The sequence below is a fragment of the Vibrio sp. JCM 18905 genome (genome assembly GCF_055393305.1).
Genome location: NZ_AP043880.1, coordinates 1,209,394 through 1,324,736 on the forward strand (window position 1 = coordinate 1,209,394; position 115,343 = coordinate 1,324,736).

At 44.8% G+C, this 115,343-nt stretch carries 96 protein-coding genes and 1 pseudogene (2 of these 97 only partly in view); 56 read left to right on the forward strand and 41 right to left on the reverse strand.

Annotation, left to right across the window (positions count from 1 at the left end):
- Positions 1–76, forward strand: the 3' portion of a protein-coding gene (locus tag ACZ5ZC_RS22320) for a YecA family protein (protein ID WP_048625767.1). Its footprint begins 542 nt before the window's first position; only the last 76 of its 618 coding nucleotides appear in the window; its start codon lies off the left edge, out of view; it ends in the stop codon at positions 74–76.
- A 91-nt stretch (positions 77–167) separates the two neighbouring features.
- Here the strand turns inward: ACZ5ZC_RS22320 and dsbB are convergent, their stop codons facing one another.
- A complete protein-coding gene (dsbB, locus tag ACZ5ZC_RS22325; protein ID WP_005396949.1) occupies positions 168–704 on the reverse strand; it encodes a disulfide bond formation protein DsbB in 537 nt (178 codons plus the stop codon).
- Between the two features lie 83 nt (positions 705–787).
- The gene (nhaB, locus tag ACZ5ZC_RS22330) at positions 788–2,374 is read right to left on the reverse strand and encodes a Na(+)/H(+) antiporter NhaB (protein WP_005396952.1); all 1,587 of its coding nucleotides are present in this window, start codon (positions 2,372–2,374) and stop codon (positions 788–790) included.
- Between the two features lie 639 nt (positions 2,375–3,013).
- On the opposite strand from nhaB, the gene fadR reads away from it, so the two are divergent.
- Complete coding sequence (gene fadR / locus ACZ5ZC_RS22335) at positions 3,014–3,853, forward strand: fatty acid metabolism transcriptional regulator FadR (protein WP_005396954.1); 840 nt, start codon at positions 3,014–3,016, stop codon at positions 3,851–3,853.
- A 118-nt stretch (positions 3,854–3,971) separates the two neighbouring features.
- On the opposite strand, the gene ACZ5ZC_RS22340 is transcribed toward fadR, so the two are convergent.
- Together ACZ5ZC_RS22340 and metG are read right to left on the reverse strand one after the other, a co-directional pair.
- Positions 3,972–4,781 carry a hypothetical protein gene (locus tag ACZ5ZC_RS22340; RefSeq protein ID WP_046874414.1) on the reverse strand — a complete coding sequence of 270 codons (810 nt, stop codon included), beginning with the start codon at positions 4,779–4,781 and terminating at the stop codon, positions 3,972–3,974.
- A gap of 206 nt (positions 4,782–4,987) precedes the next feature.
- Positions 4,988–7,063, reverse strand: coding sequence for a methionine--tRNA ligase (gene metG, locus ACZ5ZC_RS22345; protein ID WP_367001855.1), 2,076 nt, complete (start codon positions 7,061–7,063; stop codon positions 4,988–4,990).
- A gap of 162 nt (positions 7,064–7,225) precedes the next feature.
- On the opposite strand from metG, the gene apbC reads away from it, so the two are divergent.
- The 3 genes from apbC to ACZ5ZC_RS22360 all read left to right on the forward strand — a co-directional run bounded on the left by apbC (position 7,226) and on the right by ACZ5ZC_RS22360 (position 11,400).
- Positions 7,226–8,302 (forward strand): iron-sulfur cluster carrier protein ApbC, encoded by a 1,077-nt coding sequence (gene apbC, locus ACZ5ZC_RS22350; RefSeq protein ID WP_124008348.1) that lies wholly within the window; start codon positions 7,226–7,228, stop codon positions 8,300–8,302.
- A gap of 180 nt (positions 8,303–8,482) precedes the next feature.
- Positions 8,483–9,124 carry a uridine kinase gene (udk, locus tag ACZ5ZC_RS22355; RefSeq protein WP_005396962.1) on the forward strand — a complete coding sequence of 214 codons (642 nt, stop codon included), beginning with the start codon at positions 8,483–8,485 and terminating at the stop codon, positions 9,122–9,124.
- A 188-nt stretch (positions 9,125–9,312) separates the two neighbouring features.
- The gene (locus tag ACZ5ZC_RS22360; RefSeq protein WP_464932301.1) at positions 9,313–11,400 is read left to right on the forward strand and encodes an AsmA family protein; all 2,088 of its coding nucleotides are present in this window, start codon (positions 9,313–9,315) and stop codon (positions 11,398–11,400) included.
- Between the two features lie 62 nt (positions 11,401–11,462).
- Here ACZ5ZC_RS22360 and cobO read toward each other — a convergent pair whose 3' ends face one another.
- Positions 11,463–12,068 (reverse strand): cob(I)yrinic acid a,c-diamide adenosyltransferase, encoded by a 606-nt coding sequence (cobO, locus tag ACZ5ZC_RS22365; RefSeq protein WP_005380837.1) that lies wholly within the window; start codon positions 12,066–12,068, stop codon positions 11,463–11,465.
- Positions 12,069–12,185: 117 nt separating this feature from the next.
- Here cobO and ACZ5ZC_RS22370 point away from each other — a divergent pair, with 117 nt between their 5' ends.
- Positions 12,186–12,635, forward strand: coding sequence for a low molecular weight protein-tyrosine-phosphatase (locus tag ACZ5ZC_RS22370; RefSeq protein ID WP_054867660.1), 450 nt, complete (start codon positions 12,186–12,188; stop codon positions 12,633–12,635).
- A 60-nt stretch (positions 12,636–12,695) separates the two neighbouring features.
- Here ACZ5ZC_RS22370 and ACZ5ZC_RS22375 read toward each other — a convergent pair whose 3' ends face one another.
- Positions 12,696–14,255: a SulP family inorganic anion transporter gene (locus tag ACZ5ZC_RS22375; protein WP_005396973.1), complete on the reverse strand. Its 1,560-nt coding sequence runs from the start codon at positions 14,253–14,255 to the stop codon at positions 12,696–12,698.
- A 332-nt stretch (positions 14,256–14,587) separates the two neighbouring features.
- Positions 14,588–17,671 (reverse strand): ribonuclease E, encoded by a 3,084-nt coding sequence (gene rne, locus ACZ5ZC_RS22380; RefSeq protein WP_150919140.1) that lies wholly within the window; start codon positions 17,669–17,671, stop codon positions 14,588–14,590.
- A 639-nt stretch (positions 17,672–18,310) separates the two neighbouring features.
- Here rne and rluC point away from each other — a divergent pair.
- A complete protein-coding gene (gene rluC, locus ACZ5ZC_RS22385; protein WP_005396975.1) occupies positions 18,311–19,255 on the forward strand; it encodes a 23S rRNA pseudouridine(955/2504/2580) synthase RluC in 945 nt (314 codons plus the stop codon).
- Positions 19,256–19,302: 47 nt separating this feature from the next.
- Here the strand turns inward: rluC and ACZ5ZC_RS22390 are convergent, their stop codons facing one another.
- On the reverse strand, positions 19,303–19,896 hold the full coding sequence (locus ACZ5ZC_RS22390; RefSeq protein WP_054867661.1) for a Maf family protein: 594 nt from the start codon (positions 19,894–19,896) through the stop codon (positions 19,303–19,305).
- 149 nt (positions 19,897–20,045) lie between these two features.
- Between ACZ5ZC_RS22390 and yceD the strand changes: the two genes are divergently transcribed.
- The 15 genes from yceD to ACZ5ZC_RS22465 all read left to right on the forward strand — a co-directional run bounded on the left by yceD (position 20,046) and on the right by ACZ5ZC_RS22465 (position 33,197).
- On the forward strand, positions 20,046–20,570 hold the full coding sequence (gene yceD / locus ACZ5ZC_RS22395) for a 23S rRNA accumulation protein YceD (protein WP_005396977.1): 525 nt from the start codon (positions 20,046–20,048) through the stop codon (positions 20,568–20,570).
- A 59-nt stretch (positions 20,571–20,629) separates the two neighbouring features.
- Positions 20,630–20,800: a 50S ribosomal protein L32 gene (gene rpmF / locus ACZ5ZC_RS22400; RefSeq protein ID WP_005396978.1), complete on the forward strand. Its 171-nt coding sequence runs from the start codon at positions 20,630–20,632 to the stop codon at positions 20,798–20,800.
- Positions 20,801–20,810: 10 nt separating this feature from the next.
- Positions 20,811–21,836 carry a phosphate acyltransferase PlsX gene (gene plsX / locus ACZ5ZC_RS22405; RefSeq protein WP_012841590.1) on the forward strand — a complete coding sequence of 342 codons (1,026 nt, stop codon included), beginning with the start codon at positions 20,811–20,813 and terminating at the stop codon, positions 21,834–21,836.
- A 5-nt stretch (positions 21,837–21,841) separates the two neighbouring features.
- Entirely contained in the window at positions 21,842–22,792 is a 951-nt protein-coding gene (locus ACZ5ZC_RS22410) for a beta-ketoacyl-ACP synthase III (protein ID WP_005396980.1), read from the forward strand.
- A 75-nt stretch (positions 22,793–22,867) separates the two neighbouring features.
- On the forward strand, positions 22,868–23,791 hold the full coding sequence (gene fabD, locus ACZ5ZC_RS22415) for an ACP S-malonyltransferase (protein WP_012841591.1): 924 nt from the start codon (positions 22,868–22,870) through the stop codon (positions 23,789–23,791).
- 46 nt (positions 23,792–23,837) lie between these two features.
- On the forward strand, positions 23,838–24,572 hold the full coding sequence (gene fabG, locus ACZ5ZC_RS22420) for a 3-oxoacyl-ACP reductase FabG (protein ID WP_031780596.1): 735 nt from the start codon (positions 23,838–23,840) through the stop codon (positions 24,570–24,572).
- Positions 24,573–24,818: 246 nt separating this feature from the next.
- A complete protein-coding gene (gene acpP / locus ACZ5ZC_RS22425; protein ID WP_004406112.1) occupies positions 24,819–25,052 on the forward strand; it encodes an acyl carrier protein in 234 nt (77 codons plus the stop codon).
- 93 nt (positions 25,053–25,145) lie between these two features.
- Positions 25,146–26,396 (forward strand): beta-ketoacyl-ACP synthase II, encoded by a 1,251-nt coding sequence (gene fabF / locus ACZ5ZC_RS22430; RefSeq protein ID WP_005396984.1) that lies wholly within the window; start codon positions 25,146–25,148, stop codon positions 26,394–26,396.
- Between the two features lie 107 nt (positions 26,397–26,503).
- A complete protein-coding gene (gene pabC, locus ACZ5ZC_RS22435) occupies positions 26,504–27,319 on the forward strand; it encodes an aminodeoxychorismate lyase (RefSeq protein WP_464932302.1) in 816 nt (271 codons plus the stop codon).
- Positions 27,316–28,332, forward strand: coding sequence for an endolytic transglycosylase MltG (gene mltG / locus ACZ5ZC_RS22440; protein ID WP_046874424.1), 1,017 nt, complete (start codon positions 27,316–27,318; stop codon positions 28,330–28,332). The genes pabC and mltG overlap by 4 nt, the downstream gene beginning before the upstream one ends.
- Positions 28,329–28,961, forward strand: a complete 633-nt coding sequence (tmk, locus tag ACZ5ZC_RS22445) for a dTMP kinase (RefSeq protein WP_054867665.1) — start codon at positions 28,329–28,331, stop codon at positions 28,959–28,961. Before mltG ends, tmk begins: the two co-directional genes overlap by 4 nt.
- 27 nt (positions 28,962–28,988) lie before the next feature.
- On the forward strand, positions 28,989–29,951 hold the full coding sequence (locus ACZ5ZC_RS22450) for a DNA polymerase III subunit delta' (RefSeq protein ID WP_440871669.1): 963 nt from the start codon (positions 28,989–28,991) through the stop codon (positions 29,949–29,951).
- The gene (locus tag ACZ5ZC_RS22455; RefSeq protein WP_005396993.1) at positions 29,942–30,709 is read left to right on the forward strand and encodes a TatD family hydrolase; all 768 of its coding nucleotides are present in this window, start codon (positions 29,942–29,944) and stop codon (positions 30,707–30,709) included. Before ACZ5ZC_RS22450 ends, ACZ5ZC_RS22455 begins: the two co-directional genes overlap by 10 nt.
- 444 nt (positions 30,710–31,153) lie before the next feature.
- Positions 31,154–32,584: a PTS glucose transporter subunit IIBC gene (gene ptsG, locus ACZ5ZC_RS22460; protein ID WP_006743155.1), complete on the forward strand. Its 1,431-nt coding sequence runs from the start codon at positions 31,154–31,156 to the stop codon at positions 32,582–32,584.
- A gap of 211 nt (positions 32,585–32,795) precedes the next feature.
- Entirely contained in the window at positions 32,796–33,197 is a 402-nt protein-coding gene (locus tag ACZ5ZC_RS22465) for a hypothetical protein (protein ID WP_005396996.1), read from the forward strand.
- 61 nt (positions 33,198–33,258) lie between these two features.
- Here ACZ5ZC_RS22465 and ACZ5ZC_RS22470 read toward each other — a convergent pair whose 3' ends face one another.
- From ACZ5ZC_RS22470 to ACZ5ZC_RS22480, 3 genes are all read right to left on the reverse strand, one after another.
- Positions 33,259–33,354, reverse strand: a complete 96-nt coding sequence (locus tag ACZ5ZC_RS22470) for a MetS family NSS transporter small subunit (RefSeq protein ID WP_005372963.1) — start codon at positions 33,352–33,354, stop codon at positions 33,259–33,261.
- The gene (locus tag ACZ5ZC_RS22475; RefSeq protein WP_005398219.1) at positions 33,351–34,817 is read right to left on the reverse strand and encodes a sodium-dependent transporter; all 1,467 of its coding nucleotides are present in this window, start codon (positions 34,815–34,817) and stop codon (positions 33,351–33,353) included. Before ACZ5ZC_RS22475 ends, ACZ5ZC_RS22470 begins: the two co-directional genes overlap by 4 nt.
- A gap of 570 nt (positions 34,818–35,387) precedes the next feature.
- Positions 35,388–35,978: an outer membrane beta-barrel protein gene (locus tag ACZ5ZC_RS22480; RefSeq protein ID WP_054867666.1), complete on the reverse strand. Its 591-nt coding sequence runs from the start codon at positions 35,976–35,978 to the stop codon at positions 35,388–35,390.
- A gap of 127 nt (positions 35,979–36,105) precedes the next feature.
- Here ACZ5ZC_RS22480 and cydH point away from each other — a divergent pair, with 127 nt between their 5' ends.
- Complete coding sequence (cydH, locus tag ACZ5ZC_RS22485) at positions 36,106–36,198, forward strand: cytochrome bd-I oxidase subunit CydH (protein ID WP_005372970.1); 93 nt, start codon at positions 36,106–36,108, stop codon at positions 36,196–36,198.
- A 44-nt stretch (positions 36,199–36,242) separates the two neighbouring features.
- Complete coding sequence (locus ACZ5ZC_RS22490; RefSeq protein WP_005398215.1) at positions 36,243–37,394, forward strand: patatin-like phospholipase family protein; 1,152 nt, start codon at positions 36,243–36,245, stop codon at positions 37,392–37,394.
- 121 nt (positions 37,395–37,515) lie between these two features.
- Here ACZ5ZC_RS22490 and pyk read toward each other — a convergent pair whose 3' ends face one another.
- Entirely contained in the window at positions 37,516–38,958 is a 1,443-nt protein-coding gene (pyk, locus tag ACZ5ZC_RS22495) for a pyruvate kinase (RefSeq protein ID WP_005398214.1), read from the reverse strand.
- 412 nt (positions 38,959–39,370) lie between these two features.
- Between pyk and mlc the strand changes: the two genes are divergently transcribed.
- Positions 39,371–40,588, forward strand: a complete 1,218-nt coding sequence (gene mlc / locus ACZ5ZC_RS22500) for a sugar metabolism global transcriptional regulator Mlc (protein ID WP_005398213.1) — start codon at positions 39,371–39,373, stop codon at positions 40,586–40,588.
- 370 nt (positions 40,589–40,958) lie between these two features.
- Complete coding sequence (locus tag ACZ5ZC_RS22505) at positions 40,959–41,912, forward strand: chemotaxis protein CheV (protein ID WP_005398212.1); 954 nt, start codon at positions 40,959–40,961, stop codon at positions 41,910–41,912.
- Between the two features lie 75 nt (positions 41,913–41,987).
- Here ACZ5ZC_RS22505 and ACZ5ZC_RS22510 read toward each other — a convergent pair whose 3' ends face one another.
- The 4 genes from ACZ5ZC_RS22510 to ACZ5ZC_RS22525 all read right to left on the reverse strand — a co-directional run bounded on the left by ACZ5ZC_RS22510 (position 41,988) and on the right by ACZ5ZC_RS22525 (position 48,066).
- Entirely contained in the window at positions 41,988–45,062 is a 3,075-nt protein-coding gene (locus tag ACZ5ZC_RS22510) for an error-prone DNA polymerase (RefSeq protein WP_464932303.1), read from the reverse strand.
- Between the two features lie 27 nt (positions 45,063–45,089).
- Entirely contained in the window at positions 45,090–46,493 is a 1,404-nt protein-coding gene (locus ACZ5ZC_RS22515) for a Y-family DNA polymerase (protein ID WP_257082634.1), read from the reverse strand.
- 4 nt (positions 46,494–46,497) lie between these two features.
- The gene (imuA, locus tag ACZ5ZC_RS22520) at positions 46,498–47,190 is read right to left on the reverse strand and encodes a translesion DNA synthesis-associated protein ImuA (protein ID WP_258643347.1); all 693 of its coding nucleotides are present in this window, start codon (positions 47,188–47,190) and stop codon (positions 46,498–46,500) included.
- A 129-nt stretch (positions 47,191–47,319) separates the two neighbouring features.
- A complete protein-coding gene (locus ACZ5ZC_RS22525) occupies positions 47,320–48,066 on the reverse strand; it encodes a YciK family oxidoreductase (protein WP_006743161.1) in 747 nt (248 codons plus the stop codon).
- A gap of 254 nt (positions 48,067–48,320) precedes the next feature.
- Here ACZ5ZC_RS22525 and sohB point away from each other — a divergent pair, with 254 nt between their 5' ends.
- The 8 genes from sohB (at position 48,321) to ACZ5ZC_RS22565 (ending at position 57,424) form a co-directional block, all read left to right on the forward strand.
- Positions 48,321–49,382, forward strand: a complete 1,062-nt coding sequence (sohB, locus tag ACZ5ZC_RS22530) for a protease SohB (RefSeq protein ID WP_176320027.1) — start codon at positions 48,321–48,323, stop codon at positions 49,380–49,382.
- Positions 49,383–49,590: 208 nt separating this feature from the next.
- A complete protein-coding gene (gene cmk, locus ACZ5ZC_RS22535) occupies positions 49,591–50,271 on the forward strand; it encodes a (d)CMP kinase (protein WP_005397113.1) in 681 nt (226 codons plus the stop codon).
- A 110-nt stretch (positions 50,272–50,381) separates the two neighbouring features.
- The gene (rpsA, locus tag ACZ5ZC_RS22540) at positions 50,382–52,052 is read left to right on the forward strand and encodes a 30S ribosomal protein S1 (RefSeq protein WP_005385817.1); all 1,671 of its coding nucleotides are present in this window, start codon (positions 50,382–50,384) and stop codon (positions 52,050–52,052) included.
- A 213-nt stretch (positions 52,053–52,265) separates the two neighbouring features.
- A complete protein-coding gene (ihfB, locus tag ACZ5ZC_RS22545; RefSeq protein WP_005385816.1) occupies positions 52,266–52,547 on the forward strand; it encodes an integration host factor subunit beta in 282 nt (93 codons plus the stop codon).
- A gap of 263 nt (positions 52,548–52,810) precedes the next feature.
- Positions 52,811–53,107 (forward strand): LapA family protein, encoded by a 297-nt coding sequence (locus tag ACZ5ZC_RS22550; protein WP_005397112.1) that lies wholly within the window; start codon positions 52,811–52,813, stop codon positions 53,105–53,107.
- A gap of 18 nt (positions 53,108–53,125) precedes the next feature.
- Positions 53,126–54,301 (forward strand): lipopolysaccharide assembly protein LapB, encoded by a 1,176-nt coding sequence (lapB, locus tag ACZ5ZC_RS22555; protein WP_005376665.1) that lies wholly within the window; start codon positions 53,126–53,128, stop codon positions 54,299–54,301.
- Positions 54,302–54,384: 83 nt separating this feature from the next.
- Positions 54,385–55,086, forward strand: a complete 702-nt coding sequence (pyrF, locus tag ACZ5ZC_RS22560; RefSeq protein ID WP_054867672.1) for an orotidine-5'-phosphate decarboxylase — start codon at positions 54,385–54,387, stop codon at positions 55,084–55,086.
- A 499-nt stretch (positions 55,087–55,585) separates the two neighbouring features.
- Positions 55,586–57,424 carry an extracellular solute-binding protein gene (locus tag ACZ5ZC_RS22565; RefSeq protein WP_114323270.1) on the forward strand — a complete coding sequence of 613 codons (1,839 nt, stop codon included), beginning with the start codon at positions 55,586–55,588 and terminating at the stop codon, positions 57,422–57,424.
- A 64-nt stretch (positions 57,425–57,488) separates the two neighbouring features.
- Here ACZ5ZC_RS22565 and ACZ5ZC_RS22570 read toward each other — a convergent pair whose 3' ends face one another.
- The 9 genes from ACZ5ZC_RS22570 to dsrO form a co-directional block, all read right to left on the reverse strand.
- Positions 57,489–57,728 (reverse strand): hypothetical protein, encoded by a 240-nt coding sequence (locus ACZ5ZC_RS22570; RefSeq protein WP_005397103.1) that lies wholly within the window; start codon positions 57,726–57,728, stop codon positions 57,489–57,491.
- 207 nt (positions 57,729–57,935) lie between these two features.
- Positions 57,936–58,514, reverse strand: coding sequence for a PqiC family protein (locus ACZ5ZC_RS22575; protein ID WP_464932304.1), 579 nt, complete (start codon positions 58,512–58,514; stop codon positions 57,936–57,938).
- Positions 58,514–60,160 (reverse strand): intermembrane transport protein PqiB, encoded by a 1,647-nt coding sequence (gene pqiB / locus ACZ5ZC_RS22580; RefSeq protein ID WP_054867673.1) that lies wholly within the window; start codon positions 60,158–60,160, stop codon positions 58,514–58,516. The genes ACZ5ZC_RS22575 and pqiB overlap by 1 nt, the downstream gene beginning before the upstream one ends.
- Positions 60,153–61,484 (reverse strand): paraquat-inducible protein A, encoded by a 1,332-nt coding sequence (locus tag ACZ5ZC_RS22585; protein WP_046874435.1) that lies wholly within the window; start codon positions 61,482–61,484, stop codon positions 60,153–60,155. The genes pqiB and ACZ5ZC_RS22585 overlap by 8 nt, the downstream gene beginning before the upstream one ends.
- A 305-nt stretch (positions 61,485–61,789) precedes the next feature.
- Complete coding sequence (locus ACZ5ZC_RS22590) at positions 61,790–62,842, reverse strand: c-type cytochrome (protein ID WP_464932305.1); 1,053 nt, start codon at positions 62,840–62,842, stop codon at positions 61,790–61,792.
- Positions 62,843–62,850: 8 nt separating this feature from the next.
- Positions 62,851–63,414 carry a c-type cytochrome gene (locus ACZ5ZC_RS22595; RefSeq protein WP_464932389.1) on the reverse strand — a complete coding sequence of 188 codons (564 nt, stop codon included), beginning with the start codon at positions 63,412–63,414 and terminating at the stop codon, positions 62,851–62,853.
- A 221-nt stretch (positions 63,415–63,635) separates the two neighbouring features.
- Positions 63,636–66,728, reverse strand: coding sequence for a molybdopterin-dependent oxidoreductase (locus ACZ5ZC_RS22600; RefSeq protein WP_464932306.1), 3,093 nt, complete (start codon positions 66,726–66,728; stop codon positions 63,636–63,638).
- Positions 66,729–66,745: 17 nt separating this feature from the next.
- Positions 66,746–67,876, reverse strand: a complete 1,131-nt coding sequence (gene nrfD / locus ACZ5ZC_RS22605) for an NrfD/PsrC family molybdoenzyme membrane anchor subunit (protein WP_464932307.1) — start codon at positions 67,874–67,876, stop codon at positions 66,746–66,748.
- Positions 67,873–68,640, reverse strand: a complete 768-nt coding sequence (gene dsrO / locus ACZ5ZC_RS22610) for a sulfate reduction electron transfer complex DsrMKJOP subunit DsrO (RefSeq protein WP_256956372.1) — start codon at positions 68,638–68,640, stop codon at positions 67,873–67,875. Before dsrO ends, nrfD begins: the two co-directional genes overlap by 4 nt.
- Positions 68,641–68,819: 179 nt before the next feature.
- On the opposite strand from dsrO, the gene ACZ5ZC_RS22615 reads away from it, so the two are divergent.
- The 5 genes from ACZ5ZC_RS22615 to ACZ5ZC_RS22635 all read left to right on the forward strand — a co-directional run bounded on the left by ACZ5ZC_RS22615 (position 68,820) and on the right by ACZ5ZC_RS22635 (position 74,461).
- Positions 68,820–70,643, forward strand: a complete 1,824-nt coding sequence (locus ACZ5ZC_RS22615) for a sensor histidine kinase (RefSeq protein ID WP_464932308.1) — start codon at positions 68,820–68,822, stop codon at positions 70,641–70,643.
- A gap of 25 nt (positions 70,644–70,668) precedes the next feature.
- Positions 70,669–71,271 carry a response regulator transcription factor gene (locus ACZ5ZC_RS22620; protein WP_005397090.1) on the forward strand — a complete coding sequence of 201 codons (603 nt, stop codon included), beginning with the start codon at positions 70,669–70,671 and terminating at the stop codon, positions 71,269–71,271.
- Between the two features lie 102 nt (positions 71,272–71,373).
- Positions 71,374–71,772 (forward strand): hypothetical protein, encoded by a 399-nt coding sequence (locus tag ACZ5ZC_RS22625; RefSeq protein ID WP_054867678.1) that lies wholly within the window; start codon positions 71,374–71,376, stop codon positions 71,770–71,772.
- Between the two features lie 65 nt (positions 71,773–71,837).
- Positions 71,838–73,949, forward strand: coding sequence for a protein-disulfide reductase DsbD family protein (locus ACZ5ZC_RS22630; protein WP_395194805.1), 2,112 nt, complete (start codon positions 71,838–71,840; stop codon positions 73,947–73,949).
- Positions 73,946–74,461 carry a protein disulfide oxidoreductase gene (locus ACZ5ZC_RS22635; protein WP_395196638.1) on the forward strand — a complete coding sequence of 172 codons (516 nt, stop codon included), beginning with the start codon at positions 73,946–73,948 and terminating at the stop codon, positions 74,459–74,461. The genes ACZ5ZC_RS22630 and ACZ5ZC_RS22635 overlap by 4 nt, the downstream gene beginning before the upstream one ends.
- A gap of 45 nt (positions 74,462–74,506) precedes the next feature.
- On the opposite strand, the gene ACZ5ZC_RS22640 is transcribed toward ACZ5ZC_RS22635, so the two are convergent.
- Complete coding sequence (locus tag ACZ5ZC_RS22640) at positions 74,507–75,040, reverse strand: hypothetical protein (protein ID WP_054867681.1); 534 nt, start codon at positions 75,038–75,040, stop codon at positions 74,507–74,509.
- Between the two features lie 376 nt (positions 75,041–75,416).
- Here ACZ5ZC_RS22640 and ACZ5ZC_RS22645 point away from each other — a divergent pair, with 376 nt between their 5' ends.
- From ACZ5ZC_RS22645 to ACZ5ZC_RS22675, 7 genes are all read left to right on the forward strand, one after another.
- On the forward strand, positions 75,417–76,229 hold the full coding sequence (locus ACZ5ZC_RS22645) for a TIGR02594 family protein (protein ID WP_268979260.1): 813 nt from the start codon (positions 75,417–75,419) through the stop codon (positions 76,227–76,229).
- A gap of 2 nt (positions 76,230–76,231) precedes the next feature.
- The gene (locus ACZ5ZC_RS22650; protein ID WP_052708172.1) at positions 76,232–76,666 is read left to right on the forward strand and encodes a hypothetical protein; all 435 of its coding nucleotides are present in this window, start codon (positions 76,232–76,234) and stop codon (positions 76,664–76,666) included.
- Positions 76,667–76,893: 227 nt separating this feature from the next.
- The gene (locus ACZ5ZC_RS22655; protein ID WP_047010019.1) at positions 76,894–78,027 is read left to right on the forward strand and encodes an efflux RND transporter periplasmic adaptor subunit; all 1,134 of its coding nucleotides are present in this window, start codon (positions 76,894–76,896) and stop codon (positions 78,025–78,027) included.
- A complete protein-coding gene (locus ACZ5ZC_RS22660; RefSeq protein WP_464932309.1) occupies positions 78,020–79,291 on the forward strand; it encodes a TolC family protein in 1,272 nt (423 codons plus the stop codon). Before ACZ5ZC_RS22655 ends, ACZ5ZC_RS22660 begins: the two co-directional genes overlap by 8 nt.
- The gene (locus tag ACZ5ZC_RS22665; RefSeq protein WP_464932310.1) at positions 79,288–80,502 is read left to right on the forward strand and encodes an ABC transporter permease; all 1,215 of its coding nucleotides are present in this window, start codon (positions 79,288–79,290) and stop codon (positions 80,500–80,502) included. The genes ACZ5ZC_RS22660 and ACZ5ZC_RS22665 overlap by 4 nt, the downstream gene beginning before the upstream one ends.
- Before the next feature lie 2 nt (positions 80,503–80,504).
- Complete coding sequence (locus ACZ5ZC_RS22670) at positions 80,505–81,788, forward strand: ABC transporter permease (RefSeq protein WP_464932311.1); 1,284 nt, start codon at positions 80,505–80,507, stop codon at positions 81,786–81,788.
- A gap of 22 nt (positions 81,789–81,810) precedes the next feature.
- Complete coding sequence (locus ACZ5ZC_RS22675; RefSeq protein WP_114323338.1) at positions 81,811–82,509, forward strand: ABC transporter ATP-binding protein; 699 nt, start codon at positions 81,811–81,813, stop codon at positions 82,507–82,509.
- Positions 82,510–82,587: 78 nt separating this feature from the next.
- Here ACZ5ZC_RS22675 and ACZ5ZC_RS22680 read toward each other — a convergent pair whose 3' ends face one another.
- Positions 82,588–83,271 carry a topoisomerase I gene (locus ACZ5ZC_RS22680; protein ID WP_464932312.1) on the reverse strand — a complete coding sequence of 228 codons (684 nt, stop codon included), beginning with the start codon at positions 83,269–83,271 and terminating at the stop codon, positions 82,588–82,590.
- Between the two features lie 68 nt (positions 83,272–83,339).
- Positions 83,340–84,257 (reverse strand): leukocidin family pore-forming toxin, encoded by a 918-nt coding sequence (locus tag ACZ5ZC_RS22685; RefSeq protein ID WP_053809756.1) that lies wholly within the window; start codon positions 84,255–84,257, stop codon positions 83,340–83,342.
- Between the two features lie 1,110 nt (positions 84,258–85,367).
- Between ACZ5ZC_RS22685 and ACZ5ZC_RS22690 the strand changes: the two genes are divergently transcribed.
- Both ACZ5ZC_RS22690 and ACZ5ZC_RS22695 read left to right on the forward strand, forming a co-directional pair.
- Complete coding sequence (locus ACZ5ZC_RS22690) at positions 85,368–86,342, forward strand: DUF1852 domain-containing protein (protein WP_164666455.1); 975 nt, start codon at positions 85,368–85,370, stop codon at positions 86,340–86,342.
- A 30-nt stretch (positions 86,343–86,372) separates the two neighbouring features.
- Positions 86,373–87,401 (forward strand): methionine synthase, encoded by a 1,029-nt coding sequence (locus ACZ5ZC_RS22695; protein WP_164666456.1) that lies wholly within the window; start codon positions 86,373–86,375, stop codon positions 87,399–87,401.
- Between the two features lie 824 nt (positions 87,402–88,225).
- Here the strand turns inward: ACZ5ZC_RS22695 and ACZ5ZC_RS22700 are convergent.
- Positions 88,226–89,245, reverse strand: a complete 1,020-nt coding sequence (locus ACZ5ZC_RS22700; RefSeq protein ID WP_074191557.1) for a DUF2955 domain-containing protein — start codon at positions 89,243–89,245, stop codon at positions 88,226–88,228.
- Between the two features lie 9 nt (positions 89,246–89,254).
- The gene (locus ACZ5ZC_RS22705) at positions 89,255–90,319 is read right to left on the reverse strand and encodes an HlyD family secretion protein (RefSeq protein ID WP_464932313.1); all 1,065 of its coding nucleotides are present in this window, start codon (positions 90,317–90,319) and stop codon (positions 89,255–89,257) included.
- 99 nt (positions 90,320–90,418) lie between these two features.
- On the opposite strand from ACZ5ZC_RS22705, the gene ACZ5ZC_RS22710 reads away from it, so the two are divergent.
- A complete protein-coding gene (locus ACZ5ZC_RS22710) occupies positions 90,419–91,279 on the forward strand; it encodes a LysR family transcriptional regulator (RefSeq protein WP_005376746.1) in 861 nt (286 codons plus the stop codon).
- Between the two features lie 150 nt (positions 91,280–91,429).
- Positions 91,430–91,972, forward strand: a complete 543-nt coding sequence (locus ACZ5ZC_RS22715) for a hydrolase (RefSeq protein WP_054867688.1) — start codon at positions 91,430–91,432, stop codon at positions 91,970–91,972.
- A 39-nt stretch (positions 91,973–92,011) separates the two neighbouring features.
- On the opposite strand, the gene ACZ5ZC_RS22720 is transcribed toward ACZ5ZC_RS22715, so the two are convergent.
- Positions 92,012–92,908, reverse strand: a complete 897-nt coding sequence (locus ACZ5ZC_RS22720) for a 1-aminocyclopropane-1-carboxylate deaminase/D-cysteine desulfhydrase (RefSeq protein WP_464932390.1) — start codon at positions 92,906–92,908, stop codon at positions 92,012–92,014.
- A gap of 280 nt (positions 92,909–93,188) precedes the next feature.
- On the opposite strand from ACZ5ZC_RS22720, the gene ACZ5ZC_RS22725 reads away from it, so the two are divergent.
- Positions 93,189–94,427, forward strand: coding sequence for a leucine-rich repeat-containing protein kinase family protein (locus ACZ5ZC_RS22725; RefSeq protein ID WP_464932314.1), 1,239 nt, complete (start codon positions 93,189–93,191; stop codon positions 94,425–94,427).
- An 80-nt stretch (positions 94,428–94,507) separates the two neighbouring features.
- Here ACZ5ZC_RS22725 and ACZ5ZC_RS22730 read toward each other — a convergent pair whose 3' ends face one another.
- Both ACZ5ZC_RS22730 and ACZ5ZC_RS22735 read right to left on the reverse strand, forming a co-directional pair.
- On the reverse strand, positions 94,508–95,812 hold the full coding sequence (locus ACZ5ZC_RS22730; RefSeq protein ID WP_464932315.1) for a sensor histidine kinase: 1,305 nt from the start codon (positions 95,810–95,812) through the stop codon (positions 94,508–94,510).
- Positions 95,809–96,486, reverse strand: a complete 678-nt coding sequence (locus ACZ5ZC_RS22735; RefSeq protein ID WP_048625732.1) for a response regulator transcription factor — start codon at positions 96,484–96,486, stop codon at positions 95,809–95,811. Before ACZ5ZC_RS22735 ends, ACZ5ZC_RS22730 begins: the two co-directional genes overlap by 4 nt.
- A 560-nt stretch (positions 96,487–97,046) precedes the next feature.
- On the opposite strand from ACZ5ZC_RS22735, the gene ACZ5ZC_RS22740 reads away from it, so the two are divergent.
- Positions 97,047–99,143: a methyl-accepting chemotaxis protein gene (locus ACZ5ZC_RS22740; protein ID WP_025504053.1), complete on the forward strand. Its 2,097-nt coding sequence runs from the start codon at positions 97,047–97,049 to the stop codon at positions 99,141–99,143.
- 102 nt (positions 99,144–99,245) lie between these two features.
- Here the strand turns inward: ACZ5ZC_RS22740 and ACZ5ZC_RS22745 are convergent, their stop codons facing one another.
- The 3 genes and pseudogenes from ACZ5ZC_RS22745 to ACZ5ZC_RS22755 form a co-directional block, all read right to left on the reverse strand.
- On the reverse strand, positions 99,246–100,199 hold the full coding sequence (locus ACZ5ZC_RS22745) for a hypothetical protein (protein ID WP_258692804.1): 954 nt from the start codon (positions 100,197–100,199) through the stop codon (positions 99,246–99,248).
- Positions 100,200–100,202: 3 nt separating this feature from the next.
- The gene (locus ACZ5ZC_RS22750; RefSeq protein WP_464932316.1) at positions 100,203–103,724 is read right to left on the reverse strand and encodes a T6SS effector BTH_I2691 family protein; all 3,522 of its coding nucleotides are present in this window, start codon (positions 103,722–103,724) and stop codon (positions 100,203–100,205) included.
- A gap of 283 nt (positions 103,725–104,007) precedes the next feature.
- Positions 104,008–106,209 (reverse strand): annotated as a pseudogene (locus ACZ5ZC_RS22755) (YgiQ family radical SAM protein); the annotation flags it as partial.
- 422 nt (positions 106,210–106,631) lie between these two features.
- On the opposite strand from ACZ5ZC_RS22755, the gene ACZ5ZC_RS22760 reads away from it, so the two are divergent.
- The 3 genes from ACZ5ZC_RS22760 (at position 106,632) to ACZ5ZC_RS22770 (ending at position 110,239) form a co-directional block, all read left to right on the forward strand.
- On the forward strand, positions 106,632–109,088 hold the full coding sequence (locus ACZ5ZC_RS22760; protein ID WP_464932317.1) for an EAL domain-containing protein: 2,457 nt from the start codon (positions 106,632–106,634) through the stop codon (positions 109,086–109,088).
- An 86-nt stretch (positions 109,089–109,174) separates the two neighbouring features.
- Positions 109,175–109,885, forward strand: a complete 711-nt coding sequence (locus ACZ5ZC_RS22765; protein WP_053808888.1) for a hypothetical protein — start codon at positions 109,175–109,177, stop codon at positions 109,883–109,885.
- 153 nt (positions 109,886–110,038) lie between these two features.
- Positions 110,039–110,239 (forward strand): DUF4250 domain-containing protein, encoded by a 201-nt coding sequence (locus ACZ5ZC_RS22770; protein WP_005392843.1) that lies wholly within the window; start codon positions 110,039–110,041, stop codon positions 110,237–110,239.
- Positions 110,240–110,259: 20 nt separating this feature from the next.
- Here ACZ5ZC_RS22770 and metR read toward each other — a convergent pair whose 3' ends face one another.
- Positions 110,260–111,171 (reverse strand): HTH-type transcriptional regulator MetR, encoded by a 912-nt coding sequence (gene metR / locus ACZ5ZC_RS22775; protein ID WP_005392844.1) that lies wholly within the window; start codon positions 111,169–111,171, stop codon positions 110,260–110,262.
- Positions 111,172–111,449: 278 nt separating this feature from the next.
- Between metR and metE the strand changes: the two genes are divergently transcribed.
- Complete coding sequence (metE, locus tag ACZ5ZC_RS22780) at positions 111,450–113,732, forward strand: 5-methyltetrahydropteroyltriglutamate--homocysteine S-methyltransferase (protein ID WP_301579431.1); 2,283 nt, start codon at positions 111,450–111,452, stop codon at positions 113,730–113,732.
- Between the two features lie 135 nt (positions 113,733–113,867).
- Here the strand turns inward: metE and ACZ5ZC_RS22785 are convergent, their stop codons facing one another.
- From ACZ5ZC_RS22785 to ACZ5ZC_RS22800, 4 genes are all read right to left on the reverse strand, one after another.
- Positions 113,868–114,260, reverse strand: coding sequence for a GspS/AspS pilotin family protein (locus tag ACZ5ZC_RS22785; protein ID WP_048625727.1), 393 nt, complete (start codon positions 114,258–114,260; stop codon positions 113,868–113,870).
- A 3-nt stretch (positions 114,261–114,263) separates the two neighbouring features.
- Positions 114,264–114,560: a YciI family protein gene (locus ACZ5ZC_RS22790; RefSeq protein WP_005392847.1), complete on the reverse strand. Its 297-nt coding sequence runs from the start codon at positions 114,558–114,560 to the stop codon at positions 114,264–114,266.
- Positions 114,561–114,675: 115 nt separating this feature from the next.
- Positions 114,676–115,071 (reverse strand): acyl-CoA thioester hydrolase YciA, encoded by a 396-nt coding sequence (gene yciA / locus ACZ5ZC_RS22795; protein ID WP_012841618.1) that lies wholly within the window; start codon positions 115,069–115,071, stop codon positions 114,676–114,678.
- A gap of 226 nt (positions 115,072–115,297) precedes the next feature.
- Positions 115,298–115,343, reverse strand: partial view of a septation protein A gene (locus tag ACZ5ZC_RS22800; RefSeq protein WP_005392849.1) — the end only. The gene runs 518 nt beyond the window's last position; 46 of the gene's 564 nt are visible here — the last part of the coding sequence; its start codon lies off the right edge, out of view; its stop codon occupies positions 115,298–115,300.

A 115,343-nucleotide genomic window follows, 5' to 3' on the forward strand; every position in this document is an offset into this window, starting at 1 on the left:
TATCGGGCGCAATGATCCTTGTCCTTGTGAGAGCGGCAAAAAGTTCAAGCAGTGTTGTGGTCAATCACGTGGTTGAGTTAACGTGGTTAAGTTAAATAGCCGCGATGTTTACTCAGTAAAAAGCCGACCATCTGGTCGGCTTTTTTCGTTATCATTTCTCTGAAGGATTAACGAATCGGATTAGTGCGTCTTGCTGGGAAGAATTGTGCGATCACAATTAATGCTAAAGCAATTAAATTGCCAGCGAAAATAACTACTAACCATTGTGGCATTGATAAATCGAGGAATTGCCAAACAATCTTCGAGCAATCGCCGTATGCTTCGAACATCCAAGGAACCCACTGATTAAGCGGAGCCCAACTAGGGAATGTTACGAATAAATCACAAGTCGCGAATGGTGATGGGTTAAACTGATAATCAACGTGCTGCTGAGCAAGCAACAGTCCTTTGTAAGAGCTTAATCCCCAGCCAATCAAACCTAGCCAACGGAAAACTGGGTTATTTGGTGCCATAAGACCAACGATTGCAGCGACACCCACTCCCATCATCGCGACTCGTTCGTAGATACACATGACACATGGTGCAAGCATCATGACGTGCTGAAAATAGAGGGCACATGCTTCAAAGAAAACGACGAATAGCAGAAGCAGCAGCCACGATAAGCGTCCCTTCGAAAACTGGTTAAGTGAATTTAAAATAGTCACGTTTTTGTTCCTGTCTGAAATAGAAAAAGCTCTGAATACTCAGAGCTTTTTAACGTGGATAAGTTTCCTAATCAACTCAAATTTTAGTGACCGCCGGAGACTACGGGAGTCAGATCACCACTATGAGGTAAAATCCAGCCTGCATCGTAGAAAGAAGCAGTTGCAGGCTCTAGGAAGAACATAATGCCCATTAGCCCGACAATCGCAAGAACGATGGTGTAAGGCAGCGCCATGATAACCATTCGACCGTAAGACAGACGAATTAATGGAGCGAGAGCCGAGGTGAGTAGGAATAGGAATGCCGCTTGACCGTTTGGCGTAGCAACAGATGGTAGGTTAGTACCAGTGTTGATAGCAACTGCCAGTAAGTCGAACTGCTCGCGAGTAATGAGACCTTCAATGAGTGCTGTTTTTACTTCATTGATGTAAACCGTACCGACGAATACGTTATCCGACACCATTGATAGTAAGCCATTCGCGACATAGAACAGAGCTAACTGAGTGCCTTTATCTTCAACGGCAAGCACCGCGTCGATAACTGGTTTAAACAACTCTTGGTCGATGATTACCGCAACGATAGAGAAAAATACCGCAAGTAGTGCAGTGAAAGGCAGAGCCTCTTCAAACGCTTTACCCATGGAATGCTCTTCAATGACGCCAGTGAAAGCCGTCGCTAAGATGATCACTGAAAGACCAATTAAGCCTACCGCCGCCAAGTGTAAGGCTAATGCTACGATCAACCAAACAGCAATAAGTCCTTGAACCCATAGTTTTGCAACGTCTTGATTGGTACGCGTTTTGCGCTCTTCATTGTCAAAGTCAACGAGGATTTGACGAACGTTGTTAGGAAGTTTTGCACCGTAGCCAAACACTTTAAGCTTTTCGACTAGAGCACAAGTGATGAGACCGCAGAAAAATACGGGTAGCGTCACTGGAGACATACGGATTAGGAATTCACCAAATAACCAACCCGCCTGGTCTGCAATAATTAAGTTTTGAGGTTCACCTACCATAGTGGTTACGCCACCTAGCGCAGTACCTACACCAGCGTGCATCAACAATGAGCGTAAAAAGGCGCGGTAATTTTCTAAGTCATCACGCGTTAGCTCAGTGATCGTGTCATCTTGTGTGTGGTCATGGTCACCAATCGGATTACCTGACGCCACTTTGTGGTAGATAGAGTAGAAACCGATCGCCACACTGATAACAACGGCGATAACCGTCAAAGCATCCAAAAACGCAGATAAAAATGCAGCGGCAAAGCAAAACGCAAGTGATAGAAGAGTTTTGGAGCGAATACCAAGTAAAATTTTGGTAAAAATGAACAGCAATAAATGCTTCATGAAGTAGATGCCCGCAACCATAAATACCAGCAGCAGTAATACTTCAATATTTGCCACCAACTCGTGCTTAACTTGCGCAGGGCTAGTCATGCCGATAGCGATGGCTTCAATAGCAAGTAAGCCACCAGGTTGTAATGGGTAGCATTTTAATGCCATTGCAAGCGTGAAAATAAATTCAGCAACCAGCAACCACCCAGCAACAAATGGGTTTATTAGGAAGAATACAATCGGGTTAATTATTAAGAAGGCTATAATGGCAACTTTGTACCAATCAGGCGCTTTACCAAGAAAGTTCTTGATAAAAGCGTTTCCGAGCGATATCGGCATGATAATTCTCTTTATAACAAAATTATGAATAGACACTACAATAGTGCTTAAGTATCTGTTTGTTAGACTTATTAACTAGTCTTTTAAAACAATAACTTAGTAAAACAACAATCCTTTGTTTATTGCAGTCTTGCCAAGTTACTTCCCCTGAACTCAAGCACCGCTCACTTTCGACCGCAAACTCTACACTCAGGCATTTATTAGTCAATAACAAAACGTGATGCTACCGACTAAAATGACTTTTTAAATGTAATAACGCGATCAAAACGGCGTTACTATATCATGAAAGGCTCAAAAAAATCCTCTTGGATTTTAAATGACGGTCAGTGACGAGAAAAGGCAAATTAAGAAAGAATATTAACTGTGATATACAAAGTAATTTTTCATATTTTGAATATAAAATTGTGACGCAGTAGTCTTTATTTCTCCGCAATTTGTGAGCTGTTTAATTAAACGAAAATTCAGATTTTACCGCTTTCACTCGCACGTCAGACCGTCCTAGATTGACATAACATATAGAGTATTAACTCTATATTGTAGAATCGTTTCAATTATTGATCGTAAATTTTCTCAAACCGTTAAGTAGTGGTATGATGAGTAGTATCGACCCTCAGAAATCAATATTGGATAAAAAGTAGAATGGTCATAAAGGCGAAAAGCCCTGCGGGATTCGCAGAAAAATATATTATCGAGAGCATTTGGAACGGCCGTTTTCCTCCTGGCTCTATTTTACCTGCTGAACGCGAGCTGTCTGAGCTAATTGGTGTTACTCGAACGACTTTACGAGAGGTTCTTCAACGACTAGCCCGTGATGGTTGGTTAACAATCCAACACGGTAAACCAACGAAGGTAAACCAATTTATGGAGACCTCTGGTCTGCATATTTTGGATACGTTGATGACGTTGGACGTAGATAACGCAACAAACATTGTAGAAGATTTGCTTGCAGCACGTACCAACATCAGCCCTATCTTTATGCGTTATGCATTTAAAGCAAATAAAGAGAACTCTGAGCGCACGATCAAGAATGTAATTGAATCTTGTGAAGCTTTAATGAATGCTGCTTCTTGGGACGATTTCATCGCTTCTTCACCTTATGCTGAGAAAGTCTTACAGAACGTGAAAGAAGACAACGAGAAAGATGAAGCGAAGCGTCAAGAAATCTTGATTGCTAAAACGTTCAACTTTTACGACTACATGTTGTTCCAACGCCTAGCATTCCATTCAGGGAATCAGATTTACGGTTTGATTTTTAATGGCTTGAAGAAGCTCTATGATCGCGTTGGTAGCTATTACTTCTCAAACCCAGCTTCCCGTGAGCTAGCGCTGAAGTTTTACCATCAGTTGCTAGAAACTTGTGAAAGTGGCCAGCGCGAACAACTGCCAGTTGTGATTCGTCACTATGGTATGGAAAGTGCGCTAATCTGGAACGAGATGAAAAAGCAATTACCAACGAACTTCACAGAAGATGACAGCTAAGCGCTGAGAAGTTAGATGAATTAAAAACCGCAGAACCTAAGGTCTGCGGTTTTTTGTTTTTACCCATAAATGCCAGTTACGTTCCTGTTGTGACAATTGGCACGGCACTGTATCGAGCTTATCTTGCTACAGAGAGTTTGGGCAACGGTAGATACAATGCTTCAACGATGTCTGAAAGTACGTGGTCGTAAGTATTGAAGATGGTCAACGATAAGTCTGATGTGACTCCATAAAGCTCTGCTTCTGTTAAATCGACATGACTTCCTGTCACATAGTTATTTAATGTCTGTATTGAGCGTGTGGAAGCAGGAGAAACGATACTAAGCGGAGCGATAACTGCTAATTGATTTAGCTTACGTGTCATAACCGATGCGTAATTTTTGAAACGCTCATTTCCGCCTTGCTCTCCTAAATCTTGAATGCTGATTCGTAACTGAGTCAGGGTCTCCAAGCTATCCATAATGTTTTGCCAGTTCATGTGATACTCATTATGCAAGTCATCTCTTTGCTCAACCGCTAGCCATGCGATGGTTACTTCATCCATCAAAAACAAGCAATGACGAATTAACTTACCATGCTCCATCTGGTTTCTTGCAACACTATGGTCATTCCATTGTTCAAGTAGTTTCCCTACTTTAATCTGTAATACGCGATACATGGGTTTGTTTTCAAACCGTGAGGTTTCGACTAAAAGATGCAGTTTGTTGGTTAGATCGTTATGAAGGACTTCTAATTCTTGTTCGTTATTTTGTTGAAATTGAAGTGAGTAGTGCGTCGCAGCTCGATGGCGTCTCAGCAGATGAACAACATCTCTCAATAATGTTAACAGCTGATATTTACGCGCGTGTTGCTGCTCTCGTTTAGAAGATAAGTGATATATTCCGGCTAAAATAGCGATAGATAATAATGTGGAAATCAAAACAAACATAACCAACTCCTTGTTAGTGTTTGGACCTAGCAAGGAAGGTCTGCAGTTTTGATGCCAAACAAAAATTAAATTAAAACAATTGGTTATATTAAATGTTCTTTTTGAACGGTCGTTATTGGTGCATGGATTCACCAAAGTTGTGAATATGATCAAAAAATCCCTGCCAAATTGGCAGGGATTTTATAGTGTTATATTTGGAATGCGACTTACATTACGCGCATGCCAGGTTGAGCGCCTTCATGTGGCTCAAGAATCCATAAGTCGCTACCACCAGGGCCAGCGGCTAGGATCATGCCTTCTGACATACCAAACTTCATCTTACGAGGTTTTAGGTTTGCTACCATTACCGTTAGTTTGCCTTCTAGCTCTTCAGGTTTGTACGCTGACTTGATGCCAGAGAACACTTGACGAGTTTCACCACCGATGTCCAGTTGGAACTTAAGCAGTTTGTTTGCTTTTGGCACTTCTTCACAAGAGATGATACGAGCGATACGCATATCTACTGCTGCAAAAGCGTCGAACTCAATCTCTTCAGCGATTGGCTCTTTGTCTAGCTCAGTTTGGCTAGCCTTGTTCTTTTCCGCTTCTGCTTTCTCTTTCGCCGCCATTTCTGCCGCCGCATCTTCTTTAGATGCTTCGATCATCGCTTCAACATTCTTCGGATCGATACGGTTGAAGAGTGCTTTGAACTTAGTGATCTCGTGGCCTGTGAGTGGCGCAGCGATGTTTTCCCAAGTCAGCTCTTGGTTTAGGAATGCTTCAGTACGTGCAGCTAGCGCAGGCATTACTGGTTTCAGGTAAGTCATCAGTACACGGAACAGGTTGATACCGACAGAACAGATGTCTTGTAGCTCCTGATCTTTGCCTTCTTCTTTTGCTACAACCCACGGTGCTTTTTCATCAACGTATTGGTTAGCTTTGTCTGCCAGTGCAGTGATTTCACGGATTGCACGACCAAATTCACGTGTTTCGTAAAGCTCAGCGATACGGTCAGCCGCAGCAACAAATTCGTTGTAAAGCTCAGGCTCTGCAAAGTTGTCAGACAGTTTGCCTTCAAAACGTTTCGCGATGAAGCCTGCATTACGCGATGCGAGGTTAACGATCTTGTTAACAACATCAGCGTTTACGCGCTGAGTGAAGTCTTCAAGGTTAAGATCTAGATCGTCGATACGGCTGTTTAGCTTCGCCGCGTAGTAGTAACGTAGACACTCAGGGTCTAGGTGCTCTAGGTAAGTGCTCGCTTTGACGAAAGTACCTTTAGACTTCGACATTTTCGCGCCGTTTACCGTTACGTAGCCGTGTACGAATACGTTGTTTGGTTTACGGAAGCCAGAACCTTCTAGCATTGCTGGCCAGAATAGACTGTGGAAGTAAACGATGTCTTTACCGATGAAGTGGTACAGTTCTGCTGAGCTGTCTTTTTTCCAGTACTCGTCGAAATCTAGGTCGTCGCGCTTGTCACATAGGTTTTTGAAAGAGCCCATGTAGCCGATAGGTGCGTCTAGCCATACGTAGAAGAATTTGTTCCTCTCTCCTGGGATTTCGAAGCCAAAGTATGGCGCATCACGTGAGATATCCCATTGCTGCAAACCAGATTCGAACCATTCTTGCATCTTGTTCGCGGTTTCAGCTTGTAGCGAGCCAGAGCGAGTCCACTCTTTTAGCATGCTTTCAAACTGAGGCAGGTCGAAGAAGAAGTGCTCAGAATCTTTCATTACTGGCGTCGCACCAGAAACCGCAGATTTAGGATTGATCAGTTCTGTTGGGCTGTAAGTCTCGCCACAGTTGTCACAGTTGTCACCGTACTGGTCTTCTGACTTACATTTTGGACACGTACCTTTTACGAAACGGTCCGGTAAGAACATCTCTTTTTCTGGGTCGAACAGCTGAGAGATAGTGCGGCTAGAGATAAAGCCGTTTTTCTTCAGCTCAAGATAAATGTGTGACGCTAGCTCACGGTTCTCATCTGAGTGTGTGCTGTGGTAGTTATCAAAGCTGATATCAAAGCCAGCAAAGTCTTTCTGGTGCTCTTCGCTAACTGCGGCAATCATTTCTTCAGGAGTAATACCCATCTGTTGCGCTTTAAGCATGATTGGCGTGCCATGAGCATCGTCAGCACAGATGAAGTTTACAGTGTTGCCGCGTAGGCGTTGGTAACGAACCCAAATGTCCGCTTGGATATGCTCAAGCATATGGCCAAGGTGGATCGAACCGTTAGCGTACGGAAGGGCACAAGTTACCAGCATTTTCCTTGACGGAAAGTTTCTTGGATCGTTTGCCATACTTAATATTCGCTTTTCTTGATAGGTATAAATAAATTTTGATGGATAATACTACCCCATGAACTCACTAACTCCAAGGTGTCAAACTGCGGAATGCCTTAGTTTTTTTGGGGTTCTGGTTGAGGCAGGACGGTGTTAGCATGACATCTAAAAGGAGGACTTATGCATCAGTTCACTTCAAAACAAGATTTTTGTCACTGGTTTAACCAATTCCAGCATCCACAGTTGGTGGAAAATTGGGCAGATATTCATGGCGCAATTTCGATTACGGCACAAGGTTCTGTTGAGATAACGTTGCCATTCGCAAGTAATGAGCTTCAAACCATATTGCATGACTGGATTAAACAGCAACAAACCGCAGGTAAAGTGGCTGAATTCCCATTCAATATTCGCCTTGGAGTTAAAGCATTAGAAACTCAAGTGGCCAATCCGGTTAAAGGTGTTAAGAACATCATTGCCGTTAGTTCTGCGAAAGGTGGGGTCGGTAAATCAACGACTGCGGTTAACTTAGCGTTGGCGATTGCTCAATCTGGGGCGAAAGTGGGATTGTTGGATGCGGATATCTACGGACCTTCCGTCCCTATGATGTTAGGGCAAGAAGATGCAAAACCAGAAGTTCGTGATGGTAAGTGGATGGAGCCCATTTTCGCTCACGGCATCTATACTCACTCTATCGGCTATTTAGTGGACAAATCAGAAGCGGCAATATGGCGCGGTCCAATGGCTTCAAAAGCGTTGTCGCAGTTATTAACGGAAACAGACTGGCCCGATTTAGATTATTTGGTGATTGATATGCCGCCAGGCACGGGTGATATACAGTTGACGTTGTCACAACAGATTCCGGTGACAGGTAGTGTGTTAGTCACTACACCGCAAGACTTGGCGCTTGCCGATGCAAGAAAGGGAGCGGCAATGTTTAACAAAGTCCATGTCCCGGTTATCGGTGTTGTGGAAAACATGAGTTATCACATTTGTAGTCAATGTGGCGCGAAAGAGCATATTTTTGGCATGGGTGGTGCAGAAAAAATGTCGCAAGAGTTTGGCTTAGCACTGCTAGGACAAATTCCGCTTCATATCTCTATGCGAGAAGATATTGACGCTGGCGTGCCAACAGTAGCAAGGCGCCCAGAAAGTGAGCATGCAGGGTATTACAAGCAGCTTGCCGATCGCGTATGTAGCACGATGTTTTGGCAAGGCAAAGCAAAACCAGATGCGATTAGCTTTACAATGGTGAACTAAGTTTACTATGCCTATTGGTTGATAATTGCACATTTTAACGTTTGCTCGGAGGTTAATCCTCTGAGCTGGCAGAAACTTATGACTAAACCCTAATTCCAGCTAGTAACTATGGGGTGAACTCCCTATAATCAGGCAGTTTATCTTTTTATGTGACTAGAAATCATCATCGGGTGCAAACTAATGTCTGATAATAATCAATGCGTCATCGTAGGTATTGCTGGCGCTTCTGCTTCTGGAAAAAGTCTGATCGCGAGCACTATTTATAATGAGCTTCGCGCGAAAGTAGGCGATCATCAAATCGGTGTCATCACGGAAGATTGCTACTACAACGACCAAAGCCACCTAAGCATGGAAGAGCGAGTAAAGACGAACTACGATCACCCGAGTGCGTTGGACCACGACCTACTGTGTGAGCACCTTGAAAAATTGGTACGTGGTGAAGCAGTAGAAGTACCTGAGTACAGCTACACTGAACACACAAGAACAAGTAACACGACCACAATGACGCCTAAAAAGGTGATCATTCTAGAAGGTATCCTTCTTCTTACTGACCCTCGTCTTCGTGATTTGATGCACGCGACAGTATTTATGGATACACCGTTAGATATTTGCTTGCTTCGTCGTGTTAAGCGTGACGTGGAAGAACGAGGCCGAACTATGGAATCTGTTCTCAAGCAGTATCAACAAACAGTACGTCCGATGTTCATGCAGTTTATCGAACCTTCTAAGCAATATGCGGACATTATTGTTCCTCGCGGTGGTAAAAACCGTATCGCAATCGATGTATTAAAAGCTCACATTGCAAGACTTTTGAAAGCTTAAGCCTTTAGACGGCTATATCGCTTTATTTTTAAGAGAAGAAGTGGCACCTTAAGTGCCACTTCTTTTTTTGTTTTTAAATTAGTCAGTTGCAGGTTAAAACCAGACATTTTTCACGCTTTTGTGGAACTGTCAGCGGTAAATGGAGTCTGCGCTTATAATTGTAAAAACACTCGAGCAAGGAAAAACAAATGAAGAAACTGCTCTTAATTCTAGCAATACCGATTGTGGTCATTTTGGTCGCAATTTTAGCGTTAACCATCTTCGTCAATCCTAACCAGTTTAAGCCCCTTATTGTTGAGCAAGCGCAAAAGCAAACCGGTTTAGAACTAGTGATTGAAGGAGATATCAGTTGGCAATTTTTCCCATCGATCGGCTTTGAGTTGGGACATACAGAATTGCGAAACCCACAAGGCTTTAGTAAACCCAATTTATTCAAAGTTGATACCGTTGGTGTAGATATCTCTGTCATGCCACTTTTTAGTCAACAGCTTGAAATTGGAAACGTCACGCTTGATGGGGCTGAGTTCTATATCGAAACCAAGAAAGATGGCAGCAAGAATATTGATGCATTGACGAAAGCCCAAACACAACAAGCAGAGCAAGCGAGCGATACTGCGCCTACGCAAAATGGTGAAACGCAGCCTTCTGGCTCTGATTGGAGCATTAATCTTGCTGGTGTTACGGTTTCTAATGGCTCATTAGAAATGCAGGATAAGCAAGCCGGTAGTTACACCAAACTTTATGATATCTCATTAAACCTTTCCGAATTCGCTTTTGACAACTGGACAACGGCTGATTTTGGCGTGAAGGGCGAAATGAATGACCAAAAGTTCACAGCGAAAGGTCAGGCCGACTTTAAGCTAGAAAAAGGTTTGGCAAACTACGCGCTAAAGAACATCAACTTTGATGCGACATACTCTGACCCTGCCAATAAGATTGAATCGGCAACGATCGGTTTAGATACGTTTGAATTCGATAAAGTAAATAACCTGACTTATGCCATGAAAGGCGACGCTGGTGGTATGAAGTTAGATATGCAGGGTGCTGGTCAACTTAGCGTGGACAAGGCTATCAGCAAAGTGCAGTTGGATAAGTTAACTCTTAAATCGACTTTTGAGGGGGATGCTTTACCTCAGTCACCGATGAAAGTCGACATGGTGTCTGATCTGTCTTTCGACCTGACGAAAAACCACCTGAGTTTTGTCCTAGAGAAGTTAACAGCGAATGCTATCGCCTTAGATGGTAAGGCTGATGTGACACTCAGTGATATTCCTAAAGTACGATTTGCTCTCCACAGCCCAAATATCGATCTTGATGAGTTCTTAGGGTTAGATAAGCAAGCTGCCGAAGGTAATAAGCCTGCTTCTGGTGGCGAGAGTGCTCCAGCTAGGTCTGAGGTTGAGCCTGATTTGTCTGCGTTGAAAACGTTAGATGTAAAGGGTGACATTACCATCGACAAATTCAAAGCGGCAAATGCGAAGATGGAAGCGGTAAAAACGAGCTTCACTGTAAATCGTGGCGTATTTGAGCTTACATCATTTAGTTCGAAGTTGTACCAAGGCTCAATCTCAGCGACAGCGAAGTTAGATGCACGCCAATCACCAGCGACTTACAGTGTTAAAAAGTCAATCAAAGGCGTGAAAGTTCAACCGCTACTTATAGATGTTGCTGAGAACGACAAACTAGAAGGGACAGGTAACATTGATGTGAATGTTACAGGTAAGAGTCTCACGCCTACCGGTATCAAGAAGAATCTTTCTGGTACGGTTGTTATCAATTTTGCTGATGGTGCGGTGAATGGCATCAACGTTGCTCAGTTGATTCGTGAAAACTACGCGAAATTTAAAGGGCAAAAAGTCGAAGGCACCAATGAAGCTAAGAAAACAGACTTCAGTGCGATGACGGCGACATTGAAACTCAACAAAGGTGTTGTATCAACGGATAATATGCAAGCTCAGTCTCCATTGTTACGTGTTCGTGGTAAAGGTACCGCAAACTACATCAATGAAACAGTCGACTTTACTATCAGCACGTCAGTTGTAGGCAGCCTAGAAGGCCAGGGCGGTAAAGATATAGATGAGCTGAAAGACATCACGATTCCAATCAATGTGTCTGGTAAGTGGGCAGAACCTAAATTCAAGCTCGTATTCGATGATGTTCTGAAGCAGAAAGCTCAGAAAGAAATCGATCGTGGCGTAGAGAAGCTAACGGACAAAATCAAAGACGAGAAAACCAAAGATGCGGTCGATGGTTTATTGAAGAATCTTTTCAACTAACCGTGCGTGAAAATCAAAAGGGTTGGCATTTTGCCAACCCTTTTTAAATTACTCTGCGAGTGTTACCAATCGACGCCTTTGAGGGCTTTTACGCCAGATTCAAATGCGTGCTTTACATTTTTCACTTCAGAAACGGTATCGGCCATTTCAATCAGGGTTCGATGTGCGCCACGCCCAGTAATAATAACCGACTGCATTTTAGGTCTGTTGCTCAGTGCTTCGACCACTTCGTCTAAGTCGATGTAGCCGTAGCTCACCATATAAGTTAGCTCGTCAAACAAGATGACATCGATAGAGTCGTCTTGCAGCATGCGCTTACATTCTTGCCATACGCCTTGCGCTGCTTCGGTATCAGCGGCTTTGTTTTGAGTTTCCCATGTAAAGCCGGTCGCCATTACTTGGAATTCAACGCCGAGTTTCTCAAGTAGGTTGCGCTCACCATTATCCCAAGTACCTTTAATAAACTGCGCGACAGCACAATTCAAACCATGACCCACTGCGCGTGCTATCGTACCGAACCCTGATGTCGATTTACCTTTACCATTTCCGGTAATGATCAGTAGCAGACCTTTTTCCTCTTGAGCAGCAGCAATTTTTGCGTCTACCTGTTCTTTGACTTTTTGTTGGCGAGCCTTATGGCGTGCTTCTTTATTTTCTTCGATAGACATAATACTTCCTCAATTCCTTTTTGTGCTTTGCCTAAGCTGATTTGGGTTCATTGATTTATCTCGCTATGATAGACCAACATATCGTGAAGAAAAACCACCGATAATTCAGGGAATAAAATGAAGAAAATACTTGTTGTTTGTATGGGAAACATTTGTCGGTCACCAACCGGAGAAGCAGTGTTAAGAGCGAAAGCTCAAGAGTTGGGTATTGCCGTGGAGGTTGATTCGGCAGGTACGATTGGCTACCACGCAGGAAGCCCACCGGATTCAAGGGCAATGGCCGCAGGAAAGCCGAGAGGTTATTCTTTTAAAGGAATGCAAGCGCGCCAAGTCACCATTGATGACTTTGAAAAGTTTGACCTTATATTAGCCGCGGATAAAGCAAATTTGGCCGATTTATTGGATATTTGTCCGTTGAAGTATCGACACAAAGTATCGTTATTTTTAAGTCATTCTGGGTCAGGTTACGACGAAGTCCCTGATCCATATTATGGTGTAGAAGATGGCTTTGAACTGGTGCTTGATTTAATCGAAGAGGCATCAGACGCGATTTTGAAGAAGCTATAATCGCCGGGCTTGAAGACAATAGAAAAAAGGATGAGCTGAGCTCATCCCTTTTTATTCGTGTTAACCCGCTAGAATGTCGGTTGCGACTTTGTAGCTTGGGTCTTCCTTCACGTTAATTTCAACCAAGCTACCCGCTTTATCTAAAAGCTTGCGGCAATCTGGACTTAGGTGGCGAAGGTGTAGTGTTTTACCTTGAGAGTTGTAACGCTCTGCTAGTGTTTCAATCGCTTCAATTGCGGAGTGATCAGTCACGCGAGAATCTGCAAAATCGACAATCACATCTTTTGGATCTTCAGGCGCGTTAAACAACTCCAAGAAGTTAGCGGCAGAACCAAAGAAAATAGGACCGTGAATCTTGTACTCTTTTGAACCTTCCTCGTTTAAGCATGTGTCGGCATAGATGTGCTTAGCGTGTTGCCATGCAAACATTAATGCAGAAACAATAACACCAACCGCTACGGCAACGGCTAGGTCAGTAAGAACAGTAACAACGGTCACAAGAACAATAACGAAGAAGTCTTGCTTCGGTACGCGACGCGCTAGTTTAAATGTTGCCCATTCGAATGTACCAATTACAACCATGAACATCACACCAACCAGAGCAGCGAGTGGGATCATTTCAATTAACGAAGAAGCGAATAAGATAAACATCAATAGAGCGATAGCAGCAACGATACCAGATAGACGACCGCGACCACCTGAGTTTACGTTGATCATCGACTGACCAATCATTGCACAACCACCCATAGCACCAAACACAGAACAGGTCATGTTTGCCATACCTTGACCGATACATTCGCGGTTAGATTGACCACGAGTGTTCGTCATCTCATCTAAAACTGTCAGCGTTAGCAGAGATTCAATTAGACCAATGGCCGCTAGAATGATCGCGTATGGAAGAATGATTTGTAGAGTTTCTAGCGTAAATGGCACCGCCGGAATAGAGAAGGTCGGCAGTGAACCTGCGAGTGTTGCCGCTTCATCACCAGACATTGTACGCAAGAAGTCAACAACAGTGCGAGTTTCCAGATCCAAACCAACCACTAAAGCAGTCACCGTTACGATTGCAACAAGTGAAGAGGGTACAGCCGTTGTGATTTTTGGTAGAAAGTGAATGATTGCCATAGTTAGCGCAACCAAACCAAGCATTAGCAGCATTTGGTCTTGTGGTAGCCAAGTAAGCATGCCGTTGATATCTGGCGCTTTAAACTGACCCAACTGAGCTAGGAAGATAACAATAGCCAGACCGTTCACAAAACCAATCATCACAGGGTGAGGCACGATACGGATGAACTTACCCAATTTAAACATACCAGCGGCAATTTGAAGAATACCAGCGAGCATGATGGCTGCGAATAGGTACTGGACACCGTGAGTCGCGACAAGCGAAACCATTACGACTGCCATGGCACCTGTTGCACCAGAGATCATGCCGGGACGACCACCGAAAATGGAAGTAATAAGACCAACGATGAATGCAGCGTAAAGACCGACCATCGGATCTACGCCTGCGACGAACGCAAATGCGACAGCTTCAGGAACCAATGCTAGCGCAACGGTTAAGCCTGATAGCACATCATTTTTTACGGAGTGCTTAGAAAATTGGGGAAATTCGAACATGTTTGTTTTTAAGTTCTCTTTGCAATGAGTTAAACCCGACACATATTCGTATTTGCACAAGCCACTGAGTGGTTGATTTCTAATCAAACATTGCAGTGTAAACCGTAGTATTAAAAGAGCAGCATCAGAATGGTGTCGAAAACTTGAGTCGGCGCATGCTACCGAAAAGTGTGATTAAGTTCAAGAATGATACGAATAATGGCGTACAAATGTGATCACGAATTGGTATTTATATGAACAATTTATTGGGCAGATATGAAGATAAAAAAGGCTACCAGATGGTAGCCTTTAATTTATTTATGCCGTTAAGCAGTTGAACGTAATGATTTAGCCTAGTTAAAGTTAGGCTTTGTCATCTCTGCCGATGCGCGGTTTTTAGCCACTTGGCTACCCGCACCTTTAGCTTGGTAACGTTCGGTTTTGAACGGTGCTGCTGCAACAGTGATTTCGCGTAGCTCTTGAGGGCCAGGTGCTTTTGTCATCGGTGCGCTAGCGTTTAGCTTAGCAGCAACTTTGATGGCTTCGACTTTAGGCTCTGGTTTAGCTACTGGCGCTTCGGCTGCAATCTCTTTTGCTGCTTCAACCACAGGCTCTTCAGCTGGTGCCGTTTCTACAATGGCATCAACCGGTTCAGCATGTTCAGTTGCAGGAGTTTCAACGATAGGCTCTACAGAGGCTGTTTCTACTACTGCCGATTCAGTTTTTTCTGCGATTACTGCTTCCACAACAGGTGCTTCTACTGCTGGAGATTCAACTTTCGCTTCAACTGTTTCTTGAACCTTTGATTCAACAACTGGTGCTTCTGTTACAACAGGTTGCTCGCGTCGAATAATCACTTTACCCATAGCCATTTCTGGGCAAGCAAAACCACCTTGCATTGTAGGTACTGCTGCTACTGCTTCTTCCTTAACTTGCTCTTCTTTCTTAGGTGCTGGTTTCGGAATGTAGCGTGGCATTACTTTACCCATAGCCATCTCAGGAGAAGCTACACCACCTTTACGCAGGCGGAACGGGTTAGGACGGCGATCGCGACCACGGCGACGGCGCTGACCGCTTGCACGCAGGTGACGTGGCGAACGACGGTTACGACGTTGCTTAGACTCTGCTTGCTTGTTGTCTTGCTGTGCTTCTACCGCTGCTTCTGTTGGCTTCTCAACTTTGGTTTCAACTGTTTCTTGAGTCTTAACCGCCGTTTCTTCTGTTTTCTTCTCAACCGCTTCTTGGTCTTTAACGCGTACAGACTTGTTCAGTTTGCGACGTTGGCGACGCTCCTTCACTTTTTCTGCTTTCGTGTTTTGTTGCTTTGGTTTGCTCTCTTCTGGTTTTGTTTCAGTTCGAGCTTCCGCTGCTAGCTGCAGACCTTTTTCCGCTACTTTTGCATTTGCTTTTTGCTCTTGGGCTTTGTCTGCTTGTTGAGCTTTAGGCTTACGCTTTTGGTTGCGGTTTTGCTGTTTATTGGTTTGTTGTTGCGCTTCGTTTTGCTCATTCGCTTGCTCATCACGAGGCTTACGACGACGTCGGTTATCACGGTTATCACGATTGTCGCGGTTCTCACGATTATCGCGTTGGTTGTTATTGCGACGACGATCATTGCGATCACGTTTGTTGCGTCGATTATCGCGATTTGGCTTTTTCTCTTCCTGAGGTTTCGGTTCTTCTTTTACTTCTTCAGAACCGCCGAATAGGAAACTACCAAGTGCTTTAAACAAACGGCTGAACAGTCCAGGTTTTTCTTCTTGTTCAACTTTCTGTTCTTTCTTCTTCGCCTCAGGGGCAGGTTTAGCTGCTGGTGCAGGTGCCGTTTGAGAAGGAGCCGCAAAGCCTTTAAGAACAGGTTCTTCGATTCGTTTAGGTTTTACGTCAACTTCCGCTGGCTCTTTACCTTCCGCTTCTTTCATTGCTTCCAGTTTTTTAGGAAGTAGGTAAGAAATCAGATCGAACTCTTCACCTTCACGAACACGGATAACTTCGAAGTGCGGCGTTTCCATGTCAGAGTTTGGAACAACCGTAATCTTCACTTCTTGAATGCGTTCGATATGGTTAACTGAACGACGTTTTTCGTTCAACAAGTAAGAAGCGATTGGCACAGGTACAACTGCGAGAACTTGCGCTGTATTGTCTTTCAGTGCTTCCTCTTCGATTAAACGAAGTACAGAAAGTGCTAGAGATTCGTTGTCGCGAACGACTCCAGTACCGCTACAGCGAGGACAGATGTGGTGGCTTGCTTCTGCTAGAGAAGGGCTTAAACGTTGACGTGACATCTCCAATAAACCAAAGCGAGAAATACGACCGATTTGTACACGAGCGCGATCAAGACGAACGGCTTCACGTAGACGGTTTTCTACTTCTCGTTGGTGGCGAACAGGTGTCATATCGATAAAGTCGATAACCACTAAGCCACCCAAGTCACGTAGACGTAACTGGCGAGCAATTTCGTCGGCTGCTTCTAGGTTCGTGTTTAGAGCTGTTTCTTCAATATCGCCGCCCTTGGTTGCACGAGCAGAGTTGATATCGATAGACGTTAGTGCTTCGGTTGGGTCAATAACAATAGAACCACCAGATGGCAGACGCACTTCACGTTGGAAAGCTGATTCAATTTGGCTTTCGATTTGGTAGTGGCTGAATAGTGGAACTTCGCCTTCATATTTCTTAACGCGGTTAAGGAAATCAGGGCGCACCAATTGAATGTGCTCTTTTGCACGTTCGTAGATGGTGTTGCTGTCAATTAAGATTTCGCCAATATCACGACGCAAATAGTCACGGATTGCACGAACGATAACGTTACTTTCTTGGTGGATTAAGAATGGAGCAGGGTTCGAGTCCGCTGCACCTTTGATTGCACCCCAGTGGTTAAGTAGTACATTCAAATCCCACTCAAGTTCTTCAGCACTCTTGCCAACGCCAGCAGTACGTACGATTAGGCCCATGCCCTGAGGCAGTTCCAAAGTACTTAATGCGGCTTTTAGTTGAGTACGCTCGTCACCTTCGATTCGGCGAGAAATACCGCCTGCGCGAGGGTTGTTAGGCATCAGAACAAGGTAACTACCAGCAAGAGAAATGAAAGTAGTAAGAGCTGCGCCCTTGCTTCCACGTTCTTCTTTTTCCACTTGAACGATAACTTCTTGGCCTTCCGTTAGCACTTCTTTGATGCTTGGACGACCTTGGTAGGTGTAACCTTCAGGGAAATATTCGCGGGCAATTTCTTTGAGAGGGAGGAAACCGTGACGCTCGGCGCCGTAATCAACAAATGCGGCTTCTAAGCTTGGTTCGATACGTGTGATACGTCCTTTGTAGATATTCGCTTTTTTAGATTCATGACCTGGACTCTCGATATCAAGATCGAAAAGTCGCTGGCCATCAACCAGAGCGACACGCAACTCTTCTTTTTGAGTTGCGTTAATTAACATTCTTTTCATTGAAAATTCTCGTTGTCTTTTCTTTTATATCTTTCTTGTCGACTTGCCACTGTTTTTTCGCTCTTTCACGGTGCCTGATCCCATGGCTTGTATTTTGCAGCCTCCCGGCTGGAAGGGGATGCTCTCGGGCACTTCAGTCATCACAAGCCTCTTGCGGTTTCTGTTGGAAACGTAGACTTGTGACCCGCTATTTGGGCGGTAGGTACTCAACGTGAATATGCGAGGAGTAGGGTGGCAAGAGTGTTGAATTCGATGTGTCTCACGCCAATGCTGCACTCGACCTTCAACGATCTACTCACATTGCTTGAGGATAAATGATTGGTAATGAATAAAATGTAACCAAACCTTCCTTAGCAGCTGTGAACTATAGCAGTGCGCGTGGCTATCAGCAATCTGCTTTCACGCAAACGATAGAAAATTTGCCGCTAAACTCAAAATTTCTAATTTATAACTGGCTGTTTCATAAGCAATTGAGATGTGTAAACTGATCAAGACAGAAAACAAATTGAGAACTCGATTGAGAGTTTTAATAATTTAAACAAAAGCTTGGCGAAATTTAGACCAGTTTGTACTATCAAGTGTTTCTTTTACGACAAGAATAATGTGAAGTCGCGCGAAATTGAGTTTACAATACCGCCCATGAGCGAAATAAGAACAAAAGTCCAGTTCGTCGACATTGACGAAGATATGGCGGGTCAGCGCATTGATAATTTTTTGCGCAACCAATTAAAAGACATCCCTAAAAGCATGATTTACCGAATCGTGCGTAAGGGCGAAGTACGTGTAAATAAAAAGCGTATAAAAGCAGAGTACAAGTTAAAAGCAGGCGATCTCGTTCGTATTCCACCGGTGACAGTCGAGAAAAAAGATGACGATGTCGCGCCAAGTACGAAACTAAACAAAGTCGCAGAGTTGGAAGATATGATCATCTTCGAAGATGATCATATGTTGATTCTAAACAAACCATCTGGTACCGCTGTGCATGGTGGCAGTGGCTTAAAGTTTGGCGCGATTGAAGCGCTTAGAGCTCTGCGTCCTCAAGCTCGCTTTCTTGAACTTGTGCATCGTATTGACCGTGATACTTCAGGTATCTTGCTGGTTGCTAAGAAGCGTTCTGCACTTCGTCACTTGCAAGCCCAGTTTCGTGAAAAGACAGTGAAGAAGTTTTACTTAGCTCTTGTCATGGGACAATGGAAAAGCAGTTGTAAGGTTGTGAACGCGCCACTGCTTAAAAACGAAGTGAACAGTATTGTTCGTGTTAACCCTAACGGTAAGCCGTCTGAAACGCGTTTTAAGATTTTGGAAAAGTTTGAACAAGCAACATTGATTCAAGCGAGTCCGATTACTGGTCGAACTCACCAAATCCGAGTTCATACACAATACACGGGCCACCCAATCGCTTGGGATGATCGCTACGGTGACCGTCGCTTTGATGCTTACACAGGTCAAGTTGGTTTAGACCGTTTGTTCCTACACGCGGCAAACATCAAGTTCCAACACCCATCAAATGATGAGTGGATGGAAATCAACGCACCGATGGAACCGAAGCTAGAAAAAGTGTTGGCGGGTTTAAGAAACGCGTAATCATGTTTTCCTCGTGGACACGAAAAGGGAGCCTGTGGTTCCCTTTTTTAGTATTTGGAGCAAAGGACATCGAGTCCCTGAACATGCAACATATCAATCAAATCAATCAGTGGTAGCCCGACAAGTGTATTCGGATCTTTCCCCACTAATTTGTTAAACAAACAAATTCCCATTCCTTCGCTTTTAAAGCTGCCTGCGCAGTAAAAAGGTTCTTCCCTGTCGACGTAGCGTTCGATTTGTTCAAGCGTCAAATCTCTAAAGTGTACTTCGAAAGAATCAAAGCCGACTTCTGTATGGTTTGTGACGGTGTTATGTACCGCAAGACCAGTATAGAAAGTGATGACTTTTCCACTTTGAGCCAAAAGTTGATTTATTGCGTTGTCTCTATTTAAAGGTTTGCCAACGATTTCACCATTAATGACACAAACCTGGTCACTGCCGATAACTAAACTTGCTTTATCCGTCTGGCAAGATGTTGCTTTCTCTTGGGCCAATCTTTGCACCAGTTCAAGAGGCGTTTCCTGGTCAAACGGTGTTTCATCGCAATCAGGTGATAAACAAATGAACGGTAGTGAAAGCTTTTCAAGCAGTTGTTTACGAAAAGGGGAGGTTGAAGCTAAAACCAGTTGGTAATTTTTCATTTTGAATTACAATTCGTGGGAGCATTTCCGATAGGATAATCGATCAAAAATGATTCTGGCTAATGCTCTGTATGTTAAGCGTAAAAAAGTACAACTTTTTTGCCTTTTTCTTTGACTAATTTTGATTTGGAAGATAATATTCGCGCCCTATGCAAAAGGTAAAAATACCGCGAACGGTTGACCCAGCAAAAGCTGCACAGAAACGATTGGATTACGATGGCATCATCCAAGCTAGTCTTTTCAAGCGCTTAGCGGAAACAACTGAAGGCGTAAAACGCGACGCAGAAGTCTCATTGTCATTTGGGATGGATGAACAGCGACTCGTTGTTATCTCTGGTAAAGCTAACATCGAAGTCGATTTAGAGTGTCAGCGTTGTAATGAGGTATTCGCACATGAGTGCGAAGTTGAATTCCTTTCTACTCCTTACTACGGTGAGAAAACGGAACAGGAAGCACCAGAAATTTATGATTTGGTAGATCTAAATGAATATGGTGAATTAGACCTTATACAACTGGTTGAAGACGAGTTCATCTTAGCATTACCTCAAATTGCGATGCACGATGAAGCGGATTGTAGCGTTGATTCAAATAACATGGTTTTTGGTGAGATTCCTGAAGAAATTGAGGAAGAAAAACCGAATCCATTCGACGTTTTGAAAAGTCTGAAAAAGTAATAGGTGTGGTAACCGATTCTTCTTCAGGTTTTTAACCCAATAGTATAGGAGTAGGGTCAATGGCCGTACAGAAAAACCGTAAAACTCGTTCTAAGCGCGGTATGCGTCGTTCACACGATGCGCTAACTACAGCTGCTCTATCTGTAGACGCGACTTCTGGTGAAACTCACCTACGCCACAACGTAACTGCTGAAGGTTACTACCGTGGTCAAAAGGTTATCAACAAGTAAGGTTGAACCTTTGCAAAGTATTACCGTTGCACTTGATGCAATGGGCGGGGATTTCGGTCCACGCGTAACAGTGCCTGCCGCCGTGCAGGCACTGTCTCATTTCCCAGAGCTAAAAGTGATTCTTATAGGTGATCAATCTCTGATCACGTCTCAATTATCTCAACTCGGTACCTCGACCAGTTCCCGCTTGACTATTCTTCATAGTGAGAAAGTTATCTCGAACTCAGAAAAACCTTCATTGGCACTACGTAATAGCCAAAATAGTTCCATGCGTATGGCTATCGATTTGGTTTCTGAGCAGAAGGCGGATGCTTGTGTTAGTGGTGGCAACACCGGTGCATTAATGGCACTATCGCGTTTCATTCTTAAGTTACTTCCTGGTATTGAACGTCCTGCTTTAGTTTCAGCTTTACCGACAATTACTGGAAAGCGTACTTGGATGCTAGATCTAGGTGCGAATGTATCGTGCGATGCTGATAGTTTGTTCCAATTTGCTGTAATGGGCAGTGCATTAGCAGAAGAACACTTAGGTTGTCCTCCTCGCGTTGCTGTACTCAATATTGGCGCAGAAGAGATTAAAGGTAACGATTTAGTCAAACGTTGCGCAGAAATGCTTTCTCAGACCGACGCGATTAACTTTGTTGGTTATATTGAAGGTAATCAAATTTTGCATGATGTTGCAGACGTCATTGTATGTGATGGGTTTGTCGGCAACGTATGCTTAAAAGCCAGTGAGGGAACAGCTCAACTTTTTATCGAAAAAATTAAAACCAGTATGATGGCGTCAACGATAAAGGGTTGGATTGCTAGAAAGTTGTTTTCTCGGCTATTTAATGAACTAAAAACACTGAACCCCGACCAGTATAACGGCGCAAGTTTGCTAGGATTGCGCGGCATTGTCATAAAAAGCCATGGAAGTGCGGATGTATCTGCGATTGTCAATGCACTTGGCGAGGCAGTACACGAGGTCAAACGACAAGTACCAAGCCGTATTAGCGATCGTTTGGAAGCGGTTTTACTCGAGAGGCATTATTAGTCTTCATGTATAGCAAAATTTTAGGTACTGGCAGCTACCTGCCATCTCAGGTGCGTACAAACGCAGATCTAGAGAAAATGGTAGATACAAGTGATGAGTGGATCGTTGCTCGCACGGGTATTAAAGAGCGTCGAATTGCTGCAGAAAATGAGACTGTAGCGGACATGGCATTCTACGCAGCTGAAAACGCTATCGATATGGCGGGTATTGATAAAAACGATATCGACCTGATTATCGTAGCCACAACGAGCAGTAGCCATACTTTCCCTTCATCTGCGTGTCAGGTGCAGGCAAAGCTTGGCATTAAAGGTTGTCCAGCTTTTGACTTAGCCGCTGCTTGTTCTGGTTTTGTGTACGCATTATCCGTTGCAGACCAACATATTAAATCGGGTATGTGTAAAAACGTACTTGTTATTGGTTCAGATGCTTTGTCTAAAACGTGTGATCCGACAGACCGTTCAACCATTATCCTATTTGGTGATGGTGCTGGAGCCGTTGTCGTAGGCGCTAGCCAAGAGCCAGGTATTATTTCTACCCACATATACTCGGATGGTCAATTCGGTGAGCTACTAAGCCTACCTGTACCTGAGCGTGGTCAAGATGCTGACAAATGGCTTCATATGGCAGGTAACGAAGTATTCAAAGTTGCGGTAACTCAACTGTCTAAACTCGTTAAAGATACGCTTGAAGCCAACAACATGCATAAGTCTGAACTAGACTGGCTAGTACCGCATCAAGCGAACTATCGAATTATTTCGGCAACAGCGAAAAAGCTTTCAATGTCTTTAGACCAAGTCGTAGTGACATTAGACCGACACGGGAACACTTCTGCGGCGACAGTACCGTCTGCGCTGGATGAAGCTGTGCGCGATGGTCGCATTAAACGCGGGCAGACTTTATTGCTAGAGGCGTTTGGTGGCGGTTTCACTTGGGGCTCTGCTCTGGTGAAGTTCTAAGTTTCACGAGAATTCAAAATTTAAGGTGCACTTGTTGCATCTTATTTCTTTTTACTTTGCTTAAAGGAAAACAACATGAGCAAGTTTGCTATCGTATTTCCAGGTCAAGGTTCTCAAGCTGTAGGTATGCTTGCAGAACTAGGCGAACAATATGACGTAGTAAAACAAACATTTGCAGAAGCATCTGACGCACTAGGTTACGATCTATGGGCGCTTGTTCAAAATGGACCTGCAGAAGATTTAAACGAGACTTTCCGCACTCAACCAGCTTTGCTAGCTTCATCTGTTGCAATCTGGCGTGTATGGCAGGAGCTCGGTTTAGAGCAACCAGCAAACCTAGCCGGTCACAGCTTAGGTGAGTATTCAGCACTTGTATGTGCGGGTGTGATTGACTTTAAAGAAGCAATCAAGCTGGTTGAATTACGCGGTAAGCTAATGCAAGAGGCGGTACCAGCAGGTACTGGCGCTATGTACGCGATTATCGGTTTGGCTGATGATGCGATTGCAAAAGCGTGTGAAGACGCAGCGCAAGGTGAAGTGGTCTCTCCAGTAAACTTTAACTCGCCTGGTCAGGTAGTTATCGCGGGTAGCAAAGATGCAGTAGAGCGTGCGGGAGCACTATGTAAAGAAGCTGGTGCGAAACGTGCGCTTCCTCTTCCTGTTTCAGTGCCATCACACTGTGCGCTTATGAAGCCAGCAGCGGAAAAACTTGCAGTAGCTCTTGAGTCTATCGAATTTAACTCACCACAGCTTCCAGTTATCAACAACGTTGATGTGGTCGCTGAAACAGATCCTGCAAAAATCAAAGATGCGCTTGTTCGTCAGCTACATAGCCCAGTTCGCTGGACTGAAACAGTCGAGCTTATGCACGAGCAAGGGGTAGAACAGCTTCTTGAGCTTGGTCCTGGTAAGGTTTTAACAGGTCTAACAAAACGTATCGTGAAAACGCTAACTGCAGCAGCAGTGAATGATGTTGCGTCGCTAGACGCGGCGAAGTAATCCATCAAGCGATAAAACTTGCGATAAGAAAAGGAAACACAACATGATGAATCTAGAAGGTAAGATCGCGCTAGTTACCGGCGCAAGCCGTGGTATTGGCCGCGCGATCGCGGAACTTCTTGTAGAGCGCGGTGCGACGGTTATCGGTACGGCTACTTCTGAAAGTGGCGCTGCAGCTATCAGCGAGTATCTTGGTGATAACGGTAAAGGCCTAGCTCTTAACGTGACTGATGTCGAGTCTATCGAAGCGACACTAAAAACGATCAACGAAGAATTTGGTGTGATCGATATTCTGGTGAATAACGCTGGTATTACTCGTGATAACCTATTGATGCGTATGAAAGATGATGAGTGGAACGACATCATCGATACCAACCTAACGCCTATCTACCGCATGTCTAAAGCGGTTTTACGCGGTATGATGAAAAAACGTGCGGGTCGTATCATCAACGTAGGCTCTGTTGTTGGTACCATGGGTAACGCAGGTCAAACTAACTACGCAGCAGCGAAAGCGGGCGTGATTGGTTTTACTAAATCAATGGCTCGTGAAGTTGCGTCTCGTGGTGTAACAGTGAACACTGTTGCCCCTGGTTTCATCGAAACTGACATGACGAAGGCACTAAATGATGAGCAACGTGCGGCAACGTTGTCGAACGTGCCAGCTGGTCGTTTAGGTGACCCACGTGAAATTGCATCAGCAGTAGTTTTCCTTGCTTCTCCTGAAGCAGCGTACATTACTGGTGAAACTTTGCATGTAAATGGTGGCATGTACATGGTTTAATGAGACAGTTTGTGCAAAATAAGCTATTTTACATTGTGAAAAATAGCCTATAGTTGCAGTTAACTGTCATGAACTTGTCATGCTTATGCGCAAGATTTGTGCATGATTTAAGTCAAAAATGTATTGAAATTCGGTTAAATTCGCTAATTTTGTGGTTTGACCAGCAAGGACCCCCTTGCAACTTTCAATAGTTCGAATAAACTACGGAATCATCGCATTAGGCGAAATCTGTAAAGGAAAAGAAAAATGAGCAACATCGAAGAACGCGTAAAGAAAATCATTGTTGAACAGCTAGGTGTAGACGAAGCAGAAGTTAAAAACGAAGCTTCTTTCGTTGACGATCTAGGTGCTGATTCTCTAGACACTGTAGAACTAGTTATGGCTCTAGAAGAGGAATTCGACACTGAGATTCCTGACGAAGAAGCTGAGAAGATCACTACTGTTCAAGCTGCAATCGACTACGTAAACAGCGCTCAGTAATTAGCTCTCCCAGGCGGTCTCCTAGACCGCCTGTGTTCTTTCTAACTTCTTCTATCCTCTCATAGAAATATTCAATTCCCGGAGAATTATATCGTGTCCAAGCGTCGTGTAGTTGTCACTGGCATGGGTATGTTGTCACCGGTAGGCAACACAGTAGAATCATCTTGGAAAGCCCTGCTAGAAGGTCAAAGTGGTATCGTGAATATCGAGCACTTTGATGCTACGAACTTCTCAACTCGTTTTGCAGGTCTTGTTAAAGATTTCGATTGCACAGAGTACATGTCTAAAAAAGATGCTCGTAAGATGGATCTTTTCATCCAGTACGGCATTGCAGCGGGTATTCAAGCTCTTGATAACTCTGGCTTACAAATTACCGAAGAAAATGCGGCTCGAGTTGGTGTTGCTATCGGCTCAGGCATTGGCGGTCTAGATCTGATCGAAACAGGTCACACTGCATTAGTAGAAAAAGGCCCTCGCAAAGTTAGCCCATTTTTTGTTCCTTCGACCATCGTAAATATGGTTGCAGGTAACCTATCTATCATGCGTGGTCTTCGTGGTCCAAATATCGCGATTTCTACAGCATGTACTACTGGCCTACATAACATCGGTCATGCTGCACGAATGATTGCGTACGGCGATGCAGATGCGATGGTTGCTGGTGGCGCAGAAAAAGCGTCTACGCCTCTTGGCATGGCTGGCTTCGGTGCAGCTAAAGCGCTATCTACTCGTAATGATGAACCTCAAAAAGCGTCTCGTCCATGGGATAAAGGCCGTGATGGCTTTGTTCTAGGCGATGGTGCTGGCATGATGGTGCTTGAAGAGTACGAACACGCGAAAGCACGTGGCGCGAAGATTTATGCAGAACTGGTTGGTTTTGGTATGTCTGGTGATGCTTACCACATGACTTCTCCAAGCGAAGATGGCTCTGGTGGTGCACTTGCGATGGAAGCGGCAATGCGTGACGCGAACATCACAGGCACCCAAGTAGGTTATGTGAATGCTCACGGTACATCTACTCCTGCTGGCGACGTTGCAGAAATCAAGGGCGTGAAACGTGCTCTTGGTGAAGAAGGTGCGAAGCAAGTACTTGTATCATCAACTAAGTCTATGACTGGTCACCTATTAGGTGCAGCAGGCTCTGTTGAAGCAATTATCACGGTTATGTCTTTGGTTGACCAAATCGTTCCACCAACGATTAACCTTGATGATCCAGAAGAAGGTCTAGACATCGACCTTGTGCCGCACACTGCGCGCAAAGTTGAAGGTATGGAATACGCTATCTGTAACTCGTTTGGCTTTGGTGGTACAAACGGTTCCTTGATCTTCAAAAAGTTCGCTGAGTAACACTATCTAACCTTATTTAGATAAGCGAAACTTGTATTCTAACGGCTCGATGCTTAGCATTGAGCCGTTTTGTTTTATTTGTTGTCTGCTAATTTGAAGGTACGCGAATGTTTTGGGTAAATGGAGTTCCACAAACGCATGTAGAACTGGGTGATCGCTCATTCCAATACGGCGATGGAGGTTTTACCACCATCCTGACCCAAAACGGAGAGTTGGTTTACTGGCAAGAACACATTGAGCGTATGAGGTCCTGCCTTGACGCATTGAAGATCTCTTCCCCTGACTGGCAAGTTGTGCATGATTGGGCAAGCAAAGCGGCTTTATCTGACGCACAAGCGGGGGTGAAAATTCACGTTAGCCGTGGTATTGGTGGGCGAGGGTATAGTCCTAATGGGACTGAAGGCCCTATCGTGACGATCTCCAATTTTGCGTTTCCTTCTCATTACTCTTCTTGGCAAGAAAAAGGCGTGGATTTGGGCGTTTGTGAGACTCGTCTCGGGATCCAACCTTTACTTGCTGGACACAAGCACAACAACCGTTTAGAGCAGATTCTCGCCAAGGCTGAAATCGACGATACCGAGTTTGCAGATGCAATAACGTTAAATGTGCAAAACCATGTCATTGAAACTACAATGGCCAACCTTTTTTGGGTTAAAGGTAATAAAGTATTTACACCGGAACTGACCTTATCTGGCGTTGCGGGCGTAATGCGTCGTAAGGTGCTTGAGTTACTAAAAGTAAGTCATATTGAAGTCATCGAGGGACGTTTTATACTTCCAGATTTGCTGAGCGCAGACGAAGCTTTCATGTGTAACTCAATATTAGGTGTCGCACCAATTCGCAGCATAGTGGCATCTAACTCTAAGACTATATTTCCGATAGGAAAATTGACTCAACGACTGCAAGGGAATTTAACTACGTGATTAAAAAACTGTTGGCTTTTGTTGTGCTGATCGCAGTGATAGGCGCAGCAGCTGTTTTTTATATAATTTCACAGGCTAAACAATACGTTGAAAAGCCTATTCTATTGGAACAACCTCAGCTGTTTACTGTAGAAAGTGGTACAAGCTTTCATCATGTCATGCGCGCCTTAGTTGAAGATGAGGTAATTGAAACATCGGAGTACATCCGTTTAATACCTCACTTATATCCAGAACTGTTGCAAGTGCGAGCGGGTACTTATCAACTAGAGCCTGGTATGTCGCTTTCGCAAGCATTGGAGCACCTGAATACCGGAAAAGAATACCAGTTTGCGATCACTTTTGTTGAAGGCAGCCGCTTTTCTGAGTGGGTAGAGCAATTGAAAAGTGCTCCTTATTTAGAGCATGACTTAACCGATCTATCAGAAAAAGACATGGCAGCAAAGTTGGGTATAGAGCGAGAAAAGCTTGAAGGACTGTTTTTAGCAGAAACGTACCATTACACGGCGGGTGCAAGTGAAAGCCAGTTATTAAAACGAGCGCATCGAAAACTCAATAAGATTCTGGATGCTAACTGGGAAGCTCGTCAAGGAAAGCTGCCATTGCAAGACAAATATGAAGCCTTGATTCTGGCGTCTATCATCGAGAAAGAGACGGCCATTGACTCTGAGCGTGAGCGCGTCGCTTCTGTGTTTATCAACCGATTGAACAAACGCATGCGTTTACAAACGGATCCGACGGTTATTTATGGTATGGGTGATGCTTATGACGGAAATATTCGTAAGAAAGATTTGCGCACGCCGACACCATATAACACCTATACCATCAATGGCTTACCTCCAACCCCAATCGCGATGGCAGGTGAAGCCTCTATTGAAGCGGCTTTGAATCCAGAAAGCAGCAACTATTTATATTTCGTAGCAAGTGGAAAGGGCGGACACGTATTTTCGAAATCCCTTGCAGAGCACAATCGTGCTGTTCGAGCCTATTTAAGAGAACTAAGAAAGAACAAATGATGAAAGCAAACTTTATTGTCGTTGAAGGCCTAGAAGGCGCGGGTAAAAGCACTGCGATTAAAACCGTTTTAGATACGCTAAAAGCGGCAGGTATTGAAAATATCGTAAATACTCGTGAGCCAGGAGGCACGCCGCTAGCAGAAAAGATGCGCGCTCTGGTGAAAGAAGAGCATGAAGGCGAAGAACTTAAAGACATGACGGAGTTGCTTCTTCTATATGCTGCACGTGTCCAGTTGGTTGAGAACGTGATCAAACCAGCTTTGGCGAACGGTCAGTGGGTGGTGGGTGACCGCCACGATATGTCGTCGCAGGCTTATCAAGGTGGTGGCCGTCAGATTGACGCGTCGCTAATGAAAAACCTTCGAGACACAACGCTTGGTGATTTTAAACCTGCTTTCACTCTCTATATGGATATCGACCCTCGCGTTGGGCTTGAGCGTGCGCGTGGGCGTGGTGAGCTCGATCGTATCGAGAAGATGGATATCAGCTTCTTTGAACGTACACGAGAGCGTTATTTGGAGATTGCTCATGCTGATCCTTCTGTCATTATCATTAACGCTGAGCAGGCGATCGAAGACGTGTCGCGTGATATTCGGGACGCTCTTAACGAGTGGTTAGCTCGTCAATAATAAGTGAAACTTAAATTTAGGTGACTCATGTTAAATGATTATCCATGGTTGCAGCCAGTATGGGATAACCTCAAAGTAGGGCTAGAGTCGGACAGAATACCAGGTGCGCTTTTATTGCAAAGCGAGCAAGGCTTAGGCATCGAAAAACTTATCGAGTTTTTTAGCCAAGCACTTCTTTGCCAAAATTACGCCAGTGAAGCGTGCGGTTTTTGTCATAGCTGTCAATTAAATCAATCACACAACCACCCAGATTTACACTGGATCAAACCAGAAAAAGAAGGAAAAGCGATAACGGTGGACCAAGTTCGAGCTTGCAACCGTCTTGCTCAGGAATCATCACAGCTTAATGGTTATCGCCTATTTGTTATAGAGCCAGCGGACTCTATGAATGAATCGGCATCGAATGCATTGTTAAAAACGCTAGAAGAGCCTGGGGCAAAGTGCTTGTTTTTGCTCGTTACCCACAATCAGGAGCGCCTGCTTCCAACGATTCGTAGCCGTTGCCAACACTGGGTTGTTGCGCCGCCGTCAACGGAACAAGCGATGCAATGGATGCGCGAACAAGGGGCGCAGCAAGTTCCTGCTTACGCCTTAAAACTGAATATGGGCTCTCCTATAAAAACATTGGATGCGTTAAATAATGGCGATCTCGATGCTTACTTGGCTTTTGAGCGCACTTTTATTAAGGCGATGTCTTCTCCTGCCTCAGACATTTCTGAGTGTGCTTCTTTAATGGCTAAACACTCGGAGCAATCACTAGACTGGGCGTGGTATTTACTGACAGACGCTCAGAAAGCGCAGTTTGGTGTATCAGAAGCACAAATGCTTCCTGGCGCTATACAGTTTCAGCCGAACAACTACAACGGTTTGTACTCATCAGCGAAGGCGCTGATGGACCTCAAAGCTCAGGTGCAAGCCTTTCCTGGTCTAAACCTTGAGCTACTATCAATGAACTGGTTAATTGAATCACGAGAGGCATTATGTTCGTAGATTCTCATTGTCATTTAGACAAATTGAATTACGACGATCTCCACATCAATGTGGAAGACGTTATTAACAAAGCTAAACAAGCAAAGGTAACCGAGCTGCTTTCTGTGGGAGTTACGCTGGATTCTTTCCCTAAAATGATGGAAATGATTGAGCCTTATGAGAATGTTTATGCTTCGTGCGGTGTACACCCACTTGATGTTGAAAGCGACTTTTCGATGGACGTGCTACGTCACCACGCATCGAATGAAAAAGTCGTTGCCATTGGTGAAACAGGCTTGGATTATCATTATAAGCCAGAAACGGCAGCGTTACAGAAAGAGCGTTTTGAGCAACACGTTGATCTTGCGGTGGAGCTTAACAAACCTTTAATTATCCATACCAGAAACGCACGTGCGGATACTCTAGATATTTTGCGTAAGGGTGGGGCGGAGAAATGTGGTGGTGTTATCCACTGTTTTACAGAAGATCTTCCATTTGCTGAAGCTGCACTTGAGCTGGGGTTTTATATTTCTATCTCGGGGATTGTCACTTTCCGTCAAGCTACAGAGTTGAAAGAAGTGGTGAAGACTCTACCTCTAGAGAAGCTTCTCATTGAGACAGATTCTCCTTACTTGGCTCCAGTCCCTCACCGAGGTAAAGAGAATCAACCTGCTTATGTTGTCGAGGTGGCCTCTTATATTGCGCAACTCAAATCGTGCTCTCTTTCTGAAGTGGCACAAAAAACCACCGAAAATTTCCGAAATCTTTTTTTGCGATGAAAAATCAATAAGAGCATAAAAAAGGAGCGTATGCTCCTTTTTTGTTGATAAAAACAACAGATATACTCATGAGTTTAATGTTTACTAAAAATGTTGATTTAATAACATTCAAAAATCACAAATGTAATTTTGTTACTAAAAATAACATTGGGGCGTATTTTATTTACGCCTTAAAATTAATTATATAAATAATAAACTCTTTATAAAACAGTAATATAACTGAAATGCAAACCTTTTCATCAGCTGTTTTTGGGTGTGATCCAAGACTTGTTTTGAAACTAAATTTCGTAACTGTGTGGAAAGTTTGAGGGTCATCAATATATATTTAGAGCCGGAAAATATAATGCAGTTGTGGTTACATTTTCATTGGGTGCTAACCTTTAGGCTACGGGGGTGTGCCGTTAGTGCCCAAATAATACTTATAAATTTATCAGGAGCATAAACATGTTTAAGAACCTTTTTGCTAACCTGCAAAAAGTTGGTAAGGCGCTGATGCTTCCAGTATCAGTTTTACCAGTTGCAGGTATTTTATTAGGTGTGGGTGCTGCCCATCTAAGCTTTATTCCAGAGATCGTTTCTAATCTTATGGAACAAGCTGGTGGTTCAGTATTCGGCCAAATGGCACTTCTATTTGCAGTAGGTGTAGCTCTAGGCTTCACTAATAACGACGGTGTTGCTGGTCTTGCAGCAATCGTTGGTTACGGCATCATGACGGCAACGCTAGGTGTAATGGCGGGTGTTATGGGTGTTGAGAAAATCGATACAGGTGTACTAGGTGGTATCCTTGTCGGTGGTGTGGCTGCTTGGGCATTCAACCGTTTCTTCAAAATTCAACTTCCAGAGTATCTTGGCTTCTTCGCTGGTAAGCGTGCAGTGCCTATCATCACTGGTTTTGCAGCGATCATCCTTGGTGTTATCCTTTCTGTAATTTGGCCACCAATTGGCGGTGCAATCTCTGCATTCTCTGATTGGGCTGCGCACCAAAACCCACAACTAGCATTCGGTATCTACGGTGTTGTAGAGCGTTCTCTAATCCCATTCGGCCTACACCACGTATGGAACGTACCTTTCTTCTTCGAAGCAGGTTCTTGTGTTAACGCTGCTGGTGAAGCTCAAAACGGCGTACTAACTTGTTACCTAGTTGCTGATGAAGCATCTCGTGCTGCTGGCAATGGCTTCGGTCAGCTAGCGGGTGGTTACATGTTCAAGATGTTTGGTCTACCAGCTGCAGCAATCGCAATTGCTCACTGTGCTAAACCAGAAAACCGCGCAAAAGTAATGGGTATCATGGCGTCAGCTGCACTGACTTCATTCCTAACTGGTATTACTGAGCCTATCGAATTCTCATTCCTATTCGTTGCTCCACTACTATACGGTATCCACGCTCTACTAGCTGGTTCTGCATACATTGTTTCTAACACTCTAGGCTTTGTACACGGTACTTCTTTCTCTCACGGTCTGATCGACTTCCTAGTTCTATCTGGTAACGCTCAGAAGATGGGTCTAATGATTGCTGTTGGTCTAGTATACGCAGTGATTTACTACGTAGTGTTCCGTGGCGTAATCACAGCACTTGACCTAAAAACTCCTGGTCGTGAAGATGAAACAGAAAGTGCGGCAGCAACTTCTGGCTCTGACATGGGTGGTGAACTGGTTGCAGCGTTCGGTGGTAAAGCTAACATTACTGGTCTAGACGCATGTATCACTCGCCTACGTGTAGCGGTTGCAGATACAGCAGCTGTTGACCAAGACAAACTGAAACAACTTGGCGCTGCTGGTGTTGTAGTTGTTGCAGGTGGTGTTCAGGCTATCTTCGGTACTAAGTCTGACAACCTAAAAACTGAAATGGATGAGTGGATCCGTAACCACGGCTAATCACCGTCATTCATAACAATGAATAATAAGGAGGCTTCGGCCTCCTTTTTTAGTTCCTCTCTCATTGCTAAAAGTGCTTTCTGAGTGTGATCCTAAACTCATCTTTACTTTTGCCAGTCTTTTCATACATCGCGCTTACTCATCGTTGACATATTGAAACACCACTATGTTTGAATAGCGCATGATGTTTTTTTAATAATTGATAACGTGTATGAAGAGCAAATTAATTTTATTAGCAGGACTAGTTTCTAGTACCGCAATGGCGGCAAATGAGCCAACGAACTTGTCTGTTGGTATGGCTGTCGATCAACAGTTGAGTGTTGTTGTTGAGTTAGATAATAAGTATCGCGGCATTATAGGTAACGATGGTATGGCGTTTGATTACATCGCTAAACGTGGAACATTCGATCAAAACATGCCTGTGACTTGGTATGTTGGCGTTGGTGGTTGGTATGAATGGGATGATGAGTTTGGCGTGCGTGTGCCTCTCGGTGTGAACTGGGATTTATCACGCGGCTGGGATCTTTATGGTCAAATACACCCAGAGCTAGATCTTTACAAAGGTGCTGACTTACAACTTGGTGGTGCCGTTGGCATCAAATACAGTTTCTAGAATAAAAGAAACATAAAAACGCCGGTAAATACCGGCGTTTTTTGTTTGGAATGCAATACTGCTATTGTTTATCCATGGCTCGCTTGATACAAACGGCTGCGCCGCCCCAAGTGATACCTAAACCAATAACCATCATAATAATTGCGCTGATTGTCATTTCGCTGTCTCCTTGCGATTCACTGCGTTAATCACTAGACCAAAGATAAATAGTGCGGCGATAAGTGCCCAGCCTACAGTTAGATCATAACCACCGTAGCCTTCAGTAAATAAAGCATAAAGCTTAGTCGCTAAGATAATGGCGAGCATAATCGGTGTTACGAAGCGTAAACAGATCTCAAACCATTGACCAATAGAGAAATCAGAGCGCTCATTTACGTAATTACGTACTTCAGGCACGCGTTTCAATAGCCACGCCATCAATACAATCTCAACCAAGCCGCCTACCATAATGCCAACGTTGTTTGCGAAGTGGTCTACTAGGTCTAGCAGCAATAGACCGCCATTTGTTGCGAACGCCATAGAAACCACAAAACCAGTTCCGATTACAACGTTTGCAGCTTTTTTTCGGCTCCACTTTAGCTTATCGATGATGGCGGATGTTACGGCTTCCATGATAGAAATGTGCGAACTTAGACCAGCAACCACCAGTGCAAAGAAGAACAGAGGACCAAGAATATATGGTGCGGGTAATAAGTTAATTGCCGCAGGTAAAGTAACAAAAGCAAGGCCAACGCCTGCAGATACCACTTCTGTTAGCGGTTTACCTTGTTCTTGAGCCATGTAACCCAAGACAGAGAAGATCATAATACCAGCTAGGATGGAGAAGCCACAGTTGATCAACACGGTCATAAACGCGTTATTCGTGATGTCTGACTTTTCTGGCAGATAACTAGAGTAAGCCAGCATGATCGCGAAGCCGATGCTTAGGGTAAAGAAGATCTGACCGTACGCAGCTGCCCATACTTTCACATCCCAAATTTTGCTGAAATCGGGTTCAAACATGTAGTTAACGCCATCCAAAGCTCCTGGCAAGAAAACCATACGTCCGATTAAAAAAATCACCATCAAAAATAGTATTGGCATCATGATTTTAGATGCGCGCTCAATCCCTGATTTCACGCCTTTGGCAATGGCGGTGTAAGTAATAGCCCAAGCAATCACCATAGATAAGGCAATTTTCCATTGAATACTGCCTAAGTCTGTTGGTGAGTTATCACCTAACTTTAGGTACTCACTAAAGAAAAATGCGTTTGTATCGGTTCCCCAACCTTGAGTGAACGACAACCCAAAGTAAGAAATTGACCAACCGATAACTGCAACATAGTAAACGGCGATAACTGCTGCAACACCAACTTGGAACCAGCCAAGCCATTCAAATTTAGAATGAATTTTCGCTAGCGTTTTTGGTGCTGAGCCTCGGTACTTTTGTCCCATACTGAACTCAAGGATCATAAATGGAATACCGGCCGTGATCATGGCGAAAATGTAAGGAATAAAAAATGCGCCGCCACCGTTTTCATAGGCCATGTATGGAAAACGCCAAATGTTTCCCAAACCGATAGCAGACCCGACTGCTGCTAAGATGAATCCCGCTCGGGATCCCCATTGTTCTCGCTTCATATTTGACTCCTATACGACTCCCTGAGGAATGAAGCTCTCTCCGTAACACAGTAATATTTGCGCAAACCGTTGGAAGAAAGGACCGCTGTTATCCATCAGCTTTTCTATCCTTAATTCTAGCTTATTATAATTTTATAGAGCTATATTCTGGTTACTGTGAGAGAAAGTAGATTATTAATCTTAAAGTTTTGATGTGTGTTTGATAAAACTGAAATATTTATCTGTTTTCACTAATCAGACTAACTTCTAATAATACTTAGCGCAATAGAATCTAAATGTTAACTCAGGTGCGTTGTCTGGTTTTAATCTTGTTAAATTTGAGTTTGATTATGGTTTTGTGTGGGGGATTGGTTGGTTGTATGGAACAAATGACTAGAATCCAATAATCGACTTGGTGTTTAAAACTATTTTGATGAACTAGGGTGTACGGCTATCTTTTGCGCACCCCGCTAGAGAATGCTTCGTTACTTTTCTAAGCGATGATGTTTAGATGATATTTTCTATCTGCTTTGTGTAGGACTCGCCCAGCACTCTTTGTGGCGAGTCCTACGAAGTGAAGTGTACAAAAAATTAGAAACGGAAACTAAAACCAATATTTGATTGGAATTGGTTCATCCAATCGGTATCGAACTTAATGATGCAGTTTGAGCCGTCATTAGGTAGGGTGCAGGCTCCAGAGGTATCGTTATCAACGACCGTTCCCAACCATCTTAATTGGGCTGTTAACGCAAAGTTCTTTGAAAACTCATATTCCAGCCCTGCAAAAGCGCTCGCCGAAAATCCGTATTTTTTGTCTACCCAATCAACATCGGTGTAAGAGGCTCCCAAGCCAACACCAATATAGGTTTGCCAGTTTTCTGCAACAGGGTAGTACATGCTGCTTTGAAATTGCAGGTAATGGATATCTGCCGAATTTGATAACTTTTCAAGTTCTGTTGATTGGTTGGAGTAAAATAATCCAATTCTTCCTTTCTCAAAAGGCGTCTCGATTGAAAGTGCGTAGTTCACTGCGGGATCGAGGTCGTATGTATTGCCACCTTCGTCTTCTACTTGACCGCCACCTGTATAGCCTATGAATGGAGTAACGATAATATTGGCTTGTGCACTTACCGCGGTGCTGAGCAGTATGCTTCCTATCAGCCAGCTGAGTTTTTGGTTCATGTCCTATCTCCTTATTATGACTAAGCTAATTGTGATGGGTTAGTCAAAATTGCGCGACTAAATTAAGCAAATCTTGAACATATTTCACACTGGTGTTATTAATTTGTTACATATTAAGGAGGTGTTTATGGAACACGATCTAAAATCCGCATTAATCATCGTGGTGACTGTTTTTGCAGTACTTTTGTCGTTTGGTATCATTGCGATTACAACGGCTTAAGATAACTACTTTTACCAAACGTTTTAACAAAATGGCGTGAGCCTATGATACGTAACAGCGGTATAATCACAGAAAGCCACACTGAGCTTGATGTCAAAGTTTATGAGCATTTCAGGCATGGAAAAACTGCTTTAGTCACGCAAGGTGGCGGGCAGAGAGGGATTTTTACCGCTGGCGTATTAGACGCATTTTTACTTTCCAACTTTGATCCTTTCGATGAATTCTACGGTACCTCTGCTGGGGCACTTAATTTATGCTCTTACTTATGTCGTCAACACGGTATGGGCAAAGCTTTTATTACCGAACTGACAACGTCTCCTGAGTTTTTTAATCTGTTTCGTTATATTCGAAAGCAGCAGTACTTGGGTTTAGAGTGGGCGTTAGAGCGGATTCAAGATTTCCCTTACAAGCTTGATCTTGATTTAGGCCGCAGTGCACTAGGAGGACGAGGTGCGTTTGCAGCGGTAACAAATGTAGAGACGCTATCGGATCAATATTTACCAATCTTGGGTGACACGTGGTTTAACACCATGTTAGCAACATGCGCGATTCCTAAGTTGTACCACGGACCTGTCGACGTTAATGGCAATAAGTTTGTTGATGGTGGAGTGTCGGCTTCTATCCCTGTTCAAGAAGCGTGGCGTCAGAATGCTCGCAACATTATTGTCATCCGAACAGAACCGTTCTCGGAGATTGAAGCGAGAGCGCAAAGTGAAGTAGGGGATGTGCCTGTCGAGTGGTATCGAGAGTCTATTAATTCGGTGCAGCAATCATGGCAGCAAAAAGTGAATCGATGGAAGTTGGATTGGGCTTCGTTCTTCCAACAAAAAATTAATGCCGCCCATCAATCGAAGCTTGCCGGAAAAATGCTATTGAATGGAGGCCGTTGGTTGTTCGGTGCTGATAATTTGTATCGTTTAAGCCATTTAATCGGTGAGAATTTTGACTCAGGTTTAGCCGACATGCTGATGATTCACTATCAAACATTTGAGCTCACTCAGGCCTTTATATCTGCTCCACCTGACGATACTTTCATTTTACAAATCGCGCCTAAAGAGGGGCTTCGTTCTTCTTCTTTGTTAAGTGACCAAGAATCACTAGAGCATGATTATCAACTCGGACTTCAGGCGGGGTTTAATCTGGTTCAACTCTATGACCAACTGAATATTGAAATTGATGGCAGAGAGAGTGCATAACCTTTTGTATTAACGACATAAGCTAAATACAAAGTGAAGTGTAAATAAATGAGGCTCCGTTTTCGGAGCCTCATTCGTGTGCGTACCTAATCTCTGTGGTTAATAGGGTTAGGTATAAAGGTTATGCTTGCAGAATTCTCATGCAGTTGGTTGAACCAACGACATCCATTACATCGCCTTGAGTGATCATGACTAAATCACCCTTGTGCAAGAACCCTTGTTCTTTAAGGCTGGCAATCGCAGCTTGAGCTGTCGGTAAACCTGCATCACTTTTTGACTCGAAATATACCGGTGTCACGCCTCGGTATAGTGCAGCTCGATTGAGCGTTGATTCATTACGTGATAAGGCAAATATTGGTAAGCCAGAGCTTAAGCGAGACATCATCAACGCAGTCCTGCCGGACTCTGTTAACGAGATCATCGCTTTAATTCCTTCCATGTGATTCGCAGAGTACATGGTTGCCATTGCGATGGTTTCTTCAGCGGTTTCGAAGGTGCGATCTAAGCGATAAGTGGATAGGCTTGCCTCAGACATCTTTTCTGCGCCCACACATACCTCGGCCATGGATTTGACCGTTTCTACAGGGTATTTACCTGCTGCGGTCTCTCCAGACAGCATCACGGCGTCAGTGCCGTCTAGAACCGCATTGGCCACGTCCATCACTTCAGCACGCGTCGGCATCGGGCTAGTAATCATGGACTCCATCATTTGTGTCGCAGTAATTACGATGCGGTTTAAACTGCGTGCGCGGCGAATCAGTTTTTTCTGGACGCCAATAAGTTCAGGATCGCCGATTTCTACACCCAGATCGCCACGCGCAACCATCACCACATCGGATGCGAGAATAATATCGTCAATAGACTCATTAGTCGCGACGGTTTCTGCTCGTTCGACTTTAGCCACCAACATGGCTTCGAGGCCTGCATCTCTGGCTAGGCGTCGAGCGTAATGCATGTCTTCGCCGTTACGCGGGAACGAAATAGCAAGGTAGTCCACTTGAATTTCTGCGGCGGTAAGAATGTCGGCTTTATCTTTCTCTGTGAGCGCATCGGCTGACAATCCGCCGCCTTTTTTGTTGATCCCTTTATTATTAGATAGTGGACCACCAACAATCACACGGGTATGAACTTTATTGCCTTCGACGCTGGTGACTTGCAGTTGAACGCGTCCATCATCGAGTAACAGAATGTCGTTTGGTGACACATCTTGCGGCAGTTCTTTATAATCTAGCCCTACGGACTCTTGGTTGCCTTCACCTTTTGGTAAATCACTGTCTAATGTGAATTTATCGCCCACATTTAACATGACTTGGCCGTCTTTAAAGGTCGATACGCGGATTTTAGGGCCTTGCAAGTCGCCGAGGATAGCAACTTGACGCCCAAGCTTTGCCGCAATAGTACGGACTTTTTTGGCGCGTTGAATGTGGTCTTCACTGGTTCCATGTGAGAAATTCATACGGACAACGTTTGCACCGGCTTTGATGATCTCCTCAAGTACATTGTCCTTATCCGTTGAAGGACCAAGCGTGGTGACAATTTTTGTTCGTCTTAGTTTGGAAGTCATAGATTCTCCGATGAATGTATGTGTAAAGGTAACTTGAACTCTATCCTTACTTTCCTCAATCGCTCTCAAGGTCTGCCTCGTTGCTGAGCCCACACCTTAAAGCTGCTTGAGTATAAGTATATGCACAGAATGTTTACATTAAGAGTAATCCCGGTAAAACAGACAGATATTCCATAGGCTTCAGCCTCTATTGGAGAGAATGCGCTGTTGTAACAGGAGTTGCTTCATAATTTAGTGAATAAAAATAAGTTATTTTTCAAACAATTTAACAGGAGTAGATTCTTCGTTATTTGATTGAATACACAAACAAACAGGTTTATACGTGATGCTTGTCACGGGGATTTATTAATTCACTTCACAATTAGTTCGCAAAGTAAAAAAATTGTCTCGTTATAGAATTTCGGAGTGCAAGATGTACATGGCTCAACCGGGCCATATTGATCATATCAAACAGGTCAATGCTGGTCGTGTATATAAACTAATTGACCTAAAAGGTCCTATTTCTCGAATTGATTTGTCCAAGCAGAGTGAGCTTGCTCCTGCCAGTATCACCAAAATCACTCGAGAATTAATTGAAGCGCACTTGATTCATGAAACCACAGTACAAGAAGCGACGAGTCGTGGTCGACCTGCCGTCGGTTTGCAGGTCAACAACGAAGGGTGGCAATTTCTGTCAATGCGTTTGGGGCGAGGTTATTTAACAATTGCTCTGCATGAGCTAGGTGGCGATGTGTTGATCGATACTAAAATCGAGATACACGAACGTGACCAAGACGATGTGCTTGAGCGTCTGCTCTACGAAATTGATGAATTCTTCCAAACTTACGCGGATCAACTTGACCGTGTTACCAGTATTGCAATTACGCTGCCTGGCCTTGTGAATTCAGAGCAAGGTGTCGTGCTGCAAATGCCTCATTACAATGTCGAAAATCTTGCTCTTGGACCAGAGATATATAAAGCAACAGGCTTGCCAGTTTTCATTGCCAATGACACGCGAGCTTGGGCATTAGCAGAAAAGCTTTTCGGCCATTCTCAAGACAATGACAACTCTGTTCTTATCTCTATTCACCATGGTTTAGGTGCCGGCATCATTCTGGATGGGCGCGTTTTGCAAGGCCGTCACGGCAACATTGGTGAGCTTGGGCATATTCAAATCGATCCAAATGGAAAACGTTGTCATTGTGGCAACATTGGTTGTTTGGAAACCGTTGCCAGTTCTCAAGCGATTCGTGAAGAAGTCGTAAGACGAATTGCTGATGGCGAAGACTCTATTCTTGCTGAACAAGAAGAAATGAGTATTGAGAGCATTTGTGAAGCGGCAGCGAACGGTGATCCGTTGGCAGTTGATGTGATTGAAAAGCTTGGACGCTACTTAGGTTCCGCAATTGCTATTGTGATCAACTTATTTAACCCTGAGAAGATCTTGATCGGTGGTGTGATTAACCAAGCAAAAGATGTACTTTATCCTGCGGTGCGTCGCTGTATCGAAGAGCAGAGTTTACCAGTTTATCACCAAGATCTTGAGCTGGTGGAATCTCGTTTCTATAAGCAAGCCACAATGCCTGGTGCCGCGTTGATCAAGCAAGCGTTGTACGATGGTCAGTTATTGATGAAGGTTGTGGAAGGCTAATTGCTTCAAATATGATTAAGTCTTTAGGTGTCGAGCCTATACATTTTTAGATGATTTAGGGTGAGGCTTAACAGCTCACCCTTTTTGATCGCCTATTACTAGAAGGTGAATTTGAGTTGTGCTGCATTGCTATATCTGCGCCATTCATGTAATTTCCTAAAAAGCTCAAGTAAATAAACCCAAATGGCTTTCAATGTGTAGAGTGACTTTGTGTCTGATGCAAATAGAAGGGAAGTAATACGCTGAAACCGTTGTACTTTCAAGCCATGCTCGAAAAACAAATATCTTAAGGTTATTTGGGTTTAGAACCTTGATGTGTCTGTATTGATTTCGAGTAAAAATAAGAATTATCCATAATTTAGGTAGTAGTATGTCCGGAGTGTTAAATACGGTTGACCAGCGTACGAACTTGGTTGGTGAAAACCGACTAGAGCTTCTGCTGTTCACTTTAAATAGTCGCCAATTGTTTGCGATTAATGTGTTCAAAGTGAAAGAGGTCATCAAGCTGCCACCGTTAACCAAGCTTCCTGGCTCACACTACAACATTCGTGGGGTCGCTTCTTTACGAGGTGAAGCGGTGCCAGTGATTGATTTGCGTGGCGCAATAGGTTTCCCTGCTTTGCGTGGTGAAGCGGAAGAAGAAAATTTGATCGTGACAGAGTACAACCGTACGGTGCAGGGCTTCTTAGTCGGTCCGGTTAAAAACATTATTAATACGGCATGGACTGAAATTCAGCCGCCTCCTTCCACGTCTGGTCGCTCGAATTACCTCACGGCGATCACGCAAATCAAAGAGGGGGATGCCTCTCAAATTGTCGAAATAATTGACGTAGAAAAAGTTTTAGCAGAGATCGTGCATTACGATGTCACGATTTCAGCGGACATTCTGGATCAAGAACTTGCCCAAGCAATGGTCGGGCGTAATGTTCTGATTGTGGATGATTCATCTACAGCTCGTAATCAAGTTCGCGATACGCTTTCTCAATTGGGTATGAATATCATCGAGTGTCGTGACGGACTAGAAGCGCTAACAGTTTTAAAGCGCTGGTGTGATGAAGGGAAAGACGTAGAAAAAGAGCTGTTGATGATGATTACGGATGCTGAAATGCCTGAAATGGACGGTTATAAACTGACTCATGAAGTGCGCCAAGATCCACGTATGTCTAAGTTGTTTATTACGTTGAACACTTCTCTGAGCGGCAGCTTTAATGAAGCCATGGTACAAAAAGTAGGTTGTGATCGTTTTATCTCTAAATTCCAACCAGATCTGTTGGTTGAAGTTGCTCAAGACCGATTACGCCAGATGCTTTCTAAAAGTGCATGATTAGATATAGTGAAATCAGAGGGGGAGCAGCTCTCCCTCTGATTTTTTAACGCCTCGCTTATTAATATCTCTGTACTAATGAAAGTCGCGAGATTTACTTTGTAGATTATTCAAATAGTGCGTGCAATCAATCAACTTGCCAGCAATAACGTGCGTGACTTCTCCCTCTCTTTCAAGAATGCCTTTCACCATTAATACTTTAGCGCCTAAATACGCTTGCTTTTGGGCTCGTGCTGTCGCTTGCCAAACGACCACATTAATGTTGCCTGTGTCATCTTCTAACGTAAAAAATGTCACGCCAGCGGCGGTGCCTGGAGATTGTCTTCCCGTTACCACGCCTACCACTGTGACCAATGACCTATGCGGTTTCTCTGCCAGTTGCCTCATGCGGGTAAAATGAGGGAGTTTGCCCGTTTCTTCTAATAATTTAATCGGGTGGCGGCTAAGAGATAGTCCCGTGCTCGCGTAATCCTCAATTAAATTCTCATATTCTGAGGGCTGAGTTTGGTAGCTAACACTGGGTTCTTCGACCTTGTGAAACAATGGTAGGTCAGATAAGGAATCCATTGCTGCCCAGCGTGCGTTATAACGATTCCCCGATAGGATCTGAAATGCATTGGCTGAAGCCAATAATTCAATGTCACTTCGGCTTCTTAATATCTGCTTTACTTCTTGAATCGAGCGGTAACCATTAAGTGGTTTGCGCTCAATAAGCCTTTGCGCACTTTCTGCGTTAAAGCCTTTCACCAAGCGAAAACCAAGTTGCACGCCGAGCCTGCCATTCGGGCGTGAGACGAGATGATGCTGATATTTTGAATGATTGACGCACACCGGCAATACTTCGACTCCATGTCGGCGAGCATCTTGTACTAATTGCGATGGGCTATAAAATCCCATTGGTTGGCTGTTCAACAGTGCAGTGTAAAATTCTGCTGGGTAATAATATTTTAACCATGCAGAACAATATGCCAGCACTGCGAAAGACGCTGAATGACTTTCAGGGAAGCCGTACTCACCAAAGCCGCAAATCTGATCGAAAATGCGCTCAGCAAACGCTAAGTCATAACCTCTCTCTTGCATACCATTGATCAGTTTTGGCCTGAATTTAGCCAGATCGCCATTCTTTTTCCATGATGCCATTGCTCGACGGAGTTGATCGGCCTCGCCGCCGCTAAACCCAGCTGCTACCATGGCTAACTTGATGACTTGCTCTTGGAAAATTGGGACGCCCATAGTCCGCTCAAGAACGCTTTTTACTTCTTCCGATGGATAACTGACAGGCTCTTTGTGATCACGCCGTTTTAAAAAAGGATGCACCATATCACCCTGAATAGGGCCTGGACGAACAATCGCAATTTGAATCACTAAATCGTAATAACAAGCGGGCTTTAAGCGAGGGAGCATGCTCATTTGTGCACGAGATTCAATTTGGAATACGCCTATCGTGTCGGCCTTTTGAATCATGCGGTACACGTGTGGATCATCTTGTCGGCGAGTGATCTCGGAAATAGAGAGGGAGCGCTGGTGGTGTTTCTCGACCAGTTGAAAGCACTTTCTGATGGCGTTTAACATGCCGAGTGCGAGCACATCGACTTTTAATAGCTTCAAGCTTTCTAAATCGTCTTTGTCCCATTGAATGATAGTGCGATCTTCCATCGAGGCATTTTCAACAGGTACTAACTCATATAAAGGGCCAGATGAAATTACAAAACCACCCACGTGCTGAGATAAGTGGCGTGGGAAGCCAATTATCTCGTTGACCAATTGGATAAACTGCTGCCCTTTGAGAGATTCTGGTTGTAAGCCAAGTTCAATAATTTGAGCTTGCCAGCCTTGGCTGCGATCTCGGCGATTAACGTTCTTAATGAAAAAATCTAATTGGGTCTCTTCAATCCCTAGCGCTTTACCGACTTCACGCACGGCACTTTTAAAGCGATAGCTGATCACTGTTGCAGCAAGTGCTGCACGCTCACGGCCATATTTTTTGTAAATATATTGGATAACCTCTTCACGGCGCTCGTGTTCAAAGTCCACATCAATATCCGGCGGTTCCTTACGTTCTTTACTGATAAATCGTTCGAATAAGACTGCGATTTGTCGAGGGTCGACGGCGGTAATTTCCAGGCAATAGCACACCACAGAGTTTGCGGCGGAACCTCGACCTTGGTAAAGAATGCCTTGTTGTTTCGCGAACATTACGATGTCATGGATGGTAAGGAAGTAGTAGTGGTATTTCAGCTCTTGAATAAGCGCAAGTTCATTCTCGATGGTTTGATTGACTTCTGCTGGCACGCCTTCAGGAAAACGCAGCTTTTTACCACGCTCGACTAACATACGTAAGTAAGAGTCGGGTGTATAACCATCTGGGATCAGCTCGGTAGGATATTCGTATTTTAAATCGGAGAGCTTAAACTCGCATAAATCGGCGATGTAAGTACTTTCTTCCAGCCATTCTGATTTGTAAATCCGAACCAGTTTTTTAAAAGGACGAAGCGCTCGTTCTGTATTCGAAATACGATCAAAACCGAGTTTATCGACGCTACACCCATGCTTTATAGCGGTAAGTACATGCTGTAATGGCAAGCGTTCAACATCATGCATGAGAACGCCTCCGCAGGCAGTTATAGGTAATTGAAATTCATGTGCTAACTGCTCGCAGTGCGCAATGTACTCAGTATCGTTGTTACTCAAATGGCGCTGAATCGATACCCACAAACGATTAGCGTGGTGTTGATTGAGCCAGCGTCCCCAATAGTGGTCACTCTCTTGATGTGTGGGCAGCCACAATACCAAGCAATGTCGAATCGACATCAAATCCCATTCGAACAGTTGATAGTTGCCTTTTTCACTTCGTCTTCTTGCGTTTGTGATGATACGACACAACTCGGCATAAGCCTTGCGACAAGGGCAAAGCAGTACGATTTGGCATTCATCATTTAACCAAAACATACTTCCAACGATTTGTTTGATATCGAGTTTATGTTGTTCGATGGTCGCATGGGCTTTGACAACGCCCGCGACCGAACATTCATCAGTTATGGCTAGAGCTTGATAGCGATAGAAAGCAGCTTGGAGTACCAGTTCTTCTGCATGAGAAGCCCCAGTCAAAAAAGAGAAGTTAGACTGACAAAATAGTTCCGCGTAACTCATAATGATCCAACAAAAATAACTGTCGATTTAACAAAAATAGCCATGAAGAAACCAGTGCTTGTGCTGATCGCGAAATATCCATAACCAGCGGCCTTGCTTGGTGTGTGCAATGTAGTAATCACGCATGATCTCATCACCATCCCACCATCCAGAAACGATTCGCTCAGGTCCGTGGACCAAAGAGACTTGCTCTTGCAATGCAATGGGAGTGGGCAATTGCATTGCGGGGCGTAGTATGGATGGTATGGCGTGCTCCTTTTCATCTGGAGCATCAGCAGGGCGATATTGACTGGCCTTTTCTGGTCTAGGATCGCAAGCGATGTTGGGTTTTAACACGGCACTTTTCCCCAATTTAGCTTGCAGTAAAGAGAGCAGTTCTAAAGCATTCATGTTCCCTTTTTGCCCAGCAAAGAGATCGCGTGATGCACTAAGAGGCTCACCTTGACGGACGACTTTTAACGTTAGCCCTGTGACTGGGCCATTGAGCGAGAGTGACTCTAAGCTTAAACTCGCTAACTGCTGCCAACGCTGACATAGGTAATCACCTTGCGCAGAAGTGAGTTGAAGGTGTTGCTCTTGTTTCTCACGCTGGTGGAGTGTTAAACACAGCTCAAAAGCGACCTTATCTCTTAATTTAAGAAAGGTTTCGAGTTGACGAAGTAACTTGGCCAGCGGCTTTTCAATCCACTGAACGTTTTCGAACTCAAACAGCAGTTCTAAATAAACTTGGAAGGATTCGGTCGGGTGATAAAAGTCGACAGGATGCTTAAACTGCCCAGTCAGTCGACCAACGTAGTTCACCAAATCGATATCAAAGCGTCGAGCGATGTCTTGCAACGGCAGTTCAAGCAGGTTTTGCAATGTGGTGACGCCTACACGTTGTAACTTCTCTACGGTAGCGATTGATAAATCTGTCAGTGTTAACGGTAGTGGTGATAAGGCTTTTTGTATGGCAGATTTGTCTTCGCTGATGACGTTCGCTCCTGATAATGCCATCAATTTGGCAGCAAAAGGCGAAAAACCACATCCGAATTGAAAACTCAGTTTCAGCTCCGATAAGTGATCTCTGACTTTGTTCCAATAGTTTTCAAACCCTTCATACAGAGCGAGCATTGGAGTAGCACGCAGCAAAATACCTTGGTTTGGCATCAATACAACGTCAGATGTGATCAAATACAACCACTGAGCTACCTCTTGTAATTTATTTAATTCGGTTTGTGGATGATAAGGATGCACTTGTAAATCTCGACACAAGGACGCAGCACTGCCTAAGCCCATACCAGGCTTAATACCTTGTTGTTCGGCAATCTCGTTGTATTGAATAATCTGGCAACGTTGGCTTTCGACAATCACCACGGGTTGTTCTTGGTTATCACCAAAGAGTGCGTCTAGCTGCAGGCGAGGGAAGTGCAAGTAAATCCACAGAGCCATATCACTAACCTTGGTTCGCCAGTGGGAAATTGACCACAGTCGAGTGCACAGTTTCAGATGATGGTTTCACCAGTTGCGGGTAATGGTGTTGGAAGCCGATACTAACGCTACCTCTATTCCAGCCTCCTTTCCTTTTCAGCACTTCAACATTAATCCCTTGCTCGTCGCCTTTCAGTTTTAAACTGAGTGACACAGGCAAAGACAAGCGGTTGATAGTATCTGTTTTAAGCATAAAGAGAGGGCAAGTACCTTGTTCACTCGCTACCTGTAAGCGTTTCACTTGATGTATTTCAAGCTCTTCTTGCCATAACAAAACATTACTGCATACCCCACTTTTCAGACATTGCTCTGCAGCCCAAAGAGCATCTTTGGGATGAGTTGGAGTAACAACCCACACTTGGTTTATATCCAACCCTATGTAGTGCAAAAACAGAGAATTCACTAACGCGGGAGGTTGAATAAATGCAGTCACACCATTGGTCTGGGTGGCTTTTAAATAAGGAGCGAGCAAACGCAATTCACCAATACTACCAATAGATTCCATCTCCACTACGCCATGAGGTGGAAAGCCTCCGCCGAGCAAATCATCTAATTCAGAAAACCCGGAACTAGTCCGCAACTGCTGAGGATCTGTTTTCGTTAAATTTGCTTGCCAAACAAGGTGCTGGCTTTTTAAGTGCTGAATAATATCGTGCATAATAAATACCTGTATATACGTACAGTATATTTCTATGACAGAAAGTCGCAAGATTTTTATGAAGAGAGAAATGAAAAAAGGCAGCGTTTGCTGCCTTTTCAATCGATTATGTGAGGTAACCTGAATTCGTTATTTACGCTTCGGTTGAGCGTCGATGCACTGACCATTCACATCGGTAACCGCTGGATCCATTAAGTGCAAATATAGCGGCATGAGATCCAATGGCGTTTTGAGAGTATTTGCGTCTTCACCCGGGTATGCTTTTTCACGCATGCGAGTACGAGTTGCTCCAGGGTTAATTGCGTTAACACGGATCGGCGTATCACTCAGCTCGTCAGCCAAAACTTGCATCATGCCTTCTACGGCAAACTTAGAGATAGCGTATGGCCCCCAGAACGCGCGACCAGAGTGGCCGACGGTCGAAGAGGTAAAGATAATACGCCCAGCTTCTGATTTACGCATCACAGGCAGTAGTGCTTGAGTCATTAACACTTCTGCTTTCACGTTGATCTGCATGATATCGTCGAAATCTTCCTCTTTGATTTGATCAAATGGACACAGCGAACTCAAGACACCTGCGTTGTGTAATAGGCCATCCAAACGACCAAACTGTCCTTCGATTGTCTCTGCCATATCAATGTAATTTTGCTTAGTTGCGCCCTTGAGATCCAGAGGAATGATAGCAGCTTGTGGGTAGCCAGCGGCTTCAATCTCATCATAGATAGATTCAAGGTTTTGCACATTTCTACCCAAGAGAATAACAGTTGCACCGTGCTCGGCATAAGAAAGCGCGGCTTGACGGCCGATGCCATTACCAGCGCCAGTAACAAGAATGACTTTACCTTTTAGAGCATCAGCTGAAACGGAGTAGTTCACGGCGATAAATCCTTATTATTGTAAGAGGGTCCATGATAGTTAATTGACGCTAAAAAACGCCTGTTTCTCAATGGAAAATCTTGGTAATCGTGACAAGATGGTTACAATACACCAATTCATGTGTTATACCAATTCCAGAACTTTCGTTAGGTATGCTATCAATCAGAACAAGTGGTTACAAACCGCGCTGCCTTCTCGCTGATGTTTCTGCGTAACATACTAACGTCATCTGAAATGAGATAAAGGAGCTCTCGTTGGAATTTTTATTAGATTATGGTCTGTTTCTGGCCAAAATTATCACGGTGGTTGCTGCGATAATTGTTCTGCTCATTATTGCAAAATCGGCTGGTGGCAAATCGGGTGCGGCGAAAGGGGAGTTAGAGATTAACAACCTTTCAGAGCAACACAAACAATCTGTTGAGCAGTTAGAACATCATTTGCATGACGATGCTTTCATCAAGGCTCGAGATAAAGCGGTCAAGAAAGAAGAGAAAGAGAAAAACAAATCTCGTGAAAAAGAGATCAAACAAGCGAGCAAAGACGGTTCATTAGATAGCAAGCGTGAACCACACCTATTCGTTCTTGATTTCAACGGTAGCATCGACGCAAAAGAAGTCGCGTCTCTACGTGAAGAGATCACTGCTATTTTGGCTGTCGCACGTGAAGGTGATGAAGTATTACTTCGTTTAGAATCTGGCGGTGGTATGGTTCATGGTTACGGCCTTGCCTCTTCTCAACTGGACCGAATCAAAGCTGCGGGTCTTCCTCTGACTATCTCTGTTGACAAAGTTGCGGCAAGTGGCGGTTACATGATGGCATGTGTTGCAGATAAGATTGTTTCTGCACCGTTTGCAATTGTGGGCTCTATTGGCGTTATCGCGCAAATTCCTAACTTCAACAAACTGTTGAAGAAACATGACATTGAATACGAACAACTAACCGCGGGTGAATATAAACGTACGCTAACGATGTTTGGTGAGAATACCGATAAAGCGCGCGATAAGTTTAAGCAAGAGCTTGAAGAAACACATGTCTTGTTTAAAGACTTCATTCGCGAGCGTCGTCCTAGTTTGGACCTAGACAAAGTCGCTACAGGTGAGCACTGGTTCGGTACACAAGCGAAAGAGCTTGGTTTGGTGGATGACATTAGTACATCTGATGATATCGTTGTTGCGGCATGCAAAGATAAAACCGTACTTTCTGTGCATTATGTGCAGAAGAAAAAGCTGGCGGACAAGCTAGCAGGTGTAGCGGGCAAAGTTGCTGACAGTGTGATCTTAAAGTTAGCTGAGCGTGGCCAAAAACCGATTGTTTAATCGAACCTAAGATCATGACATTTAAAACGGCAAGGGTGGAAGCTCTCGCCGTTTTTGTTGAACCTTATGTTTATTGATGAATCAAATTGCGCATTAGGTGTAATGCTTTACACAACATTTTTCCTCGCTCCAAAAGGCGATTACCCGTATAATGCGCGCCTCGAAAACCGAGCAAATTGCTGAAAAGAAACTATAGGTGGAGAAGAACATGTCCTCTCAAACTCCGGTTGTAACCGTAGATGGACCTAGTGGTGCAGGTAAAGGCACTTTATGTATGTTGCTGGCGAAAAAGTTGGGTTTCCAACTCTTAGATTCTGGCGCAATTTATCGTGTACTTGCACTCGCTGCGATTCACCACGGTGTCGACACAGAGTCAGAAGACGCACTTGTCCCACTGGCAACACACCTAGACGTTCAATTTATCGCAGAGGGTGACTTAGTTAAGGTCGTTCTAGAAGGCGAAGATGTGTCAGGGGAGCTTCGCAAAGAAGAAACGGGTATGGCAGCATCTAAAGTTGCGGCTCTGCCACGTGTTCGTGAAGCATTATTACGTCGTCAGCGTGCATTTGAGGCCGCTCCGGGCCTAGTGGCTGATGGTCGTGATATGGGCACAATTGTATTCCCAAGTGCACAAGCGAAAATCTTCCTTGATGCGAGCGCAGAAGAGCGTGCAAATCGACGCCTTAAACAGTTGCAAGAGAAAGGGTTAGATGTTAAATTTGCTGACCTTTTAAGCGAGATCCAAGAGCGTGACGACCGAGATCGTAACCGCCCAGTGGCGCCATTACGCCCTGCAGAGGATGCGCTTGTGCTAGATTCTACGTCGATGACTATCGACGAAGTAGTAGAAAAGGCACTACAATATATCGAATCGAAGCTAGCTGAGTAATGATACTCGGCTAGACTAAGAGCGTTGGTCGCAAGGATGATGACTGGCGAATTTAATAACCCCATGCGGTAGGATACCCGTGGAAGTTTAATTTATTGAAGATTAACTAAATGACTGAATCTTTTGCTCAACTCTTTGAAGAGTTTCTAAACGAAACAGAATTCCAACAAGGCAGCATCGTTAAAGGTACTGTAGTAGCTATCGAGAACGGTTTCGTTCTTGTTGACGCTGGTCTTAAGTCTGAATCTGCTATCCCTGCTGAACAGTTCAAGAACGCTGCTGGCGAACTTGAAGTTGAAGTTGGCGCTGAAGTAGACGTAGCTCTAGACGCTGTTGAAGATGGTTTCGGTGAAACTCAACTTTCTCGTGAGAAAGCTAAGCGTCACGAAGCTTGGATCGTACTTGAGAAAGCTTACGAAGAAGCTGAAACTGTTGTTGGTATCATCAACGGTAAAGTTAAAGGCGGTTTCACTGTTGAACTAAACGGTATCCGTGCTTTCCTTCCTGGCTCTCTAGTAGACGTACGTCCAATCCGCGACACTGCTCACCTAGAAAACAAAGAGCTAGAGTTCAAAGTTATCAAACTTGACCAAAAACGTAACAACGTAGTTGTTTCACGTCGTGCTGTTATCGAATCTGAAAACAGCGTTGAGCGTGACGAGCTTCTAGAAACTCTACAAGAAGGTTCTGAAGTTAAAGGTATCGTTAAGAACCTTACTGACTACGGTGCGTTCGTTGACCTAGGTGGCGTTGACGGTCTTCTACATATCACTGATATGGCTTGGAAGCGCGTTAAGCACCCATCTGAAATCGTTAACGTTGGTGACGAGATCCAAGTTAAAGTTCTTAAGTTCGATCGTGAGCGTACTCGCGTATCACTAGGTCTTAAGCAACTAGGCGAAGATCCATGGGTAGCAATCGCTAAGCGTTACCCAGAAGGTCACAAACTAACTGGTCGCGTAACTAACCTAACTGACTACGGCTGCTTCGTTGAAATCGAAGAAGGCGTTGAAGGTCTAGTTCACGTTTCAGAAATGGATTGGACTAACAAGAACATCCACCCTTCTAAAGTTGTTAATGTTGGCGACGAAGTTGAGGTTATGGTTCTTGAAATCGACGAAGAACGTCGTCGTATCTCTCTAGGTCTGAAACAGTGTAAAGCTAACCCATGGCAGTCATTCGCTGAAGCACAAGCTAAAGGCGACAAAGTTACTGGTAAGATCAAGTCTATCACTGACTTCGGTATCTTCATCGGTCTAGAAGGCGGCATCGACGGTCTAGTTCACCTATCTGACATTTCTTGGAATGTTGCTGGCGAAGAAGCTGTACGTGAGTACAAGAAAGGCGACGAGATCTCTGCAGTTGTTCTAGCAGTAGACGCTGAGCGTGAGCGCATCTCTCTAGGCATCAAGCAAATGGAAAACGACCCATTCAATGCTTACGTTGCTGACAACAAGAAAGGTGTTCTAGTTAACGCTACTGTAACTGCTGTTGACGCTAAAGGCGCTACTGTTGAAATCGCAGAAGGCGTTGAAGGTTACATCCGTGCTTCTGAAGTATCTCGCGATCGCGTAGAAGATGCTTCTCTAATCCTAAGCGCTGGTGATGTTGTTGAAGCGAAGTTCACAGGTGTAGACCGTAAGAACCGCGTAATCAACCTATCTATCAAAGCTAAAGACGAAGCTGACGAGCAAGAAGCAATGGCATCTATCAACAAGCAAGATGACAATGCATTCGGTAACGCAATGGCTGACGCTTTCAAAGCTGCTAAAGGCGAATAATATACTCGCTTAAGCAAAAAAGGAGCCGCAAGGCTCCTTTTTTATATTTGAGCATATTTAAGTAGTAATACTAATGACGGTAAACTATCTTAATAAAAGGCATTTCTTCATTGCGCATTTTGCATAAAATTTGTCTAGAATTGTCAGCAAGTGTTTGTTGGAATTAGTATTACTTACTATAATAAGTGATAAAGATACTCAAAGAGGGCAACTATGACTAAGTCTGAACTGATTGAAAGACTCTGCGCTGAGCAAACACACTTATCAGCGAAAGAGGTAGAGGATGCTGTAAAAGATATTTTAGAGCACATGGCCTCTACGCTAGAGAGCGGTGACCGTATCGAGATCCGTGGCTTTGGTAGTTTTTCTCTTCATTACCGCGAGCCTCGCGTAGGTCGTAACCCTAAAACGGGCGATAAAGTGGAATTGGAAGGTAAATACGTTCCACATTTCAAACCTGGTAAAGAGCTTCGTGAGCGTGTAAATATTGGCTAACGCACTCTTATTAGTTTGAAAAAAGCGGCATACGTTTGTGTATGCCGCTTTTTTGTAATGTATCCAAGCAGTTTACGAAGCGAGCTGTTGATTCTGGCTGTTTTCTTTGCAGCTTTCTACACCCAAGTAACTTTAACTTCTAGGCGTGTCTACAAACTAAGCATCTTGAGGTTACTTGGGTATAGATTATTGCTAATATACGTAGTCTGAAGAAGCATTTTCCTGCATAATCTTACCGACTTACTCCTAGAAGGGTGATGTAAATGAAAATTATAAAAATCGTTGCTGTTTTAGCTCTCTTTTTAATTGCATTGGCGTTAGGTTCCCAAAACCAAGAGCTCGTGACTTTTAACTATCTTCTAGCCAAAGGAGAGTTCCACTTATCTACACTATTAGGTGTGGTATTTGTGGTTGGCTTTGCTTTAGCGTGGGTTATCTTTGGTAGTATCCAGCTGAAAACTCAGCTACAAGTTCGTCGTTTAAAGAAAAAACTGAAAAAGTACGAACCTACAGATGCAAACAAACCTGCTGATAAGCCAGCCATCGAAAAACAGGCATAAGGATAAGGCTTAACTTTAATGCTTGAACTACTCTTCTTGTTGTTGCCTATAGCTGCTGCGTATGGCTGGTATATGGGGCATCGCAGCGCTCAGCAAGACAAGCAGAAGCAATCTCATCAAATCTCTCGTCAGTATATGACGGGTCTTAATCTGCTGCTCTCTGACCAATCAGATAAGGCTGTCGATCACTTTATTGAATTGCTCCAAGTTGATAACGAGACCATCGATACTCACCTTGCGTTGGGTAACCTATTCCGGTCTCGTGGCGAAGTCGACCGTGCAATCCGAATTCACCAAAATCTCATTTCTCGCTCTGGCTTAACACTGGATCAAAAGAATCTTGCACTTCAACAGTTGGCGAAAGATTACATGGTCTCTGGTTTTCTCGATCGTGCAGAGAAAATCTTCGAACAGTTAGTTGAAGAGCCAGACTACAAAGAAGCGGCCCTTCAGCAATTGGTAACCATTTACCAACAAACGCGTGAATGGGAAAAAGCAATTTATTACGCCAATCAATTGGCTAAGTTGGGTAATAAACGCTCCAGAATGCGTGCGAATATTGCTCATTTTTGGTGTGAAATTGCCATGCTTGACCAGGCCGACGGTAATACTAATAAGGCAATACAGCACTTTAAAAAAGCCCTAGCAGAAGACCCAAAGTGTGTTCGAGCGAGTATTGCTTTGGGACGAATTTATCTAGAGTCTGAAGATTATAAACACACGATAAAATACCTAACGGGTGTGCTTGAGCAAGACAAAGACTTTATCAGCGATGTCTTACCAACCATTGCAGAGTGCTACCATCATCTGGGCCAGGAAGATGAACTTGTCGAGTTTCTGCGAGCTTGTATTGATAAGAAAGCAGGCGTATCAGCCGAGTTAATGTTGGCTCAGTTGGTTGCTCACCACGAGAACGTCGGGGCTGCACAAGAGCTGCTGACCAAACAGCTGCTGAAAAATCCAACCATGAAGGGCTTTTATCGATTAATTGACTACCACATTGCTGAAGCAGAAGACGGTCGCGCGAAGGACAGTCTATCGACGCTACAAGCGATGGTGGGTGAACAGTTAAAAGTGAAACCACACTACCGATGCCGGAAGTGTGGGTTTTCTACTCATTCCCTTTATTGGCACTGCCCATCCTGTAAAGGGTGGGGGACGATCAAGCCAATCCGCGGATTGGATGGTGAATAATTTTAATGCAGCTGACAGAGTTTCTGTCCGCTGCATTTTTTTAACTTTTTATTTAATAAGAACCAAAATAGTTAGGAGATGAAATGATCGACCAAAAAGTTATTGTCGCACTGGATTATGATAACCAAGCAGACGCACTTGCGTTTGTAGATAGAATTGATCCTGCGTCATGTCGCCTAAAAGTTGGCAAGGAAATGTTTACGCTATTTGGTCCTGATTTCGTACGTGAACTCCACAAACGTGGTTTCTCAGTCTTCTTGGATTTGAAATTTCACGATATTCCAAATACGTGTTCTAAGGCGGTCCGCGCAGCCGCGGAATTAGGGGTTTGGATGGTGAATGTGCATGCGAGCGGTGGTGAGCGCATGATGACGGCATCACGTGAAATTCTTGAGCCATACGGTAAAGATCGCCCACTTCTGATTGGAGTAACGGTACTAACCAGTATGGAACAAAGTGATTTAGCGGGTATTGGTTTGAACATTGCGCCTCAGGATCAAGTTATTCGTCTGGCGACATTGACCAAAAACGCTGGTTTAGATGGTGTCGTATGTTCAGCTCAAGAGTCTTCATTGCTTAAGAGCGAACTTGGTCAAGACTTTAAGTTAGTTACACCAGGAATCCGACCTGCTGGCTCTGAGCAAGGTGACCAGCGCCGTATCATGACACCAGTAGAGGCTATTCATTCAGGCTCTGATTATCTTGTTATTGGGCGTCCAATTACTCAAGCTGTGGATCCTGCTGCAGTGTTGAAATCGATCAATGATAGCTTGTCTAGTATGTAAGCACAGTCTTGTATTGTATAAAGAAAGGTGAGGCTGTGATGCCTCACCTTTCTTGTATCTAATAAAAATACCAACCGTAGTAAGCAACTGCTCATTTTAACCAGTTATATCTGCTCACTTACTTGCTTTAATTGGTGTAGGGGGGGGGGGGAGCTTATTCGGATAAAGGTTCTACGGTTTATTATGAGAAAAGTAGGGCTTGGTACTGTATCGATCACACTTTTGTAACATAACTCACTGTGATGCATAGAAAATGCGACCATGTATTATTGATGACTTGCGTTACAAAAGCCTAAAGAATACTATGGCGAGGATGCATTCACTGCGTTGTAAGGTCTAGGATGACCTAGTGAAACTCTTTGAAATTAATATAGAAGCTGGCAGGAAGTCACTTCATATTACGCTCCTATTATTTCCTATCTGCGTATTTTCTATTTGCAGCTTTCACACTCCGTCTTCCTTGCTACGACCTTAATCGCAAACACAACAAGGAAGAAACATGACTAAAAAACTGCCATTTTCAGTACTTGCAACACTGACCGCTGCCAGTTTTCAACTGAGTGCGGCAGAGCTACCTGCTGATATAGAATGGATTTCAAATAACAATGAACCTCTGTTCGCCTCTGAAGAAGCGGTACGAGGTGGTACTTATCGTACTTACATTCAGAGCTTTCCTCAGACATTACGAAGTGTTGGTCCAGATGCGAACTCCGGCTTGCGCCAATATTTAATGGATGGTTCACCAAAGCTTGCTCAGCGTCATCCAAATACTGGTAAATGGATCCCCCAACTTGCTAAGTCATGGGCATTTGGAGAGGACAACAAAACCGTATTCTTTAAGCTTGATGAAACGGCCGAGTGGTCAGATGGTGAAAAAATTACGGCAGATGATTACGTCTTTATGATGAAGTACTACACGTCAAAAGACATTATCGACCCGTGGTACAACGACTTCTTCACGAATAGCGTTGTCGGTGTTGAAAAAATTGACGACTACACGATCAAAGTCAATCTTGCTGTAGCTCAAAGTCATGACTCGCTCATGGTTATGATTAACATGCCGAGTAATGGTTTTCAGCCTCGTCCGGAACACTTCTTTGAGGGAGAAAAGGACGCAAATAACGATGGCATGCCTGATAACTTCGTCAGAAAGTTCAACTTTAAATCTGAGCCAACTGCGGCGCCTTACTACATTGATAAAGTGAAGAAAGGTAAGAGCGTGACATTCAAACATGTCGGTGAAGATTGGTGGGGGTATAACAACCGCTACTATAAAAACCGTTACAACGTAGAAAAAGTCCGCATTAAGGTGATTCGCGATCCTGATATTGCCATGAAGCACTTTGAAAAAGGTAACTTAGATTACTTTGAGATGGTGCTACCAAGCTTTTGGCATGATAAAACCGATAGTGATGTGTACAAAAAAGGCTATATCCAAAAGTACTGGGGCTTTAACGAAGCACCACAAGGCGCTGGTGGCCTTTGGATGAACACCGCGATGCCGATGTTGGATAACCTAGAAGTGCGTAAAGGCGTTATGGCAGCCACTGACTATGACGGCATGATTGAAAATATCATGCGTGGAGATTATTCACGTAAACCACATGGACTCGGCTTTGGTCATGGCGAATACGATGATCCTAACAATACACCGCCTAAGTTTGATGCCGATGCGGCGGTTAAACATTTCGAAAAAGCGGGCTTTGACAAAGTTGGCGCAGATGGTATTCGTGTCAACGACAAGGGCCAACGCTTGAGCTTTGCTATCACCTACGGATACAACTCTTGGACACCGCGTATTGCGTACTTGAAAGAGCAAGCGAAACTTGCTGGTCTTGAGTTCACGTTAAACTTGGTTGATGGTTCATCTGCGTTTAAATACATTCTTGAGAAAAAGCATCAGTTAGCGTTCTTGAATATGGGTTCTGGTGAGATTCCTGCGTATTGGGAATATCTACACTCGGATAATGCGAATCGACCACAAACGAATGCTCACACCAACTACAGCAGCCCTGAGCTGGACCAGTTGATTGAAGCTTATGATTCTGAGTTTGATCAGGAGAAGCGTTACGATTTATCGCATCAAATCCAAAACTATGTCAGCAAAGCGAATATCATCGTTCCTGGATACATGGTGCCTTATTCTCGAGTTGCACATTGGCGCTGGGTTAAAATTCCTAAAGATGGCATGACAAAAGCGACAGAATGGGTGCTTCATCCAATGGATATTGGTAATTTCTGGATCGATAGCAAAGTAAAAGAAGAGACTGAGGAAGCGATGGACGAGGGTAAAACCTTCCCAGAGACAACGGTCATTGATGATCGCTACAAGTTGTAACTCCACAACTTAGCGGCGATAAAATGAAAGCCCCGGTAATTAAGTTACAGGGGCTTTTTTATTTTTACTTAACTAAGTAAGACGCTTCTAAAAGGTAGGTTTTCACATCACCAAGCAAAGAGAAGGCCTTGTCGATGGTTTTAAATCGCTCATCAAGTGAGTCACTAGATATAAGTTGGCTGAACGTTTTTACCGAGAAAGCTTCGTTTGCTTTAAAGAACTGATGCACATTTTCAAGCTGAACTTTATGAATATGCTCCACCTTATTTAGGGCGGTGGTTAAATCGGAAATGTTAATCGACATTGCTACTCAAGAACCTTATCAACAAGACCTCTACATAAGGTCATAGGATGGGGCTTTATATTTTGCCGTAGAGTAGCACCAAAGAACGGATTGCAGTCTGACTAAGATCAATTTGTCTCGCTTGATTATCTACATCTATTTCGATCGGAAAACTTCTCGCAGCACAAAAAAGGGAAGCGACTTGCTTCCCTGTAATTAACATCGATCTTAGATTTTTTTGGCAATGTCCGAAGTCAGTTCTTCCAACCCGACGGACAGTGCGTCGACAAGTGCTCCATAGCCTTCGTCCTTTAGAGGCTGAGAGATTTGTATTGGTGCACTGTTTTCTACCTTACCTTCAGCATTGATGAGTAACCATTCACCCTCAATTTCGATATTGCCTTTGTAGCTACCATTAAATTTATTTAACGTCAGCTGTAGTTTGGCTTCACCATTTTGAACCAACAGGTTGTTCATTTCAGTCGGCCAGTAATGAGTCTGTTTGTGGCGTAGTTCTGTGACGACTCTCTGAGTGATTTGCTCGGAAATACTATGCGCCCATTGATTGTTTCTTGCCTGGATAACTTGAGTCTCAGAGGTTCGGTAAACGATACCACTGTCGTTTAAATAACTTGCCAGTTTTACTGGACGAACAACTAAAGTAGGGCGCTGTGAGATATCAGAAGAGCTCAGCGTCACTGGTTCCGCCTTAGGTAGAAGGTACAAAGCCCCTTTAGTTTCTGGAGCACTACTGCAACCCGTTAGACCGACAAATAGCGCGATAGACAAAAAGAATACTCGTTTCATTAGTTTTGGCCTTTAACTGGGATTGGGTCACTGATTTCATCTTCTCCAAACACGAGAGAGTTTGGCTTTTCGTTTAGCTGTTTAAGTACGGGTTTAAACTCTGTCATCACGCTTTCTAGTTCTTTGAGCGTGGCTTCCATTTCATTGTACATGGTTGAGTTTGGTCCATAACCATCGAGTGTTTTTTGCAACTGCTGCAAGCTTTGGCGAATATCTGTTGGGATCTCTTGCGTCTCTTTTTGATTTAAAAGTTTATCAATACTGTCCGCAACACGTTCTGCTGACGCCAACGTCTTTTCCGACGTTTTTAACGTTGCATTGAGAGAGTTAAGCGTTTCTTCCATTGGTAAGCTGTTAATCTTATTTAGGAAGTCATTAACTTGGCGCTGAACTTGGGCAAAACCACCACGCATGGTTGGAAATACATCTAAACCTTCATATTCACTTGGAACGTACTGATCATCATTAGGATAAAAGTCTGCATCAATATAAAGCGCGCCAGTTAACAAGTTACCAGTCTTTAAGGTGCCACGGAGACCGCGAGCAAACTCTTCCTTCAACTTTTCTTTGAACATAGATAAAGATTGGGATTCTAAATCTCCGTACACTCGACCGAGCTCAACGCGCACCAAAACAGGAATTTTTTTCGCAGAGAAGTTTTCTTCTGGTGTTGGTAAACGCATCGGTACTCTCGTTACTGTACCAATACGAAGACCGCGGTACTCAACAGGCGCATTCGCTTTTAAGCCACGTACAGATTCATCAAATAACATGACGAACTCAATGTAGTCATCGTACATACCCTCTCTCAGCTGCTTAATATCATCGTATAAGCGGAAGTTAACCATGTCTTCTGTGAGTAGTTCGCCGGACTCAAGACCTGGAACGGTATCGAAGGTAACGCCACCCGTTAGCATGCTCTCTAGCGAGCCAAACTTAACTTCAAACCCTTCGGCATTGAGCTGTAAATCAACACCAGAATTCAGCCAAAACTTAGTACGAGTGCGCACTAAACTGTCATAAGGTTTGAAAATAAAGAGTTGATACAGCGCCTTGCGAGTATCAACATCAAAGCTGGTTTTCTCTACACGACCAACGGTAAAGCCTTTATAAATAACCGGGTCACCAACACCTAGTTTGCCAGCTTCGCGGTGTGTTAATACAAGACGTAGGCCTTCTGCATCAGGAGAAGCGACCGGTGGCACATCTAATACCGTAAAGTGCTCCTTTTCTACTTTAGATTTACCCGGCTGAAGTTGGATATAAGCGCCAGATAGCAAGGTCTCTAAACCTGAAACGCCATCACGGCCAATACGAGGCTTCACCACCCAGAACATGGTATCGTCACGCAGCATGCGTTCAGCATCTTTGTTCATCTGCGCCTTAGCGATGATGTGATCGTAGTTTTCACTGAGAGTAACTTCGGTAATCAGACCGACTTTAACATTCAATGCTCGGATCTCGGTTTTACCAACCTCAATCCCATCTGCGGTTGGCAGTTGGAGAGTAATTTGTGGGCCTGTACTGTTGATGTATTGGAACAGCATCCACGCTCCCATGGCTAGCGCAAGGATCGGGACAATCCAGATCGCAGAAATCTGCTTTTGCGGTTTTATTTGAGCGGTTACGTTGTTCTCATCACTCATATTTGGCTTTCTCGTTTAAGTTGTCAGAAATCGGCTCCTGCACTTCGTTTTGTGGCAACTGCCACAACAAACGTGAGTCAAATATCATTGCAGAAAGCATAGTGAAAATGACCACTGCCGCGAAAGAGAGCGCAGCAGGGCCTGGATAAATCGCCATTAAGTTTTGCAACTGAACCAGTGCAACTAAGATGGCAACGACAAAGATATCGATCATGGACCAGCGACCAATAAACTCAGTTAAGCGGTATATCTTTAAGCGTGAAATACTTTCTTTGGGAGGAAGGTATCGCGCTTTTTGCGCATTGTAATACAGCCACGCGAGTGCCAGCATTTTCGCCATTGGAATGAATACGCTAGCAAAGAAAATTACCATCGCAATAGGGTAAGAACCTAAATGCCAAAGCAGTATTACCCCTTCCATGATAGTTGAACCTTCTGAATGTCCAAGGCTTACGGTATACATCATTGGATAAAGGTTCGCGGGTATATAGAAAATGACTGACGCAAACAAAAGCGCCCAAGCTTTTTGTAAATTATCTGCTGGGTTGTATTTATGAATAGGGCTTTTACAACGAATGCAGTATTGGTGCTTTTTCGCTTCAATTGGGTTGAGTTGGTGACACGTATGGCAACCAATATGGTTGTGGTTATGGTGCGTATCGCCCTCATTTACATCGGGCAGCACGATGGCTGGAATGAAGTGTCCCCAGAGCCAGCTTTTGTCAACCATAGAAATACATTTGACTACCAGTACGGTATAAACGCAGAACGCCCAGAATGAAGTCCCCATTCCAATGTCTGCCAGAGAAGCGATTTTAATTAAGCTGACTAATACGCCAATCAAGAATACATCGACCATCAGCCAGGGTTCGACTCGAAACAGAAGGCGACATAAAACTTTCGCCATTCGTTGTTGTTTTTTGGATGGCGTATGTTTACGCGCTTTTAATGCTTCGAGATGAAGAAAGAGAATGAGACCGACATAGATAGCAGGCAATACGACGACCGTTGCGAGAAGCAACACACCTAAAAGTACATTTTGAAATTCAGCCAGCATTTTGGCCGCATGCAATAAGGTGATTTCTTGCGATAGCCCTTGCACACTGAACGACATAAAAGGGAAAGAAATGCTTAACACCAACATGATCAAACATGCCGATGAAATGGCGATCACGCTTTGATAGGGTTTAGCATTCACTTTTGTCAGAGAATGCGCGCATCGAGGACATTGAGCTTTTTGCCCTTGATCGATATCGGGAATACGAACAACAAGGCCGCACTCTTCGCATGAAATTAACTGACGGGAATTAGGTTGAATACTCATCGGGTAGGTTTTGGATTCATTTGTCCTAAGAATACTCTTTTTTCATTAGGCACGCTTGTTTTGATTCAGGAGTTTACGAGTTTCTTACTTTTGGCATCATAGTATATGGAAGCTCTAAGATATAAACAAAGTCGCGCTTGGCGCATTATTTTACTGCGAAGATTGGTATGTTGGAAGCCGAAAACCACTTAACGTTGCTGGTTTGGAGAGGGTAAGTGAATTGCTTCAGGAGAGTAAAACAACCCTGCTCAGAGAACGTGAGCAGGGAGGTGGGAGCACTGATATTTAAGATGAACGGTTGTCTTTTACTCGACGGTACCGCTCTTGAAAGCATTCGAGCCGACTTGCTTACCACTAAGCGTTTTTCCGTAATAGCCTTGATGTTGGTGATATCTCTCTGCGTTTGCGCTCACGTTGCCTTTAAATCGAGGATCTTGTGGACGCTCGTGGCTATTGACGTATGCCGCGACATCCCAAGCTTCTTGCTCAGTCAGCTGCACACTTTTTCCAAGTGGCATGTTCTCATAAATAAAATAGGCCGCTGTGTTAATGCGGTGCATACCTGCGCCCCAGTTATACGCAAATTCGCCCCAAAGCGGAGGAATGTATGAATGGCCGTCGGTGCCTTTGATACCCGAGCCGTCGGCGCGATGACAAGTCTCGCAGTTCTTTTCGTAGACCAGTGCGCCTCGCTCTATTGATGGTTCTTGCTCAGGGGCGTTGATTTTTGGGTAGCCACGCCCAGAGAGATTACCTCGCTTTTCAATTGGTAATGCTTGTGCGATGGCTTCGGGCAACGGGAAGTCTTTTGCTTTTCCACCAATTTGCAACGCTTTTGCGTCTAGCTCTGGAATGGGTTCATCCGCCATACCATGTTTGTCAAGCAAGCCGCCCATCGCTAACCAGTAGGCGTAAGCACTAAGGGCAACAATTTCTGGCGAATCGTAAGCGGGCGCTTTACCGTTCATGGAATACTCGAAACAACCCTGGATACGGTCTGCATAGCTGTTTACGCGATCGTTTTTCTTACGATATGCCGGGTATGCCATGTAAGCCGCCCACAGTGGCGCAGCGTTTGCTTTTAGTCCTGCCTCCATATGGCAATTGACACAGTTTTGTTCGTTGCCAACGTATTTTCCGCGCATTTGTTGTGAGTTAACAAAGAGCGAGTAACCACGTTTTACTTGCTCACCAAATGCGGTGTTTGGAATTGTGCTGAGATCACGCGGTTTTAAGTATTCACCGTGCTTTTCTTTTTCTATCGCAGGTAGCTCTTTCTGGCGGTCCGGTAATGGATCGTTAGCTAGTACGAGCGTAGAAATGAAAGGTAATGCGAACAAAGAATAGAAACGTTTCATGTCTGCTCCTAGTAACGTAATGAGGCAAAGTAGTAGGAAAGGTTTTCAATCTCTTCGTCAGTGAGATTTTTCGCGATAGTACCCATCATATTGAGCGGGTCACCACTGCGAGTGCCGTTTTTCCATGCCATCAATTGCGTTTTTAAGTAATCAGCATGTTGGCTTGCGAGGCGAGGGAATTTGTCGACGCCCATTCCGCTGGCTCCATGACAAGTCGCGCAAGCTGGAATGTTTCTAGCCCAATCGCCTTGGAAGATTAATTTACGATACGGGTTACGAATGTCGGCTTGGTCGCCGCGTTGTTCTGGATTCGTGAACTCATAGCTCGGGAGGTTAGCAAAGTACTCCATAACTTCCTTACGGTCTGCGGGATCGCTGAGTTCCTTCGCCATGCCTTGCATGACCACATTTTGGCGTTCGCCACTAAGGAATAGTTCGATTTGAGTGTTGAGATAATTCGCGTTTAAACCAGCGATCATCGGCGCGATATTTGGCTGCCCCATGCCATCTTGGCCGTGACAACCGCTACATACGCTGGCTTTTTCCGGAATAGACGAGGCGCTTGCGCCCATAGTGGTGGCTAGCAAATAGGCTGTCACCACTGGAAGAATCTTTGACATGCTGACTCACTTTAATTGTTATTAATATCTCCAAGTGCTACTTGGTAGTCACTGGGACGATATTGTCGGCCTTGTCAATAAGGAAAGGTATTGTGGATTTCCACATATTTAGAGGATGTGAAGAGCTGCTAAATGGCAGCTCTTATAAGGTAGAGGCATTTTAACTTGCAGCGTTACGCCTTGCGTATTTTGGCGGGTAATGATTGGCGAGCCGCGGCTCCTACCACCCAATCCAACAACACGCCTTTGCCTTCTCGGGTTGGGTCAATTAAGCCAATGTCGTTAATGTTGACGCCATCTTGGCTGCGCGTTTTTACGGGTTGCTGTTTATCACCGATCCAGTGTGAGCGTTGCCCTAGCTCGGTATGGCCAAACCCATGTTCAAACCCGAGTGTGCCAGGGCGAATCCCGCTGACTATCATCGCAAGTGCTTTGGTGCTTGCAGATGGAGTTTCGATAACAAACTCATCACCCGTTTTAATGCCTGCGCGCTCGGCATCGATTGGATGGATGTACACAGGGTTTACGCCTTTGATCGAGTTCAACCTTGGCGATAGGTTGGATACCGCACTGTGAATGTTGGATTTAAAGTTCGTCAGGCTGAATGGCCATTCTGAGCTTGGGAACTGTTCTTCCATTGGTGTGCCATCGGCCAGCTTTTGTGGATGCCATGTTGGGCAACCGGTGTAGAAATCACCGGTCATGGTGTTTCTTGCGCTGCCAACACGTTCATTCCATATCGCAACTGGTCGTGTCCATTTATGCTTCATCTGCTGACCTTGATACGCTTCGCTGGCATTTTCAAAGCGTCCACCGCGAGCAAAAATAAACGCCACACGTTTCATCTCATCTGCTGTCAGCGTCTTCTGCATGGCTGGCATTAAACGCTCTAGGCCGGACCACGCAATGTCTTCTGCCGAAACTTCAGGCACGCCGCCTTTCACATAAGCCAAGTTTGCCGCAGAGCGTAAGTAGAAATCTTCGGCGCGATGGAGAGCGTGCCAATTTCCTTGTGCATCTTGAATCGCGTTGTCACCGAAACCGCCCAGTTGCATTTTTTTAGCGACATCAATCAGAAAGTTCTCTAAGCAAATCGAGCGACCGTCGGCGGTTTTTTCTGTTCGCGCTTCCACTATCGGCCAACGAGCGGTGACGGTTTTCACTGGAACATCGTGCCAAGGCGTTGCCATGCCCCAGCTTTCGTAAGTCACGGTGTCCGGCACAATGTAATCCGACAACGCGGTGGTTTCGTTAATGAATGCATCAACAGACACAATCAAACCGAGCTGCTTTGGATCTTTAAGCTTGTCTTCCAGTAGTGTTTTCAAACCGGGTACACCATACATCGGGTTCGCCATGTGGTTGATCCACGCTTTAACGCGATATGGATAACCATCAATAGCCGCAGATAGGTGTTCTGTCAGCAGTGGCGCTGCAAACGGATACCAAGGTGCGCGAGTTGGATAAGGGGATTTTCCTGCCTCAACGCGACGTTTGTATTCGCTGGTTTTGTGGTATGGGAATTTACTGCGCGACAAAAAGACGCCTTTCGGGCCGACTTTGTCAGCAAATTTGGTGAAGTCGTAACGAGGACCCGCAGCGGAAGTTGGGTAGCCACCCGCTTTGGCCATCGCGCCGCCTTTCATGTTGATATTACCAATCAATGCATTGAGCATCATGATGGTAAACGAGTTATAGAACCCATTGGTGTGCATGTTGCCACCGTGGGTATCGACCACCGCTTTTGTGCCGTAGCTGGTGAAGCGTTTCGCTAGTTCTGCGATTTGCTCAACAGGGATATCACATTGTTGGCTGTAGAACGCAAGGCTGTATTTAAACGCCTCTTCTTTGAGCCTTTGTAGAGACGATTTTACTCGTACTTCGCCTGATGCAAGCGAAACCGTTTTATCGACAAACAGTGCCGCTTCTCCTGTCTGGGTATGCACACCAAATTCGCCGCTTTTATCCTCCACGATGACGTACGGGTCGGAATCAGACAACGCTTCGCCCTCGAATGGCAGAGTCAGATCCGATGCGCGTAAAAACGTGCCGTTTCTCGGGTGCTGCTCATCGCTTATCACGAGATGTGTAGCATTACACCAGTGCGCGGTGCCTGCTCGTTTCATCGCGTTTGCCCCCGGCTGCGCCAAGAAGGTTTTGTTGTAGCGTTGGTTTTCGATGATCCATTGGATCATGCCAAGCACGAGGGCAGAGTCGGTGCCCGGTTTGATTGGTATCCAGCGGTTATTGTCACCTGCTGCCAAGCTCGATGAACCCGTCGGCAAACTTGGTGTGATGATGGTGTATTCCAAGCTGCCTTCTGTTCGCGCATTGGCGAGTTGGCGCGCCTGACGCTTAAAAGGGTTACCCGCTTGAGCTGGCGACATACCGATGAAGATGATGTATTCCGCATTATCAAAGTCTGGCTTTAAGTGTGCGTTCTTATCTAAATCGTTCATAAATGCGCCGCTGCCAGCACGAAATGCATAGCCGCAGTAAGAGCCATGATGCCCAAAGTTACGCGTACCATAGCTGTTGAACGCGAAGCGTTTGAATATGTCGTCTCGGCCTTCGTTACCAGCGTTGGTCATTAACAATTGGTTGGCTTTCGGTCCATATTCTGGGTTTTCAGGATCAACGGGCGTTGTTAAATCGCGAATGTCGCGTAAGCCATCAACATGGCCTTCACCAAATAAATCACCACCTTCAACGACTTCTTCTATCAATTGCTCGTAGCTGATGGGAGCCCATTTTCCTTCGCCGCGTTTGCCAACTCGTTTCAGCGGCTGAGTAATGCGGTACGGGCTGTTGCGAATTTCTAGCATCCCGTTTCCTCTTGCACAGGCGGTGGAACGGCCGTCAAGGCCCGCTTCTCCTGCCAAACTCAAATAAGCATCTTTGACTGGCGTTTCGAAAGGAATGTGTTGCTGATGAGACAGCGGGTGATATGGGTTGCCAGTAATACGCAAAATCTCGTCGCTGCGGTTATCAATGCGTACACGCAATCCGCACAGTGACCAACAGCCAAAGCACATGGATGGAGCGACGCGCTGGTTTGGGTTCGGGATTAAGTGGCCTTTGTTGTTGACCGTGTACTCTGGTTCAAGCGAGTTACCGTGGTGAATATCACGCGTTTTTTCTCCGGCGGTGCCTTCAAGCGCACCTTCGACCATATGTTTGGTTGTGGTGGCGTAACCCGCAGCGAATGCGCCAAGCCCACCCACTGCAATGCCTGATTTCAAGAACTGACGGCGTTTGTTATCCATGATGAAATCCTCTTTGATTAGCGTTCAGTTAAGGTGAGTGATGTTGGTGTCACTTCGGAGTTTCGCTTTGGCTGGATTAACTCTGAAGCGAGTAATGCCAATGCAAGCCATAATCCGAGCATGCCGATAATGCCTATCCAGCCATTTCCATCCATAGTGAGTTGGTATGGATACAGCCCTGCATCGAACTTGGCGATGGTTTGTACTTCCATGATGGTAAACCAGCGAATCAGCCACGCACTTGCCAACGTGATCAACGACAGGCACAAGGTGCCCATGACACGATACATACGAGACGTTGTTGACGATTTGGCGTTTCTCATCGTCATAAGCGCGAAGATGATGCTGCCTAAAATAACCAAAGTGAGCAGAGCTATATTTTGTATCCATTGCTCGCTGGAATAGAGTGAAAATGCGGAATTGTTGGATGCCCAAATGGGTAGGAGAATCAGCGTCAGAACGCCGCTCGTTACCACCGATTTTTTCAGTAAATTAGTATCGCCAGATGTCAGCGTCTTTGACTGACTAGGCAGCAAGAGCCAAATCAGCAGAGCGAAGCCGACTGCGCCCATAAAAGCAGTAACAAACCAAAGAATCGGTGACGCTGGTTGGTGCCATAACGAGCGTGATTTTACGACCGCAATTTCAGCGCCTGTGTAGACTGCAATGGTTATGCCTGATAGCACAGTGATGGCAGATACCATAAGCATGGCTCTACGAGAGAGCACCCATTCACCCAGTGACAGCTTTGAAATTAGAGGCAGTACTTTCCCTGGCTGATTACGTAAGTTGAACAGATCCTGGCGGAGATACAGCCATGCAGTCACTACCGCTAAACCTGAGAAAACAGGCAAGAAAAGCGATCCTAAAGACATCCATGACCACGGCGTGATGTGCGCGTAAAAATGCCATGCGCGTCCCGGTTGGTGTAAATCACCAGTTAACGCTAATGGCCCCACGATGGCGCCGATGGCCAGCGTCAGCACAAGCGCAGCGCGCAGTCTGTGGCTGGTGTGTTTTTCAAATAATAGGGCGATTAGGAATAAAATAGCAGCCGCATAAGCCGAACCGATGTAGAAGAAATACTGTACCGCCCACGGGAGCCAAGCCATCGCTTGAGGTTGGACTAACACTTCGGTGATGTTCATGCGTGCTCTCCTTGTGGGTCGTAAATAGCTGGCTGCCCGTCGATATGGCTGGTAAAGCGTTCATCCATGCCGATGTAAAACACGTGTGGCTTGGTCTCTTCATTGGGCTTTAGCACTTTGATGTCGTCTTGGTGCTTCGCAATTAAGCGGCGGACTTCACTTGATGGATTATTCAAATCACCAATCACACGCGCACCGCCAACACAGGTTTCCACGCAGGCAGGTAATAAGCCTTGTTCGAGTCGATGTGCACAGAAGGTGCATTTATCTGCGGTGAGGGTGTCCTCATTGATAAAACGAGCATCGTAAGGGCAAGCTTGTACGCAATACGCGCAAGCGACACAGCGACTGTTATCCACCATGACGATGCCATCTTCGCGCTGAAAGGTCGCTTGAACCGGACACACAGCCACGCAAGGTGGGTTTTCGCAGTGGTTACAAAGGCGAGGCAGCATAAAGGCCTTTGCTTCTCGCGTGGCTTTCGAACCGTCATCCAGTGTGACTTCGTATTGCTTTACGGTGGTCCGGAACTGGCCGATAGGCGCTTGGTTCTCAATGCTGCAACCCACGGTGCAAGCCTGGCATCCGACGCACTTTCGTAAATCCACCACCATGGCATAACGTTTCCCCACTTGTCCTTTTCGATCGGCGGACTGGTTATTGCGAATAATGTTTCCCGCGGTTGCCGTGCCAATACCCGCGACTGGAATTAACGCGGCTCCAGCTGTGACCGCGCTGAGAAAGCGACGTTTGGTGGAATCCATAACTCACCTGCTTTTTTGTTGTATTTGAATTGACTGATTCCATTGTGAGAAATGCACCGCGAGGCTTATATTGTGGATTTCCACATACCCAGATCAAACTTGATCTAAAACAAATGTGGTTTAGGGAAGGTAGCTGTTATTCTTGCTTCATTATTTTCGAAGGAACGATTCGACTCATCATGAAAAAAGCACTGTGGCTTCAGCTTTGGATTGTTTGCTTGGTTGCCTTTGCATCTTTGGCTCAGGGGGCTGTTTCTGAACAAGCAGATCTGCAAGAGCAAAAGGCAGTGCAGCCAGAGGCCAAGCAGAAAGTCGAAGTGGGCGTGTTAGCGATACGCGGTCATCTTTATGCTGAGCAGAGATGGCAACCGACCATTGATTGGCTCAATCAGCAAATCTCGGATGTGTACTTTGAACTGCACCCGCTCAATTTGGACGAAATGGGGGAGGCGGTGAAGTTTCAGACCATGGACTTCATCTTAACCAACCCAGGTCAGGCTGTGCGTTTGGGCAGACAATATGCGCTGTCATGGATGGCAACATTGACGGGGCGCGCACCGCAAAACTCGAACTATAGCATTGGTTCTGCGCTAGTGGTTCGGGCAAATTCGCCATACCAAACATTAAAAGATGTTTCTGGATTCCCTGTCGCGGCAGTGTCCGAAAAAGCGTTTGGTGGTTATCTAACGATGCGCTATCAAATAGTCAAAATGGGGCTTAATCCAAACGATTTCTTTTCTGATGTCCGCTATCTTGGTTTTCCTATTGATGCCAACCTGTATCAATTGCGTGATGGCAATGTGGAAGCCGCTGTCGTCCCTGCTTGTTTATTGGAACAGATGCAAAATGAAGGTCTGTTACAGCAAGGGGATTTTCTAGTCCTAAATCAACAGCTAAATGAACACTCTTCGTGCGCTGTTTCTACGCCGTTATATCCAAACTGGTCATTTGCCAAAACAGAGCGTGGCTCAGCTCAGCTCGCCAAACAGATTGCGCAAGTCTTGCTTGCTATGCCGCCAGATCACCCCGCCATTGTTGCCGCTGGCGCGTCAGGTTGGACGTCCCCCGTTAGCTTGTTGAGCATCGATAAACTCTATCAGGCGTTGGATTTACATCCATTGCAGCAACCTTGGTGGAGTGAGGCGCTGCGCTGGTTGCGCAGTCATCAAGAATGGGCGTGGGCACTGTTCATGTTTGTGATTGTATTGAACGCGTACCACTTTTGGCTTGAGTACCGATTTAGCAAGAGTAAGCAGGCGTTGGAACAGACATCGTTACGTTTAAAAGAGAAAAGTGAGCAGTTAGAGCATTCACAAAGAGTCGCGATTGTCGGTGAAATCGGCACTAGTCTTGCCCATGAACTCAATCAGCCATTGGCGGCCATTCGCAATTACAGTGAAGGCGGTTTACTTCGCTTGGCCAAAAAACGCCCTCATGAAGATATTGTCCCAGTGCTTGAGAAAATACAGGGGCAAGTTGAACGAGCCGATGCAATTATTCAGCGCTTAAGAACGTTGATCCGCAAGCGTAGTGTCGACAAAGCGCCGTGCGATCTTCAAGTTCTTATTGATGACACGATTGAGTTGCTCCATTTTCGAATGCAGAAGCAAAATATTTCGATTGTGACCAGTATAGAAGGGAACGTCCGTCCGGTACTTGTCGACGCTGTGGGCGTTCAACAGGTTTTAGTTAATGTGATCAGTAACGCGATTGATGCGTGTACTTTGTTCCAAGAGAAATATCACTCGTCAGGTTATCAAGGTAAAATTGCCCTGCATAGTGACTACCAAGTCAATCAACTTTCCATTCGAGTATTGGACAACGGCACAGGGTTGCAGCAAGAGAATCCAACTCAAGCGTTTGTGAGTAGCAAAGAAGAGGGGCTCGGGCTGGGGTTAGCCATTTGTCGTGATGTAATGGAAATGCATGGTGGCGAGTTTCTCATCAGCTCGACAGCGCCACATGGTTGTTTGGTTGAGCTCGTGTTTCCATATCAAAACTAATCTGAACTAGGCATAGGAGCATTCAATGAGCAGCGGTGAAAAGCAGCTACCTGTTTTTGTAGTCGACGATGATGAATCGGTGCGTGACTCGCTCGCTTTTATGTTGGAAGAACATGACTTCAACGTCACCACTTTTGCTGATGGGCAGTCTTTCCTTGATGAGGTGGACGTTCAGCAAGCGGGGTGTATCATTCTTGATAGTCGAATGCCAAATCTTCGTGGTCAGCAAGTCCATCAAATTTTAAATCAAGCCAACAGTCCCTTGGCTGTTATTTACCTGACGGGGCATGGTGATGTCCCGATGGCGGTCGATGCATTACAAGCTGGCGCGGTCAATTTTTTCCAAAAGCCAGTCAAAGGAGATGAGTTGGCACAAGCCATTTTGCAGGGACAAGCGCAGTCGGCTGCAAACCTTGATATGGCGGCGGCAAAATCGGCGTATGAATCGCTCACTCCCAGAGAAAAAGACATTTTACGTTTGATCATTGCAGGCAAGCGCAACATTCGAATTGCTGACGAACTTTGCATTGCAATGCGCACGGTTGAAGTACACCGCGCCAACCTATTGAAAAAGTTCTCAGCGAAAACCGTCGCAGAGTTGGCATATATTTATGGCAAGCTAGATTAGAGCTTAGTGAGTGAAGCTTCTTAATGTTATTTTGTGGATACAACTTGAGCTTTATGACGACTCGCGTATTATCTTCTTCGTTCCTACTTTATCTGAATTCTTATGAGTTTATTGACTAAACGACATCACACACCACATAAACGGGTGAAATGGCTACTAGCGATTATTGGCTGGGTGGTTGTCGTGTGTCTGATGCAAAATTCAGGTTTTGCATCGTCATGCTCTATGAAGTACGAGACGGTATCGCCTGCTGTTTCACTTACTGATGAGGGTTCGAGCGTCAAGGCGATTGATGCTAAAGAAACCAGCAAATGCGAATTGTCTGAAAAGTTAATTCAATTTTCTCAACATCAACTCGATGCATTTATTGTTGTTCTGTTTGTCGGTCTTTTGGCGTCGGCTATTTGGATGTGCTGCGCTTATATTCGCGCACAACATTGGACGGAGCCGATAGGTCGTAAGTATCGAGTCCATCTGACTTTCTGTGTATTCCAAGAATAAAAACGTGCTTTCTGACCAATAACGTCAGCGATTTAGCACATTTGTTTTTATTATTAGGAATTACTATGAATCAAATTACCAAACTGACTCAGTTCGCGTCTATGTTCTTTATGACGCTGGCTTTGAGTTTGTTCTCTCTGAATATTTCAGCACAAACTACCGATACCGGTTGGATGACTAACCCGCAACATCCTCCGGTGCAAACGCGCTTTGTACTAACGGGCCAACAAGATCCGCAAGCCAAAACACTTACAGGTTATTTGGATGTCAAGTTAACCGGAGACTGGAAAACTTACTGGCGATCGCCGGGCGAGGGTGGTGTTGCGCCATCGATAGATTGGCAAAACTCGCAAAACCTGAGCAAGGTTGATTGGCAATGGCCATATCCGCAAAAGTTTGAGTTATTGGGCATTGAGACTCTCGGTTACAAAGGCGACACTTTGTTCCCAATGACGCTGCATATCGACGATATGTCGAAACCCGTCACGATTGATGCAGTGCTCACGCTTTCTTCCTGTACGACGATTTGTGTGCTGACGGACTACCAAATTCAATTGACGTTCTTACCTTCTGAGCTGAAAGTGGACGAAGACGTGATGTTCAGTTACGCCCAAGCGGTGAGTAATGTTCCTCAATCTTCGCCTTTTGTTGAGGTCATGCAAACAAACTGGGATGCGACGCAATCCAAACTACAAATCAAACTAAAGAACACGCAAGGTTGGCAAAATCCTCAAGTGTTGGTAGATGGTGTTGGTGATGCGATTCGTGACTACAGCTTCAAGTTGGATGGACTTCAGCAAGAAGGTGATATCGTCACAGCAAATTACTCGGTTGATACCTGGCTGGGTGAGGTAGAGCTTAATGAACAATCGTTATATGTTTCTATCAAAGATGATAATTTGCTGGTCGAAGAGGTAACACAAGCACAAGCAGGAGCGGTTACATCGTCACTACCAACTACCTCTTTAGCGAGTATTTTCTTATTTGCATTGTTAGGCGGTTTGATTTTGAACATCATGCCGTGTGTGCTGCCTGTATTGGGGATGAAGCTCAGCAGTATTGTGGCTGCGCATGGTGTAGAGCGCCGTCAAATTCGTACCCAGTTTATCGCTTCTTCTCTGGGGATTCTCACTTCGTTCTGGCTGATAGCTGGATTCATTTTGGTGTTGAAGCTTACAGGTAACGCGATCGGTTGGGGCGTGCAGTTCCAAAGCCCTTGGTTCCTAGGATTGATGGTACTAGTCACTGCTTTGTTCGGTGCCAATATGTTGGGGTTATTTGAAATCCGTCTGTCATCGGGTACCAATACATGGCTCGCATCGAAAGGTGATAACTCTCTAGTGGGTCACTACGTTCAAGGTATGTTCGCCACTTTGCTTGCGACACCTTGTTCCGCACCGTTTTTAGGCACTGCCGTTGCTTTTGCCTTGGGCGCGGACGTATTAACGTTATTTGCAACCTTTACAGCATTAGCACTGGGTATGGCACTGCCTTGGATCTTAGTCGCTGTGTTTCCAAGTATCGCGCTAAAACTACCAAAGCCCGGTCCATGGATGAATGTCGTTAAGATCGTGTTTGGCATAATGATGTTGGCAACCAGCGTTTGGCTACTTTCATTAATGGCAAATCATGTACCGATGTTATGGATTGCACTCATCGCTGTGGTTGCTTTTGTCGTCATGATGGCAAGAATTAAGCGTGTGTATGGTGAGAAAGCACTTGCTGTATCGGGGACCGCATCGTTAGTGTTGATAGCTGGCGGCTTACTACTTGGCAGTGTCACTGCTGACCAATGGGCAACGCCACTTCCGGATGATCTAGCTTGGCAAAAGCTTTCTAATTCAGCGATTGAAGAGCACGTCAATAATGGGCGAGTGGTGTTTGTGGATGTGACTGCGGATTGGTGTGTCACGTGTAAAGCGAACAAGATCGGCGTGGTCTGGCAAGATCCTGTCTACTCATTGCTGCAAAGCCCTAATGTGGCGACGTTAAAAGGGGATTGGACGCATCCGGACGGTTCAGTAACGGACTTTTTACGAGCCAATGGGCGTTACGGTGTGCCGTTTAACATCGTCTATGGCCCGGCGGCGCCACAAGGTATCCCGTTACCTGTGATTCTGACTGATGATGTTGTTTTAAGCGCGGTGAAACAAGCGAGTGGGGGATCCATTCAATGAGTTCGACAAAGCAGCGTAGAACATTCCGATACTGGCTCATTCAAATCGTACAGATGGTGCTCATTGTCACCGTTATTTCTATCGCGATGGATTGGTATCGCACCAAAGATATTCCCAAACAGGAGGCACCACCATTGAGCTCCGTATTGAGCGATGGTGAATACTTCGATGCAATCGCGCAAAGTCATGAACAACCTGTCGTTGTTTATTTTTGGGCGACTTGGTGTCCCGCTTGTAAATTTGTAAGCCCAAGCGTGAGCTGGCTGAGTGATGACTATGCCGTAGTTGGCGTTTCTGGCTCATCGGGGCCGAATGAGCGCGTGGCGCAGTTTATGCGGGCAAAAGAATATCGTTTTGAAAACATAAACGATCCTTCAAGCGATATTATGCGTGAATGGAAAATTAGCGTGACTCCAACCATTTATATTTTAAGAAATGGTGAAGTGACCTCTATTACGACAGGCATCACAACGCCGATAGGGATATTGGCGAGAATTTGGTTGGCTCAATAACGAAATAAAAATCCGATATTCAAAATACTGAATATCGGATTTTTTTTATTTTCTCGCTCCAACGGGAATCATAATGTGTGCGTATGGGGTGCCTTTCCACATTACGTATGGGCCACCATAACTTGGGTCGGTTGGTAGAGAGTCCAGCAACGCTTGGTCTGGGGTAATAATCATCAAGTGTGGTCCTTCCATAATCCATTGATTATCGTCCGTCATCCCTTCTGCAAATGGGTCGGTGTTACTGGCACCGCCATCACCCGCTAACATGTAAGAAATACCTAATGCTTTGGCTTGGAAAGGTTTTTTGTTCATCCAAGCGTCTGCCCATTCCATCCAAGGACCATCCATACACATTGGCGCTGTGCCTTCCAATTGAGGAGGTGTTGGGAAGCAAGTGTATTGGCTAGAACCTTCTTGCAGAACATTATTGTTCCAGTCCATCACCGTTACTTTATCGCGAATAGTCGGTGGTGCAGCACTCAGTGCATCTTCTAAAAGTGCTTTTGAATCATCGGCTGCGAATGCGCCAAAAGCGCAGCTGACCGAAACAACAGCAGTTAAATAAGGAGTTAGTTTCATAAATTAAACCTCAAGTTAATACAACATGAGAATTTGAGCACTTTAATTATAGAATGATATTAAAAATAAGAACCATTATTTAAATGGAAAATAATAAGCGATAGGTTTGTTATGTTAATTTAAGTGTTCTTTCATATACAGTTTATCGTCTACTAATACGTGTAGTTTAAAAACATCCGGCTGTTCTGCTTTGAAGCGTTACCAAAAGATGCTAGATAGGTGTTTTTAGTGATATGAGCTGAGTTTATTTGTAATCTATATTTTCAACACCTAATTTCCCTCGTATGGCTAATCGTATAAAAAATATTTCATCTTTATTGTTGCCACGCTAAGGCGTACTTTCTTAAGTATATGATTAGCTATAAAGGTAATGAGAATGGGACTAAAAATCCGTGGTTCTGTTGGTATAAATGGCACTAACTCTAAAAATGATGTTAAAGCAGTTCAACAATTTTTAAATGATAACCAAAAGAGAATAGGGTTTACCCGACTGTTGGTTGTTGATGGCTCGTTAGGGCGGAGCCCTCATTTATCGAAAACAGTAGAGGCAATAAAAGTGTGTCAGCGTAAGCTGCTTTATATGGTAAAGCCAGATGGTCGGATTGATGTAAATGGTAGAACTCATCGTAAGCTCAATGGATTACCAACCTATAGCTCAGTGAAAAATGATCCTCATGATGCTCAAAAACTAGTAACCAAAGTACCTTGGATGAAAACAGCGTTGGGAGAAATTGGACAAAAAGAAGTTTCAGGCACTAAGGCCAATCCAAGGATTTTAGAGTATTTTACAGCATCTAAGTTCTGGGGCATTGATGACTCTGGAGGTCAAAATGCTTGGTGTGGTTCGTTTGCCGCTTGGGTTTTTAAACAACACGGAATCACTCCAGTAAAAGAAGCTTATCGAGCAAAGGAGTGGAAGGGTTTTGGTAAAAACATCTCAGAACCTATACATGGAGCTCTAGGGATTAAATCGAGAAAAGGTGGTGGGCATGTTGCTTTTGTCGTGGGAAAGAGCCCTGATGGTAGGCATTTGTACATGTTAGGAGGAAACCAAAGCAACCAAGTCAATATAGCAAAGTACTCTATTGATGTCTGGGACAAGTTCGTAGTACCGAGTAACTACGATGAAACAAAAGGTACTTTACCTGTATATACAAAAGGCTCTGCCTTAGCAGGAACGGAAAGTTAAATATGAAGAAATTTATAAGTTTGCTAGGCTGTGTAAGCTTATCAGCTTGTGCTTCACAGGGAGTGTACTCTCAGAATGAGGTACTCAAAGATGCGATAGTTCAAACGCCCTATTCTGCAGTGGTGAAAATTACAGGTTTTGAAAAGTTTGCTGAACACGAGGAAGATGTTCTCTTTAAAGTTCAAGCAGAAGTGATTCAGAAACTTCGTGGAGACGTTGGGTCTGAGATTACTTTCAGTATGTATGGCGAGCTAGGAGATGAGCCCAATATACACAATGATCCTGTCATTCTCACACTATGTCGTGATAAAGATACATATTATTGGCCTGGAACAGGGGCTGAGTTTGGGGCTAATCAAGAGAATATATTAAACGCTCAAGAAACAGCTGCTCACTTGGATACAGAGCAGCGCCATTTTGCACATTGTTCAGAATGAAATGGGGGGCGGTTGAAACGAGCGGTTACAGAGCATGTTAGTCGCCATCGTAGATAGCGTCTTTGCTGAATGATTCGTCGAGGTTTTTTGGTCTTTGATTGTCAGAGCCGACTGACAAAACCATACCAACTGTGACAACCAAACCGCTATTAAAGCAGGATATTATTCCTTCAACTTTGTGTTTTAGGAGTAGTCATTAGACTACCCAATAATTGTTGGAATAAATAATGACGAAACGTTGGCTTGTCTCCGCTGTGAGCATTGCGCTGCTCGGCGGTGGTACGTATTTCTATCTCCAATCTGCCGCTCAACCAGAATTGCTGCCTACATTGATTGTGGAAAAAGGCACGATTGAAAAACAAGCGGTGGCTGTTGGTAAAATTGTCCCTGCACACTCCGTGTCTATAAAGTCACAAATCGACGGTATCGTCGGTGAAATTTACGCGAAAGTTGGTGAAAAGGTGAAGCAAGGCCAGCCGCTGATCAAAGTGCGTCCAAACCCAACTCCCCAAGCATTAACGGATGCATCGGCAGAACTCATGCGTAGCGAAGCCGAGCTGGAATCCGCCAAACAAAAACTGTCCAACTTAGAAAGCTTGGTCAAGCAGGACATTATTCCAAGTAATTACGACGAATACGTAAGTGCGCGCTCGGCAGTCAAATCTGCGCAAGCGGACGTATTGCAAAAGCGCCAGAATCTCGAACTCATCCGCAGTGGTGAGGCGTCTATCGGTGATGCGCGTTTAACGTCGACGATCTACGCGCCAATTGATGGCACGGTACTCAACCAGAAAGTTGAGGTCGGAGAGCCGATCATCTCGACTCAATCAAGCCAAGCAGCGACTGAAATGATGTCATTGGCCGACATGAACAGTCTGATTTTTAAAGGTAGCGTCAGTGAGCATGATGCTGCGCAGTTGTCTCCGGGAATGCCCGTTATGTTGACGGTGGCGCCTTATCCTGATGTGGCGATTTCTGGTGTGCTAACCAAAGTGGCGATTCAATCTGAGAACCTTAACTCACCAGAGGGCAATGCTTCGGCAAAAAGTTTTGATAACGGTTTTGAGGTTGAAGTGGGAGAACTCAAGATCCCACAAGATGTGTTGCTTCGTTCTGGTTTTTCATCGACGGCTCAAATCATTCTGAAGAAGTCTGAAAACGTGCTCACTCTACCGGAGCGCGCTCTGCAATTTGATGGTGACGCACCGAATGTTCTGATCCCCGACAGCTCAGAACAAGGGTTTCATAAACAACCGGTGAAACTCGGTCTGTCAGATGGCATCAATGTCGAAGTGCTTGACGGCGTGGAGCTTGATGAAGAGGTTATCGACAACAGCATGATGGGAGCGGCGCATGGTTAAGCTGCAACGATCAAAAATCGCCTTTACATTGTTGGCTGCCACGCTCAGTTTGCCGACCTACGCAATTTCTATTGAACAAGCTTGGCAACAAGCAAAGCAGAACGATCCAAATTACGAAAAAGCGAAAATCGGCGTCCAGCTTGGCGAGGTTGGCGTACAGAGTAGCCGCAGTGCGTTATTACCGGGTTTAAGTGCCAGTGCGTCAGCGGATTGGAATGAGTCCTCAAGCCATTCCAACAGTTACGGCGCTACCTTATCTCAAACTATTTGGGATAGCAGTTTGTGGTCGGAACTGGAGCAAGCGAATGCCAATTATCTCAAAGCACAGTTAGAGCTATCTCAATCGCATAACGAGCTTGCGCAGAAGTTGCTCACCGCTTACCTAGATGTGGCAAGCGCACAGGGCGACCTCAAATTGGCGCAGTCCAAGCTGGAGGAGGGGAAGGAACTTCTCAACATCATTGAGAAACGCTATCGAGCAGGCAAAGTGAAGTCGGTTGATGTTGAAGAGATGCGAGCGAATCAAGTCTCTGAGCAAGCAAGTATCCTCAATGCAAAAGCCGATCTCGAAGTGAAAAAAGCAGAGCTTGCGGCGTTAATTAATCAAATGCCGGAGAGTGTCGACCAAATTCGAACGGATTCTTTAATTCAGCCTCCGATGCTGGTGGACTCTCAGGAGCAATGGCTAAAGCTGGCGAAAGACAGTAGTCCAGAGCTGTTGGTAGCGGCGCAGATGGTGAAAGCGAGCGAGTTCGCGAAAGATTCAGCTAAAGGTGGATACTACCCAACCGTCAAAGGCAGTGTGGGCTACAGCGATGGTGACAATCGTTCAAACGGCGAGTTTAACGCTGGGATTAGTTTGAGTTTGCCGATTGATCTCAATGGTGCAGTGCGAGCGAAAGTGGACGAAGCATCGTTGAACATTTTAAGCGCCAAGCAAGAAATGCGTAGAGTGGAAATTGATATTCAGAAACGAGTTATTCAGCAGTTTACGCAGGTCGATATCAACTGGAATCAAGTTTTGATAGCGAACGAGCTGGTTGAGTCGCGCGCCAGAGTGTTGCAAAGCAAAGAGAAACTTTACGACGCTGGTCTGCTTGAAGTGTCGGAAGTTATCAGTGCACACAACAGCTTGTTTGAGGCGAAAAACAGTCTGCAAACCAACTTGTACAGCTACTGGCGTAAGAGAATCGGCTTACTGCAAACCGCAGGGAAACTCGATGACGATACCATGGCGTTGATCTCTCGAGCTTTTCATTCATGAGCAGTCTATTGCAACAAACTTGGCAAACGTTGATAGCGCATCGCATGAAGAGCGTGCTAGCCATTATCGCGATTGCTTGGGGCGTGATCTCTGTGGTGGTGTTAATCGCACTTGGCGAAGGCTTTTATCGCCATCAGACCCAGTCGTTTTCATTTATGATCAACAATGTGCAAGTGGTGTTTCCGTCGAGTACCAGTAAACCGTGGCAAGGGTTACCTTCAAGACGACAAATTGATATTCCACAAGAAAAAGTCGACATGATCAAACAGTCGGGCTTCGTGCAACAGGCGTCGAGCGTTTACGCCAAATGGGATGCGAATATCACCAATCTCAAAGGACAGAATTTATCGAGTACGGTCAATGGTATTGATACGTCTTACTTTCCTTTAATGCAACGCAAGCTGCAATCCGGTTCGAGAAACCTGTCACCAAGTGATATGGACAACCACACTCGCGTGGCAGTGTTAGGCGATCAAATTGCGCAAATGGGCGGAATCCAAATCGGGGATAGGCTCAAAGTCAACGGCATTCCTTTTTTAGTGATTGGGATAACCGTTGGTGAGGACACTGGCATTTCATTCGGCGATAGCCGCACGGTTTTCATTCCTCAAACAACGTACCGCGATTTGTGGGATGCGAAACCTTGGATGGTATTGATGAAGCCGAGAGACGGGATGGATGCACCGTCGTTTCGACAAAATATCGTGAACTTTTTCGCCAAGCAGCTTCATTTTGACCCAAGTGATAAAGATGCGGTCGAATTACCCGATTTTAGTGAAGGTGCGGCGGTCATCAGTGGAATTTTGCGTGGCATTCAGATTTTTCTCGGAGCGAGCGGCGCGATGACCATGGCGGTCGGTGCGCTTGGCGTTGCCAACATCATGTTTTTATCTGTCACGGAGCGCACGCGTGAAATCGGTGTGCGTTTGGCGATCGGGGCGACTCAAAAATCCATACTCAGTCAGTTTATTCTTGAAGGGCTTATTTTGGTAGCTGTGGGCACGGCATTAGGCCTGATGTTTTCGTATGCCGTGGTGTCTGTCCTAAGCAGCATGGCATTACCGGAATGGATTGGTTTACCTGTGATCACGCCAGATTCCATTGCTTGGTCTTTACTTGTGACGCTTATCTTGGCATTGATGGCATCGTATTTCCCAGCAAGGCGAGCATCGCGTCTCACGCCAGTCATTGCTTTGAGTGCGAGGGCCTAGTCATGTTGTTACCGATGAGACAAATTTTCCAAGAAATGGCTGCAGAAAAGCTGAGATTGGGTTTGACCATTCTGGCTGTAGCGTGGGCGACCCTCTGTATCGCTGCTATGTTGGCGGTAGGTGAGGGCATTCGTCAGGGGGTATTGAAAACCGCACAAAATGGTAACGGCAACTTGATCTATTTGACCGGAGGGATGGCCACCGTCGACCACGGTGCTTTTCACCAAGGTAAGTTTCTGACGTTAAAAATGGACGATTCAGAGATCGTTCGAGCATTACCCGATGTAAAAAGCGTTGCGCCAACTGCGAAGTGGAAAGAGCGCATCACCGTTGGTGACAGAAGCTCATGGCAAGAGCCGTTAGCAGTCACGAGCGAGTTTCAATCCATGACCAATTTGGTGCCGATGGCGGGGGGACGATGGTTAAATCCACTCGATCAAAAAGAGACGCGCAAAGTCGTTGTACTGGGTTATGAACTGGCAGCCGACTTATTCAACCCGAATGAGGACTTTAGTTGGTTTGCGACAGTCACATTGCAAGTCAACCCTGTGGGGAAAAAGGTAAAAATCGGCAATGAGGAGTTCACCGTTGTGGGCGTATTGGAGAAAAACAGCGCCCAAATAGAACTGGGGGATCTTATCAACTATTCCAGCTTTGTGCCGTTAGCGACGTGGAAGCGATTTCATGTCAACGGTGAAATTGGTGGCATCAATGTGCAGCCACAAGCGGATGTAGACCGAGAAGCCTTAGCAAAGACGATCAGGCAAGTGATTGCCCGTAAACACGGGGCAAGTGTCAGTGATGAACAGGTCGTCCAAGTCGATGATATGTTCCTTAAGCAAAAGAGTATGCAGCAATTTCTGATAGGTTTGCAGAGTTTTCTTGGCATTATCGGCTTCGTTACGTTAGCTGTTGCTGGCGTTGGCATTGCCAATGTGATGTATGCCACCGTAAAGCGATCTACGCGTGATATCGGTGTGCGCATGGCAGTCGGTGCAACCCCAACAGCAATTCGCATGCACTATTTAGTGCAGTCTTTATTGACAATGATGATGGGGGGCGCGCTTGGGTTAGCCGTGACGTACGCGCTGGTGTCTGCCATCAGTTCCATTCCTTTAGAGGGCAGTACCTTTTATGAACAATTGGGTAAACCTGTCCCTGAGTTGTCGTGGGTCGTTGTCGCGATTGTCATCCTCACCTTAGTGATCATTGGTGTGGCATCTGCATGGTTACCTGCAAACCGAGCCGCAAAAGTCAGTCCGTTGGAGGCGCTACAAAGTGAATAACAACAATAACTCTGGAGAGAACATGTCGAACAAGCCGCTTGTTGAGCTGACCAACATCTGTAAATACTACTCTAGTGGGGAGGCGGAAGTTCGCGCGTTAGACGGCGTTGACTTAACCATTAATCAAGGCGAGTTTCTTTCGATTCTTGGCCCGTCCGGTTCGGGTAAATCAACGTTGATGAACATGCTCGGCTGTTTAGATAAGCCCACTGATGGCGAGTACCAACTTGGCGGCCAAAACGTCGCAAGTTTAAGTGCGAATGAGCTGGCTGGCATTCGTAACCAGAAGATCGGATTTGTCTTCCAAAGCTTTAACTTATTGGAATACGCGACGGCGCTTGATAACGTGGCACTGCCGTTGGTTTACTCTGGCATCAAAGCCAAAGAACGTCGCCAGCGCGCAGCTAAATTGCTAGAGCAAGTCGGGCTAGGGGATCGTTTAGATCATAAACCAAACCAGCTTTCTGGTGGTCAAAAGCAAAGAGTTGCGATTGCAAGAGCCTTGGTCAACGATCCGCAAATCATCTTAGCGGATGAACCAACGGGTGCATTGGATTCAAAATCCGGCGCAGAGATTGAAGCCTTGTTCAATCAACTTCACGCTGAAGGCAGAACCTTGATCATCGTGACGCACGATAACGCCCTAGCAGAGCGCACCAAACGCATCATCACCATCAAAGATGGCAAGGTGATTTCGGATAGGGATCCGGAGGGAAGATAAATGAATTTTTCTTGATTGAGACTGGAGTTACTTTAAGGAAGATAGCCATGGAATAGGAGAAGCTATCTTCCTTTATTTTTATTCGCGATGTTCGCCTTGTCTCTCTTTTATCAAGTCATGCTTTTGTTCTTTAAGTAGAGTGATTGCGAGCTTAGTGTCCTCAATCAATTTACTGCTATCGTTGAGATCTTTGCTCTTCAAAGGCAAAACCAGATAATGAATGCTGCCATCCTCATTCTGTACTCCGGTAGCAATGATGACATCACCTTCAGACGCCGTACCAAAATACTCTGAAACCACTTTGGTTTCGCTGACACCGTAGCTATCCAAATAGGATGACTCCGTGTTGTCAAACAAGATAGGAACCCCTTGCTTCGCTAATGTTCGTAATTGTTTTTGCTTTTGCTCGTCGAATGGATAGTCGGTTGTACTGATATAACTTACCTGTTCAGCTTCAATAAAATCGTACAGTTCATTGCTCAATTCATTTAATGGGGCAGATATCCAAGGTGTAGCTGTAATGAAGTCGGAAGTAGCGTCATTGTCATTCTGTGGTGTTGGAACGGTAACCACCTCTTGAGCAGCATCGCTCTCAGGAGGCGTTACACTTTTTGTCTCAGTTTTCTCTGTCTTGATTTGCTCGTCAAAGCTTGCAACAGAATCGCTCTGGGAATTCTTGTTATTTGAATTAATTAGAAATATGGCGAGTACTGCACCAAGTGCTAGCGCCGATCCAGTCAAGAGTTTTTTATTACTTGTCATGTCTTACCGTTTATTTCATTAGTAAATACGGCGGCCACTTATTCACTCCGTGGCCGCAGGCTAATAAGTTAGTGGTAGAGCGCGTCATTCCAAGAGATAGTTACGGCTCGGCTAGTCTCTGTCCATTGACTGCTATCACGATTTTTCTTCCAGGTATTTTCTGGGGTGGTATACCAGCTACACCAGTCACGACCAAAGTAGTAATTGGTTTTTCGCCAACCTGCAACCAGCTTGACTTCTGATGTATCTAGGCCATCTTGAATATCATTTTTTCGATATACAACACCGACTTGCGGTTTAAAGTCAGAGCGCATCACGACAGGTAATTCGCTATAGTCAATTAAGTTGCCCATGTCACAGCTGGTCCAACGGTACAATAACCAGTCTTTAGGTGGAGTATTGTGGCGGATAGTCTGGTTTTCGATAAGCCAATTAATGCTCTCATTGGTCTGATCAAAATCAGCCACCGTCTGAAATTCTGGTTGATCGTAAGTTACGCGGTTGCTCCAGGAGATACCACCGCTAATATTTGGAGAATCAGAAGCACTGAAGCCAAGATTAAAGTCCAAAGACTCACTGACAGATGCTGTTGCAATAGTGTTTTCTGGAGCATGGCTCATATGACGTAAAGGGGCACCATTTAAATAACTCAGTGCCAGTTTAAAGGCTGTTGGGATTGTGTAACGGTAGTCTCCACCGGTGGCAAAACCATAGATCTGCTCTTTATTCGGTACATTAGTCATGTCGAAACCAGAGCCTCCGTTTAGAAGCAACTTGGCTTCCTTAGCTCCATTCGGCAGCAAAGATTGGTTCCAGACATTTTCTAATGAGTAAATTAAGCGGATTTTCTTCGAGCGTGCATCGCTATCATCGAGCTGTAGCAAGGTCGAAGTGTAAGCTTTTAATGTATCTTCAGCATGTGCTGGAGCTAGAGAACCAAGTAATGCGAGCGCGATAATACTCGCGGAAAGATGCTGTTTTTCCATTGTTGTTTCCTATTAGTCAGCCCATAAAGGTTATTATTAGGTTTTAACAATAACTCTATGGGTGTTTTATAATTATGGACTGGTTATTAATTGGTGCTCAATAATTGAGCGGTGAAATATTGCATCTTGTTTTTTAATAAAAAAAGGAAAAGTATAGATTCGTGGGATTAATGTCTCATAGTTTTTAAATTCACTACTCAACTATAATAAATAAGAATTCGGTTATTAAGTCTTGCCTTTTTAAGTTGTTACTTAATTTTTATTTTCTAATATTATGTTTAAATTTCCTTATTGACAGAAGTGAAATTTACAAGTGTTAACCATGTTATTGTTGAGGTTTTTGTTATGCCAAACTAAGTAAAGTGTCGTTATGTGGTCATTACAGCTTCCTGAATTTAATTTAAATTAAAACAGTGGTTTATGTTTATTTTATTATTGGTTGTTTCGAGCTTAATGTAATAGTTGGGTGACAAAGTTCGTCAATGAAGTTGTCATATTCGTGTATGAGGTTATATGTGCTTTTACAACAGAAAAATGAAACCTTACGTTTGAGATGGTAATTATAGGAAAAGAAAGAAATAAGATAATTAAATAATAATATTTCCGAAAATATTAAATGTAAGGTGCTTCTGATTAAACGAATGCTTGAATAAATGATTGAATGTGAAAAGTGCTATTTAAGCTACGCTGTCCTATATTCCAGGTAGCGTCTCGTTTATACAATGCGTTTTCTAGGCTTAAAACTGGTTTACGTACTGTTAATCCCTTATCAGTTTCTTAATTACACATATTGGCAATATGCTCGCCAAGTTACGTGTATTGGTGTCAATGAAAAACAGTATCTACGATAGTTCCCTCTGGGTTGGAACTCCCACTATGAATTTCTTTCATGTTCAATGTGAAGCAATACCAATATTACTCAACTCGTGAAGCAAGTATAAAAAAAGGACTGCTCTGGTGTTAGGCACTGCGACCGTCATTTTTAGAACGAACTGTTCGTCGTAAGTGCTGTTGAACCTAACGATTGGGAAAACCAAAAAACAAAAATGTCCCCATGCACAGAGTTAGGAAAAGTCTGCTTTATCTAAGGAAATAGGATACCAACTCACGATGAATAACGATTTCACATTTGCTATCAAAAGCATTCGCTTTGATGAGAATTACCAACCATCAGACAACACGCGAATCACTACCAACTTTGCTAATCTGGCTCGCGGAAACTACCGCCGAGAGAATCTGCGCAATGCACTCCGAATGATCGACAATCGTTTTAATGCCTTGGCATATTGGGATAACGCGCAAGGTGACCGCTACTCCGTTGAGCTTGAAATCATCTCCGTTGATATGGATATCCAAGGCAGTGGCGAAGCCTTCCCATCAATTGAAGTGCTCAAAACCAACATTGTTGACCACAACACCAACGAGCGCATCGAAGGCATTGTAGGCAACAACTTTTCTTCATATGTGCGTGATTACGACTTTAGCGTTTTGCTGTTGGACCACAACAAAAACCAGCCACGTTTCAGCATCCCAGCTAACTTCGGTGATTTGCATGGCAAACTGTTCAAAGCTTTCGTTAATTCTGAGTCTTATAAGCAGCATTTCAAAAAGCTGCCTGTGATTTGTTTGAGCGTATCGGACAACAAAGTATACCGACGCACCGAAAATCAACATCCTGTTTTGGGCTTTGAATATCAGCCGAACGAATCTTCGTTGACGGAGCAGTACTTCAAGAAGATGGGCTTACAGGTGCGCTACTTTATGCCGCCAAACAGCGTTGCACCGTTGGCATTCTACTTCTTCGGTGACTTGTTGAACGACTATTCAAACCTAGAGCTTATCAGCACGATAAGCACGATGGAGACATTCCAGAAGATTTACCGACCAGAAATTTATAATGCCAATGCGGTTGCCGGTAATTGCTACCAGCCAAACCTAAAAAACCTAGACCACTCGCTAACTCAAATCGTTTACGACCGAGAAGAGCGCAGCCAACTGGCGATTGAACAAGGGAAATTTGCCGAGGAGCATTTCATCAAACCTTATCAATCTGTGCTTGAACAATGGTCTGCAAGCTACGCGTAATCGATAACGAGAATCTAGAAAGGAATGACGATGAAAACACTATTACCGACTTCAACGGCTGGCAGCTTACCGAAACCTTCTTGGCTAGCGGAACCAGAAAAACTTTGGTCACCGTGGAAACTGCAAGGTGAAGAACTTATTGATGGCAAACGCGATGCGCTACGTGTCGCTTTGCAAGAGCAAGAACTGGCAGGCGTTGATATCGTCAGTGATGGCGAGCAAACTCGCCAACATTTTGTGACGACCTTTATTGAGCATTTAAGCGGCGTAGATTTTGAAAACCGTAAAACGGTGACCATTCGCAACCGCTATGAAGCAAGTGTGCCGACGGTGGTTGGCCCAGTAAGCCGCACAAAGCCCGTGTTTGTTGAAGATGCAAAGTTCTTGCGTCAGCAAACTAAGCAACCTATCAAGTGGGCGCTGCCAGGCCCTATGACGATGATCGACACGCTTTATGATGATCATTACGGTAGCCGTGAAAAGCTGGCTTGGGAATTTGCGAAGCTCCTCAATCAAGAAGCGAAAGGGCTTGAAGCGGCGGGGGTCGACATCATTCAGTTTGATGAGCCTGCGTTCAATGTGTTCTTCGATGATGTGAACGAGTGGGGCATTGCATGTTTAGAGCGTGCGATTGAAGGGCTGAAATGCGAAACGGCGGTGCACATCTGCTATGGTTACGGCATCAAAGCGAACACGGATTGGAAGCAAACGCTAGGCACTGAATGGCGACAGTACGAAGAAGTATTCCCTAAATTGCAGCAATCGAATATCGATATTATCTCGCTCGAATGTCATAACTCACGAGTGCCTATTGAGTTGCTTGAGTTGATTCGCGGTAAGAAAGTGATGGTTGGTGCGATTGACGTTGCAACCAACGAAATTGAAACGCCAGAAGAAGTGGCGAACACACTGCGAGAGGCATTGAAATACGTTGATGCCGACAAGCTTTACCCATGTACCAACTGCGGTATGGCGCCTTTGTCTCGTGAAGTATCGACCGCTAAGCTCAATGCGCTAAGTGCGGGTGCGGAGATCATTCGTAAAGAGTTGGTGGGGTGATATTAAGACTTGGGCTCGACACCATAAACTAAAGTTAGGGTCATTCCAGCGAGTTTAAACGAGACTAGGAATCTGATTGCAGCTCGCTGGGAAATGGCGAGGCTTTCGCACTTCAAAGCACTCGGTGGGTAGATCCTGAATCACGCTCGTTCCTCGCTGTTCAGGATGACGGTTGTTGAGATATACGTTACTCATGTACACAACTATTTGGTTTGTATCCAAAGTTGGGTCATTCCAGCGAGTCTAAACGAGACTAGGAATCTACTAACAACTCACTGGAAAATAGCGATAACCTTAGAACTTCACAGCACTCGGTGGGTAGCTCCTGAATCACCTCGTCCCTCGTTGTTCAGGATGACGGATGTTGGGAGATACGTTACTCACATACCCAATTATTTGGTTTGTATCCAAGATTGGGTCATTCCAGCGAGTCTAAACGAGACTAGGAATCTGATTACAACTCACTGGAAAATGGCTATAACCTTAGAACTTCACAGCACTCGGTGGGTAGATCCTGAATCACCTCGTCCCTCGTTGTTCAGTATGACGGTTGTTAAGAGATACGTTACTCACGTACCCAACTATTTGGCTTGTATTCAAAGTTGGGTCATTCCAGCGAGTCTAGACGAGACTAGGAATCTGCTAACAACTCGCTGGGAGATGGCGATAAGCTAGGAACTTCAAAGCTCTCGGTGGGTAGATCCTGAATCACGCTCGTTCCTCGATGTTTAGGATGACCGTTTTAAATAAAAATGCCGCTCGCAGTAACTCGCAGTAAAGTGAGCGGCATAGTTTGTTTTCCGTTTTCAGCCCTCGGCCAAGGCTTAATTCAACTCCACATTCCTCATCTCAGGATGCTTTAGCAACATCACACGAATCCAGTGATGCACTACCCACATCACCATCGCGGTGAGCAGAACCGCGACGAAAATCGAGCTGAAACGGTACAAGATCGAAAAGAACGCGTCTTTTTGTTCTGGCACCAATGAGGTCGTCAGCGGAACCGATAGGGCAGACATGGCAGAAAACGCGATAGCCGCTTTAATTTGCCCTTTGGTGAGCCACAAGCAGAATGGCCCCATCGCAATGGTAAAGGCGAGCCAAAAGAGTAGCCCATGCCCATACCAACTGCCCAATATGAGCTGAACAGCCATCCCTGCGATGCAGCCTAGTGCGGTGCCGATGATGCGAATTTTTGCCATGGCGAGCGAGCCCGCTAAAGTCATTGGGGTTAGGATGATCAAAATGGAAGCTTGTGCGGATAGCGAGTCATATAAGTCTGCTACTTGGAATACGATAAATGCCGCCATCGCCACTACCCAACCCATGGCAACTTGGCTGATGTAGTCAATATCGCTTTTCACTGGGGTCGACATCTCAATGTGCTCGGCGGAGGATTTTGGCTCAGGGAACAACCAATACGCGAATGCGCAAACAAAAATATTGCTGAACGCCATCACCCACATGTTGACGTTGAACTCTTCAATATCCATGAAGTTATAGCTGGCAAAGTTCAACACAATTGATCCCACCAACAACCCCATGTAACCAAACAAATAGGTTTTCTGGTTCATCATTGCAATGCACTTAAACAGCATCATGATTCCAACGGCTACGGTCATTAATGTTGGATGAAACTGCAAGTATTCCAGTAAAAATGTGGCTTGTATGGTTGTCCACACCGCAGAGAAAAACACGATCAATAAAGCCGCTAGGTTAAAGTGGTCCATTCTGCCCAAAATAAACAGCGGCATCATGATGGCAAAAAATCCGTAAGACCAACCGAAGATCATGCTTAGCGCGAGCCCTAAAGAGCAGCCGAACCAAATTCGTAAGGTTTTCATTGTCGCCGCCTAGTAAATGAAGTGGAACCAGCTTGCGAGGTGAATCTGTGCTTGCGCCATCAACTGCCAGAAAATGCTGTTGTCTGGGTACAAAACAATGGTAGCGCGAGAGCCGACAAACAGTGCTGGTGGTAACTCTTCGCTGCTGGTTAGGTTCACTCGTGTACGCTGCGCATCACGTACCCAGCGGTTGTTCACTTCCACTTTGGTTAGTGCGCCATTAGGCGTTTGTTGTGCGGCTGCTACACCGTAATCGCGGCTAGCTAAATCAAAGTCGTACACCGAACCTGGATTGGCATCAAATGTGACCAAGGCGTGGAAAGTCTTGTCTACGTTCGCGACGGACTTTTCACGAAAATCAGCGGCTACCCAGAGTGATCCTGTTGGTACAAATGTCAGCAATGGCATGTTGGTGTTTGCCATCGTGCCAACTTCTAGTTGCAGGTTGGTCACGACACCATCACTGGGAGCGAGTACTGCGGTATTTGCCAAATCAAGTTGCGCCTTTTCGATGCCGTTTTTGGCAATTCGAACGGCGGTGCTTTGACCTTTTTGAGTGCCTAATTGCGCCTCAATGACTTTTAAGTTTTGTCGTTCCGCTTTAAGCGCTGCACGTGATACCTGATTTTGGGCAAAGGCATTATCGAGTGTCGATTGAGAGATGACTTTTTGCTTCGATAACGTCAGTAATCGGTTGTACTCGCGGTGTGCATTATCAAATGTCGCTTGGGCGCGGGCAATATTGGCAAGAGCGGCTTCGCGTTGAGAATACAGTGTTGCTTCTTTTTCATAAGCGGATTGCAGAGACAGCTCCGCCTGTTCAAGCGCTATCTTGTATTTACGATCATCAATCGTAAACAACACATCGCCTTTTTGAACGGACTGGTTATTCTCGATGAGAACGTCGGTCACTTTACCAGATACCTCGGGCGCGACTTGGACAACGTATCCTTGCACTCGTCCTTCGGTCGTTAAGGGGGCGTGGCGGTCAGCAATGATAATGTACAAAAATAGTACGATGAACAGGACAATCAAAGTTCGCATCCAGTGTTTGAATTTTTGGTCAGCCGTCATTACAAGTTCCGTTAAACATATTGGATAGCGGATTATAGAGAAGTTACTCACAATTCAGTAGAATGATAATACGAACATAAATGACCTAAAAATAGGACAATGAACGTTAGTTTTGATGATATTTATCTATTCACTCAGACGGTGGTTCACGGCGGTATAAGTGCAGCGGCAGAGGCGAATCAACTACAACGCTCAAAAGTGAGTCGTCGCCTGCAAGAATTAGAGAAATCGCTCGGGGTACAACTTTTGATCCGCACAACACGCAGCATTGAATTGACGGAGCACGGGAAACGCTTGTTTGAGTTGGTGGGGCAGCCTATTGACCATATTCAGCAAGGTTTAAATGCCATGCACGAATATCAACAAGAGCTGACGGGCAAGGTGCGTTTAGCCATTCCTTCCGCATTGATGAGCTCTGCCGCGTTTAACGCGATCATCACCGAGTACACAACGCGGTATCCGGAGATTTCGGTCGAGATTGAAAACCATCAAGAGAGTGTCGATCTCAAGCGTCAATCGTTTGATTTACAGCTTCTTCCGAGCGTGGTCAAAGTCACCGATGACAGCTATGTGCAGTTCAGTCTTTTGCCTTATCGTAGTCACTTTGTTGCGTCAAAAGCCTATCTAGAATCGCATCCGCCAGTAAAAACGGTGGAAGATCTTAAGCAGCATCGCCTTTTAACTAATCGTTACAATGCCGATTTGCTCGATTCAGATCTGCATGTGGCGTTGCGCTCGGACGACCTCAACTTGCTGCGCTCGATGGCGATAGCAGGAAACGGCATCGCGTTTATTCCTCAAATTCATTCCAAGCCTGCACTGAGAGACGGTTTGTTGGTCGAGGTGCTGCCTCAATTTGCGCATCCTAAGCAGCATCTTACTCTGATTTATCCCTCGGCCTTATTTCTGCCCAATAAAGTCAAAGCCTTGATTGAGCTAATTCGAGAGAAATTTAAATAGTCAGTTCAAACCACCCTTACCTAAGGGAAAATGTGTGAGCGAAGGTCATCTTTCTAGGTTTTATTGCTCTAACATGAAAGGGTTCTGATACATTAATTATTGCTCAACTTGTTGAGTATGGTTTGTGGTCACACAATATAGGAGATGGAAATGTTATCGAAAGGAAACACGGGCCTGATTGTGGTGGATGTTCAGGGCAAACTCGCTACATTAATGCATGAAAGCGACGCACTGATTGAAAATATTACGAAACTGGTAAAGGGTGCCAAAGCACTAGATTTGCCTATTCTGTGGCTAGAACAGAATCCAGAAAGGTTGGGCCCAACCGCGGAGCCGATTCGTGAAGTGCTTGAAAGCACGCATTTATCTATTACCAAGTACACGTTTGATGGTTGCAAAGAGGCGACGTTTAAGGTCGCGGTGGAGAACGCGAAAGTTGATACCTGGTTGGTTTGCGGTATTGAATCCCACATTTGCGTCTATCAAACCGCGGTTTCTCTGCGCCAGTCCGGTTATCGCGTTGAATTAGTCACGGATTGTGTATCTTCCCGAACCGCTGCCAATAAAGCGCTCTCTCTTGCGAAGCTAACCGCTAACGGTGTGGTGCTTACTGGGTTAGAAATGTGCTTGTATGAAATGGTCGAAGATTGCCGAGCACCTGAATTCAAAGAAATTCTGGCGCTCATCAAATAGTGTAATCACTGGAATCAACAACAACTTTATCTGAACACGCTATTCAAATTCTCGTTGATATCTTGGCAACATCGACTCGTTGCCAAGTAACCCGCCTTGGTGAATGTAAATCACCGTTTTATCTGTGTTCTCTTCCAACCAAGGGGTGAGGCATTGCCACATATACGGGTCGTATAACAGGTCAAATTCGAGGTCGGTTTGCTCAAAGAGCGCTTTCCATGTGATGTAATCTTCTTCGTACAAGCGACCAAAATGGTGTTTGTTGCGCACGGTTAAAATGGTTGGGTGGCTGTTTTCACAGAGCTGGTTGAACTGTTCGGTTAAGTAATCTGCATCGCCTACGCAAGGGCAAGTTAGCACTTCTATGCCGTGTGGGCTTAAATGTTTATGAAGATATAAAGCCGTCGTGCCGGTGCCTGATGGCAGGGCGACGGTAAAATGCTCTTTACCTCTCAATCGCGTCCAATCAAGAATTTCTCGTGCTAACTGTTTGATGCCAGCTTCAGCGAGGTGGGAACGTCCACCCTCTGGAATCAGCAATGTCGACTCATCTAATCTTCGTACCTGGTGGATGTATTCACTAGGGTGGAGTTCGCTACCGATGTCTTGCATGGCGGTGATTTTCATACCCAAATCGAGAGCGCCGCGGTAGTTTCCGATGGGGGAGCTTTTTAGCCAAGATGGAATGTGATGAACATAAAACTCAAATGCCCAACCTTTAATCTGGGCGAGAGCCGCTAGCGAGTACATGGCATTAGATTGAGCGGAGCCAAAGCTTATTAACGTGGTGATGTCGGGATTTTGCTCTTCCATTAACGTCATAAACTTACGTGCTTTGTTCCCAGAAAAGTGGGAGTGGAGCATGTCGTCACGTTTAAGGAAAAATTTGCGCCCATTAAAGCTATGTTGGGTGATAGGACTTTCTGAGAGTTTCATGTCGATGCTGACGGAATAAACCGTGTCACCTTTGCCATTTAAAAAGGGCGCGTAGTGTAACGCCATTAAACCAAGATAAAAAGTCTGGGTTTCAGGACTTCCATTTCGGTTATTCCTGATGTTTTGACTCGCACTCACCGGTGCTGTAATACCATTGCAATGGTTTCACTTCTATCCTTTGGTTGCTTTGATTCCATGGTATTCCATCCCATGACTCGCCTTTCTGCCTCTAGCCACGTACACTACTCCGCTTATTTCCATTCAATCAGAAGGCTTGGTTTTGCAGACTCTAGAACAATTAAAAACAGGACAATTAGTAGGAATTAAACAACTGAAGTTGGCGGAAGGGCTAACTGAGTTCCCTATGGAAATTTTAGAGCTTGCAGACTCACTTGAAGTGTTAGATTTATCCGGCAACGCACTGTCAGATTTGCCACAAGAACTGGAACAGCTGACCAAACTAAAAATCATCTTTGCGTCCAATAATCAGTTCACCCATTTACCAGAGGTATTGGGCAAGCTGCCAAACCTTGAGATGGTTGGGTTTAAAACCAACAAGATCAAAGTGGTGAGTGAAGCCTCACTACCAAGTCAGTTACGTTGGCTGATCCTGACCGACAACGAGATTGAAACGCTACCAAACAGTCTGGGTGAAAGGCCGCGCTTAAGAAAGCTTGCACTGGCGGGGAATCGCATCAAACGACTGCCAAGTAGCATGGAAAACTTAGTTAATTTGGAATTGGTTCGTCTCTCTGCGAACCAGCTAGAGCACTTTCCGGATGTGCTGATGAAGCTACCTAAATTGGCATGGTTTGCTTTTGCAGGTAATCCATTCTGCAAACACCCATCTTCGCTAGACAGTGTGCCGAAAGTGACCACAAACAGTTACTCGCTTAACCATGTTCTCGGCCAAGGGGCAAGTGGCGTGATTTCTCATGCTAACTGGATTGATGCTCAATACAACTTCCCGAGTGAAGTTGCGGTAAAAGTGTTCAAGGGCGAGGTCACCAGTGATGGCTACCCTCATGATGAACTTGAAGCGTGTTTGCAAGCTGGACATCACAACAACTTAGTGAAATCCATCGCGCAAGTGGGTGACGGTAAAGAGCTTGCGTTGGTGATGGAGCTGATTCCAAACAGTTACTACAACTTGGGTTTACCGCCAACGTTGGAAACCTGCACCCGAGATACGTTCCCACAAGGGTTTACGCTGACAGTCGAGCAAGTGAACTCTATTGTTGAGCAGATGGTGAACGTATTTAATCACCTACACGACAACAAGGTGTGTCATGGTGATTTGTATGCGCACAATACGTTGGTGAACGAGCAAGGGAAGATGATCTTCGGTGACTTTGGCGCGGCGAGCATTTACGGCTATTTATCGGACGAGCAGCAAGCTGCAATCAGAGCCATTGAATCCAGAGCGTTGAAGTATTTTATCGAAGATGTGTTTTCTGTGTGCGAAGCGTCGGAATCGGCATCGCAAGCATTCGAACGACTAGTTGCGCTTGCGGCATAAGATTTCATTCAATCGAAAAAGAAAGAGGTATCGAACTGCCCGTTTTGATACTGAGCAAATGAGATACCTCTTGATTGAATCTAGTGCTGAGGAAGTGACTCTGAGCAAGCTTCATGATGCTCTGACGAAAGGTCAATCACTGCCTCACATCCACCCTCAGAATGTGTATCAATAGTGAATTGCCAGCCATAGCGTCGGCATAAGTCGTCCACAATCATGAGCCCCAAACCATGACCTTCGGCATCTGGCACGGAAGAGAAGCCTTCGCCTTCATCTCTCACCGACAGTGTGGTATCGGTCATGGTGATATGAATCGTTCCCGCTGACGTGGCTGCAATGCCGTTGCGAATTAAGTTACTCAACGTAATGTTAAGCACTGCAGTGGTCGCTTTGGTTTGCGGATGACCCAATATCTGTACATTAAATTCCAACGACTTTTCATCGGCTTGCGCTTGGCTAAGAGCAATGATGTTGTGAAGCTCTTGCTCTGAGATAGTTCGGACGGGGCTGTCGTCAGTGTTGCGTTCATATCGAACCAAACCTAACAAAGCATCAACCATGGTCGACATCTGCAAAGTGGCATCTTGAATACGGCCAATCTGACGTTCTTGAAACGATGTACTTGGGCTTCTGGCTAGCAAGCTGCTTGAGCCTTTCATCACTGTGAGCGGTGTTCTCAGTTCATGGCTGGCATATCGTGCAAAAGCTTGTTCACGTTTAATCACTTGATTGATTTGATGTCGATATTCATTAAGCTGATTTGCGAGCGTTTGGAACTCATTTGCAGAGCCTTCAGGGACAACAAATTTTTGTGTAGTGTCACCTTGATGGCGGTCCAGTTGTATTTTTAGGGCACTAACAGGTTCAATGAGACGCAGAGAAAGTCTCGATAATAGGCTGCCAAAAATCAAAAGTAACCCGATGACAACCGCCAGCACCATAACGAGAACAAGCATGAACTCGTTAGATGTAATTTCTATCTCATCAATCAGAGAGATCAGAATAATAGGATGTTCCTCTCCATCTTGCATGTAGGTGCTCATGTAAATCATGCGAGTGTCTGGTTCGTCAGCAACTTCAGCGAGAAAATATTTTTTATTTTGAATAAAGGGTTGATAGAGCTCAGGAACGAGATTGATGTTGTTGTATGCCGTTGTTAGTAAGTCGAGTTTGATGATTCCGCTATCAGGATGGTTTCGAAAGTGCTCAATCGCCTCTTTTTTATCGATCATAATGCGTCGTTCACCGACGCGATCTTCCGACCATAATAGCGCTCCGCTAACCAATGCGAAGCATAGCAAGCCAATCACAACCGACACTAGAAGGAAGAAGAGTTCAAGGCGTCCGGTTAAGCTTTGTGTATTGTTAAATAAGCGGCGAATCATGCCCCGGGCTCCAATCGGAAGCCGACTTTTGGAATGGTTTTCAAAACGTGCTCTTTGAATGGTTTGTCGAGCTGCCCACGCAATTGATAAATATGGCTACGCAACACATCGTTATTTGGCTCATCTTCTTGCCACAATCGGAAAGCAATCTCCTCACGTGTGACCACTTCTGGCGCGTTTTTCACCAGCATTTCTAGAATCGTGTACGTGGTTGGATTCAACGCCAACAGCTTATCTTGACGGTAGGCTTGATGCGTTTTTTGATCGATAGACACTTCGCCATACTGGAGTTTGGTTGATGCAACCGTACCGCGGTAGCGTTTAATCAATGCAGTCATGCGTGCTTCAAGAATATCGAGATCAAACGGTTTGGTGAGGTAGTCGTCGGCGCCGTGTTGGAAGCCTTTGAGCATGTCGTCTCGGCTATCAAGTGCTGTCAGCATCAACACCGGAGTGTTATTACCTGCATCGCGTAGCTTGTTACACAGTGTTAGGCCATCCATGCGCGGCAGCATGAGGTCGAGCAAAATGATGTCAAACGCATTATCCATCGCCAGTTTTAAGCCTAGCTCACCGTTGTCGGCATAATCCAGCTGCATGCCAGCACACTCAAAATAATCAAACAACATTCCCGCTATTTCACGATTATCTTCTACCAAAAGTACACGCTTCATTTATTCTTATCCAATCTCGATAAATTCGAATGTTGATCTTAACGAACATTATTCACTATAGGTGTGAAAAAGTTGTCGACGATGATTTTCTCACCTTTGTGTCGGTTTTCAATGTCTAACCTTAAATACAGTGGTACCTGTTTATTTATATCTATCAATACTGATTGAAATATAAATGGTATAGATTGGTTGGTTCTGTTAACTCCATATAAAACATGAAGATACTAAATTATTTATGTGACACTGAGCACATTGTTAGTAATTGCTGATTTTTACTGACTCACTCATAGAAAAAGTTCTTACTTCTCTTAAGTCCCCTTTTTAATTGTGGTTATCGCTTTTAAATACAAACACTTAGATTCTCCTTTTTGAGATAATTCAATTAAATCAATGGCTTCATGTATAAGCGAAAACCTGCATTATTTTATTTTTATTAATAAAACTACATTTTCTGTTCTTGCTCTGTTCATAAATGAAAGCCTTCCATTAACTTTACTTGTTTAAAATCCATGATCCTTCCAATGCTTAATGCCAGATAAAAATCAATTTGTGAGGCTATCATGTTTAACAGTATACGCACTCGAATTGCTGTCAGTGCGGGTGGGGCAATGGCCTTCACTCTATTGATTGCAATGGGTATGACAACCAATGCGTTCACGCAAGTGAATGAACAAATCACTACAAAAGTAAAATCTCAACTGACCGAAGCCACCACGACCGACCTGAGCAATACGGCGATTCAGCAAGGGCTGAATATTTCCAACCAGTTAGAGCCAGTGTTGGCGAACCTAAAGCAAGCGCGTTCAATTATCGAATTAAGCGCAGAGACGGCCGCGACGCCAGACATTATTGTTAAACAGTTTATTGCGTCGCTAGAAGCTCAGAACAAAGCTGTGTTTGCTGGTTACATGGTGTGGGAAAAGCCATCGTGGGTTGAGCCAACGATTCAAGACAAAAGCCTTGGCTTTAATAGCGAAGGCTACTTAGCGCCATTCTTTTCGCCAAATTCGCACAACAGTTTTGATGTCGTGGCGATGGATAGCTTTAGTAATACTGAATTAAACAACAACGGTGAGCGTAAAGACGATTGGCACTTGATGCCTTACGAAACGGGCAAAACGTTCGTCATGGAACCATATATGTATCCGGTTCGCGGCAAACAAGAACTGATCACGACCATCAGCCAACCAATCAAGTTACGTGGCGAGATCATTGGCTCTCTCGGTTTTGATTTGTCATTGAACGAGTTACAAAGCCAAAGTGAAGATTACGCGAGCGACTTGTTTGATGGACAAGGCCGTATTCTGATTTCTTCGTGGAAAGGCATCACACTGGCGAACAGCAGCCAAGCGGATCAAGTGGGCAAGAAAGTCTCTCATGAATTGGCGTCTCAATGGGCTCGTATTCAATCCATTGCGAAACAAAAAGGCGCAGGCCTTGTGACGTTTGGCGGGGATGAGTATGCGATTACTGCAATTGAAACCAGCGATGCGCCTTGGATCGTTATGGTGTCGGTTCCCAGTAGCTTCCTTAAAAAGAACGTGGATGACTACGAGCGATGGAGTGAAGAACAAAGTGCAGAAGCTCTTGAAAAGGGAGTGTGGGCAGGGATTATTGCGGCTCTGATTGGTATTGTTGCGATGACGATGATCGCGACCTCGTTGGGCAAAGTATTAACTAACTTAGTGGAGCGTTTTAAAGACGCAGCACAAGGCGAGGGCGACCTAACTTACCGCATTGAGGTGAAAGGTAAGGACGAAACCGCCCAACTGGCGCACTGGTTTAATACCTTCCTCGCTCGCATTCAGGAAATGCTTTTAACCGTAATGGCGACGGCAGACCAAGTTGATAAAAACGCAAGTGAAGGCCAAGCTCGCGCGGCGGCTTCGAGAGATCAACTGAACGTTCAAGTGAACGAAGTCAACTCGCTAGCAACGGCGATTAATGAGATGAGCGCAACCGCACAAGAAGTGGCAAATTCTGCGGTACAAGCGGCGGCAGCGGCAAGCCAAGTTCAAAGCAATAGTGCGAATGGCATGTCGCGTATGGACAATGCTGCAAGCGCGGTGGATAACCTCGCTTCGCAAGTGAATGATGCACAGCACCAGACGCAGAATTTGGTGGCTTCAAGCACGGCGATTCAGGGTATTCTAAGTGAGATTGGTGGCATTGCCGATCAAACCAACTTGTTGGCTCTGAACGCTGCGATTGAAGCTGCGCGTGCTGGTGAGGCGGGGCGTGGTTTTGCTGTGGTAGCCGATGAAGTCCGCAACCTTGCAACGCGCACACAAGGCTCGACAGAAGAAATTCGTGCAATGTTGGCTCGTTTGGAGCAAGAAACGCAATCAATCGTTGTGTTGATGGAGCAAAGCCAGAAGCAAGCGGTGGATACCAAAGAAGAAACACAAGCAGCGCAATTGGCGTTGGCCGAAATCAACCAAGCTATTGAAGTGATTAATGATATGAACAATCAAATCGCTTCAGCGGCAGAAGAGCAAAGTTCGGTGTCAGAAGAGATCAACCGTAATGTGGTTGTGATTAATGATACGGCGATGGAAGTGATGGATACTATGTCATCTTCGGTAGCGATCAGCAATGAACTGACGGCAAAAGCGAGTGATCTTCACGGTGAGTTGAGCAAATTCAAGTTGTCTTAATCAAGTAAGTGAGAGAGTTTAACCCAACTTAAAACGTTTACTTCTAACAAAACAAAAGGCTCCAGAGTTACCTCTGGAGCCTTTTTTAATGCTTGCTGCAAACTATGAAGCGGGACTTGCTGGCTGTTCACCAGCCGCTTTTAAGCGTTCGATTTCCGATTCGGTTTGCCACTTGCCGTTGTAAAGGTATTCACGCTCAGGAAGCGGGGCATTTGACGCCCTTAAATCAAATACCTCATCGGTTTGATATTCTTTATAACAAACTGGCGTACTAAACAGTCTAGCCTCTGGCTTAGCTTCAAATAGCTTTTTGTGGTCTGTGACTTCTGTACAGTCAAGCTTATATTCCGTGGTTAGCTGATTGACCATAGACTCTAAGTCAGATACGGTTTTGAAAAATACGTAATAGTGGAATCGGTTGTGTAAGCGTGAAATCTTAGTATGTTCCATATTAATATATTCGCATGTGTCATGCTTAAAAAAGAACTTAATCACTTTTCTTTTCTTATTGTAATCAGCAAAGAGCCAGTCTTCTCGCTCACCAACTCTCACTTCTGTTGGTTCATCAGGCTGACGTTTTAACATACCAAATGAAAGCAAAATAAAGGCACCTGCTCCCGCTAATGCCATCGGACCAACTAGTGCTACCATCACTACACACACCACCGCGCCAATCCAGCCAACAGCTTGCGTAGCGGTATTTACCCATTTAGGCATATTGCGACGCTTTTTCATCACAAAGCCTTTATCTGAAAAAATGTAGTCATAGCGATAATCGAGGCCAATCGTAAGGTAAAAGATTCCAGCCATCATCGCTGACAAGATAAGACCGAAAAAGGTTACGACGAGCGTATCACTTGAGTGTGTCAAAAATACTATTACAAATAAGAAGCTCATAAATGGCAAAGCCGTTAACTTGTAATGGTAGCGAAATGGCTCTTCTACATCATACTTATGCCATGTTGTTAAATTGTCCCCTGTGAGAATCTTTTGCTCTTGTGCTTCTTGATAAACCACCAATTCTTCTGGGGTGATATAAAACGGTGAATATGCCAAGGGTTACTCCTGAAAACCTAATGTGCCAACAGCGGGGGTGAGTGTTTTTTGAATTATGTCTTGTTTGATATTGTCTGAAATAATGCCATAAGTTGCACTCTGTTTTATGCCGTTTTGGAACCAATACTCACGCTTAGCGGGGGCATCATCTTCCACATCGTAAGCTACTTGCATTGCAAGGTAATGATCTGCTTCTTCAATTGGCAAGGTTACCTTGTACACCAGTGATTCTTTGCTTGCTTGGGCTTGAGTTTGTAGCGTGACTAAATCTGCGTTTTGATGCCACGAGCCTGACGTCAAATCATCTTCTGTTGCCTTGCTGTTGGTTCTCAACGTAATACCATTCGTTGCGGCACGCCTTGGCAGTTGAATATGCACCTCCAAACCGATTAACTCACGATGTGTGTAACCTGGGTAAGCTTGTACTTTTTCAATAGGTTGATGGTATACCGTAGGCTGCTGAATAATCGACTGTAAGTCAAACAGCGCTTGTTGCACTAATGCTGAATTATGCTTTTCTCTTTCAGGCAAGCTCGCAGATTGGCTCCACTGAGTGCGAGCAGGATGGTATCCCCATGGGAGTTTATCTAACCATTTTTGGAAATTATCTTGTTTCAATTTGTTTAACTTATGATTGATGGCTAGGAATACAACCGTAATAATAACTAAGCCTGCCGTTATAGGTCCGCCAAAGGATAAGTTTAATGCAAACTGACCAGTTAACCCACCGTATGCTTGGAACATACCGACAGCCGACATTGCGGTTAATACTAGGGTATTTGCTACATGTAGGTATTTTTCTTGACCATAAACATCATCAGCCTTCTGCCAAGAACGGTAAGCCTCAATACCTGAAGCTAACGCACCTAAAGCCCCTGTGATCGCGAGCCATTTATTGAACACCTTTAGATCATCTAGGATCAAGTTTTCAAAACCACGGGCATTACTATTTACTAACTCTTTTAAGACTTTGTATGAATGGGCTCTTAATTTGGGATTACCCTTCACATTCTCCCATAATTTACCTGTACGAATACCCGTCCAAGCGTTTGCTGTATAAAAAAGCTTTTGCTGAACATCTAAGAAATCATCTTGCGACATTAACCCTGTTTCTTGAATGCTGTTCATTGCATCAGCAAGTGCGAGACAGTTGAAAATCAGAGCTAAGAAGCCTAGACCACCCACATCTTCAAACAGTTTATTAAGGTTGTTTAATCTGTTATCCCATATATCTTTACGCATTTGAATTGTTGCCTCAAGTACGTCATCTGGAAACTCGATGTATTGTGGGTATTCTAATGTTGCCACTGCTAGACTTTTTTGGAGGTGACGTTGTTGTTTTAAGGCTTGTTTATATTGTTGTTTTGATACTGTTTTATCGCCTTTATTAAAAGCAGCTATAATGGCCTTGTTTTGGTTTGAGGCAACCACTCTTTTATCATGGTTAGACTTCCAATCACCAAAACCTTGCGCATAGTTTTTATTGATTTTGACAGCAGTATTGGTAGCTAAACGTTCAGCGAACACTGCTCGCCAATAAAAGCTATTTCGAGTTAAAGGCTTTGAGAAAACGGGCATGATTAGAAGTGAAGCTTGAGAAGTAAAGCTAACTCCTAATTTTAGTGCACTCTTCATTATTGCGCTGTTTGCGGCTTTGAAGATTATATCTAGTTCCTTAAATCCTTTCGCGATGTCTTTTAAAAACTCGGTTTCTGCAGTATTTGGGTTAGAAATAAAGTCCATTACTTTTGCATACATACCGATACGGTTACTTGCTGCCGAAACGTAGTCCATAAATTGTTTGTCTGAGCTTTCAGTGTCTGGAACAATTTTGGCGACGTCTACTTCACCTACCTGATTTGAAACTTGTTCAGGAATTAACTTCTCCACTTGTTTAAAGAGGCTACGACTAAACCCGGAAGTGTAGAGTGCGAGTAAGCTGGTTGGTTTCTCCCATTGGCTTTCTGCCCATTGGCGGTCTTCTTCTTGCACCACCAAAGTAAATGACTCAACGGCTTGTTTATGGAGTTGGTACAAGCTGTACTGCGTATCTTCGCTGTATAGGTCGAAGGTTCTCTCGAGATGATGCGGCGTCAAAGATTCCATTACAGCAATAAAGTCCCTTTTTACCGAGACAACTTGGGCTAGCATGGTTTCTTTTTGTTCTGACAGCTCTTGCATTTCGCTCAGCATTTGCTTCCAGTTGAGCTGCTTGCGCCAGCGCTCAGTCGCTATCCATTGTTCGTATTTACCAAATCGGCTCGCAGAAATTCGATATTTGTCCTGTATTGCTTTGGCAATGTCACTTTGGGTATGTTGGTGTGATTCAATCGCTCCAGCGGAAAATTTGGCAGGATAGCCGGACTGGACTGAGCTTTTGTTCTGCTCTGCCAAATCGAGTTGACTCGAGGAGTCATAATATTCTGCCATGTCGGTATAAAACGACAGCTCTTCACTGTTACGCTTAACGCTAGCTGGCATGTCTATCTCGTCACTTGCCCCGAACATGCACAATTGCATGGCGGTCTGCATCAAACTCCACTGGTTTGAAAACTGGTCAGTAAAAAGGCGGTAAGGGCTTGCGGCACCAACAAAATGTAGTGACATATCTTGAATGTCTGCGGCGTAATCTTTTATCGCGACGAAGTAGCCCGACTCTTCTTCTGGAATCGCAGAGGTTAAATCACTTTCGACAGCAACAGGTTTAAAGGTAGAACCATCTTCGTCAGCTTTGGTAGCGATGCCAGAATCTGCAAAACGCCCATCATCAACGGCAGAAGATTCAATATCAGCCACTTGAGTTAACTTATCGATTGGGGCAATGTTGTGCTGATTCTCGTTTGCAGACAGAACAACAGTCTGCATGCGATCGATATGATTACTTGGATTGTTAAGGACGCGCATGAACATGTTCCATGTCCAACGGTGTTCAGAGTAACAAATCGACAGCACGCTCCCATCTTCGTAAGTAAGAAAAGGTTTTGCCCCTTCTGGTGTCCCACGCTGTTCGGATTCTGGGCTTTCCGACTCTCCCAGCTTGTAGAGCGTGAATTGCGTTCCTTTGATTTCGTATTCGTCTAGGCTTTTATTGATTGCATCATAGACATACAACCAACCATCACGAAGCTGACGCAGGGTGTAGCCAACGGTATTGAGTTTGGCTGGGCCTTGGCCTTTCCATTCTTCAGGCAAACCAAAAGGTTGTGTTTCTTCCGTTTCTAGCTGATCGATGGCGTAGCGAACAGGGATGAAGTGTGCCGGTAAAGCCTCTGTTGGTTCTTTCTCGGTTTTTAAATTGAGAGGCTCTGGTTCAGACGGCGGTGGCGGATCGATTTTTTTTGTTTCTCCCTCCCAAAACATACTGCGCTCTGGGGGTGAGCCAGCAAGATCATCGGATTCCGTGGTTGGAACGATATTCAGAGATTTCAGCGTACCATCGCTTTCAAATGCCTGAATGGCTTCCTCATAGGTATAGCTGTTGTCATACCAGAACATAGAAGTTTTTGGGGGAAGTGGATTACTCATCGTTAGCCCATGTTTAAGAGTTTTACTCTATTACGCAAATATCGCACCAAAATAAAGTAATTAAAAATCAATAATTTAGTTTTGTATTATTTTCCTTCAATCAAATAATTGTTTGTTTTTCCAATAAGTTGGTTGGTGTTTACCATTTTTTGTATTGATTGAATCAAAGTTTGAGTTGTGAGTGATACCTCAATGAGCCGACAAAACAAAAGGGCTCCAGAGTTACCTCTGGAGCCCTTTTTAGTATTCAAGTTCTAATGAACTAACGACGTTTTGGTTTACGTTGACCACCTTGTACTTTACCAGAACCGTTACGGTTGCCAGATGGTTTACCATCTTTTGAACCGCCTTCAGAGCGTTTGTTCAAGTGGCCACCGAAACCTGGTTGATTTTTGGTGTGCTTGGTTGCAAAGCGGTTTGCACCGTGACGGCCAGACTTACGACGTTGCGCTGGAGTTTGAGCATCAATGTCTTCTGCAGGAACGAGACAGCCTTGTTTGTCACCAATCAAATGTTTTTTACCCATACTGACTAGGGCTTCACGGATCATTGGCCAGTTTGCTGGATCGTGATAACGCAACAGCGCTTTATGCAGGCGACGTTGACGTTCACCTTTTGCTACAGGTACATCTTCACGTTTTTTGTACTTCACGCGTTTCAGAGGGTTTGTCTCTGAGTAGTACATCGACGTTGCGTTACACATTGGCGAAGGGTAGAAGTTTTGTACTTGGTCACATTCGAAGTTGTTCTTTTTCAGCCACAGAGCAAGGTTCAGCATGTCTTCGTCTTCTGTGCCTGGGTGCGCAGAGATAAAGTAAGGGATTAAGTACTGCTTTTTACCTGCTTCAGCACTGTACTTCTCGAACATTTCTTTAAAGCGATCGTACGTGCCCATGCCAGGTTTCATCATCAGATCAAGAGGGCCTTTCTCTGTATGTTCCGGTGCAATCTTCAAGTAACCACCTACGTGATGAGTTACGAGCTCTTTCACGTATTCTGGTGATTCAATCGCAAGGTCGTAACGTACGCCAGATGCGACCATCACTTTCTTCACGCCTTCAACTTTACGCGCTTCGCGGTATAGATCGATGGTATGTTTATGGTCTGTATTTAACTTGTTACAGATGCCCGGGAATACACAGGATGGACGACGACAGTTCGCTTCCGCTTTTGGGTCTTTGCAACCTAGGCGGTACATGTTTGCAGTCGGGCCACCAAGATCGGAAATTGTGCCTGTAAAGCCTGGGACTTTGTCGCGAATTTCTTCAATCTCGTTAATGATTGACTCTTTCGAGCGGTTTTGAATGATTCGACCTTCATGCTCGGTAATTGAACAGAAAGAACAGCCACCAAAACAACCACGCATGATGTTCACAGACGTTTTGATCATGTCATACGCTGGAATTTTTGCTTTGCCGTACATAGGATGAGGAACACGCGCGTAAGGCAGGCCAAACACAAAGTCCATCTCTTCGGTCGTCAATGGGATTGGGGCTTGGTTTACCCAAAGTTCACGATCACCATGGCTTTGAAGTAACGCTCGACCAGAGTACGGGTTTGTTTCTAAATGCAATACACGACTTGCGTGGGCATAAAGAATGCGATCGTTTCTTAGTTTTTCAAAAGAAGGTAAGCGAATCGCAGTTGTCGCAGCATCGTGGCGTGATGGGCGAATCGTGATTGGTTGTGCAACTGGCTCATCTTTTTTAGTTTCACACTGAGTTTCTACTTCGTATGGGTTCTTTGGTACGAACGCTTCTTTACGAGGTTTTTCAATGCGAGAAGAATCGATAACCGTGTAGCCTTCTGGCGCGGTTGGCAGGTTCACGGCTGTACCACGAATATTAGTCATGGTGCTGATGTCTTCACCATTTGCGATGCGATGCGCTACTTCTACAAGTGCACGCTCTGCGTTACCGAAAAGTAAGATATCTGCTTTTGCATCAAACAGTACCGAACGGCGAACTTTGTCTGACCAGTAATCGTAGTGCGCAACACGGCGTAGGCTGGCTTCGATACCACCTAAAACAATAGGCACTTCTTTATAGGCTTCACGACAACGCTGAGAGTAAACCAAAGTCGCGCGGTCTGGGCGTTTACCACCTTCGTTATTGGGGGTGTACGCGTCATCGTGACGAAGTTTTTTATCCGCGGTGTAACGGTTGATCATGGAGTCCATGTTACCCGCAGTGATCCCGAAGAACAGATTTGGCTTACCAAGCTGCATGAATGCATCTTTGTTTTGCCATTCTGGTTGAGCAATGATACCGACACGGAAACCTTGTGCTTCTAGCAGACGGCCAATGATAGCCATACCAAAGCTTGGGTGATCCACGTAAGCATCACCGGTTACGATGATAATGTCACAGCTATCCCATCCTAGGGCGTCCATTTCTTTGCGACTGGTCGGCAAGAAAGGTGCCGTACCAAAACACTCTGCCCAGTATTTTTTGTACTCATGAATAGGAGTGATGTTATTGGTCATATTTTGCTCTCTGTTCCAGGGAGCGCGAATTATAGCGATTTGAGGATCAGGTATCTATACCAAACTCATCTATTCAAGCTTAGTTCATCGAGTTTTATTTGGTTTGCAAAAATATCAAGGCTATATCGGCGATTTTATGTCTAATATCACCTTGAAAGCCTCATGGTTATAGGTCGAGTCGTGAAAAATGTCGCAATGTTAATACAACCAATAAGCAATGATGTGCTTATTAAAAACAACGCCTATAATCAAATTAATGCATAGGAAAATGCAAAAAGCCGAACAAGCTCTGAAAAGGTTCTAAGTCGATTGGCTTACGTTGCCAGAATCTATTTTACAAGAGGATCAGCAGGTCCCAAATGGAATAAGGCACGTTGACTACGAACCTTGAGCATGAGGCTAATTAAAAAGGGGGCTAGGGAATGAGTGACTCAACAACAATAGCACATGAAAAAGTGCAACCGACATCCAATCCGACTCCAGTGATTGAATGGTCTTACAAGATTGATACTCGCGAGTTCGAATGCGACCAGCAAGGAATGGCAAATGCTTTTGGGTTAAATACGCCAGTCACCTGCTTAGATGATTTGTTTGAGCATATGCTGATGGGGCAACAGGAAACGCTAAGGCAACGAATTTTAGAAGTGGAGCTCCTAGGTGGGCAAGGTCGTTTTTCTTGTTGCATGATGCTTAATGAAGCTCGCTTAATACATGTCACAATTAGCTTTGAAAAGCTCAATGAGCGTATTGTTCAAGGCTCTATCATCCCTCAATTGACGATCACTGGCTGCGAAGAGTTAGCGAAAATTCTCGAAACGATTTTTGATTTACCGAATGTAGGGGTTTTAGTCGCGGACGAAGACACCCGAATCTTGGGTTGTAACCGTGCCTTTGAATTGCAAATGGGTTATCAAAACCGTGATTTGGTTGGACTTAAAACCTATATCTTTAGCACATCTCACCATAGTCAGGCGTTTTACGACCAACTCTGGCAACATATTGATGATGAAGGATACTGGAGCGGTAATTTATTGAGTAGAACTGCAAATGGTAGTAATCAGGCACATCATCTTTGTATCTATCGGCTAACGTTTCATTCTGGACGGATTCTTTATCTCGGCTTCTCTACTGACATTTCGGCTTCCTTGTTGTGGATGAAAAATCGCTGTGAACAACAACATGATTGGTCAGCTTTTTTGCCTTCTAGAGAAGAGTTCGAACTGCAATTAGCTAATTTGGCGAACGAAAGTGGGAGTAAAGAACTCAATATCGTCATGACTCTCAGACCAAATTTTTCTGAAAAATGCTTACTTGAACAGCAACTAGGCTTCGCCGATTTTATTATGCGAAGCCGCTACACCAGTATAGCGGGTCAACTTTCTAGGGATGTGTTTGTTGTCTGTTTACAAACTCCTCACTGTCAATGGCTAAGTCCTTTACGTTTGATTCAAATTGCAATGAAAGGGTTCTTCACTGAGCTTAGGAATGAAATGGGAACAAAAATGCATACCACTATCGTCGAGGGACAAACGGGTGTGTCAATCCTCGGCTATGATACAAACAGGCCAAAGCAAGCGTTAGCGCATGCAGCCCAAGCGATGTTGTCCTCACTTTCTGGAGAAGGTGGCTATTTTAATTTTTATAATAGTGAGCTTCATTCTGAGTTAGTCAAACGCCAGCATTTAGAGGCATTTTTGGAAGCGCAAATCGACAGTGGGCTGGTGGATGTTCATTTTCAACCCATAATTGATAGCCGAACTGGTAAAGTCGTTAAGTTCGAGGCCTTAGCGCGCTTTTATCATGAAAGTGATGCCTATAGCACTCAAGAGATGATTACTGTTATTGAAGATTTAGAGTTGATTGCGGCTCTGGATGATGAGGTTTGTCAAGCCGCGCTCAAACACTTTCCGCGCTTGCAAGACATATATGGCGAGAAAATAGGGTTAACCATCAATCGCTCACTGAATACTAAATTGGATTCGCTCCAGGTTCTTCAGCGTTCGCATGACCTAATTAAAGCCAGTGGTGTCGATCCTAAACGAGTCACGATTGAGCTGACGGAAACAGCGTATTTTGAGCAAGACGAAGAGCATACGCAAGCGCTAGAGCAAGTGCGCAAAGAGGGCATTAAAATTGCGATTGATGACTTCGGTACAGGGTATTCTTCTTTTTCTTACCTAGAGAAAGGGCAGTTTGATTTACTGAAAATCGACCGAAAATTCGTTAAGAACATTCAGCATGGCAATACCAGTTATAATATTGTCAAAATGGTCACTGATCTTGCTCAGCAAATGAATGTAAAAGTGGTTGCCGAGGGCGTGGAGTCAGAACAGGAGCTTCAAACATTGGCTGAAATAGGTGTGGATTACATGCAAGGCTTTTTGTTCTCTCGTGCTCGGCCTGTCGATTTGATGGAGAAAGCGGAAAGTTACGAACATTTGTTTTCGGATGTTACTGTTAAACCAAAACAAGATGATGTATTGCAATCACTGAGCCATGAAGAGGTCAGGCACCTTGAGCCCGGGGAACCATTATCGTTGGCGGTGGAATATATGAATTTAAGTCCAAGTTCGCCGCTGGTTGTCATTAACGAAAAGCGCTGTGTTGGCTTAGTTACCAAAGAGCAAGTTAACTTACACCTAACGCCTTCCATGGGGACAGAATTAGAGACTGAGCGAGAAAATTGGATTTGGAAACGCCCGGTGAACCAGATAATGAGCACGGAGTTTGTGCTCGTCAATGCGCACTTATCTGTCGCTGCTATTCGAGAGCTAATCAAAACAGGCATTCGCTTCCCGTGGGTTTTATGTGATGAAAAAGAAGAATACAGAGGTGTGTTAACTCAAGAAGATGCGTTGAAGTATCTCGCTTCTTGTTGAATAAAAAGTCTCGCTGTTCTAGTACATTTGGGGATAGACTTTCGGTGGTTTGACGATAGGTGATTTGCTATTATCGCCACCCCAAAATGACTTTTGAGCGTGCATTTAACATGATTCAACAATTGCTGGTTACTTTTCCTCCGATGCTATTTGGCGCGCAAGCGCTACTGACTTTACTTCTCATCAAGGGCGATATTTGTCCGGGGCAGAGAGGCCGTCTTCATAAAATGTTGCCAGCAGTGGCGTTATTGTGGCTTGCGGTTGCTTCTCTTCGCATTGAAGCATTTATGATCGTGTTCGCTATTTTCTATTTCTACTCTCAGGTTCAAACCAAGAAAACGCGTGAAAAAGGCCCTCTTTGGGCGATGCATTTAGCGAATGGTTTGGCTTTTGCGTATGTAAGTATTCAAGCATTTGAACAGCCAAGCTGGCCTGCGTCTATTGCGATGGCAATAATGATATTTTTCCTTGGGGCGTCATTTTCTCAATTGCTTCTGACTATCGCTCGTAGCAGATTGCAGGCATTTCACCGCATTTTGCCAGTTACGGGCATTGTGTCTGGAATGCTGCTGGTAATCGCAACTCTATTTGCTTCTTACCAGTTAAATGAAGCGACATTGAGCGCCGCAACACAACCAATTTTATTATCTTTAGCCATGCTAGTTTCTTCAATCATTGTTTGGTGCTGGCATATCTTCACACATAAAAAACCAGAAAAGGTTCAACTGAGCGTCGCCCTGTTGCTCGCGCTCGCGTCAATGACGAGCCTACAAGGTTTATTCTCTCTGGCGGCTTAATCTCGAGTCGAGAAACAGATCAATACTGCTTGTACTCAAGTCCTTTCTAGGTTGCTTGAGTATAAGGCACTCACGTTTTGGATCGCGCTCACTTTAAATTCACGTGATTACGTCTACGCTTGTTTATATACCTTGTCGAAGAGGAGAGTCGCGATGGATTTAAGCAATGTAGGTAATTTGGACAGCATTATTTTGCTAGGTATCGTCAATGAAAAGCTACGTTTAGAGTGCGACAGTTTTGACGAGTTAGTATCGGTGTATGAAATGGATGTAGAGTCCGTTGTAGGCAAGCTTGATATGCTTGGTTATCAGTACGATCCATTGACCAACCAATTTAAAGCATATCAACGCTAAACCTTTCTTAATCCATATCCCTAAGCCATCTTGATTCCGTCAAGGTGGCTTTTACATTGTAGCCTTGCGGTTGCGAAAAAGGCTTGTAAGTAACGTTTATCTTTCTCTGAGTGACGCGTTGCAGCAAATAAGCGACGCCATAAGCCTTGGCCAAAAGGTTTACTGGTAATAAGGCCTTGGCGAGAAAATTCAGAAATCGCCCAATTTGGCAGTGCTGCAACCCCTAATCCTGCGGAAACCATTTGCACTAACATCAGAGTATTGTCGGCTTGCTTCCATTTGGCGGGCTCTACCCCCGCTGGCTGCAAGAAGTGTTTTACGACGTCTAGCCTTTGTTTTTGAACCGGATAAGAGAGCATGGTTTGATCTGCGAGATCTTGCGGATCAATAACTTCTTTTTCCGCCAATGGGTGGTTGGTCGCGGTAATTAAGCGCATTTCAAAGTCGAATAAAGGTTCATAATGCACTTCAGAACGAGGTTGAATATCTGACGTGATAACGAGATCCAACTCGCCAGCTAACAGTGCAGGAAGTGGTTCAAAGCCAAAACCTGATGAAAAGTCCAGTGTTACGCTAGGCCAAGCAAGTTGATATTCCCTGAGAGCAGGCATGAGCCATTGGAAACATGAGTGACATTCAATCGCCATATGCAACCGACCATTGACGTCTTCTTTCAAGCTTGCCAAATCATTTTCTGCTCTTGCGAGTTTGGGAAGAATATCTTCTGCAAGACGCAATAGGATTTCTCCCTCTGAAGTGAACTTCACCGGACGAGTTTTTCTAAGGAATAATTGTCCCCCAATCCGTGCCTCTAAATCTTTGATCTGGTGAGACAAGGCCGATTGAGTGAGATGCAACGCGGTCGCGGTCGCGGTTAGAGAGCCGGTGTCTCGAAGCGAAGTGAGTGTCCGCAAATGTTTTAGCTCTATCATGAATTCCTTTCATCCTTTGTTGCTCGCTATGAACAGAATAGCAATCGTATAAATAACTTAACGACAAAAAATGGATATGTAAACGTCTAGACGTCTATTTGTTGTGTTTATTTGCGAATCATGTCGCCTCATGATGAATTTTTTTAATAAACAAGTTGAATAAATGGACGTTGTTCAAACCGCAGATGAGAGCGATAGTTTAGCCATCCAGACATCTTTTATGACGAAAGATACTCTGACCCAAACAAATTGAACAAGATTGAAAAAGGAATAGGGACATGGCTACAACAACGCACGTACTAGGTTATCCACGCATCGGTGAAAAACGAGAATTAAAATTCGCTCAGGAAAAATACTGGCGCGGAGAAATTGATCAAGCAGAGCTTAAAAAGGTTGGAGCAGATCTGCGCGCTCAAAACTGGCAAACGCAAACAGATGCTGGCTTGAGTTTTACCACCGCTGGCGATTTTGCTTGGTACGATCATGTACTGACGACCACGTTGTTACTGGGTCACGTGCCAAAACGTCACGCAGACGGTTTCCCTGATTTGGATACGCTATTCAAAGTGGGTCGCGGTCAATCTCAAGCGGGTTGCGGCTGTGCGGGCGCTGCAGCATCGGATATGACTAAATGGTTCAACACAAACTACCACTACATCGTACCTGAATTTAGCAAGGGCGATACATTTGAAGTGAGCTGGCCTCAACTGTTTGAAGAAGTCAACGAAGCAACCCAAGCTGGGCATAAAGTGAAGCCAGTTTTGCTTGGCCCAGTCAGTTATCTTTACTTAGGTAAAGAGGTAGAAGAAGGATTCGATCGCCTGACGCTACTGCCACGATTGCTTACGGCTTACCAAGCTATTTTGGCAAAGCTCGCGAGTCAAGGTGTTGAGTGGGTTCAGATTGATGAGCCAATTTTGTCACTAGAGCTTGAAAGTCAGTGGGCTGATGCGTTCAAGCTAGCGTACCAAGTGATTCGAAGCGATGTAAAAGTGCTGCTAACGACGTACTTTGACTCTATAAGCGATACGCTAGACAAAATTGTAAAGCTACCAGTGGATGGTTTACATATCGATTTATCTGCCGCGCCTCAGCAGCTTGACGACGTGGTTGCCAAACTACCGGAGGGTTGGGTGCTGTCTGCTGGCGTGGTCAACGGTCGTAACGTGTGGCGCTCGGATTTGAGTGCGCAACTTGAACGTCTACAGCCAGTAAAAGAAAAACTGGGCGACAACCTTTGGGTTGCGAGCTCATGCTCTTTGCTACATAGCCCGGTTGATCTGGAACTGGAAACAGAACTCAGTGAGGAAGTGAAAAGCTGGTTTGCGTTCGCAAAACAAAAAGTAACAGAAGTCGCCTTGCTTGGCCGAGCACTCGATGGTGATCAAGATGCGATTCTCGCTTGTGATACCTACAGCCAGCCAATCAAAGCACGTAAAACGGCAACGCATGTGAATAAGCCACAAGTTCAAGCACGTTTAAACAGTATTACTGCGTCACTTGCCGAGCGTAGCGCACCTTACGCGGAGCGTGCTGCGCATCAAGCTGAAGTATTGGGCTTGCCTCTGTTGCCAACCACGACAATCGGTTCTTTCCCTCAAACGGGTGAAATTCGTGTTCAGCGCAGCGCTTATCGCACTGGCCAGTTATCTGAGTCCGACTATATCCAAGCACTAAAAGGACATATTGCGGATGCCGTAAAACGCCAAGAAGCCCTTGACCTAGATGTGCTTGTGCATGGTGAAGCTGAGCGTAACGACATGGTAGAATACTTCGCGGAGAACTTGGCGGGCTTCCAAACGACGAAATTTGGTTGGGTACAGAGTTATGGCTCTCGCTGTGTGAAACCAGCCATTGTGGTTGCCGACATTGAGCGTGAAAAGCCGATTACGGTGGAATGGTCGACGTACGCACAATCGCTAACCAGCAAGCAGATGAAAGGTATGCTGACGGGCCCGGTAACGATTTTATGTTGGACATTCCCGCGTGAAGACATCACACGTCAAGAAATCGCCCAGCAACTGGCACTGGCACTGCGTGATGAGGTTTCTGATCTGCAAGATGCAGGCATCAATATCATTCAAATCGATGAGCCTGCGATTCGTGAAGGTCTGCCGTTGAAAAAGCGCGATCACAAAGCGTATTTAGAATGGGCGGTGGATGCATTTAAGATCTCGGCAGCGAGTGCAAAACCAGAGACTCAGATTCACACTCACATGTGTTACAGCGAGTTCAATGAAATCATTGATTCAGTCGCGGCGCTCGATGCGGATGTGATTACCATTGAAACATCACGCTCAAATATGGAACTGCTTAAAGCGTTTGAAGAGTTCAATTACCCGAACGAAATCGGTCCAGGTGTTTATGACATTCACTCACCAAACATTCCGACGGAAGAGTGGATTGAAGGCCTAATCAAGAAAGCGGCAGAAAAGATTCCGGTACAACGTTTGTGGGTTAACCCAGACTGTGGTCTGAAAACACGTAACTGGGCAGAGACGGAAGCGGCATTGGCGAACCTCGTGTCAGCGGCGAAGAAACTTCGTGCTGAGCTGGCGTAAGGCAACTTTTTTAGCGAATAAAAAACGGAGACCGTTGTCTCCGTTTTTTCTATTCTTAGCCGTTCATTTTCGTCATTATACTATCCCGCAATAGCGGATGAATTGCTCGTATCGAAAACAACGCACTCACTGTGACTATTTCATTTGAGTACAAGTTTGCGCGGAAACCAACTCATCTGCCATCAACTGACCGCGAGAGTTACGCACTTTAATACGGTACATTAAGCCCATATCAATTTGCTTACGAACTTCCGGGTTATTGCAATAGGTGTAGATACTGGTATTCAGTACTTGATTTAACGGCTTTGCACCGAGTGCGTCATCGTTATAAATCATCATCATTTCAACAACATTTTTGTTGGATGAGACACGCATTATCTGCAGTGGACCGTATTCCAAAGGGAGACCTGCGGACAAGACTCCCGCTCGGTTTGATGCCAATAGCTCAAGCTGGCGTTGATTATCATCGGTAGATGAACAGCCCGCTAACGCACCAAATGCCAAGAAAAGACACAGTAATTTTTTCATAAATTAAAACACTTTTTTGAACGGTTTCACGATGACATTATCGTAAACACCAGCCGCTACGTAAGGATCGGCTTCTGCCCACGCTTTAGCGTCTTCTAGAGAGGCGAACTCAGCGATGACAGTCGAGCCCGTAAATCCAGCTTCTCCTGGGTTGTCAGAGTCTATCGCAGGCATAGGGCCAGCAGTAAGAAGGCGACCTTCGTCTTGAAGCTTTTGTAAGCGCTCCAAGTGTTGCGGGCGAACGCTCATGCGTTTTTCCAGCGAGTTCTCGACGTCCTGAGAAAAGATGACATACCACATAGCATAGTTCCTTAATTGGTAGGGTAAAGTGTTAATTTAACGCCTTTTTTGTGTCTCTCACAAGTGAACAACAGAAAATGTGAGATCCTTTCTAACAGTTAGCGCTGTAGGTTGACTAATTCTGAACCGGGCGTGGTTTGCCTTCACTGTCAATGGCTACGTAGTTGAAAGTCGCATCACAAACCATGAAGCGCTCGCCGACACCGTGTGCTTTTACCGGCTTGACCCATACTTCCAGATCGACACTCATTGAGGTGCGACCAATCTTAGTGCATTCGCCATAGCAGCAAACGACATCGCCAACACCTACAGGCTTCTTGAAGGTAATGCTGGAGACTGAAACGGTAACAACGCGACCAGAAGAGATCTCTTTGGCCAGAATCGCACCTGCTAGGTCGAGCTGAGACATAATCCAACCACCAAAAATATCGCCATTGGCATTAGTATCGGCAGGCATTGCAAGGGTACGAAGCAGTAGTTGACCTTTCGGAGAGCTAATTTCTTGACTCATTGTGACATCCTAAATCTTAAAGGCGCTCAAACTAAGCGCCAACATAGTAAATACCTAGAACCAAAGGTCCTTAAAAAACCACAGACACCGGACCAGAGAAAGTTGGTTTACAGCAGCAAGAATGGTCTGATTCCGGTATGCCGTTTGATCGGTTTAGTGATATATGGAGCAAAACAGCGACCCGAAGGTCGCTGCAAAGTGCGCGGATTATAGCAAAACTGAGTTTTTAATCATCAGTCGACACATCGGATGAGTTATTTTTTTGTTCTTTT

What these genes read in the sequence shown, in the direction of transcription:
- ACZ5ZC_RS22470 (WP_005372963.1), bottom strand. Translation starts at nt 33,354, where the DNA reads ATGACAATCAGCGCAATTATTATGATGGTTATTGGTTTAGGTATCACT.
- ACZ5ZC_RS22750 (WP_464932316.1), bottom strand. Translation starts at nt 103,724, where the DNA reads ATGAGTAATCCACTTCCCCCAAAAACTTCTATGTTCTGGTATGACAAC.
- ACZ5ZC_RS22660 (WP_464932309.1), top strand. Translation starts at nt 78,020, where the DNA reads ATGGTTAAGCTGCAACGATCAAAAATCGCCTTTACATTGTTGGCTGCC.
- ACZ5ZC_RS22625 (WP_054867678.1), top strand. Translation starts at nt 71,374, where the DNA reads ATGAGTTTATTGACTAAACGACATCACACACCACATAAACGGGTGAAA.
- ACZ5ZC_RS22695 (WP_164666456.1), top strand. Translation starts at nt 86,373, where the DNA reads ATGAAAACACTATTACCGACTTCAACGGCTGGCAGCTTACCGAAACCT.
- udk (WP_005396962.1), top strand. Translation starts at nt 8,483, where the DNA reads ATGTCTGATAATAATCAATGCGTCATCGTAGGTATTGCTGGCGCTTCT.
- ACZ5ZC_RS22715 (WP_054867688.1), top strand. Translation starts at nt 91,430, where the DNA reads ATGTTATCGAAAGGAAACACGGGCCTGATTGTGGTGGATGTTCAGGGC.
- metG (WP_367001855.1), bottom strand. Translation starts at nt 7,063, where the DNA reads ATGGCAAACGATCCAAGAAACTTTCCGTCAAGGAAAATGCTGGTAACT.
- ACZ5ZC_RS22630 (WP_395194805.1), top strand. Translation starts at nt 71,838, where the DNA reads ATGAATCAAATTACCAAACTGACTCAGTTCGCGTCTATGTTCTTTATG.
- ACZ5ZC_RS22505 (WP_005398212.1), top strand. Translation starts at nt 40,959, where the DNA reads ATGTCCGGAGTGTTAAATACGGTTGACCAGCGTACGAACTTGGTTGGT.
- ACZ5ZC_RS22665 (WP_464932310.1), top strand. Translation starts at nt 79,288, where the DNA reads ATGAGCAGTCTATTGCAACAAACTTGGCAAACGTTGATAGCGCATCGC.
- imuA (WP_258643347.1), bottom strand. Translation starts at nt 47,190, where the DNA reads ATGCACGATATTATTCAGCACTTAAAAAGCCAGCACCTTGTTTGGCAA.
- ACZ5ZC_RS22680 (WP_464932312.1), bottom strand. Translation starts at nt 83,271, where the DNA reads ATGACAAGTAATAAAAAACTCTTGACTGGATCGGCGCTAGCACTTGGT.
- ACZ5ZC_RS22590 (WP_464932305.1), bottom strand. Translation starts at nt 62,842, where the DNA reads ATGAAACGTTTCTATTCTTTGTTCGCATTACCTTTCATTTCTACGCTC.
- ACZ5ZC_RS22760 (WP_464932317.1), top strand. Translation starts at nt 106,632, where the DNA reads ATGAGTGACTCAACAACAATAGCACATGAAAAAGTGCAACCGACATCC.
- metE (WP_301579431.1), top strand. Translation starts at nt 111,450, where the DNA reads ATGGCTACAACAACGCACGTACTAGGTTATCCACGCATCGGTGAAAAA.
- ACZ5ZC_RS22455 (WP_005396993.1), top strand. Translation starts at nt 29,942, where the DNA reads ATGTTCGTAGATTCTCATTGTCATTTAGACAAATTGAATTACGACGAT.
- ACZ5ZC_RS22575 (WP_464932304.1), bottom strand. Translation starts at nt 58,514, where the DNA reads ATGAAACGAGTATTCTTTTTGTCTATCGCGCTATTTGTCGGTCTAACG.
- fabD (WP_012841591.1), top strand. Translation starts at nt 22,868, where the DNA reads ATGAGCAAGTTTGCTATCGTATTTCCAGGTCAAGGTTCTCAAGCTGTA.
- cmk (WP_005397113.1), top strand. Translation starts at nt 49,591, where the DNA reads ATGTCCTCTCAAACTCCGGTTGTAACCGTAGATGGACCTAGTGGTGCA.
- ACZ5ZC_RS22475 (WP_005398219.1), bottom strand. Translation starts at nt 34,817, where the DNA reads ATGAAGCGAGAACAATGGGGATCCCGAGCGGGATTCATCTTAGCAGCA.
- acpP (WP_004406112.1), top strand. Translation starts at nt 24,819, where the DNA reads ATGAGCAACATCGAAGAACGCGTAAAGAAAATCATTGTTGAACAGCTA.
- ACZ5ZC_RS22785 (WP_048625727.1), bottom strand. Translation starts at nt 114,260, where the DNA reads ATGAAAAAATTACTGTGTCTTTTCTTGGCATTTGGTGCGTTAGCGGGC.
- ACZ5ZC_RS22710 (WP_005376746.1), top strand. Translation starts at nt 90,419, where the DNA reads ATGAACGTTAGTTTTGATGATATTTATCTATTCACTCAGACGGTGGTT.
- tmk (WP_054867665.1), top strand. Translation starts at nt 28,329, where the DNA reads ATGATGAAAGCAAACTTTATTGTCGTTGAAGGCCTAGAAGGCGCGGGT.
- ACZ5ZC_RS22635 (WP_395196638.1), top strand. Translation starts at nt 73,946, where the DNA reads ATGAGTTCGACAAAGCAGCGTAGAACATTCCGATACTGGCTCATTCAA.
- ACZ5ZC_RS22515 (WP_257082634.1), bottom strand. Translation starts at nt 46,493, where the DNA reads ATGGCTCTGTGGATTTACTTGCACTTCCCTCGCCTGCAGCTAGACGCA.
- ACZ5ZC_RS22705 (WP_464932313.1), bottom strand. Translation starts at nt 90,319, where the DNA reads ATGACGGCTGACCAAAAATTCAAACACTGGATGCGAACTTTGATTGTC.
- rpmF (WP_005396978.1), top strand. Translation starts at nt 20,630, where the DNA reads ATGGCCGTACAGAAAAACCGTAAAACTCGTTCTAAGCGCGGTATGCGT.
- ACZ5ZC_RS22685 (WP_053809756.1), bottom strand. Translation starts at nt 84,257, where the DNA reads ATGGAAAAACAGCATCTTTCCGCGAGTATTATCGCGCTCGCATTACTT.
- pqiB (WP_054867673.1), bottom strand. Translation starts at nt 60,160, where the DNA reads ATGAGTGATGAGAACAACGTAACCGCTCAAATAAAACCGCAAAAGCAG.
- ACZ5ZC_RS22620 (WP_005397090.1), top strand. Translation starts at nt 70,669, where the DNA reads ATGAGCAGCGGTGAAAAGCAGCTACCTGTTTTTGTAGTCGACGATGAT.
- ihfB (WP_005385816.1), top strand. Translation starts at nt 52,266, where the DNA reads ATGACTAAGTCTGAACTGATTGAAAGACTCTGCGCTGAGCAAACACAC.
- ACZ5ZC_RS22730 (WP_464932315.1), bottom strand. Translation starts at nt 95,812, where the DNA reads ATGATTCGCCGCTTATTTAACAATACACAAAGCTTAACCGGACGCCTT.
- ACZ5ZC_RS22735 (WP_048625732.1), bottom strand. Translation starts at nt 96,486, where the DNA reads ATGAAGCGTGTACTTTTGGTAGAAGATAATCGTGAAATAGCGGGAATG.
- rpsA (WP_005385817.1), top strand. Translation starts at nt 50,382, where the DNA reads ATGACTGAATCTTTTGCTCAACTCTTTGAAGAGTTTCTAAACGAAACA.
- ACZ5ZC_RS22390 (WP_054867661.1), bottom strand. Translation starts at nt 19,896, where the DNA reads ATGAAAAATTACCAACTGGTTTTAGCTTCAACCTCCCCTTTTCGTAAA.
- rne (WP_150919140.1), bottom strand. Translation starts at nt 17,671, where the DNA reads ATGAAAAGAATGTTAATTAACGCAACTCAAAAAGAAGAGTTGCGTGTC.
- ACZ5ZC_RS22565 (WP_114323270.1), top strand. Translation starts at nt 55,586, where the DNA reads ATGACTAAAAAACTGCCATTTTCAGTACTTGCAACACTGACCGCTGCC.
- apbC (WP_124008348.1), top strand. Translation starts at nt 7,226, where the DNA reads ATGCATCAGTTCACTTCAAAACAAGATTTTTGTCACTGGTTTAACCAA.
- rluC (WP_005396975.1), top strand. Translation starts at nt 18,311, where the DNA reads ATGAGCGAAATAAGAACAAAAGTCCAGTTCGTCGACATTGACGAAGAT.
- metR (WP_005392844.1), bottom strand. Translation starts at nt 111,171, where the DNA reads ATGATAGAGCTAAAACATTTGCGGACACTCACTTCGCTTCGAGACACC.
- ACZ5ZC_RS22585 (WP_046874435.1), bottom strand. Translation starts at nt 61,484, where the DNA reads ATGAGTATTCAACCTAATTCCCGTCAGTTAATTTCATGCGAAGAGTGC.
- ACZ5ZC_RS22615 (WP_464932308.1), top strand. Translation starts at nt 68,820, where the DNA reads ATGAAAAAAGCACTGTGGCTTCAGCTTTGGATTGTTTGCTTGGTTGCC.
- ACZ5ZC_RS22600 (WP_464932306.1), bottom strand. Translation starts at nt 66,728, where the DNA reads ATGGATAACAAACGCCGTCAGTTCTTGAAATCAGGCATTGCAGTGGGT.
- ACZ5ZC_RS22720 (WP_464932390.1), bottom strand. Translation starts at nt 92,908, where the DNA reads ATGAAACTCTCAGAAAGTCCTATCACCCAACATAGCTTTAATGGGCGC.
- ACZ5ZC_RS22465 (WP_005396996.1), top strand. Translation starts at nt 32,796, where the DNA reads ATGAAGAGCAAATTAATTTTATTAGCAGGACTAGTTTCTAGTACCGCA.
- nhaB (WP_005396952.1), bottom strand. Translation starts at nt 2,374, where the DNA reads ATGCCGATATCGCTCGGAAACGCTTTTATCAAGAACTTTCTTGGTAAA.
- ACZ5ZC_RS22490 (WP_005398215.1), top strand. Translation starts at nt 36,243, where the DNA reads ATGATACGTAACAGCGGTATAATCACAGAAAGCCACACTGAGCTTGAT.
- pabC (WP_464932302.1), top strand. Translation starts at nt 26,504, where the DNA reads ATGTTTTGGGTAAATGGAGTTCCACAAACGCATGTAGAACTGGGTGAT.
- ACZ5ZC_RS22410 (WP_005396980.1), top strand. Translation starts at nt 21,842, where the DNA reads ATGTATAGCAAAATTTTAGGTACTGGCAGCTACCTGCCATCTCAGGTG.
- ACZ5ZC_RS22595 (WP_464932389.1), bottom strand. Translation starts at nt 63,414, where the DNA reads ATGGGCGCAAGCGCCTCGTCTATTCCGGAAAAAGCCAGCGTATGTAGC.
- yciA (WP_012841618.1), bottom strand. Translation starts at nt 115,071, where the DNA reads ATGAGTCAAGAAATTAGCTCTCCGAAAGGTCAACTACTGCTTCGTACC.
- pyrF (WP_054867672.1), top strand. Translation starts at nt 54,385, where the DNA reads ATGATCGACCAAAAAGTTATTGTCGCACTGGATTATGATAACCAAGCA.
- ACZ5ZC_RS22690 (WP_164666455.1), top strand. Translation starts at nt 85,368, where the DNA reads ATGAATAACGATTTCACATTTGCTATCAAAAGCATTCGCTTTGATGAG.
- nrfD (WP_464932307.1), bottom strand. Translation starts at nt 67,876, where the DNA reads ATGAACATCACCGAAGTGTTAGTCCAACCTCAAGCGATGGCTTGGCTC.
- ACZ5ZC_RS22370 (WP_054867660.1), top strand. Translation starts at nt 12,186, where the DNA reads ATGAAGAAAATACTTGTTGTTTGTATGGGAAACATTTGTCGGTCACCA.
- ACZ5ZC_RS22550 (WP_005397112.1), top strand. Translation starts at nt 52,811, where the DNA reads ATGAAAATTATAAAAATCGTTGCTGTTTTAGCTCTCTTTTTAATTGCA.
- ACZ5ZC_RS22700 (WP_074191557.1), bottom strand. Translation starts at nt 89,245, where the DNA reads ATGAAAACCTTACGAATTTGGTTCGGCTGCTCTTTAGGGCTCGCGCTA.
- dsrO (WP_256956372.1), bottom strand. Translation starts at nt 68,640, where the DNA reads ATGGATTCCACCAAACGTCGCTTTCTCAGCGCGGTCACAGCTGGAGCC.
- ACZ5ZC_RS22480 (WP_054867666.1), bottom strand. Translation starts at nt 35,978, where the DNA reads ATGAACCAAAAACTCAGCTGGCTGATAGGAAGCATACTGCTCAGCACC.
- fadR (WP_005396954.1), top strand. Translation starts at nt 3,014, where the DNA reads ATGGTCATAAAGGCGAAAAGCCCTGCGGGATTCGCAGAAAAATATATT.
- ACZ5ZC_RS22340 (WP_046874414.1), bottom strand. Translation starts at nt 4,781, where the DNA reads ATGTTTGTTTTGATTTCCACATTATTATCTATCGCTATTTTAGCCGGA.
- ACZ5ZC_RS22675 (WP_114323338.1), top strand. Translation starts at nt 81,811, where the DNA reads ATGTCGAACAAGCCGCTTGTTGAGCTGACCAACATCTGTAAATACTAC.
- cydH (WP_005372970.1), top strand. Translation starts at nt 36,106, where the DNA reads ATGGAACACGATCTAAAATCCGCATTAATCATCGTGGTGACTGTTTTT.
- cobO (WP_005380837.1), bottom strand. Translation starts at nt 12,068, where the DNA reads ATGTCTATCGAAGAAAATAAAGAAGCACGCCATAAGGCTCGCCAACAA.
- ACZ5ZC_RS22670 (WP_464932311.1), top strand. Translation starts at nt 80,505, where the DNA reads ATGTTGTTACCGATGAGACAAATTTTCCAAGAAATGGCTGCAGAAAAG.
- ACZ5ZC_RS22450 (WP_440871669.1), top strand. Translation starts at nt 28,989, where the DNA reads ATGTTAAATGATTATCCATGGTTGCAGCCAGTATGGGATAACCTCAAA.
- ptsG (WP_006743155.1), top strand. Translation starts at nt 31,154, where the DNA reads ATGTTTAAGAACCTTTTTGCTAACCTGCAAAAAGTTGGTAAGGCGCTG.
- ACZ5ZC_RS22770 (WP_005392843.1), top strand. Translation starts at nt 110,039, where the DNA reads ATGGATTTAAGCAATGTAGGTAATTTGGACAGCATTATTTTGCTAGGT.
- ACZ5ZC_RS22510 (WP_464932303.1), bottom strand. Translation starts at nt 45,062, where the DNA reads ATGAGTTACGCGGAACTATTTTGTCAGTCTAACTTCTCTTTTTTGACT.
- ACZ5ZC_RS22655 (WP_047010019.1), top strand. Translation starts at nt 76,894, where the DNA reads ATGACGAAACGTTGGCTTGTCTCCGCTGTGAGCATTGCGCTGCTCGGC.
- yceD (WP_005396977.1), top strand. Translation starts at nt 20,046, where the DNA reads ATGCAAAAGGTAAAAATACCGCGAACGGTTGACCCAGCAAAAGCTGCA.
- ACZ5ZC_RS22740 (WP_025504053.1), top strand. Translation starts at nt 97,047, where the DNA reads ATGTTTAACAGTATACGCACTCGAATTGCTGTCAGTGCGGGTGGGGCA.
- ACZ5ZC_RS22375 (WP_005396973.1), bottom strand. Translation starts at nt 14,255, where the DNA reads ATGTTCGAATTTCCCCAATTTTCTAAGCACTCCGTAAAAAATGATGTG.
- pyk (WP_005398214.1), bottom strand. Translation starts at nt 38,958, where the DNA reads ATGACTTCCAAACTAAGACGAACAAAAATTGTCACCACGCTTGGTCCT.
- lapB (WP_005376665.1), top strand. Translation starts at nt 53,126, where the DNA reads ATGCTTGAACTACTCTTCTTGTTGTTGCCTATAGCTGCTGCGTATGGC.
- ACZ5ZC_RS22645 (WP_268979260.1), top strand. Translation starts at nt 75,417, where the DNA reads ATGGGACTAAAAATCCGTGGTTCTGTTGGTATAAATGGCACTAACTCT.
- ACZ5ZC_RS22765 (WP_053808888.1), top strand. Translation starts at nt 109,175, where the DNA reads ATGACTTTTGAGCGTGCATTTAACATGATTCAACAATTGCTGGTTACT.
- fabG (WP_031780596.1), top strand. Translation starts at nt 23,838, where the DNA reads ATGAATCTAGAAGGTAAGATCGCGCTAGTTACCGGCGCAAGCCGTGGT.
- ACZ5ZC_RS22790 (WP_005392847.1), bottom strand. Translation starts at nt 114,560, where the DNA reads ATGTGGTATGTCATCTTTTCTCAGGACGTCGAGAACTCGCTGGAAAAA.
- ACZ5ZC_RS22570 (WP_005397103.1), bottom strand. Translation starts at nt 57,728, where the DNA reads ATGTCGATTAACATTTCCGATTTAACCACCGCCCTAAATAAGGTGGAG.
- mlc (WP_005398213.1), top strand. Translation starts at nt 39,371, where the DNA reads ATGTACATGGCTCAACCGGGCCATATTGATCATATCAAACAGGTCAAT.
- ACZ5ZC_RS22640 (WP_054867681.1), bottom strand. Translation starts at nt 75,040, where the DNA reads ATGAAACTAACTCCTTATTTAACTGCTGTTGTTTCGGTCAGCTGCGCT.
- ACZ5ZC_RS22650 (WP_052708172.1), top strand. Translation starts at nt 76,232, where the DNA reads ATGAAGAAATTTATAAGTTTGCTAGGCTGTGTAAGCTTATCAGCTTGT.
- ACZ5ZC_RS22360 (WP_464932301.1), top strand. Translation starts at nt 9,313, where the DNA reads ATGAAGAAACTGCTCTTAATTCTAGCAATACCGATTGTGGTCATTTTG.